The organism is Endozoicomonas sp. (assembly GCF_965196975.1).
Taxonomy (GTDB): Bacteria; Pseudomonadota; Gammaproteobacteria; order Pseudomonadales; family Endozoicomonadaceae; genus Endozoicomonas.
Genome location: NZ_OZ239981.1, coordinates 3,078,247 through 3,193,589, shown reverse-complemented (window position 1 = coordinate 3,193,589; position 115,343 = coordinate 3,078,247). Strand labels below are relative to the sequence as shown.

Sequence of the window (115,343 nt, the reverse complement as noted above, 5' to 3'; positions counted from 1 at the left end):
GAGCTGGAAATAACAGAAGCGGGCATGACAGTTAACTATTATGAGTGGTGTTCCCATAGTAGCTGTGAAAATAGAGCACTATTGTTTCAATCATTCAGAGAGAGCACCCAGTCAGAGAGTGTTTTACATGAACGTTATCACTCTTTTTTAAGACTTTTACTGGGGCTTCATGTCTAAAAACCTCTATTCAATACTGTCTATGACTTCCAAGTGAGTCATAAACACTTCTCATGCTTACGCCATAAGCCATTTGCCTTTACAATAGCCAGCCATAAGATTGATCGAATGAATGCCGGGAAGGGTCATGACAGACAGTGGCAAGCAAAAGCATGATGGCACGACGCACTTTGGTTATCGTGATGTGCCAGAGAATGAGAAAGAAGGGCTGGTAGCTGGCGTCTTTCACTCGGTAGCCAGCAGCTATGATGTGATGAATGACCTGATGTCCATGGGCGTTCATCGTCTCTGGAAGCGTTTTACTATCGAGCTTTCTGCCGTCCGGCCTGGTCATGCGGTACTGGATATCGCCGGGGGAACGGGCGATCTGGCCAAGCAGTTTTCCCGTATTGTTGGGGATAGTGGGCGAGTCGTGCTGGCGGATATCAATGAATCCATGCTACGCGTTGGTCGGGATCGGCTGATTGACCAGGGGATTGTTGGCAACATGGAGTTTGTTCAGGCCAATGCGGAATGTCTGCCTTTTCCGGACAACACTTTTGACTGCATTACCATCTCTTTTGGCCTGCGCAATGTAACGGACAAGGATGCGGCTCTGAGATCTATGTGCAGGGTGTTAAAGCCCGGTGGCAGGTTACTGGTTCTTGAATTTTCCAAGACAAACAACCCTCTGCTGACCAAGGCTTATGATGCCTACTCGTTCAGTCTGCTGCCGATGATGGGTAAACTGGTGGCCGGGGACTCCGAAAGCTACCAGTATCTTGCCGAAAGTATTCGCATGCATCCGGACCAGGAAACGTTGGAAGGCATGATGAAAGAGGCTGGGTTTGTAAATACGACCTACCACAATATGACTGGAGGTATTGTGGCTCTGCATAAGGGAGTTAAGCCCTGATGGTCGATGCTTTTTTTGACAAGATCACCATCAAAACGGGGCTGCTGGTAGCCATCGAGCGTCAGGTCAATGCGCTGCTGGCACTTGACCCGGTAACCATAAAAAAACTGTCACACTGGTTTGGTAAGGTGGCCGCTTTTCAGTGCACTTCGCCACAGTGGGTATGTTATGCCCACTTTGAGCATGACCGTATCCGTCTTGCAGGCTTCTTTGAGGGAGAGGTGGATGTAACTTTTACGGGTTCGAGTGTTGCATTTGCCACACTGGCTACCCGAAGAAATCTGCCGTTTGCTGATGTTCCCGGGCTGAGCGTTTCTGGTGATGAGGCACTGATTGCTGATTTGCTGCAGATTCACCGGCAGATGGACATCGACTGGGAAAGACCGCTTTGTGAGGCCTTTGGTGATATCACCGGGCATATGATGGCCCAGGGACTTCGTTTTGTCGGTGACCATGTTCATAGAGGGCAGCAGCTCATTTTGGACAACCTTGGGGAATACCTTCAGGAGGAGCTTCGTCTGATTCCTTCAAGGGTGGAAGTGGAAGGTTTTGCAGAAGAAGTGGGTCTTCTTGCTGAGTCGATGGACCGGCTGGAGCACCAATGGCAAACCTATCAAGATGCAAAAGACATATCTGATGCCAAATCATAAGTCGGGGGCCTGACGTTGATCCGTTTGTTGAAAATTGTGGCAGCTGTCGCCCGTAACCGGCTGGATAATCTGATTGATCTGGAGCGCTCGCCTTTCTGGCTGCGCTGCTGTCTGATTCTGCTGCCCTGGCGTTACTTTATCCGTAATGATGCGCCCCGTGGGGAGCGTATTCGCCTTTCCCTGGAAGCCCTTGGGCCGATCTTTATCAAGTTCGGGCAAATCCTCTCAACCCGGCGTGACCTGTTGCCGGATGATATCAGTGATGAGCTGTCCCGACTTCAGGATGATGTGCCGCCGTTTCCGGCAGAAGAAGCCATTGCCATTATCGAGTCCAGCCTTGGTAATGATGTGGATACGCTGTTTGGCCGATTTGATCGTGAGCCTCTTGCTTCGGCTTCTGTAGCCCAGGTTCATACTGCACGATTGCATTCCGGTGATGAGGTGGTGGTCAAAGTGATTCGCCCGGGTATCGACCGGGTCATTCGCAAAGACATTGGTTTAATGTACCTGTTTGCGCGTTTGCTGATTACTTTGTCAAAAGACGCTCGTCGTTTGCGTCCAGTGGAAGTCGTAGCAGACTATGAGCGCACCATTTTTGACGAGCTTGATCTGCTGAGGGAAGCGGCTAACTGTTCACAGTTGCGACGCAATTTTCTGGCTTCTCCCCTGTTGTTTGTGCCTCAGGTTCATTGGGATTACTGCCGCACGAAAGTGATGGTCATCGAGCGGATATATGGTGTCCCGGTTTCCGATATTGCCACGCTGAAAGCTCAGAATGTGGATATGAAAAAACTGGCAGAGCGGGGTGTTGAAATATTTTTCACCCAGGTATTTCGTGATCGCTTTTTCCATGCGGATATGCACCCGGGCAATATTTTCATTGATACTAACAATCCTGCTGAGCCCCGTTACATTGGTATCGATTGTGGGATCATTGGTACGCTGGAGCCGGAAGATCAGCACTATCTGGCCAGTAATCTGCTGGCGTTCTTCCGACGGGACTACCGCAAAGTTGCCCAGCTGCACGTGGACTCCGGTTGGGTGCCCAGAGATACGCCGGTAGGAGAGCTTGAGGCAGCGATTCGTACCGTTTGTGAGCCAATATTTGAAAAGCCGCTGAAAGATATTTCCTTTGGGCAGCTGCTGGTCAGGCTCTTTCAGGTGGCTCGTCGCTTCAATATGCAGGTTCAGCCACAGCTGGTTCTTCTGGAGAAGACACTGTTGAATGTCGAGGGGTTGGGGCGGCAGCTTTATCCGGATCTCGATCTCTGGACAACGGCTCAGCCCTATCTGGAAAAATGGATGAAAGACCAGGTAAGCCCAATGGGTATTGCCTGTAATCTCAAGGAGCAAAGTGCGGACTGGCTATTGAGTGCGCCGGTCATGGCTCAGAAAGTGATGTCAACGGTGCGGACTCTGGTTGATCAGCAGCAGGCGTTCCATCATCAGCAGGTAAGAGCAGAAAAGCGTCAGCAAAAGCAGAGGCGTTTTGGCTTACTGCTTCTATTGGCAGGCGTTGCGGTGGTGGCTACTTCAGGTTCCCTGTTTGTGGAAAAAGAGCTGCTGGACCAGGCAATGCTCGGAATACTGGCTGCCGCACTGGGCGGTTGGCTGATCGTTCGATAAGAAGAATGAGTGGATGATGTGATGACAACAAACCACTGGTTGGATGAGGTTCAATGGAATGATGATGGTCTGGTAACGGCCATCGCCCAGGATCATGAAACCGGTGAGGTTCTGATGTTGGCCTGGATGAACCGGGAATCGCTGGAACTGACCCTGAAAGAGCAGGTTGCGATTTACTGGTCCCGTTCACGGGGCAGGTTGTGGCGTAAAGGCGAGAGCTCAGGGCATACGCAGAGGCTGCTGGAGTGTCGCCTGGACTGTGATGGTGATGCGATCTTGCTTAAGGTTGAACAGGTGGGTGGTATTGCCTGTCATACCGGTCGTAAATCCTGTTTTTATCGCCGGCTGGTAGATCAGGGTGGCGAAGCATTGTGGAATACCGAAGATCCGGTGCTGCAAGACCCTGAAACTATTTATGGGCGTTAGTAAAGACTGTTTTCTTTGCTGTAAATCATCCTACGGGCTAAAAGATGAGCGATATAATCGAGAAATTGACTGAAGTGTTAAGCAGTCGCAGGCAGGCTGATCCGGATTCCTCTTATGTTGCACAGCTTCATAATAAGGGGCTGGATCATATTCTGAAAAAAGTCGGTGAAGAGTCAGCAGAAGTGCTGATTGCCGCCAAGGCATCAGAATATGACCATAACCGGGAGGCTGTCATTTATGAAACCGCTGATCTCTGGTTCCACACCATGGTCATGCTGTCTCATCTTGGACTTGAGCCTGCTGATGTGCTGAATGAGCTGGATCGTCGTTTCGGACTTTCCGGTATTGAAGAGAAAGCATCCCGCGGGTAACGATATTCCCCACTTTTCCTGACCGCTTCTTGCAAAATGGCCGCGCCACAAGCGATGGAATGGGGTAATATGTCCGTTCTTTGTATATTATTTGATCAGTCTCCATGGAGAGCTGAAGGAGCAGAAAATGGGTTTTGGTGGCATCAGTATCTGGCAGTTGCTGATCATTCTGTTGATCGTGGTTATGCTTTTCGGTACGAAAAAGCTGCGTGGAATGGGCAGTGATCTGGGCGGTGCGGTAAAAGGCTTCAAAAAAGCACTGAGCTCTGAAGATGACAAGGATGATGAAAAAGACTCAGGGAAAGCAGAACTGAAGGCTGACTCTGTTGAGCAGCGTAACCTTGAGTCTGACCTGGAAAAGTCCAAGCACAAGCAGTCTTGATTGTACAAAAGGGCTTTCAGGCCAGTTTGTCTGGTTGAAAGCGTTCTTTTCTGTTAGGTGTGACCCCCTTTTACAGGGGAAGCTACAGCTACCCGTAGGCGAATGCTGCTACTGTTACGAGCGGTAGTTACCGGTTGCTGTCATCGAGAGGTGTGATAGTTCGCTGTGCTTGATATAGGTTTTACAGAGTTATTATTGGTTGCCGTGATTGCCCTGGTGGTATTGGGGCCGGAGCGCCTGCCTCAGGCCATCCGAACAACCGCCTACTGGGTGGGTAAAATCCGTCGCAGTTTTCAGTCCGTTAAAGAAGAGCTTGAGCGGGAGATTGATGCGGACGGAATCAAGCAGCAATTGCACAATGAAGCTGTCATGAAAGAGTTGAATAAAACCCGCGAGCAGTTTCAAAGTCAGATCAATGATCTGAAAAAGTCCGTGAGCATTGATCCTGCCGAAGATCAAACTTCTTCCGGTGTCACTACTTCACCTCAGGGTGAGAGCGGCTCAGTGAGCGGAGATGACAGTGTTGAGAAAAAGGTGGTGAATGACACCCCTGCTCCTCTGTCTAAGGAAAAGGGCGGGCAGTAACCATGTCAGGAAACAAGTCGGATCATTCTCAACAGGCATCGGAAGGAGCAGGGCAGGATAAAGAGCAGCCTCTCGTTCAGCATCTTCTTGAGCTTCGTGGACGCCTCCTGAAAAGCCTGATTGCCGTTCTGGTGGTTTTTGCCGGGCTGTTTTACTTTTCCAACGATATTTACGTTTATATCTCGGAGCCGCTTCGCGCCAGCCTGCCTGAAGGCAGTACCATGATCGCCACCGAAGTGGCTTCACCCTTTCTGGCACCCTTCAAGCTGACCATTGTGCTGTCGCTTTTTATTGCGATTCCATTTATTCTCCATCAGGCGTGGGGCTTTATTGCTCCTGGCCTGTACCGGCATGAGAAGATCATTGCGATTCCCCTGCTGGTCGCCAGTATAGTGCTGTTTTACCTGGGCATTGCTTTTGCCTACTACGTGGTCTTTCCATTAATTTTCTCGTTTTTCACCACGGTTGGGCCCGAGTCAGTGACGGTGATGACGGATATCAACAGTTACCTGGATTTTATCCTGAAACTGTTTTTTGCCTTTGGTATTGCTTTTGAAATTCCTGTGGCGACGGTTCTTCTGGTGTGGTCGGGTGTGACTACCGTAGAAAGTCTTAAGGAAAAGCGCCCCTATGTGGTGGTTGGCTGCTTTGTGATCGGTATGATCATGACGCCACCTGATGTCATTTCCCAGTCACTGCTGGCGATTCCGATGTGGCTGCTGTTTGAGTGTGGCATTGTGTTTGCCCGGTTTGTGAAGAGTCGGAAACCTGATGAGGCAGAAGCATAACGCTCTGTCTCAATCTTCTGCGTTAATAAGCTACATTAAAGGGAAGGGCTGTAACGGCTTAGGATACGGTTGTTTCAGGGAGGAAGTATGCCATATCCCCATTTCTCAAATGGTCAGGAAGTGTTTAATTCTGGCCACTTTTATCATTATTCACCTTTTGACGTTCCTATTGAGGTGGTCCAGAACGGTCTGCTCTGGCTGCTTTCTGATCCAGGCTTTCAGCCTCTGAAATCACTGCTCCTGGATGATTTTTCGTCTGTGGATGAGTTAAGGGACGAGCTGGTATCTGGTAATATTAAGCTATCGTCGGCAGCCATTGATCGGATACTTGATGAGATTGATCGGCTTGTGGATGATTATCGAAAAGGCGTCGCTTTTTAAGCCGTCTGAATAGTCTGATTTTCCTTTTATTTGAATCTGCCAGCTTCATTCTTCACTGATAGCTGGCTTATCAGCGTGTGTCTGTGTAGATGAATCTTCTTCTCCTTGAGCAACAACACTTTATTGATGAGCGGCATGCAGAGCTGGATCAGCGGCAGTTAAGGCATGTGCTGGAAATTCATCAGGCCAGTGAAGGCGATGAGCTGCGTGTTGGTCTGCTCAATGGCAACGTGGGGAAGGGGGTGATTACTCACTTGTCTTCAGAAAAAATGCATCTGGAGGTTGAGCTGGATACACCTCCCCCTGCAGCTCTGCCTTTGACGGTTCTGCTGGCGTTACCCCGCCCCAAAATGCTCAAACGGTCGCTTCAGCATCTGACGGCACTGGGTGTTAAAAAGATTATTCTGATGAACAGTTATCGGGTCGAGAAAAGTTTCTGGCAATCCCCCTGGTTAAGCCCTGAGAAAGTGCGTGAACAGCTGATACTGGGTCTTGAACAGGCCAGGGATACGATCATGCCAGAAGTGATTCTTGAGAAACGCTTCAAGCCTTTTGTGGAAGATCGCCTGCCGGCTCTGGTGGAAGGAAAACTGGGGCTGGTGGCTCATCCGGTTGGTGGCGAGAGCTGCCCCCATCAGATATCAAGGCCTGCTGTGCTGGCTATTGGCCCTGAAGGGGGCTTTATTGAATATGAAGTAGATAAACTTGAACAGTCTGGTTTTCAGAGAATCCATCTGGGGTCGCGTATTTTACGGGTTGAAACGGCGGTAACAGCTATTGTCAGTAAACTTTACGACTGATAGTCAACAGAGTATGGTAAATATGAGCGTCTCGGTATAAGGCAGTAGTTGTCGCTTATTCCATACAGCGTGTCAGTGTTTGTATTGACTGATGGCTGTCTCACTATAAACGGTATCAACACGGCTCTGACTATGGATGGAAAGAGATTAGTAGTTGTTTGTTTGTTCGCCCCCCTGCTTTTTGTAGCGAATGCATTTGCGTCTTCTGAAAAAGAACAGTTGCTGGATAGGCTCTACGACCAGACGGGGCTTGAGCGGCAGCTGGACTGGGTACACGACAGTATGAAGCTTCAGGAAGACCTATACCCTATTCCTGAGCCTGTTGTTGATACTGTTAATCAAGTGGTGAAAGTGCGGTACAGTTCCGACTTCTTTCGTACCTCGATGAAAGCAACTCTGGATGAGGCATTATCCGTTGGTGAACTGGCTCGATTAATTGACTGGTTTGAATCACCGCTGGGGCAGAAAATCCTTCGACTCGAAGCTGCAGCTAATGATCCAGAAAATCAGGCACAAATGGCGGCTTATATTGAAGAAAAATTATCCAGGGAAATACCCCGGAATAATCGGGTACGACTGATCGAAGAATTAATGGAAGCACTTGATGCGGTTGAGTTGAGTACCGAGCTGGCTGCCAGTGCTTCGGTTGGGGCTCAGAGGATGCTTCGCGAGGTTATGCCCGTTGGGACAGAGCAGCCCATGCGTCCTGTTCAGGTATTGAAGGCTCAGGAAAAACCGCATATTCGAAAAGAGATGCCTGAGAGGATGCGGAACATTTTCCTTTATACCTATCGCTCTCTACCAGACCATGAGATTCAGCGGTATCTTGATTTTGCCCGGGAAAATGCCATGCAGAATTTTCAGCGTGGGCAGATTCAGGCGATATCCCGAATGCTGTAAAGGCTAGCTCATTTCCTGTGGATCAATATCCACCGTCCATTTCAGCTGCCTGGGAAGCCGATGGCTTTCCAGATAGCTGACAACTCTACTGACTACACCGTGTAACTGATTTCTGCTTTTTCCATGAATAAGAAGGTGCCAGCGGTAGCGTCCCTGACGCTTTTCCATGGGGGCTGGAATCGGACCGAGCAACCGAACATCGCTGTCGATCTGTTGCTGTCCAGCCTGCTCTGCATAGTGTCTCAATGCTGAGAGCAGAGCCTCGCTTTCACCCTGGTTAACCGATTCTGATCGAATCAGGGTTAAATATCCCTCTGGAGGAAGATTCAGGCTTTTTCTTTCAATGAACAAACTGCTGGCAAAGCGGCTGTAGTCGTTCATGGACAAAAGCTGAAGTGCGGGGTGCTCCGGATTATAGGTTTGAATAATCACCTGCCCGGGCTTATTTCCCCGTCCCGCTCGCCCCGCTACCTGCATAATCAATTGGCCTGTTCTTTCAGGTCCTCTGAAATCAGAGCTGAACAGCCCTGCATCGGCATTGATGATGGCAACCAGAGTGACGTTTGGGAAATGGTGACCTTTAGCCAGCATCTGCGTGCCCAGCAGTATACAGGGCCTGCCGGACTGTACCTCTTCCAGCATATCGCTCAACGCCTGCTTTTTTCGAGTGGTGTCCCTGTCGATTCTCAGTACGGGATAACCGGAAAAATGCTGGCTGAGAATCTGTTCTGTCCGCTCTGTTCCCTGACCAACAGGTTGAAGCTTTCGGCTATTACAGGATGGACACTGCCATGGGATGGCCTGTTGCAGATCGCAATGATGACAGTGCATATGAGGGGGGGAACGGTGAATGGTCATATGCGCGTCGCAATGCGGGCAGTCGATAATGGTGCCGCAGTCATGACAAATCATGGATGGAGCGTAGCCGCGTCGATTCAGGAAAACCATCACCTGATTGCCTCGTCCAAGATGAGCCGCCATTCTTTGCAACAGTTCTGTGGATAAGCCGTCTTTCAGAACCTGGTGTCGCATATCCAGCAATTCCATGGCTGGTGGGCGGGCATTGCCAGCCCTTTGTTTCAGGTGAAGCTGAGTGTATTTTCCTTGATGCGTATTGTGCAGCGTTTCCAGGGAAGGGGTTGCGGATCCAAGGACTACCGGGCAATGGCATTGACTGCCTCGAAAAATGGCAAGATCTCGGGCGTTATAACGAAGGCTCTCCTGCTGCTTATAAGAACCGTCATGTTCTTCATCCACAATAATCAACCCAAGGTGCGGCATTGGAGTGAAAATACCAGAGCGTGTGGAAATCAATATGCCTGCTGTGCCTCTGGCCGCTTCGAGCCAGCCTTGTAATCGTTCACCATCACTGAGTCCTGAGTGCAGGCAGGCAACCGGCACATTAAACCGATCACGGAAACGTCTGACCGTCTGTGGTGTGAGCCCTATTTCCGGGATCAATACCAGCGTCTGTTTACCGCTGGCTAATGCGGCTGAAATAGCCTGCAAATACACTTCGGTTTTTCCGCTGCCAGTGACACCCTCCAGCAGATAAGTGCGATAGGAACCAAGACCATCCGTAATGGCTTCGCAGGCAAATGCCTGTTCTTCATTCAGCTTAAGATGAGCAGACTTGAGTGGGGTCGTAATTTCAGTAAATAAGAGTGGAGAGGGTTCAACATCACGGGAATGGATCAATCCTTTTTTGGCCAGCTCTTTTAGTGTGCTTTTGCTGAAACCGTATTCATGAAGTTCCGTAGCGCTGACGCCTTCAGGGTTGTCTGATATTAACTCCAGAGCTGCCAGCTGCTTTTTTGATCGTTTCAGCTGACCTCGTAATTCGCTGTCCACTTCAATCAGGGGATACCAGTAGGGAATGGTGCCGGAAGATGCCGGTTTGCCCAGGCGAAGATTTTTCGGCAGAGCCTGAAGCAGTGTTTCTCCCACGCTGTGATGGTAATAACGGGCTGCCCATTGGCATAGCTGGATAATATCCTCAGGTACAATAGCCTCTTCATCCAGAACTGAGATGATGGGTTTCAGTTTATTGACAGGAATGTCAGTGCTGGATTCGATGGAGAGTACAATACCCACCATTTGTCGTGGGCCAAAAGGTACGATAACTCTGCTGCCAGGATGAATGGCAGCACTGAGACCTGTGTCTGGTGGTAAGTAGTCGAACAATTGCCTCAGGGGGGTAGGGATAGCGACTCTGATAAATTTATCTACGATGAGCTTGCCGGAGACGGACTGTTCAGTCGTTGCTTGATCATGTTCTGCCTCAGAAGTGTCCGCCGGTTTGCTGCTCATTCAGGTTCCATCGTGGTGATCCTATGGCTGAAATGATACAGGAACTGAAAGCGGGCATGAACAGAAACCGGGCCGGGAGCGTTGAGGTTAATCCACCTTGACCTCTATCTGTTTGGGTTTGACCTCTTCGGCCTTTGGAATCCTCAGGTTAAGTGTGCCATGGTGGTATTTGGCATGAATGCCATCAGCGTTGACTGATTGTGGCAAAGTAAAGCTTCGAACAAATGAGCCATAAGTACACTCGGTTCGATGGTGTTTGCGGTCCTTTTTTTCCTGCTTCTTCTCGCCTTTGATGGTGAGTACATTGTTATCAACGGAGACACTAATGTCTTCTTTATGGACACCGGGCAGCTCAGCCCTGATGTTAAAAGCATCAGCGGTTTCATCGATATCGACAATGGGCATCCAGTCTCCAACTTCAAGAGCCCTGTCATCACTCTTTGCAAGGCTTTTTCGGGATGTCCGGCTGTATTTATCCAGTAGTTTTTCCATATCATGGAAGGGGTCCCAGACGGTCAAGCTCATGGCTTCTCTCCTGAATCTGAGTTAGCGGTGAAACAATTAAGGAGGTAAGTTGTTAATTTTTATAGATTGTTTTTTTCTCATTGCAAGTTCTTCCCATGGCCTGAGAATAAGGTAAAAACTACGTATATTGGACGGACATAAGACTGTTTCCCTCAGCCATAATCTCTGGTAATATCCCCGCCTCTTTACCCTCTCAGCTAATTATGCTGAGGTGGATACCGTTTGCGGTGCCTGTCCCAGAACCTGATTACAACTAAGGTTCCATCGAGTGTCAGGTGGCGGCATACACCAGTTCGAGGAAGCTCAAATGAAGCAGGATATCCATCCTAACTACGAAGCAATCGAAGTTACCTGCAGCTGCGGTAACAAAATCAACACTCGCTCTACGCTGTGCAAGCCTCTGAGCATCGAAGTCTGCTCCAAGTGCCACCCATTCTACACCGGCACTCAGAAGGTGATGGATACTGGCGGCCGTATTGAGCGCTTCAACAAGCGTTTCGGCAAGCTGGGCGCTCGCAAGTAATCGAGCTGGCAGCATAAAGACCGAAAGGTTTAAAAAGGCGACTGTTTTTGCAGTCGCCTTTTTTTATATGACCTGTTATTTTCCGAATTGACCTTGTTCCCCCCATTTCCATCATATATTCTGGGTTTTCATATAACCTCCTCCCCATATCAGTAAAAAACTCATGGAAATGAAGCAAGCTGCACTTGATTATCACGCTCTTCCAAAACCTGGAAAGATTTCGATTGAAATTACCAAGCCGGCAGAGACGGCGCTGGATCTTTCACTGGCTTATAGCCCGGGTGTCGCGGAGCCGGTGCGGGCGATTGCCGAAAATCCAGAGGATGCCTATCGATATACCGGCAAAGGTAATCTGGTAGCGGTAATCAGCAATGGTTCTGCAATTCTCGGTCTGGGTAACCTCGGAGCGTTGGCCAGTAAGCCGGTTATGGAAGGTAAGGCGCTGCTGTTTAAGCGTTTTGCGGGGGTGGATTCTATCGATATTGAGGTGGAGTCCGAGAGCCCTCAGGCGTTCATTGATACGGTTAAGCGTATTGCCTGTACCTTTGGTGGTATTAATCTGGAAGATATCAAGGCGCCAGAGTGTTTTGAAATTGAACGCTGCCTGATTGAAGACTGTGATATTCCGGTTTTTCATGATGACCAGCACGGTACTGCGATAGTGACGGCTGCGGCCATGCTCAATGCCCTTGAGATTACCGGTAAGAATATTGAAGAAGCAAAGCTGGTCTGCCTGGGGGCCGGTTCTGCTGCCATTGCCTGTGTGAAACTGCTGATCAGCTGTGGCTTCAAGCCAGAAAATATCCTGATGCTGGATAGCAAGGGTGTTATCCATTCAGAGCGAAATGATCTGAACCAGTACAAGGCAACCTTTGCTGTTGAAACACCTTGTCGTACATTGAATGACGCCATTGATGGTGCGGATGCGTTCCTTGGTGTTTCCGGTGCTAACCTGTTGTCTCCGGAACAGCTGGAGAAAATGGCTGAAAACCCCATCGTTTTCGCCTGTGCCAACCCCGATCCTGAGATTCGCCCTGAACTGGCTAAAGAGGTTCGTCCGGATGTCATTATGGCTACCGGGCGCTCCGATTATCCGAATCAGGTGAATAATGTCCTTGGTTTCCCATTTATCTTCCGGGGGGCGTTGGATGTGCGCGCTTCACGTATTAATGAGGAAATGAAAATTGCCGCCGTTAATGCCATCCGCGAGCTGGCAAAAGAGCCGGTTCCTGAAGCGGTCATGAATGCGTACGGTGGCGTTAAACTGAGCTTTGGTCCGGACTATATTATTCCAAAGCCTATGGATTCCCGCCTGCTTGGCAAGGTTTCATCAGCCGTTGCAAAAGCCGCAGTTGATTCAGGGGTTGCCAGGGCTGAATACCCTGCTCATTACCCGTTGAACTCTGTTTCGGATATTTGATCAAGACGGCTTCTTGATCGATTCATAAAGCGAAGTGTGTCTCTGCTCAGTTGAGTGAGACTCCTTCGCTTTTTTTATTATTCTATTGCTGCATTTCAGAAACCGTCCCCTGGTTGCTTCCCACTTAAATGACCTATCTGTTTTTCTGATAGAACCTATCTTTTCTCCCCTGTCTTTTTGACGTTTTATGTCGCCTGTCGCTGCGATTTTCACGTTGATTACAACGGTTATGCCCCTGATTGGCATTGGAGAATAATAATGAGTGACTATGAGCGAACAGCAGTTCCACGGGACGCCAGGAGAGGATTCTGGCAGATCACCTCTGTGTGGGTGGGGTATGTTTTTATTCTGGTCAGTATGATGGCTGGTGCTGGTATGGCGGCAGGGATGCCGCTGGATACATTGTTCTGGGCCATTCTGGTGGGAAACCTGTTTCTCACCATTGTGTCATCACTGATGTCGATCATTGCCTATAAAACCGGCTACACCTTTGCCCTGATTTGCCGGTTCAGTTTTGGCAGCCTCGGGGCAAAAATTCCTGCCATTATGTACGCCTTTATCCAGCTGGGGTGGTATGTCATTCAGGCTGCGCTGTTTGGTCATTTGATTGCTGTCTATTTTGAGCTGAGTCCCTTCTTTGAAGCGCTGGCGATGATTGGCTCCTGTCTCTTTATGGGGTTGTTTGCTTTGAAGGGCATGCGGTGGATGAGTGTGGTGGGGCTGGTTTCAATACCGACCATGATTATGCTCTGCCTGGCAACGGCCATGCGCTCAATTCAGGATGGCGGGGGCTGGACAACCGTTGCCGCCTTCTCAGGTGAAGAGACTGTGAGCTTTATGACCGCTGTTGGTCTGGTTCTGGGTACCTGGATTTTCGGTGCCTCAACGACCGTTGCTGACTTCAACCGGTTTGCCCGCTCAACGAAGCATGTCATCGCTGGTTGTGCCACTGGGCTGTTAATTGTTAACAGCTTTATTATTGGTGTGGGCGCCATTGTGGGTGCGGCCTCTCAGCAATGGGATCTGGTTGAAATTCTTTTCGGCCTGGGCCTGGTTGTTCCCGCCTTTGTGCTTCTTACTACCAACCTGTGGACAACCAACAGTGCAAATCTCTACAGCGTTGGTCTGACGCTGAGCAGTGTTTTCCCAACAGTCTCACGACAAACCATTATGGTCGGCATAATGATTCTTGCCTCTGTGCTGTCATTGTTTAAGCCTTATGAAATCGGTGCCGTTTTCGGCATGCTCACCGGGTTGTCGATCATTGTTCCACCGCTGACCGGTATTGTCCTTGTTGATTTCTATTACCTCTGGCATAAGCAGTATCCGGATCACATCGAGAGTCTTTCCTTTAAAACGATTAATCCCTACGCCATTCTTGCCTGGCTGGCCGGTATTGGTGTTGCGTTAGCCATTGATATTGGCTTTGCATCACTGAATGCCATGTTGGGTGCCGCGCTTTTGTACGCACTGATTATGAAGGCCAGCCATCTGAAAATGCTGAACAGCAGTGATGACCATCTGGTTACCCATCAAAAAACGCAGGAAGCCTGAACATGTATAAGTTATTGGCGCTGGGTGGAATTGTTGTTCTGAGTGTTGGGTCTTTCATGAGTTGTCTGGGGGCTGGTCCGATTGCCATCGCAGGCGATGTCATTTTGCTTTCAGGGTGTGGGATCTCCGCATGGGGATTCTGCTACTGGCAACCTGATAGTCAGGTTTGATGATAGGTTTCATAGAAGGAAAAAGAAAATGCTGAACGACGAAGATTTAATGCGTCATGTGATCAAGGTTGCTGAACGCTCTGTGGCCAATGGAAATCACCCCTTTGCCTGTATTCTGGTAAGCCCGGAAGGGGAAGTACTGTTGGAAGCTGAAAATACAGTGGTGACCACGGGGGACAGAACCGGACATTCAGAGAGAAATCTGGCGACCGCCGCGTCCATGAAATACAGTGAGGAGTATTTGAATCAATGCTCCATCTATATTAATGGTGAGCCCTGCGCCATGTGCTCAGGCAGTATCTACTGGTCTGGTATTGGCCGTGTCGTATATGGCTTTACTGAAGAGCAGTTGCTTGAATGCACTGGCAATCATCCGGAAAACCCGACCTGCAGTCTTTCCTGTGACACAGTATTAAACAGTGGGCAGCGTAAGATCGAAATCATAGGTGGGGTTTTGGCGGAAGAGTGTCTTAAACCCCATTACACGTTCTGGAAACAGGTTGCCTGATGTATGTCCTGTTTACTGTGCCTGAAGCTTGTGTACGCTTGGCTTCAGGCACAGTAAATTGGCTCTCGGGCAAAGCGTTCCTGTAGCCAGAGTCCTCCTTTACCAATGGTGGCCAGAGAGTTCCAAACCATATCAATGCTGACTTCCCACTGAGTATAAGGGTACATTTCGTGCTTGATGCGCTTCAGTTCACCGCTCTCCAGTCTTTCCTTGACCAGGCTGTTAGGAATGGCTGCCCACCCAAGTCCCTGGTTAATCATGGCAATCAGGGCGCCATAGTTATCGCAGAACCATTGTCTTGTTGATACCAGATGTTCTTGCTTTAACAGAGTGTTTAGAGAGCGGCTATAGATCAACTGTCGGTATTCAACCAGATCGCCAGTCGTGACAACGGCCCGTGATGCTAAAGGGTGGTTGTGGTGAATGACTTCGGAGATCAGCATGCGCCCAATCCGCTGGAATCGCAGTGGTTGTTTGTACTGATCCTGACTCAACAGTATGGCCATATTCAGAGTCTGGTTGTTCAACCGTGACATGGTTTGAATGGAGGAGGCGTGTTCAATATGAATAGAGACATCCGGAAAGACTTCAGCGAACTCCTCGAAAATGGCAGAAACGCTGGCATAAGGCAAAGACTCATCCAGAGCGAGATTGATGATCTCTTCTTCCTTGCCTGCACTTAATCGGTAGGCATGCTCTTTTAAACGAGTAGCCTGCATCAGGGCGGCTTCCGCCTCCCTTAACAGGGCTTTACCTGCCGATGTGAGTTCTGGAATTCGGTGAGAGCGGTCAAACAGCTCAACGCCAAGGTCTATTTCAAGGTTGCTGATGGCGGTGCTGACACCCGACTGGGCTTTGCCCAAACTGCGAGCAGCCGCCGAGAAAGAACCTTTTTCTGCGACAGCAACAAAAGTACTCAGCATATCGAGGAAGGATGACACAGTGTTCAGCTCCGTTGGCTGTAGAGCTGAGCACTATGTCTGTTTTATAAGGATTTGGTGTTGATCTGCACCAATTTATTGTTTCAATAAACTCCCGGCAGTCCAGGAGCTATCGTGAACTGACCACAGGCTGATCAGAAGAGGTCTTCTGGAGAAAACTCATGGTCCATTTCGCCAAGAGATGGCAGGTTTTCATCACTGAGTTGCTGGGGGGCATTTTCCTGGCGGAAAATCTCGAAAATGGCGTTGGGGTCTCCGGGTTGAGCAAGTTTTCCATTTTCACGGGAGATTTTCAAAGTAACCAGCCCTTCAGGCTGCGGTTGCTTGTGCTCTGGTTTACCTTCCAGGGCGGTATGCATGTATTCTAACCAGATTGGCAGTGCAGCGTTTGCGCCATATTCCCATCTGCCCAGTGTGGAGTAATCATCCATGCCAACCCATACTGCAGTCAGTACGTCAGGGTTAAAGCCAACAAACCAGGCGTCTTTACTGTCGTTGGTAGTTCCCGTTTTGCCACCGATATCATGTCGCTTCAGTGCTTGGGCGCGTCGACCAGTGCCTTTCCAGATAACATCGTTCATGATGTCATTCATAATGTAGTTGACCTGAGGCGTCATGACGGACTTGGCAATAACCGGTTGATCGTTGGTCTCAGTATTTAATGGGGCCTCCTGAGTAATTGTTTCCTCCAGGTCAGAAATTGTGGAGAGAGTGTCTTCTTCCTGGTCTTCAAGCTCCGTGGTTTCTTTATCAAGGCTGGCTACGCAACTTGCATTGCAGGCTATTGCTGGTTTTGCCTCAAAAATGAGCTCGTCAACGGTCTCAACCCGTTGAATGAGCCAGGGCTCAATACGATAGCCTCCATTGGCCAAAACAGCGTATCCCGTAGCGAGTTCAAGTGGTGTCATGGAAACATTGCCCAGAGAAAGTGACAGGTCTCTACTTAATTGCTCTTCCTTAAAGCCCAGTTGTTTCAGGTATCGAATGGTGTTGTTTATTCCAACTTGTCGCAGAACTCGAATGGACACCAGGTTTCTTGAACGATAAAGACCTTCGCGAAGCCGCATGGGGCCATTGAATTTCATATTGTCGTTATTAGGACGCCAGCTGTCTTCAAGTCCTGCATCATCAAAAACAATGGGGGCATCATTTACGATAGTGGCCGCAGTCATGCCATTAGCAATGGCGGCAGCGTAAACGAAGGGCTTGAAGGAGGAGCCAGCCTGACGAACCGCCTGGGTAGCACGGTTATACATGCTGTCATAAAAATTATAACCGCCAACCAGTGCGAGGGTTGCACCGTTTTCAGGGTGAAGTGAAATAAGAGCTGACTGAGCCTTGGGCTCCTGAGCCAGACGGTAGCTGCCATCTTCATTGACTCTCACCCATATCTGGTCGCCGGCTTTCAGAACATCCGATGGTTTTTTCGGAGAGTAACCGAAGCTGTTTACGGTAAGGAAGGGTTTTGCCCAACTCAGGTTTTCCCAGCTGATTTTGCCAGCATTGCCATTTTTCAGTCCGATTTCAACCTCTTCTTCCCCTACCTGGGTAACCATGGCTGGTAAGAGGATGCCAGGGGATGAGCTTTTATTGAGGTGCTGCTGCCAACCATCTTTTGGCGGGTTGTCAAACAGGTTGGTTACAGGACCTCGATAACCGTGGCGCTCATTATAGGCCATTAACCCATTAGCTACCGAGAGGTTGGCAGCATTCTGAAGATCACTGCTAACGGTGGTGTAGACCTTGAAGCCCTCGGTATAAGCGTCCTGCCCATACTGTTCGAACATCTGCTGACGAACCATTTCGGCTATGTATGGCGCATCAAGCTCAATTTTTGCACCGTGGTAGCTGGCGGTAACTGGCTGGCTGACAGCCTCGTAGTACTCTTCAGGTGTCACATAGCCGAGATCTTTCATTCTTCCCAGAATCCAGTCACGACGGATCAGGGCGCGCTTGGGGTCGTTGATAGGGTTATAGCGTGAGGGGGCTTTTGGTAAACCGGCAATCATGGCAATCTGGGCCAGATTAAGCTCATTGATGGATTTGCCATAGTAAACCTGTGCAGCGGCTTCTACACCATAAGAACGATTTCCCAAATAAATTTTATTGAGATAGAGTTCAAAGATTTCGTCCTTGGACAGTTGCTGTTCTATTTGCAAAGCGAGTAGGATTTCGTTGAATTTTCGTGAAAATACCCGCTCATGGCTTAGAAAGAAGTTCTTGGCCACCTGCATCGTGATAGTACTGCCACCAGATTGTATGCTACCAGTGCTGACCAGCTGGACAGCAGCTCTCATCAGTCCCATGATGTCAACGCCAGGATGATAATAAAAGCGATCATCCTCGGCAGCCATGAAGGCTTTGACCATATGTGTGGGGGTATTTTCAAACTGAATAGGGGTTCTGCGCTTTTCGCCAAACTCGGCAATTAACAGATTATCTTGAGAGTAAACTCGCAAAGGTGTCTGTAATTTGGCATCACGCAGTGATTCTACTGAAGGTAGTGAAGGGCTGAGGTATAAATAGGCACTGGCACTGACAAGCAGAATTCCACTGGCTACTGTTAATAGTGACCAGCACAGGAATTTTAAAAATTTAACCGACCGTTTCATGCTGTTAGGACATCCTGATAAAGCGAAGGCCACCGGCTGAAGTTGTGACGTTTTGGGGCCTGATTTTGAGAGACAGTTTTTATAAGACTGCTGATAAAAATCAAGAGATGTCGTCCTGACAGCCGATCGTGACAGACTATTATACGGTGAAATAGGGGTTAGCTGAAAATGTGGTTTTCCTGTACCAGCGGCTGTCTTGGATAATGAAGGATATTTTCTTTAGAAATCCATTGTTTAGAGTTGGTGGTCAGGTGGTTACAATTGCGAAAATATACAGGCTGTTATTTAATTAAAGCTGTTGGTCTTATAACTAATAATCAGGGATTGCGCCAGTGTTTGGGCTGCTGAAAAACAAATCGAATGCCGTTTTAGGGGTGGACATAAGCTCGACGTCTGTCAAAGTCCTTGAGTTGGGACTTAGCGGCAGTCAGTACAAGGTCGAGGCTTTCAGTGTTGAACCCCTTCCTCCGGGGGCTGTCGTTGAAAACAATATTCATGAGCTGGATGTTACCGGTGAAGCGGTTGCCAAGGCACTCTCCCAATCAAGAACCAGTCTTAAGTCTGCTGCCGTTGCCGTATCAGGTTCTGCTGTAATTACCAAGAATATAGAAATGGATGCCTCCCTCAGTGATGCTGAGATGGAAACGCAGATTACTGTTGAGGCTGATCAATACATTCCCTATGCCATGGACGAGGTCGCTATTGACTTTGAGGTTCAGGGGTTGAATGAAAAGAACCCCGAGCGTGTTGAGGTTCTTTTGGCTGCCTGCCGACGCGATAATGTTGAGATGCGGGAAGAAGCCCTGAGACTGGGTGGCCTGAAGACAAAAATTGTTGATGTTGAAGCTTTTGCCATGGAACGGGCCTGTGAGCTGATAGAGGGCCAGTTAGACCTGCCTGATGAAGATCCCGTCCTTGCCGTTGTTGATATTGGCGCTACCAAGACAACACTGAATGTCATTTCTCGAGGTAAGACTGTTTATACACGGGAGCAGCTTTTTGGGGGGCGTCAGCTTACTGATGAAATCCAGCGTCGTTATGGCTTGACTCCGGATGAGGCTGAAAAAGCCAAATGTCGCGGCGGCTTGCCAGATGACTATGAGCCAGAAGTTCTTGACCCATTCAGAGAAACTGTCGTTCAGCAAATTTCCCGCTCGCTGCAGTTTTTTTACTCCTCCAGCCAGTTTAATGATGTGGATGCAATTGCACTGGTTGGAGGCTCTGCATCAATTCCGGGATTAGAGGAAATGATTGAGAGCAAACTTGGGACTCCAACCAAAGTAGCTAACCCTTTTGCTGGAATGTCCATGGCTGGAAAAGTTGATGTGGATAAGCTGGCCAGTGAGGCTCCTTCCCTGATGATTGCCTGTGGCCTTGCCATGAGGAGCTTTGACTAATGGCAAGAATTAACCTTTTACCCTGGCGTGAAGAACTCAGGAAGGAACGTAAACAGCGCTTTATTGCGGCATGGTGTGTCACGTTACTGATCGGTATTGGTCTTGTTTTTATTGGAGACCTCTACATCAGTAACAACATCAGTTATCAGCAGAGCCGGAATCAATATCTGCAAAATGAAATTACGTTGCTAAACAAGCGGATCAGTGAAATTAAAGATCTAAAGACCAAAAAGGAACAACTGCTGGAGAGAATGCAGGTTATTCAGAATCTTCAGGGTAACCGTCCTGTGATCGTCAGGATTTTTGATCAGGTGGCGCGGATTGTTCCCGAGGGTGTTTATTTTAAGGGAGTTACTCTTTCTGGTGACCGCCTTTACTTGGTTGGGGTTGCTGAGTCGAATAATAGAATTTCTGCACTGATGCGGAATTTCGATAATTCAGAGTGGTTTACTGAGCCTAATTTAACGGCTGTCAGAAAAGTATCAGGGAATAGTCAGCGCTGGAATGAATTTGACTTAACAGTCAAGCAGATAAATCCCGCTCAGGCTAAGGGGGGACTATGAGTCTTGCAGATTCATTACAAAAGTTGAACGAGCTTGATCTGAATGATATCGATTTTGATAACATCGGTTCATGGCCTTTGGTGGTGCGGATCATCGCTTGTGTGCTGACCCTGCTGCTTGTGCTTGGATTGGGTTATCACTTTCACCTGACAGGTTTACAGGGTCGGTACGATGTTGCTGCCAGTAAAGAGCAGGATCTTCGCGAGCAGTATCGTATTAAGGCATTTCAAGCCGCGAACCTGAAAGCTTATCGCGAGCAGATGAAAGAAATGGAACACTCTTTTGGCGCTCTGGTTAAACAATTACCCAGTGATACCGAAGTTCCCGGTTTGCTGGAGGATATTACCTTTACCGGTCGGGGTTCAGGCTTACAAATTGAAGAAATTAAACTTCAGGATGAAAACGTCAGCCACTTCTATATTGAATTGCCAATCAGTATCGCAGTTCAGGGGACGTATCATGATCTGGGTAATTTTGTCAGTGGGGTAGCCAGCCTTTCACGAATAGTTACTTTGCATGATTTTGAGATACGCCCCGGCAGAGATGGTCAATTGACCATGAATATTTTGGCTAAAACTTACCGCTACAATGACCAGGGGGGGCTATGATGAAGCAGCTTCGACTTATGGTTGTTGTGGGAACCATGCTGATTATGGCTGGTTGTTCTGATACGGGTCGTCAGGGGTATCAGGATATTGATGCTTATATGTCTGAGATGAAGGCCAGACCAACGGGAAATATAGAGCCTTTACCTCAGTTTCGGCCTTATGAGGCCTTTACGTATCAGGCTTCTGCGATGCGGAGTCCTTTTAAACAGCCGGTTAAGATTGCACTCACAAATGAGCAGATAAGCAGTAATATCAAGCCTGATCCCTACAGAGTGAAGCAATACCTGGAACAGTTTGAGATGGACTCTTTCCGCTTGGTTGGCTCCATCAGTAATGATGAAGGTTTCTGGGGGCTTGTACGTGGAAATGATGGTGTTCATCGAGTGCAGGTAGGTGACTACCTTGGGCGTAACCATGGACGTATAACCTATATCGATGACCAGGAATTGCGCCTGACTGAAATTGTTCCAGCAGGTCCCAAGTACTGGATAGAGCGTCCAAGAGTTCTTCGCATCAATTTCAACAGTCAGTAATTCAGTGTCCGGTATTGTGAGTTGATCATCATTTTCCATTGTGAATGCTGCTGTCGGGCCTTGATTGGTTGACAGCACATCATCGTCTGTGTTGAGTTAGACTGATTGTTGTTCTGGCAGATAGATGGCCTATTTTTTTCTGGGGGATTTGGGGTGGTATGAAAGGACGTGATGTAGAGCCGTCATGGCGTAGTGGGCTGGATTATTTACATATGATGCCGATGAAAACAACAATTCTAATTCTGAAATAGGTAAGTTAGATGAATATTAGTCCCCTGTTGCAGGCGAAGGCTGTTCGAGGGCTTCTGTATACGCTGCTGGCCATGTTGCCTATTTCCGCGTGGGGTGTCACTCTGAAGAATATGGATGTCTCTGCGTTGCCAGGTGACATGGTTGAGCTCCGTTTAACCTTTGATGGGGCTGCCCCCGTTGCTCATGGTTACAGTATTGAGAAGCCACCAAGGATTTCCATAGACCTGCCTTTTACCCGCAGTGAACTCCCAAAATACAATGAGGTTGGCTTTAATAACGCCAAAAGTGTCACAGTGCTTGAAGCGGGTGACCGAACTCGTCTGGTTATTAATCTTCAGCAGCCTACCCGCTTTACCAGTCAGGCCGATGGAAGAACGCTCAGTATTTATCTGGGGGATGACAATAGTACTGCGGCGATTCAAAGGGAGTCGGTTCAGGAAAAATCACCCCAAGATACAGGCGTGAGCAAAGGCATTACGGATATTGACTTTAAGCGCGGTGATGATGGTGAAGGGGAAATCATCATAGCACTGGCTAATGCCAAAGTACCTATGGATATGAATGAGCAGGGTGGACGTATTCGTTTGGAATTCCAGGGAGAGGTCTTGCCTCAGCACCTGAGAAACCGTCTGGACGTTATTGACTTTGCCACACCGGTCAAATTTATCGATGCGATGGTTGAGGATGGGAACAGCATCATCGTTATTGAGCCAAAGGGCGAGTTCGAATACCTGGCTTATCAGACGGACAATTTATTAACTGTTAGTGTCAAGGCTCCAGACAGAAAAGATCAGAGCAGGAGAAAAGCCGGGCTTTCTTACAAGGGCGACAAACTGTCGTTGAATTTTCAGGATATTGAAGTAAGAGCAGTTCTACAGCTGATTGCTGATTTTACAGACTTGAATCTGGTGGCATCCGATACCGTTGGGGGCAATGTTACCCTGCGTCTGCAGAACGTTCCATGGGATCAGGCTCTTGATATCGTACTTAAGGCCAAAGGGCTCGATAAACGGCTTGAAGGTAATGTTTTGACGGTGGCTCCAGCTGCTGAAATTGCGGCTCGAGAGCGTGAACAGCTTGAGAATGAAAAGCAGATTCGTGAATTGGCGCCTGTATATACAGATCTTGTTCAGATTAATTATGCAGATGCCGCTGAGGTTGCAGAAGTGCTTCAGGGAAGTGCAGATGCAACATTACTCACCGAAAGAGGCTCTGTTCAGGTGGTTGCCAGAACCAATAGCCTGCTGATCAAAGACACTCAGGCAAAACTGGATGAATTGAGAGCGCTGATTGAGCAGCTGGATATCCCTATCCGACAGGTAATGATTGAGGCTCGGATTGTCACGCTCAGTTCTGATTTCAAAGAAGAGCTGGGGGTAAAATGGAGCGGTAAAAAGAATGATGCGCTCAAAAACGACGACAGAGGCCTTTCACTGGGTGGTGGTCAGGATGGCGATGTCTTTACTGACTTAGGCGTTACTGGCGGAGGCTCAATTGCTATTGCCATCGGGTTCTCAACGAATGGCGGTACCATATTGAACCTGGAGCTGTCGGCTTTGTTGAGTGATGGTGGTGGTGAAGTTATTTCCCAGCCAAAGGTGATTACCGCTGATAAGAAAACGGCGGTGATCAAGTCAGGTAAAGAAATCCCGTACGAAGAAAAAACCTCCAGTGGTGCAACGTCTGTAGCCTTTAAGGATGCTGTACTTGGATTGGAGGTAACGCCTCAGATTACACCGGATGGTCGGGTTATCATGGATATCAAAATCAATAATGATGACACTACCGATCAGGCCTCCAATAATGTCCCCATTATTTCAACCAATGAGATTACGACTCAGGTATTGGTTGAAGATGGTGAAACGGTAGTTTTGGGTGGGGTGTTTAAACAGACTAAACAGCAAGGGGTAACCAAAGTTCCAGTTCTAGGAGATATGCCTTTTGTTGGAGCCTTATTTAGGAAGAACACAGAGAGCGATACAAAAGAGGAACTGCTGGTCTTCATTACCCCAAGAATTGTAACTGAAGGTGTTTCTCTGCGTTAAACTGATTTCTTATTGTGGGTTTTAAAATCTCAAACGGGAGCCTCGGCTCCCGTTTTTTGTTGTCATAACTGCTTGCGATGCGCTACGCTCGCTGCACACAGGCAGGAAGTCAGGCTGGCAAAGAGCATGCCATTAACAAATATTTATCTGATTGGGCCCATGGGGGCAGGCAAAAGTACCATTGGCAGGATGCTGGCAAAAGAGCTGGCATGTCCATTTCTTGACTCGGACCATGTCATTGAGGATCGCAGTGGAGCGGATATTCCCTGGATTTTTGATGTTGAAGGTGAACAGGGTTTCCGGGACAGGGAAAGCCAGGTTATCGAAGAAATTTGCTGTCAGAAAGGCGTGGTCGTGGCAACCGGTGGAGGTGCTGTTGGTCGATCGGAGAACAGACGGCACCTGAGCACAAATGGTTTTGTGGTTTATTTAAGTACACCTGTATCAATCCAGTTACAGAGAACGGAAAAGGATAAGCGAAGGCCGCTACTGCAACGGCCAGACCGTGAAGAGGTTCTGACCAGACTGCTTGAAGAGCGTGACCCGCTATACCGATCCATTGCAGACCTTGTTCTGGACACTGCCACCATGTCACCCCGCCAGGTTATTAAAAAAATAATTCAAACGGTTGGTTTTGAAAAACAGTGAGGGAGTAATCAGCCATGTTGGAACTTAAAGTCGATCTGGGAGACAGAAGCTACCCCATTTTTATCGGCTCTGATCTTTTTTCAAACCCTGACTATTTTCAGCCCTACATCAAAGGCAGGAATGTAGCGATAGTCACCAACGAGACGATTGCTCTTTTCTATCTGGATCTCATTAAGCGAACCCTGGCAAATTATGATCTGACGGTAATCACGTTGCCAGATGGTGAAAAGTATAAAAACCTTGAAACACTGAACCTTATTTTTGATCAATTGCTAACGGAACGTCATACCCGAAAAACAACGCTGGTCGCATTGGGCGGTGGTGTTATTGGCGATATGACCGGCTTTGCTGCGGCCTGCTATCAGCGGGGTGTGGATTTTATTCAGGTGCCAACGACGCTGCTCTCGCAGGTTGACTCCTCAGTGGGGGGGAAGACCGGGGTCAACCATGCCCTGGGTAAAAACATGATCGGTGCATTCTATCAGCCCAATGCCGTCATCATTGATACGGCGACACTGAACACCTTGCCTGATCGGGAGCTTTCGGCAGGTCTGGCAGAAGTCATCAAATATGGTTTGATTTGTGATAAGCCTTTTTATCAGTGGTTACAGGAAAATATTGGGCGTTTGATGGATCGTGATTCGGAAGCGCTTTCCCATGCCATCCATCAATCCTGTCAGGACAAAGCCCAAGTGGTCGAGGCGGATGAGACCGAGTCCGGTATTCGAGCCATTCTTAATCTTGGGCACACTTTTGGCCATGCAATAGAAACGCATACCGGTTATGGCTCCTGGTTGCATGGTGAAGCGGTTGCTGCTGGCATGGTGATGGCGGCTGATCTTTCCTGTCGAGAAGGCAATCTATCCAGAGAAGACGTCAATAGACTTGTAGCTTTGCTTGAACGCGTTAGCCTGCCGATAAGGCCTCCTTCAGGTATGACCCCAGATCGCTTTCTTGAGCTAATGGCGGTGGATAAAAAAGTGCTGGATGGCCAGTTGCGGTTGGTACTTCTGGACGCTATTGGCGATGCTGTGGTGACAGACAGTTTTAATCATAATAATTTAATGGACTGCCTTAAGCAGTTTTGTTCCTGAATACTTTCTCAATAGCTGGAGAGTTCTCTCCAGCTCACCTCAAACTGATCACAGTTGTCCTAAAACGTGTAAATCTGCTGAAAAAAGTTTCGATTTATCAGTCTTTTATTGCGGTTTTTACTTGCTTTGATAAGGGTCATTTGTGATTGCAGCGACAGCCGTGTAAAATGGCGAGCCGTTTTGCGCGTCAGATGGTCATAAACCAGATTTGGTTTTATGCAGTTAAACTGCATAATTATGGCGGGGGAGTCCGGTTATTAGAGGCAGAAAGCCCACCGGTTATCGAATAGTTATGGCTCGACAGATACTGGGTACCAGTGGTACACCGTAAGCTTTAAAAAAACGTGGAATCCACCTGATTCAGAAGTGGAACATAAAGCCTTCCAGAGATAAGTCTCCTTCAAGGTGGAAAGGGCTCTGGGAAAGTCGGGATGACTTTTATCAAGGGCGAGGCGAGCCAGAAAAATAATGGGTTGATGAGAGAGTGCCTATGAAAGCAGGTCTGTATAATCCTGGGGAGTTTCGGGATAACTGTGGTTTCGGGCTAATTGCCCAGATGGAAGGTAAGAAAAGTCATCACCTTCTGAAAACGGCGATTGAAGCACTGACCTGTATGACGCACCGTGGTGGTATTGCTGCCGACGGTAAAACAGGCGACGGTTGTGGCTTGTTGATTCAAACACCTGATACTTTTTTCCGAACGGTTGCGAAAGAAAAATTTGGCTGCGAGCTGCCCGGTCAGTATGCCGTGGGTATGGTCTTTCTCAATACCGATAAAGCCAAAGCAGAGAAAGGTAAAAAAACGCTTGAGAAAGAGCTGGAAAAGCAGCGTCTCAACGTTGTTGGCTGGCGCAAGGTTCCTGTGAATGTTGATTGTCTTGGCCCCATCGCAAAAGACCTTCTGCCAGGCATTGAACAGATCTTTGTTACCCCCGAAGGCGAGGTTGACGAAAAAGAGTTCAATGCCAGGCTCTATATGGCACGCCGTTACACCAATATGGTGATGGCGGAAGACCAAGATTATTATATCTGCTCATTGTCGCCCAGGGTCATCACCTATAAAGGGTTGATGATGCCGGTGGACCTGCCGACTTTTTATCCGGATCTCGGCGATACCCGCTTTGAAACAGCGATCTGTGTATTCCATCAGCGGTTCTCAACCAACACCATGCCGCGCTGGCAGCTGGCCCAGCCATTCCGCATGCTGGCTCACAACGGTGAAATCAACACCATCACGGGTAACCGTAACTGGGCAGAAGCCCGTCGTCAGAAGTTCCAGTCACCCTTGTTGCCGACGCTTGATGACATCTCCCCTCTGGTGAACCGCACCGGTTCTGACTCCTCCAGTCTGGATAACATGATGGAGGTGCTGGTCACGGGTGGTGTGGATCTTTATCGTGCCATTCGTATGCTGGTTCCGCCCGCATGGCAGAATGTCGATACCATGGATCCGGATCTCAGGGCATTCTATGAATACAGCTCCATGCACATGGAGCCGTGGGATGGCCCCGCCGGTCTGGTAATCACCGATGGTCGCAACGCCGTCTGTGCTCTGGACCGTAACGGCCTGCGCCCTTCACGCTGGGTGATTACCAAGAACGGTTACCTGACCGTGGCTTCTGAGGTGGGTGTTCATGGCTACAAGCCTGAAGATGTGGTTGCCAAAGGCCGGGTAGGGCCGGGAGAGGTTCTGGCGATTGATACTGAAACTGGCGAATTGCACCAGGCCCATGATATCGATGACAAACTGAAAGTCCGTCAGCCCTACAAGAAGTGGCTGAAGCAGAACGCCTACCGTATCCGTTCGCACTTCAGTGAAGATGATTACAAGGTTGACCATCTTTCTCCTGAGCAGCTGAACGTCTATCAGAAGATGTTTATGGTCACCTTTGAGGAGCGTGATCAGGTGATCCGCCCACTGGTCGAGTCTGGTCAGGAAGCGGTTGGTTCCATGGGGGACGATACGCCAATGGCCGTGCTCTCTGGCAGAACCAGGACGGTATATGATTACTTCCGCCAGCAGTTTGCCCAGGTCACCAACCCTCCTATTGATCCGCTGCGTGAAGCGATTGTCATGTCACTGGAAACCTGCCTGGGTCGTGAGCTGAACCTGTTTGAAGAAACGCCGGAACACGCTGCCCGGGTTATTCTCAAGTCACCAATACTGTCCACAGCGAAGTTCCTGGACCTGATGAGTGTTCGTCATCAGCATAAATCCTTTGAGACAGAAACCATCAACCTGACTTACGACCCGTCTATTGGTCTTGAGCAGGCGGTATTGAATATCTGTGATCAGGCGGAAAAGGCTGTGCAATCCGGCAAGGTGTTAATCTGCCTTTCTGACCGTCATATCGATCAGGGACTGTTGCCCGTGCCTGCAGCGATGGCGACAGGTGCGGTGCATCACCGGTTGATTGGCAAAGGTCTGCGCTCTGAGTCCAACATCATTGTTGAAACCGCGTCAGCTCGTGATTCCCACCAGTTTGCGGTTCTGATTGGTTTTGGTGCCACCGCTGTTTACCCTTATCTGGCCTATGAAATCATCAATGACCAGATTCGCTCCGGTGAGGTAATGACTGATCCTCGCGAGGCCTACAAGGCGTACCGTAAAGGTATTGGCAAAGGGTTGATGAAAATCCTTTCCAAAATGGGAATCTCAACCATTGCCTCCTATCGTGGAGCACAGTTGTTTGAAGCCGTTGGTCTTTCCAGAGAAATCGTGGACCTGTGCTTCTGTGGCGTTCAAAGCCGTATTCAGGGCGCCCGCTTTGAAGACTTTCATTATGAGCAGGGTCTGCTGGCCGAAACGGCCTGGAAAGCCCGTAAGCCGATTCAGCAGGGCGGCTTGCTGAAGTATGTACACGACAGTGAGTACCACGCGTTCAACCCGGATGTGGTGCAGCAATTACAGATAGCCGTTAAAACGGGTGATTATCAGGAGTACCGGAAGTACGCTGAACTGGTCAACAAGCGTCCGGTGGCCACTCTGCGTGACCTTCTGGGTCTTAAGCTGAATGATAAGGCACTGGTGGTGGACGACGTTGAATCCGTTGGTGATATCGTTCGACGGTTTGACTCTGCAGCCATGAGTCTTGGTGCATTGTCTCCGGAAGCTCATGAAGCTCTGGCGGAAGCAATGAACCGTCTTGGTGGTCGTTCTAACTCCGGTGAAGGTGGTGAGGATGAAGCCCGCTATGGCACTAATCGTGTGTCCAAGATCAAGCAGATTGCCTCTGGTCGATTTGGTGTAACCCCTCACTATCTGGTCAATGCCGAAGTGCTGCAGATCAAGGTTGCCCAGGGTGCCAAGCCAGGTGAAGGTGGCCAGCTGCCGGGTGGTAAGGTCAATGAGCTGATTGCCCGCCTGCGTTACTCTGTTCCGGGTGTTACCCTGATTTCGCCCCCACCGCACCATGATATCTATTCCATCGAGGATCTGGCCCAGCTGATTTATGACCTCAAGCAGGTGAATCCTGAGGCGCTGGTTTCTGTGAAACTAGTTTCTGAGCCGGGGGTCGGTACCATCGCGGCCGGCGTTGCCAAGGCGTATGCTGACCTGATTACCATCTCAGGTTATGACGGCGGTACTGCTGCAAGTCCTCTGACGTCTATTCGGTATGCCGGCTCTCCATGGGAACTGGGCTTGAGTGAAGCCCATCAAACGCTCCGTGGTAATGATCTGCGTGGAAAAGTTCGCCTGCAGACGGATGGTGGTCTCAAGACGGGTCTGGATGTGGTCAAGGCAGCGATTCTCGGCGCGGAAAGTTTTGGTTTCGGTACCACGCCAATGATTGCCATGGGTTGTAAATACCTGCGTATCTGTCACCTGAATAACTGCGCTACTGGTGTAGCGACTCAGGATCAGTCACTTCGTGAAGAGCACTTCAAGGGTGATGTTGAGATGGTCATGAACTTCTTTTCATTTGTTGCTGAAGAGGTGCGTGAGTGGCTGGCCTTGCTGGGTGCCAGAACCCTTGAAGAGGTGGTTGGCCGTACTGAGCTGCTGGAGCTTCTGCCGGGCCTGACTGAAAAGCAGCAGAACCTGGATCTGTCGCCAATTCTGGGCAGTGCCGATGTGCCTGTGGATAAGCCGATGACCTGTCAGGTGGATCGCAACCCGCCATACGATAAGGGTGAACTGGCGGAAGAGATGGTTCGACAGACGATGGGAATCATTGAAAAACGGGAAGGTGGTGAGTTCAGTTTCACGGTTGGCAACTGTGATCGTTCCATCGGTGCCCGTCTCTCCGGTGAGATTGCCAAACGTTACGGAAACCAGGGAATGGCTGATAAGCCTCTGAAGCTGAATCTGACCGGTTCTGCGGGTCAAAGCTTCGGTGTCTGGAACGCTGGTGGTCTGGAAATGCGTCTGGAAGGGGATGCCAATGACTATGTGGGTAAAGGCATGACCGGCGGTAAGCTGGTGATCTACCCACCGGCTGGCAGCAGCTTTGTGACCCATGAAACCTCCATTATTGGTAATACCTGCCTCTATGGGGCCACGGGCGGAACGTTATACGCTGCTGGTCGTGCAGGTGAGCGTCTTGGTGTTCGTAACTCGGGTGCCAATGTTGTGGTGGAAGGTGCAGGCGACCACTGTTGTGAATACATGACCGGAGGTCTGGTGACTGTCCTGGGCTGGGCTGGTCATAACTTCGGTGCCGGCATGACCGGTGGCTTTGCCTATGTGCTGGACCTGGAAAGAAGTTTTGTTGATCGTTATAACCATGAATTAGTGGATATACATCGCATTGATAATGAAGCCATGGAGCCTTATCAATCACACCTGCTGAGTGTTCTGGAAGATTACGTTGCAGAAACCGGCAGTGCCTGGGGACAGGAACTGATTGATGACTTCTATGACTACAGTGGTCGTTTCTGGCTGGTGAAGCCAAAAGCTGCCAGTCTCGATACCTTGCTGGCCAGTACCCATGGTAGCCCTGAGTAAGAGGGAGGGGATCCGAGAATAGACTGCCCTACTGCGGCGGCAGCGAACTGGTTTTAAAGATCGGTTTTCTGCAGCCTCTCTAACGGCGCTATCCACGGCTCCCCGAGCCTAGGCTTTGGCTACTGAGTGGTGATGGAAATAAGAGCAACGGGTATTGAACATAAGAACAGCTTTGTGAGGTCAGCGAAATGTCACAGTTACATTTAAAAAATGGCAAGGGTGTAAGGCTTAATAACAACTTTCAGTTTGTTGATGTGGGTCGTCAGGACCCAGACAAAAAAAGTCTTCGTCAGCGTAAAACAGAATTTGTTGAAATCTATCAACCGTTCGATGAAAAGCAGGTAAAAAATCAGGCGCATCGCTGCCTGTCTTGTGGTAACCCGTATTGTGAATGGAAGTGCCCTGTACACAACTACATTCCGGACTGGTTGAAACTGGTCTCTGAAGGTCGTCTTTTTGAAGCGGCAGACCTGTCACACCAGACCAATACGCTGCCAGAAGTGTGCGGCCGTGTTTGTCCACAGGATCGTCTCTGCGAAGGTGCCTGTACGCTGAATGATGGTTTTGGTGCGGTCACTATCGGATCAACCGAGAAATACATCACGGACACAGCGCTGGCGCTCGGCTGGCGTCCGGATATGTCCAAGGTATCCTGGACTGATAAAAAAGTGGCCATCATTGGTGCTGGGCCTGCAGGCCTGGGATGCGCCGATGTGCTGGTGCGCAATGGCGTGACGCCGGTCGTGTTTGATAAAAATCCGGAAATCGGTGGCTTGCTGACCTTTGGTATTCCAGAATTCAAGCTGGAAAAAAATGTCATGAGCCGTCGCCGGGAAGTGTTTACCGAAATGGGGATTGAGTTCCAGCTGAATACGGAAATCGGTAAAGACATCACCATGGAAAAGCTGCTGGAAGAGTACGATGCGGTATTCATGGGCATGGGTACCTACACCTACATGAAAGGCGGCTTCCCGGGTGAAGACCTTGAGGGTGTGCATGACGCCCTTCCTTACCTGATCTCCAATGTGAACCGTAACCTCGGCTTTGAACAGGATCCGGCAGACTTTATTGATATGAAGGGTAAACGGGTGGTGGTGCTTGGTGGTGGTGATACCGCCATGGACTGTAACCGTACCTCCATTCGTCAGGGTGCCAAGTCAGTGACCTGTGCCTATCGTCGTGACGAAGAGAACATGCCCGGTTCGCGTCGGGAAGTGGCCAATGCCAAACAGGAAGGCGTGAACTTCCTCTTTAATCGTCAGCCTGTAGAAATTGTTGGTGATGGCAAGGTTGAGGGCATCCGTCTGGTAACGACTGAACTGGGCGAGCCGGATGAGAATGGCCGTCGCCGTCCGCAGGTGGTAGAAGGCAGTGACCAGATACTGGAAGCGGACGTGGTTCTGGTTGCGTTTGGTTTCCGTCCAAGCCCTGCCGAGTGGTTTGAAGATCATGATATCCAGATCGACGAAGGTGGCCGGGTTGTGGCTCCTGAGAAAGCCAAATTCAAGTTCCAGACCAGCAATCCCAAAGTGTTTGCCGGCGGAGATATGGTTCGGGGCTCTGACCTGGTGGTAACCGCTATCTGGGAAGGTCGTCAGGCAGCAGATGGTATTCTTGATTATCTGGATGTCTGATTATTAACTGTTATTTAAGTTACTATAGGGGCGTTTTTCCAATGTGGAAGCGCCCCTGTTTTTTCTAAAGCCTGAAATACTGATAGTTCAGGCAAAGCTGGTATCGGGACTTTTATGACTCCATTGAAAAATGACCGCTTTCTTCGAGCTTTGCTCAGGGAGCCTGTTGATGTAACTCCCGTCTGGATGATGCGCCAGGCCGGTCGTTATTTGCCAGAGTACCGGGAAACCAGGGCTCGTGCCGGTGACTTTATGGCTCTGTGCCAGAATGCTGAGCTGGCCTGTGAGGTTACTCTGCAGCCATTGGAGCGATTCCCTCTGGATGCGGCGATTCTCTTTTCCGATATTCTCACCATTCCCGATGCCATGGGCCTTGGACTCTATTTTGAAGCCGGTGAAGGGCCGAAATTTAAAAAGCCGGTGCGCACTGCTGCGGACGTTGAAGCGCTGACCGTGCCGGACCCGGAAAAAGACCTGGGTTATGTGATGGGTGCGGTGAGAACCATTCGTCGTGAACTCAATGGCCGGGTGCCGCTGATTGGCTTCTCTGGCAGTCCCTGGACGCTGGCAACCTACATGATCGAGGGTGGCAGCAGTAAAGATTTTCGTCGTATAAAGGCGATGATGTTTGATCAACCGGAACTGCTGAAGCATGTGTTGAGTGTACTTGCCGACTCGGTGACCAGCTATTTGAACGCCCAGATTGAAGCAGGTGCCCAGGCGGTTCAGATTTTTGATACCTGGGGTGGTGTGCTCAGTCCGGAAAACTACCGTGACTTCTCACTGCACTACATGGACAGGATTGTTAAAGGACTGAAGCGGGAAAATGAAGGCCGAAAAGTGCCGGTTATTCTCTTCACCAAAAATGGTGGGCAGTGGCTTGAGTCGATGGCTGATACCGGTGTAGACGCCCTGGGGCTGGACTGGACGACCGATATCGGTGAAGCTCGCCAGCGGGTCGGTAATCGCGTAGCCCTGCAGGGCAATATGGATCCGTCAACGCTGTATGCCTCACCTAAGCGCATTCGCCAGGAAGTCGCAACCATTCTGGAAAAGTTTGGTACTGGCAATGGGCATGTTTTCAATCTTGGGCATGGCATTCACCAGTTTGTAGAACCGGAAAAGGCGGGTGCCTTTGTCAATGCAGTCCATGAAATGTCGAAAAAATATCATGAAAAAGAGAGTTAGCCTGTGGGGCTTAGCGAATGTATCGCTACCGTGGATTGATAACAGCATTTTCATTCAAGGTGAATGGACTGCTCTACTGTGGTGGCAGTAAATTAACCTAAAGGTTACGTTTTTTCTTGGCGAATAGAACTGCTACTCGCCTCGCAAAACGTAACTTTAATTGAGTGCCCTGCTGCTCTCGCTAAGATCGTTATTCTCGGACAGCCTTCTGGAGCAGGGGCAGCTTAAAATGGAAGCAATCTCTTTTATACCCTGATCACCGCTGGCTCAGAATGAGCTGGTGGTGGGGGGGGAGGGGCGGTGTTATCCACGCGGTGTTGCATTGCAAAGAATGCTTTTGCTTCATCAAGTTTTGTAAGTGTCTTCTGTAGCCTCTCTTTTGGCTCTCCCCAGCGCAATAATTTAAAGACTCTTTGCTCAATCAATGCCTCTACTATTTCAGGGGTGAATCTTTCTTTTATGTCATCAATTACCCCCAATAACCGGACAGGATTGTGAAGGTCAGCGTGTTCGCAATCACTGGCAATATACTCATCCAGTATATCGATTTGCTCCTGTGTTGCTTCATCAGGTGTGAACCCATGAGATACCCTGCCTGGTGTTGATTCTGACCCCGTTGAAAGATCGGTAAAAACTTGACGGGCCAGATCCTGAATAGAATAACCGGGGCTGTTAGTTTTACTCTGATCTGGAGAACATTCCACAATCTGCGTATTGACGGCGTCATTGACTCTTTCAGCAATCTTGCAAAGAGGCTTTAAGCCGACCTGTTTGACCTCTTTGAAAGTCTGGGATAGCTTCGCATGCGATTTTTCAACATCACCATCTTCTTCAAGCAAAGTTTCTTGAATTTCGGACATCGTAAAAGAAACAAGCTCCTGAGGAGGGGTAAATGTATTTTTAGTTGCTTTGGAGTAGCCGAACTCCACAGCAATTGAATCAAACCGATCCCACAGTGTTGCGACAGTAAGAAAATCCTGATCCTTGGAAAGCATTGCTGCTCGAACAACTCTTCCAGAGACAGTATCTTTGATCAAAGTAAGGGCGGTAAGTACCAGTGCTCGTAAATCTCTATTACTTATGCCCATATTCAGAGATTGTCCGCGGATATTGCAGTACATACCAATCAGTATTGCCGCTTTTGCTGCTATAAGAAGGTTGATTTGTGCCTCTTTCGTAACTGTCCTTATGGCATAAAGAAGAAACCAGAATTGATCACTTTCAGAGATATTAAATGGATCTATGGATTCGCGTGCAACAGATCGGTACTCTTCAAGTACCGTATCAAAATCTTCATCTGACATGTTTGCAATACTCGCAGCACCTGAAGCTGTAACATTGTTAACCAGCGAACTTGCACTCCACCATGCTCTCATGGTAAACATCCAGGTTCCAGCAAGGTTAGCGCCAAATGCGAAGGCTGTTGCTATGGATCCAATTGCCCTGAAAGCGTAGGCTTTATATTGCATTTGCACTTCTTTTTCGAGTGTTTGCAGGTTGGTTCCTGGAGGAATGATGTCATTAACCATTTTCTCACCATAGGTTTCTTTTAATGAGGCGATGGAAAACTTTGTCGTCATCTCTGGTCTGGTAATGATGTTTTGCATGGATTTAATGAAAACCTTCAACTGCTTTTCGCTGATATGGCGATTGGCATGTTGTGCTTTCTCTGGTAGAGCGATCCAGACATCACACTCTTTGATAAAAAACAGAAAGGCCAGGTGGCTAGATGTGGAGGGGTTTCGTACAGCTATACCTTCTTTTGATATATTCTGTGGGCCGAGTCGCATACCTGTTTTTCCTGCCTGAGCGACCATACTCATACTATTACGGGAGTAGTGCTGATCCACACTGTGTGGACGCTGTTTCGTGAGCATTGAGAGAGCACCAAATGGGTAACGCAGAGCTCCAACTAACATGTTTGTCAAAACATCACAGGGGCCATTGAGTTTTGGGGGCGGCCTGTGTAGCAGAATATCCATCCCTTCTAATATCCTTTCCATCCATCGGCCATGATCTTGATGCTCATGAAGTGTCTCTGCGGTCACTTTCTCACCGTGTTTTATTTCATAGAACTTAACCATGAGGTTCTCTGCGTTTTCAGTCGTTAACTCTTGAGTTAGTGAAGCGAGAGAAGAGTACTGTCCTTGCATGTGGATTTTTTTCCAGATTTCCCTTACCCATGGAAATGCAGCGAGAAGTGACGTTGAGATACTAAAACCTGCAGCAATAGAATTAGGTATATGCACATCTCCAGTTGGGAATTTAGGATTACCTCCAATAGGGCAGGTACCATTTAAAGGAGCTCTATCCGGAGTGTGTCTTACAACAGAAAGTGCATCGCGTGTCTGATTTAGCGCTGTGGAGTATGAGTCAAATAAAGAGGTATTGGTCGTTGAGGACCCATTGTATGCTGGAGTACCGATGTTCAGCTCTGCAAATGAACTGTAGCATTGGCCATGTTGCTGGAACTGATCAAATGTCATATTTCCAGGAGAGGGTACAGCCATCATTAACAATGAGTGAAATGATTTATTAGCTGCTTCAAGCTGCTGCATGGTACCTTGCATGCCAAGTAGGGTTGTAAATGCACTGCCTAGCTTTGATTGCACTGCTTTTAACAGCGTATTTCCTTCTTTCGATAATAGTAATGAAGCAAGCGTTGTCCCAAAGAACAAGCCTGGGAGAAATGCCTGATGCTCATCAATTAAGTCGATAAGCATCTTTCCATAAATCTGAAAGCTGGATTTTCTGCCAAAATATTCTTTCCAGAATGGGGTTTTACTCAGTTCTACAACTTGGCGATTGAATTGGTTAATAAGTTCAACAGTTCTTCCATCAGCGTGTGATAGCTCCTCAAGTAATTTATGTATCGCTTTTGCCTGGGATATCCTCTGGGTTTTCATAAATGTCTCGTTGAGCTCATCCATCATTTCATCATGACTTCCATAGGCCTTATTCATCAAGTCTGCTTGCTCTTCGGCGTAAGAGGAAACGAACTGATTGAATGTTTCAAAACAGATTTCGTATTCTTTGAAATCGGCAGGGTTTTTTTCGTCACTTATAGCCATGCCCAGTGCAAAAACCTCCATTTGTAATGTTACCAGTTCTTTTGTTGGTGGTAGGCTTTTTCCTAAATAGGTATTAAGTGTTTTAATATGAGCATCAGTTAATATTTCTAGCACTAGCATTGCATTAGAAGCTAAACTAAATGATATTGTATTGCTTGAAAGTACTTCGTGAATTTTTTTGAAATTACAATTTTTGTCTTGAAAACCCAGTAGACACTGATCCCATTTTATAATTACTGGGCTGCCGGTTTCTGGTGAGGGTTTTAACCCTCCTCGAACGGAGTGCTCAGTTACCATTCTTTGGAAATCTTTCAGATGGGATTGATAGGCTTTCCGAATAGAATATTTCAGATCATGAACCTTGCTTTCATCCTGATCAGAGGCAATGATTGAAATAATATCGCAAAAAATATCAACAAGAACGATTCCTGAAGGAAGGGACGTGCCAGTCTTTTCTATTTTTTTGTCAATAATAACACTAAGCTTAAGGGCATGATCTGGAAATGATTTACACAGCTTTTCTTTAGCCATTTGAATTGCCCCCATCGTTAAAAGATTAACACATTGCATACGTTCCCTCGTTGCAGCAGTGTTACCCTTAACATCGACGCTTTCATTAGGAGCGAGAGTTGATTCAAGGCGAGAGGTACCTTGTTGAAACTGCCAAAGAGTAACCGGATGCAAAAAGTAGTCTTTGATACAGGTTTTCCAGCCACGATTATATAAACGTTCGACTTCAGGTGTAGTCATCGTTTGTACCTTAAGATACATGGCATCATAAATATCTTCAGGATCGAAAGGATGTTCATCTGCATTATCAGGTACTTTGGCTGGTTTATATAGGCAAAATAATAATTTTAATAGCTCCATGACCTGGTGGTCATCTCTCCATCCATTGCTGGATAAAGGGGTAGACGGTAAAGGCATTTGAACTACAGTGTTTTCTGAGTTTACTTTTTTTGGAGGGGCAGGAGGGGGAGCTGTTAGACTGACTGTTCCTTCTGAGTGTGCTCTTCTTTGATGGAGATGGGCCTGGGGGGGAGCTAGTTGCTTGATGGTTTGCTCTGACGATTCTTCCCGGAGGTGGAGTAGTGGAATGCCTGCTTCGCCAGCTTCAGGGTCAGGGTCTCTGCCCCGACGCATTTCCTGTGTTTCTGGTTCGAGTAAAGGTGCTCGTTTTTTAAAAGGTTCCAGTAACTTACTAAATTCTTCATGGCCTACTTCCGCAATAAACGAGGGAAGTCTAGTGAGCGCTTTTGTGAATACAGCTCTAACACAAGCTTTACTTGGTGTTTCTCCTTCAGGTGACTTCAAACCAGCTAGTTGTTGTGTGACATCCTGTAAAAGCTTTCTCAGGCAGGGTTTGTAGAGTATATCTTCAGCACCACCATACAGCTCTTTAGTCAACTGCGTATTCAGAGCAGTAATCCAGTTAAGCAGCATTTTTCTATAAGCGAGCTTATTGTTGGCTCTGAGCAATAGATGATGGGAGTCTAAAATCGTAGTACTCTGCACTTGCTTGTTTTCAAGCTGATTGGACCAGGTCAAAAGCAAAGCATCCAGAGCCTGTGACCAGGCGTTTTTTAGCTCGATATCAAGGAGTAGACCGGGCCCATCAAAGCCGTGTTGAAACAGAAGGTGATGAGTAAAATCAGTTATGGCTTGATCAAAAACGGCAAGGCTTTTATTCACCATGGCTTCCGCAAACTTATTAAAAGCATCTGCAGTAAGTCCTTTTTTTGAGGATGGTGATTTATCTGACTCTTCTGTTGGCAAGCACTCCCGGAGTGTATTGTCCAATAAATCGGGCATGTCAAGAAACAGGTCCCATAGTGGTCGAGCGCTCAAATCAAGCAGTCTTCGGCTTCTACCTTTGTCAATATCATATTCCGTTCTGGTTCTGGTAACCTGGTTGATTTGACTGACAAGCCCGTCAATATAACTATCTACTTTACTTGTCCAGAATGAGACACCTGTTGAAGTTTTCTTTGAGTCCATCAGGAAACTATGTCTGGATAGAACTTGAGCAAAGCGTGAAGCTGTCGTCAGTACATTCTCTTGAAACTCCTCATTATAGTTGGCGAAAGGTGTAGCTTTACCTGATATAACATTAGCCGTATGAGCCAGAGTAGAAACTAATTTACTTGCCATTTTATCAAAATTATAAGCGACTTTATTATGAGCAAAAGGGGCAATTTCCAGCACTTCGAGAAGCTTTTTGGTTTCAACTCTATCGGCTGTACTTTCATAAGATGTCCATGTTTTGAGTCTTTCATTGAAAGTGTCGGGATTGTTCATCAGCGAGAGGCATTGTTCATAACATTGTATAAATAGATCATCATAATCAGCTGATTGAAATAGAAAGTCTGAAAATTCACGTATTACCGTTGATTGACAAACCTCAGGAGAAAACGCTACAACGAGCTGTGTTCTTTTCATTCTTCTGATTAACTCGGTGTTGATTTCTTCTTGACTAAGTGTTGGTTTTTCTCTGTCGGATAAAAGGGCTTTAGAAAGTTGTTGATTTTCATCTTCATCGATATTATCTGATGCTAACTCTTCTGGGTCTAATTGATTTTTTAGTAGCCATGATTGCATTTGAATTAGTTCATGATTAGCTTTTCTTAAGGTTGACTCAATGTCTTTAGCAAGTTCATGTGTTCCCAGTAATTTGTAATATTTTATTTTTTGAAATAAGCACATCTCAATATGATTGAGTTCATCAGATTGGATTTTTCTGGTTTCAAATGTTTCCTGCATTTCTCTGAGTAAATTGTGAGTTTCTCTCGCTGCCTCTAGACAGGAAGAAGGAATAGTAACTCTTTGTGAAAGCATTACCAGTGTTTCCATTTTTTCTGTGCTGTCCGAACCACCTACTGAATTAACGAGTTTATCTAATAGAGAGGATTGTGTGTGAAAAGGGATCGCACTTTGTTTGGGTAAAAATGCTTGACCTTCAACGGTTCTTATTCTGTGTCTCAGCTCAGTATCAGGTGGCAATATGGCTCCTGAGTCATAAGTTCGAGAAAGGAGGCCTGTTTCAGATATAGGTGTTGCCATTATTTATTTCCTGTTTCCTGTTTCTTGTTGTGAGTAAAGTTATTTGTTTTGTTGAATTGAATCCAGTTTCTTTCATTTGTTTAAGGTTTTTAAAATGCTAAAGTGTTTTTTTAAATTGGGTGTGTGTATGTATGGAGTGGTAATGCTTCTGGTTGGATGGTAATTGTTATGATGATTTTTTGTAAGTATATCTTAAATTTTTCTTAATAGAGGATTGATATTATCTGGGCTAATACATCTTTGAAATTGTAAGCCTTCCTGATTATGAAAAAGAGTAAAAAATTCGTCAGAGCTTATGCGGGGTTAAACTACGCTGATTGTTTATTAAGCGCTTTAATAAGAGCTCTTTGCACCGTAAACCGGGTAACCGGCTTGGTGAGAATTGAGCTGATACCCAGTTTGCTGGACTGGTATTTACTGGGTGGGTTGCTGACCCCTGTCAACATGATGATGGCCGGCATGGGGTCAATACTTGGGTCACCATTGATTCGTTCGGCCACCTGCAGACCTTTCAGTCCGGGCATATGGTGATCAAGAATAATGATGTCAAATGCCCTGTTCAGGTAGGTTTCGTTGCGAATCATGGCAAGCGCCTCCAGACCATCTCCTGCTTCAATCACCGAAATACCTAATAGCTGACACTGCTGGCGCAGCACCTTACGACAGGTTGCATTGTCATCAGCAATCAGTATCCGCATAGTCTCATACTGGTTTTCATGAGTTGATTCATGTTGATTGGGTGTGGATTTTTTTTCCCCGCAGGTACAGGGCAGGGTAAATGAGATGGTGCTTGCCTGTTTGCTGATTTCTCCCCCAAGCTGTCGTATAAGATGGGTTGCAAGGTAGAGATTCAGGCCCATGGCTGTTTCTGTTTTTATCTCGGATAAAGAGTGTTCACCGGATAAATGCTTTTCCTCAAGGCTGCTGCCCGCAGGGTTTTTGAAACTGAATTCAAATAGCAGCTTGCCTGAATCGTCCTTTTGAATAGAAAGCGCAACCTCGCCCATTTCAGCCTGATTCAGCCCATAAAACAGAAATGCTTCCAGAATCAGTGAAACCCGGTATCCATCGATATGACACTCAGAAGACAGGTTTTCATCAACAAAGCAGATGATTTCGATATTCTGCTGCTCCGCACGATACTGGAAATGACGAATCAGCTCTTCAACGGTGTTGTGTATATCAACAAGGCGAGTATTCGACATGATTCCCTGGTTCTGGGCCTTAATACTGGAGGCCAGCAGGTTAACCAGGTTACCAAGTTCATACCCTGCGTAGCGAAGCGTTTGTACGTAGTCTTCCTGTTTTGGAGTCAATGGTGTGCTCAGTAATAGCTCAGACATACCCATCACACCGTTCAGTGGTGTTCGCATTTCATGCCCCAGCGACTTCATCGCCTCTTCATCAAGCTCGTCCGAAGGTTTGTTGTTATAGGCGAACTGTTTCTTGCTGAGCGCTTTTCTGTTGATTCTGGCTGGCAATGACAGGAGTCCCAGCGTCAGCGCCAGAGTCTGAATTAACAGCCAGGTGGTGTTTCTTGAGGATATTCCCAGTGCACCTGTATGGTTAAGGGCGAAAATGAACTGGCTGATGGCCAGGGGGATCAGTAACCAGGCAGAGATATAGCGGCGGTGGGGTGTTATCAGCCAGAATGAAAGACAGAAGCTGGCGTTACCGATCAGCGTCAGTATTAACAGGTTGGTATTTAACGTGCTGCTGTCGCTTAGTGGCAGCCAGAGTGCTGCAATTAGGTAGATAAAAGAGAGCACGTTAAAGAAACGGATCAGCAAAGGCCTTTGTTGGCCAAACAGGTTTATGGCCAGTTGGCAGAATGTGAGACTGATCAAAAGCAGTGATAACTGGTAAAGCCAGGCTTCGACAATGAAGGGGACATAGAGCCATGTACTCAAATACCCCTGCCAGGAAGCCATAAAAATCAGGGAAAAGGAAGCTCCAGTTGCCAGTAACAGGTGAAAAATACTGCGATGACCAGAAAGAGACAGGCTGTTTGAGGCTCTTGACTCCTGCCTCAATGACAGGAAAAGCCAGGCATTGGCAAGAATGATGGACAGCAATAAGCCGCTGATCAAACCGGTCTGCCAGAATTTATAGCGCTGGCGTTTGATCAGCTGGTCAAAGCTCCCCAGCTTCAGACTGTTGGTTAACTCTGGATGAAATGGTGCCTTCAGGTATAGGGTTGCAGTCTGTTCTGGTAGTAGAGTGAAGGTTGTCGTGTTGACTCGATCCAGCGGCAGCGGTTTCACGACAGTCTTGCCAGAGGCAGAGCTGGTGTATTTGAGGTACAGGGTTGGCAGTTCCTGCTGCTGATAATCCACAGACAGTACAGGATGAACTATTTCTGACGTATGGTTGGTGACAGGGAAGCGTAGCCAGAGATTTTGCTGCTGCTCTTCAGCGCTGAGTAAGTTGGGCTGCCATGGGGCAAAACGGTATTTGAACTCTTCATCAACCAGTGCTTTGATGGTTAGCTGATTGGTATCGTCAATAAAGAACTCTGTACTTGCTCCGGGCTGGAGTAAGTAGGATGAATGATTAATGTCGACATTCGCAGCTACATTCAGACTGGTGAAAGTGAGCGATATAATTAATAACAGTGCGAATGTCCATTTTTGCCGTATAAAGGCTTTATAAAACACTGTTGAAAATTCCGTTTTTCATTTTTACTGCGGGATTATACTGAAATCTGACAGGCTGGACAGTGAATCAGTCGATGATTTACAAATGAACAGCAATTTCAGAGGATATTTTTGCAGTATGAGGAAGTGAAAGGCGTTTTGTTTATGCTTATCTGAGCTGTAAAGGGGACCGGTAATTGCTCCTGCATTACCGGTACTTCCGCCATCCCTGGCGGTCGCACAGTCTACTAATAAATCACTCAGTACTCAGTCGTTTAAGATTCCTCACGGGCGATGGCTCGGTGGCCGATGTCTGTGCGGTAGTAGACATCTTTCCAGTCAATGGATTTTACCGCTTTGTAGGCCTGTTCCTGGGCTTCCTTCACCGTATTGCCCAGTGCGGTCACGCAGAGTACCCGGCCGCCGTTGGTCAGGGTCTTTCCGTCGTCAACACGGGCTCCAGCCTGGAAGACTTTTGCATTGCTGACAGTGTCGATCCCCGTGATTTCATCCCCCTTGTTGTAGGCTTCCGGATAGCCACCGGCGGCCATCACCACGCCAAGGGCAGTGCGACTGTCCCACTCAACGTCAATCTTATCCAGTTCGCCACGGGTTCCGGCCAGGCAGAGTTCGACCAGGCTGGATTTGAGACGCATCAGGATTGGCTGGGTTTCCGGGTCACCAAAACGACAGTTGTATTCCAGTACCTTGGGTGTGCCATCCGCATCAATCATCAAGCCGGCATAGAGGAAACCTTTGTATGGCATGCCTTCGCTGGCCATGCCTTCTACCGTTGGGATGATCACTTCCTGCATCGCACGGTCATGAATTTCCTGCGTCACCACCGGAGCGGGTGAGTAGGCACCCATACCACCGGTATTCGGACCTTTATCACCATTGTCGCGAGCCTTATGGTCCTGGCTGGTGGCCAGTGGCAGAATATTTTTGCCATCCACCATGACGATAAAGCTGGCTTCTTCGCCGGTCAGAAACTCTTCAACCACCACGCGATGGCCTGCTTCACCAAATGCATTACCGGCCAGCATGTCATCGATGGCATCAAACGCTTCCTGCTCCGTCTGGGCGAGAATGACGCCTTTTCCCGCAGCGAGACCATCGGCCTTCACCACAATAGGAGCACCCTGTTGTTTTACGTAGGCCTTGGCTGGCTCAATTTCGGTGAAGTTCTGGTAGGCAGCGGTGGGAATGTTATGGCGGGCAAGAAAGTCTTTGGTGAAGGCTTTGGAACCTTCCAGCTGCGCGGCAGCCTGTACCGGGCCAAATACGGCAAGTCCGGCTTCTTCAAACTGGTCAACCACACCGGCTACCAGGGGGGCTTCGGGGCCGACAATGGTCAGGCCAATGTTTTCAGCCTGGGCAAACTCGACCAGTCTGGCGATATCCAATACATCAATATCAACATTGGTCACTTTGTTTTCAGAAGCGGTGCCTGCATTACCGGGAGCGACAAACACCTGTGTGACATTGTCGTCTTGTGCGGCTTTCCATGCCAGGGCGTGTTCCCGCCCGCCATTACCGATGATCAGCACTTTCATAAAGGATGTCCTTTTGAATATCCTGTGGGAATTTTTTGAGTCATGCAGCTTTTTTGAAACACAATACCCGAGGGCACAAGAGACGCAGAGATACGAAGTTCTTTTTGTGCTGATTTGCTGTTTACTCATAAAAGGTGGTGCCTGTTCTCACCACCTGAAAAGCTTTACTAACCACAAAGCCATCAATGGCGGAAATGACGAACGCCGGTAAACACCATGGCTATGCCGGCCTGGTTGGCGGCGTCAATCACTTCCTGGTCCCGCATGGAACCACCGGGTTGGATTACGGCGGTAATGCCTGCACTGGCCGCGGCATCAATGCCATCACGGAATGGGAAGAAGGCATCGGATGCCATCACGGAGCCACGAACTTCCAGTCCTTCGTCCGCTGCCTTAATGCCGGCAATACGGGCACTGTACACACGGCTCATCTGGCCTGCGCCGATACCGATACTCTGGGCGTTTTTGGCATAGACAATGGCGTTGGACTTCACAAACTTGGCGACTTTCCAGGCGAACTGAAGGTCTGCCATTTCCTGTTCGGTCGGTGCGCGGTCCGTCACCACTTTCAGTTCAGAAGGGTCAACAATACGGATGTCGGAATCCTGAACCAGCAGGCCGCCATTAACGCGCTTGAAGTCCAGGAATGGGGTTTGTTCAGCAGGCAATTGGCCGGCACTCAGTACGCGAATGTTCTGCTTATCCTGAAGAATGGCAGCCGCTTCAGCGTCCACTTCGGGAGCGATGATCACTTCCACAAACTGGCGTTCAATAATGGTGCGGGCGGTCGTCATGTCCAGCTTGCGGTTAAAGGCAATAATGCCACCGAAGGCAGACGTCGGGTCGGTTTCGTAAGCGCGGTTGTAGGCTTCCAGAATATCGGTGCCGGTAGCAACCCCACAGGGATTGGCGTGCTTGACGATCACACAGGCTGGCAGATCAAATGCTTTAACGCATTCCAGGGCGGCATCCGTATCGGCAATGTTGTTGTAGGAAAGCGCTTTGCCCTGCAGTTGTTTAGCGCTGGAGACCGTGCCTTCCGCAGGGTGCTTCTCCGTGTAGAAGGCGGCTTTCTGGTGAGGGTTCTCACCGTAACGCAGGTCTTCCACTTTCGTAAACTGGCTGTTGAAGGTGCGGGGGAAGGCTTCCGGTTCATCTTCATCGCTGTTGATGACGGTGCCCAGGTAATTGGCAATCGCGCCGTCGTAGCCGGCAGTATGCTCAAATGCCTTAACGGCCAGGTCAAAACGGGTGGCCAGGTCAATCACACCCTCATTGTCAGCCATGCTGTCCAGTACGCACTGGTAATCACTGGCATTCACCACGATGGTGGTGTCGCGATAGTTCTTGGCAGCGGCACGAACCATGGTTGGGCCACCAATATCAATGTTTTCAATGGCGGTGGCCAGGTCGCAGTCAGGGCGGGCAATGGTCTGCTCAAAGGGGTAGAGGTTGACGACCACCAGGTCGATAGGCTTGATGCCATGCTCATCCATAATGGCTTCGTCCTGACCGCTGCGGCCGAGAATGCCACCATGAACCTTGGGGTGGAGGGTTTTTACCCGGCCGTCCATCATTTCAGGGAAGCCGGTATAGTCAGAAATCTCAATGGCAGGAATATCATTCTCTACCAGCAGTGCATAAGTCCCGCCCGTGGACAGAATGTCAACCGAATGCTGGTGCAGGGCCCGGGCGAATTCGACAATTCCTGTTTTGTCGGAAACGCTAATCAGAGCCCGGCGAATCGGGCGTGTCGTGACTGCCATCGTTTCTCACTCACAGTTTGTTGGAATAAAAATTCCGGCAGATTTTAGCTGGAAATGGCGGCTATTGGCAGGGGGGGAGGGAATAAAGGTGAAATCAGTAGTGCCCGGTGTTCCAGAAACTACTGATTAGATTGAAAAGAATGATGAATAAATCAATTAAAGCAGGCCGTATTGCTTGAGCTTCTTACGCAGGGTTCCCCGGTTCAGGCCCAGTAACGTGGCGGCACGGGTCTGGTTGCCCTTAACGTAAGCCATCACCGTTTCCAGTAGAGGCGCTTCTACTTCAGACAGAACCATCTGATAGACATCGGTGACGTCCTGCCCGTCCAGGTGGGCAAAGTAGTTATTCATGGACTTTTCCACACTGTCGCGCAGAGTCTGAGACTCTGGGATTCTCGACGCTGTGGCAAGGCTTCCCCCATGGCCATTTACTGGACGACCTTCTTCTATGATTACTTGTGTTGCCGTCATGCCGCTATGTCCTCTCCGTTACCTTTTAACTTCTTCGCAAAAGTTGACTCTGAAAAACGCTGAAAATACTCCCGTATGCAGGTGTGCTGTTCTTCCGAAGATTCCAGCTTATTAAAATGCCGGCGAAACTCCAGGCCGGATGGCTGGTCCTGCATGTACCAGCCGACATGTTTTCTGGCAATCCGCACACCCTGAAACGCTCCGTAAAACTGATGGAGTGCTTCAAGATGCCCCAAGAGGATTGCCTGAACCTCATTCTGATCCGGTGCGGCCAACCGTTCCCCGTGTTGCAGGAAGTGGTTGATCTCCCGGAATATCCAGGGACGACCCTGGGCGGCACGGCCAATCATTAATGCGCTGGCACCGGTAGCGTCCAGAACATGCCGTGCTTTTTCCGGTGAGGTGATATCGCCATTGGCAATCACCGGGATACTCACCGCCTCAACAATACTGGCGATGGTTTCGTATTCTGCTTCACCCTTATACATGCAGGCGCGGGTACGACCATGAACCGCCAGGGCGGCAATGCCACACTGTTCTGCCAGTCTGGCAACCGCAACGCCGTTACGGTGGTCCGGGTCCCAGCCGGTACGAATCTTCAGCGTCACCGGGATATCCACCGCCGCGGTTACGGCTTTGAGGATGGACTCTACCAGTTCAATGTCCCGCAGCAGGGCGGACCCCGCCGCCTTGTTGCACACCTTCTTGGCCGGGCAACCCATATTGATGTCAATGATCTGGGCACCAAACTCCTGGTTCAGTCTGGCCGCTTCGGCCATCTGTTCCGGATCACCTCCGGCAATCTGGACGGAGCGCGGTTCGGACTCACAGCTGTGATCCATGCGCAGCCTGGACTTGCGGGTATTCCAGAGCTTCGGGTTGCTGGTCACCATCTCCGACACCGCCATGCCTGCACCCATTTTCAGGCAGAGTTTGCGAAACGGACTGTCGGTAACGCCCGCCATGGGCGCCAGTACCACCGGGTTAACGATGGGGTAAGGACCAATCTTCAGCGGCGCTGGCGCTGTTTGATCTGACACTGCTTGTGCTGACAAGGGTTGACCTGACAAAAAAGAAAGCCTCGATCTGATGGATGATGAAACCAACGGATCATCATACTCTCTACATATTTCACGATAAAGTGAAATTGATCAATATTTGTTCAGCTGAAATAGGGTGGATTTGCGTATGCAAAAACCATAACCCGCTGTACCTCAGGCCTTCTGGCGCAGATCAATAATAGAACCAATGGGTTGCTCATTTTTTGATATAAGTCAGCAAGAAACCGGTTCAATACAGGCATAAGCACTGAATTTGTGCAGTTTGTTGATAGATCGCATGAAAAGTGAGCGTTTTTAGCACAAGAACGTGCGCTTTATGATCGTTGTGGTTTTAAAGAAGGAATCCCTAGAATCAGATTTGGGTCAGGGCAGATGCTGAGGTAATAGTCCCGCTCGGATTTCGGTGCGACGCCAATAAAGTCCCCTTTTTGACCGAGCAGGTCGGTAATAACCTGAAAATGCAGATGGGGTGGCCAGTGGCCATTCACTTCTGAAGCACCTAACGTGGCGATGGGCTCTCCCCGGACAATGGTTTGTCCTTCGTGCTTATCATTGAGTGACTCAAGGCTAAGGTGGCCATAAAGGGTATAAAAGGTGGTGCCCTCCAGCTGATGTTCCAGAATGAGGGTTGGGCCATAGTCGCCAGAGGCGTCATTATTCTGGAAGCTGTGAATTTTGCCATCCAATGGTGCATAAACCGGTGTGCCCGCTTTCATCCAGATATCAATGCCCAGATGAATGCTGCGGGGGTGCTCTCTCAATTTGATAACTGACTCATAGGTTAGCTTCAACCTTTCCAGTCATGAACTCAGACCAAAGTTGTTCCCAGCGCCCCTTACTCTGGATCAGTGCTCTTGTTGTCAAAAGCACTTCCGCTCCTGTTGCTTTCCACCTCATTCCAGAACCACATAATCGTTGCTTTACCAGAGTCTTACAAGCCGCTTCAGTAACTCCTGAACCTATTGGCCAATGGCGTTTAAGCGCCTGATGATAATTCATTAACTGGTGATTGTTTGTAAAATAGCTCACAGCTTTGTAGCGCTTCTCTGTCAGTGCGATTGTCTTTTTCGGGAGCTCGGCTGATTCAATTTCCTGAAGGATTTTTTTGGCTGCTCCACGCTTGTTTTTCAAACTATGTAGCCTGTCTTCAAGCCACTGGTGTCGCTTCGCCTTACTGGTTGGAAACAGTGCTTCCGCTGCTCCAGCTAAATATTCAGATGCATGATAAAAATCGAGTATCTGCCCAGAGGTATGTTGTTTCAAATAACTCCAGTTTTCTCTAGCCCCGTCAGCTACCCCGATGTATGTGGCATTTGGGTAGAGTCGTTTTAGATCTGCAATCTCCTCGTCGAGCTTGCTCATAAAGCTTTGTTTACCATACTCTGGCGAACTGGCTGTATATATCGTGTGAAGCCTGTCTCCATCTGCAGAATATAGGCTCAATGTCCCACACATGGCTTCCCTCCAGCCTTCTTCACAAAGCAGCATGCAGGTTCCATCCAGACCAATGGCTATTGTTTCAACAGGCTCTTTTAGTGGAGGAAGGTGGTAGTGAGTGTCTTGCTGGTCTTCAATTAATGCACCTACTCTGTCCGATAAATGCTTGATATAAGAATTTGAAAGCGTCCTTTGATGGTTGGTCTCAAAATCTTCTTTTACCGCAGGCGCTGGCATCTGGCTGTATTTCCAGGCGATAGACTTGGCAAATTTGGGGGTAGCTGAACCAATAATACCGGCACGAAGATCAAGTGCTGCCAGAGTACTGCCACCTCTGACACCCTGATATACGGAGCGCTCCAAAGGTATACGACCGTATAAGGTTTCATAGTGCTTAAGAACCTTTCCTTTGTAGTTCCACTTCTGCTGATTAACGACGATAGGTTCTTTATTGGGTGATTCAAATAGCCCCAATAACTCTTTTGTTCCAAGCTGCCCGGCTTCATTGAGTGCACGCTGTAAACTATCTTCAAGATTCAGCATGTTGCCTGAATCTATAGAAACTTCAATTTGCAAAACGATGCTTTTGGTAGAGCTGGAAATAACAGAAGCGGGCATGACAGTTAACTATTATGAGTGGTGTTCCCAAAGTAGCTGTGAAAATAGAGCACTATTGTTTCAATCATTCAGAGAGAGCACCCTGCTGCGGACTTCATCATTGGTTTGAAACTGCTTGCTGCGTTCATACACCGTTCGCTCTTCGTTATACCCTCCAACACCCACCTGAACGCCTGCATTATGGAGTTTGCCAGAAACATAGGCCTCCATGTTCTCAATGGTGGAGAGATCGGTCTCATGCAGTTCAGTGTTGTTTCTGGAAAAATCGCACACCAGAAAAGGCTCGGTTTGAAAGTCGACCGGCACAACGGGGGCAAACCCTGACGGATGTCTGAGTAGAATGGCGGGCAGGGAATTGTTATTCGTCATTTGCTCAGGGTCTTTTTGATGGTTTGTGGAGAGCGTGAGAGATTATGGCTTTTCTTTTTTAACCTCAAAGATCACAAAGTTATTATTAGAGGTGAGCGGGAAACCTTACAAGGTTCAAAATGACCTTTTCCTGGTTACTGCTTTATAAGGACAAAACAAAAAAAAGCCTTTGTGCTCTTTGCAGTTCAACCGATAAAAAAACACCCGAGCAATGTCGGGTGTTTTCAGATCAATTATCGCTGACAGCGGGTGGCTTGTCTGGCGTATTGTTCTGTGGTGGCGGTGGCGGTGGAGGCGTCGGTGCTGGTGTTTCATTGGCAGGGGTGTCGCCCTCAGACTCACCTGGCAATTCACTCTGTTCCGCTTCAGTTTCTGGCTCGGCTTCACCCTGTGGCTGAGTGCCGGTTTCGTTCTGGGCAACGGTCTGCTCAGCGCTGTCGGCGGCTTCCTGAACGGCTTTCTGCGCTTCTGGATTGTTTTCCAGCTGAGCAGTAGCGGCGGTTGTGATGGCCGCTTTCTGAGCTGGCGCCGCCGTCACGGCAACGTATACGATCTGGGAAGCCTGTTCAGGGAAAGCTTTGATGGCTTCGCTGACGATAGCCTGCAAGAGGGCTGGCTGGTCTTGGAACTGAGTAGCGAGATCGCCAATCAGGGATTCCACAGAAACGCCTTGGGTTTGAGCGGCCTGTGCCAGGGACTCTGCGGTTGGCTTTCCGGCCGCCAGTTCTGCTGCCAGATCTGCCTGAGCCACACCAGCCATGGCAGAAACTGCCAGTGCGGTTGCAGCAACAAGTAGTTTAGATTTCATGGTCTTCCTTCGGTTCAATTTAATGGCCAGGAGTCAATTCTTGTATGGTCTGAGCAGAGTGTCCCTGGTCGTATAAGTTTCGGGGTCTGCAGCGATTTTCCACTAGGGACTTCATGCGGAAAAAAGATGGCAAAACCCGCTGGAAATTATATTGACAATCTCTTTATAATACAATGCGCGTTGTATACTGAATGTTTACTTCGAATGATTATAAATTATCCAGGGAGCCTTGGCGGTACACCCCTCTGGATGTTGCTATTTACCATACTGCCTTTCATGGCGGCCAAATTTATACAGTAGGGTGAAACAATAGATGAAAGGGATCAGCAAGCTGAGCCTGGCCATTGCCATGGCGGGTTATGGAATGACTGCAATGGCAGCGGTGGAAGATGCCGGTCATGTCGACATGGGGCCGGTAGAAGTAACGCCGATGGCAACACTGGCCATTGGTCATGATGACAACGTCTTCCGCGAAGGCGAAGGTACGCTGGCCAACAAAAGCTCTACGGTTATGAATGTAGACGCTTCAGCTGCCTTCAAGGCTCAACAGGGCATGAGCACCTACGAAGCCACCCTGGCCGCTAAGAACACCAGTTTTACCAGCGAGTCAGACGCAAATTTTGTTGATTATGGCGTGACTGGTTTGATTCACCAGGAGTTCAACAGCCGTAACCGTCTGGATGTGGACTTTGACTTTGGCCGTTACCACGATGCTGGCTCTACGGTTGATGGTGCTGATAATAAAGAAGCGCCAGAATTCACTCGCACCAAAGGTGGTCTGAAGTACGGCTTTGGTTCTACTGAAGCCATGATGCGTGCTGATCTGTTTGGTAGCTACAACAAGCAGAAGTACCAGGAAACTGCCGGTGAAAAAGAAGGCAGTGACCGTAAAACCACTGAATACGGTGCTACGGCCTACTACCGCTTTATGCCAAAAACCGACGCGCTGGTGGAAATCAAACAGCGTGAACTGGATTACACTGATGAGCAGGGCGCTGGCTACGACATCACCAGTTACCTGGTGGGTCTGAACTGGGAAGCAACTGCAAAAACCAGCGGTTATGCCAAAGTGGGTCGTCGTTATCGCGACGCTTCAGCCAGCGATGTGGATCGCCAGGGCTACACCGGTTGGGAAGTGGGCGTCAGCTACCTGCCGGTTGACCATTCCGTATTCCAGCTGAGCACCAGCCGTGACTACGGTCTGGAGTCTGAAAACCCACAGACTGCAGAGTTTACCCAGGGTACTACCACTGGTTTGTACTGGACTCACCAGTGGACGGCGAAAATCAGTACAAACGCTAACTACAGCTACACCGATGAAGAAGTGCAGAATAGATTCGGTGTCAGCCAGAAAGACCGTACCATCCATCAGTTTGGTCTTTCTGTCGACTGGAACGTGATGCGTAATGCCACCGTTTCTCTTTCTTATGAGAATACGGATCGTGATGAGTCTGCCCGCCTGGTGGGTGTGGACGAAAGTGGTTACAAGCGTAACGTTTACATGCTGAGCGGCACTATTGCCCTCTGATCTCAGGGTGTTAACGAGTTGCAAAGCAGGCAGGCTGGTATAAAACCCAGCCTGTTTTTTTCGTGTTGAATTTTTGCTCACTAGTCAGGACGTCAGTTGTCTGCTGGATCCTCTAAGGAGTTATCAGATAGGTTGTGGTAATGGGAACGGTTCGAACCTCCTCAATACATTTGTCATTATCAGCGGTGCTGATGGTGTTTACGCTTCTGGTCAGCGGTGTTGCCAGTGCTGATCAGTTAATGAGCCTCTCCCGCTATGAATTGGGCTCCGGGGATAAAATTGGCATCTCGGTGTTTGGTGAAGCTGATATGGAAAAAGAGCTGATCCTCTCCGATGCTGGCACCGTTTCCTACCCATTCCTGGGTGAGTTCCGCGTAAAGGGGATGACCGTCGGTCAGCTGGAAAAATACATTACCGAAAAACTGAAAGACGGTTACTTTGTCGATCCGCGGGTCAGTGTGTCCATCAAGGAGTACCGCAAGTTTTTTGTCAGTGGTGAAGTGAAATCACCCGGTGGCTTCAGTTTTGAGCCGGGCCTCACCCTTGAAAAGGCCGTTGCCCTTGCCGGTGGTTTTACCCAGCGCGCCGCCAAGAAAGGCATTATGGTTACCCGCGAAGAGCGGGGCAGCGCGGTTGAGCGCGAACTGGCATTGAACGGTTCGGTGTTGCCCGGTGACATCATTACCGTAAAAGAAAGCTTCTTCTGATTTATTAAAAGCAGCACCATTGCTGACGACATTGTGCAGAGTTCATGAGTACAGATTCTAAAATGGCTTCGGCGGCCCCTTCGGCCAGGCCGATGCAGGACGAAGATATTATTGATCTTCGCCAGATTTTCCATGTGCTGGTGTCTTACCGCTGGCCCATCATTGGCTTTACCCTGGCCGTCACCTTGATGGCAGTGCTGGTGGTGTTCTCCATGACGCCTGTGTATAAGGCGACAGCTGTCCTGCAGATTGAGCAGGAACAGGCCAAAGTGGTCTCCATTGAGGAGATCTATGGTATTGAAGGTGGTAACGACAGCTACCTGAACACCCAGTTTGAAGTATTGAAATCCAGGGGCGTTCTGGTAAAGGTGGTGCATAAACTCGGGTTGCTGAAAAATCCGGAGTTTAATACCGCTCTGAAGGAAAAGCCCTGGTATGCCGGTTTAACCGACTGGCAGGGTCTGCTGGGTATTGCGCAGCCAGAAGAAATCGCTGATGAGCGTGCGATTTTGCGGGATACGGTTAATGTGCTGGCTGAACACGTTGCCATTGAACCGGTCAGAAAAACCCAGATCGTCCGTATTCATGCGGAATCGGAAAATCCGCGCCTGGCAGCCCAGATTGCCAATGCCATTGCCAGCGCCTGCATCGAATCCTATATGGAAGCGAAGCTCTCCCTGACCCTCAGTGCTACCGACTGGATGCAGGGGCGATTGAGTGAGCTTTCTGAAAAGCTGAAAGTGGCTGAACAGAACCTGCAGGCTTACCGTGAGCAGGAGCAGCTGATTGATATGGAAGGGGTATTGACCGTTTCCAGTAATGAGCTGAAAGCACTGACTGAGTCCCTGGTGCAGGTACGTCATAAGCTGGCGGTTTCAGAAAATATTTATGAGCAGATTCGTGCTGGGAAGTTGAATAATGGCGATAACCAGACGCTGAAAGCGGTACTTGCGCATCCGCTGATTCAGGGGTTGAAGCAGGAAGAGTCCAAGCTGGAGCGCCAGGTGCTGGAGCTTTCCCGCCGTTATGGGCCGAAACACCCGAAAATGATCTCTGCCCGTTCTGAGCTGGAGAGTATTCGACAGAACGTACAGGTTGAGATTCGTAATATTGTTGAAGGCGTTGAGCGCGAATACGAGATTGATAAAGCCAATGAGCGCAGCCTGGAAAAAGCGGTCGCTGAGGTAAAAGCGGCGGTACAGGATATCAACCGCAAGCAGTTCCGCCTGAAGGCGCTGGAGCGTGAGGTTCGTATTAACAAAGACCTGTACGATGCCTTCTTTAAGCGTATTCAGGAAACATCGGCAACCAGTGATCTGCAGACGGCCAATGCCCGTGTGGTGGACCAGGCGTTTGTGCCGGAAAAACCGGTAAAACCGAAGAAATCATTGATCGTTGCTATTGCCGGTCTGCTTGGTCTACTGGTCTCCTGTGGTATTGCCTTCCTGCTAGAGATGTTGAACAACACCGTTCGTACAACGCGCGATGTTGAAGAGAAGCTGAACCTGCCAGTGCTGGGTGTGCTCCCCAGGTTGACCGATAAAAAGCTGGATGGTCAGATACACAGCCTGTTCACCAACAAAGAACAGCATGGTTTTGGTGAGGCGATCCGCACCATCCGCACCAGTATCAACCTGAGTGCCATGGATCAGGAGCATAAGCTGTTTGCTGTTACCTCGACCGTGCCGGGTGAGGGTAAGTCATCGACGGCGTCTAATATGGCGCTGGCCCTGGGGCAGCTGGGTAAAACCCTGCTGGTTGACTGTGACCTGCGTCGCCCGGTGGTGGGTAAAAACTACAACGTAAAAGGCGGCTCTGCTGGCCTGGCAAACCTGCTGGCGGGCACTGCGTCGGTTGCGGAAGCGGTACATAAGGTGGATGGCATTGATGTGATCCCCTGTGGCCTGGTGCCGCCAAACCCGCAGGAGCTGCTGGCTTCCGAGCGCTTCGGAACATTGCTGAAAAAGCTGAAAGAGCACTACGACTATGTGGTGCTGGACTGCCCTCCGGTACAAAACGTCAGTGATGTGTTGATGGTCTCCCGCCACTGTGACGGTTTGATCTATGTGGTAGAGGCAGGCCGGATGCAGGTTAATGCGATTCAGGTCGCCGTTGGTCGTCTATTGCAGGCCCGTGCGCCACTGACTGGTGCGGTGTTGAACAAGATCAACCCGACCCAGAAAGACGCCTATGGCTATAGCCAGGGCTATTACGACCACGACGGCTATTACTCAGGCACTGCTTGATTAACTTTTTGTTAACCACGAAGATCACAAAGCGCACGAAGAAAAGCCTTTTCTTTGCCTTTGTGTTTTTTATGATCTTTGTGGTTCAAAATTATCCAGAAAGGCCGTTTTTTTGTGAGTGGCCTGTACATTGATTGTAACTATTCAGCACCCAGCAAAGGCGTATTGTTGTAATTTCGAACCGCTTTAAGAAGCGCCTGAAATATGTTCAACCCCTGCTTTTTAGCAGATGATAAATAGCTTCGGATTCGGGTAAACATGGTACCTCCGTCTTCGCTTCTGAAGCAGCCTGAGATCTTCTGCTTAAGTTTGGCCATCCTGGCATCACGTTCACTGCCATTGTTATCGAAGGGAATTGAAAAGTCCGACATGAAGCGCAACGTTTCAACCTTAAACTCAATAAGCCTTTTGAACAGGTTGTAGGCCTTGGTATTCCTGACCTTCTTACGTCCAAGCACCTGTCGTTGTTTTTCCATATAAGCGGTTTCCTTCGTGAGAGCCCTTTGAAGGATTTGGTCGTATATCGTCTCAATGCGAAGCTGTATTGCACCAGGCATTTGAGTCAGACCGGCTGCTTTGTATTTCTTGCAGAAGTGCCAGGAGAGCGTAAGCAATTTCATCAGCCGCAGAGCCAGCTTATTCGCATCCCTATCGACAACTCCCTGAAGCTCTCTCAGATGATGGGCATTACAAAGCACATGCACTGCCGCATAGGCAAAGTAGGACTTCCAATGATCGTGAACCAGAATGCCTGCAAAAGTCAGCAGGATGCCCATTGCATCCATTGCTTCACAACCTCGCCTTTCTGAGAGGTAGTAAAGCGTCCATTGGTCATCTCGCATAATGTGTAACCACCACAGTGAACCGTCAACCCGCATGCCAGTTTCATCCGCTCCTGCAACCGGACTTTCTTGTAAAGCATCGCGGATACTCTGCTCAGTAGAGGCCAGGTTCTCATGGGTATAGGCAACAAAATTGGCAACAGAGCCTGCGCTGACACTCATGCAATAAATAGTATTGAAATACTCAGACACCCGGTGATATGGGATGAAGTGATACTGGTTTAAATGAACAGCCATTGCCTGAGTCACTTCTCCGTATTGAGCAGCGGCTTTCACTCCTTGGGGAAACTCAGCGGTGTTCCGTTTACCACAAGGACATACTTTAACGTCTGCCCAGTACGCGGTAACTTCAAATTCTCCGGGTCTACCTGGATCAAAAACCTGTCGCTCAATGTATTTGGTGGGTTTAATATCGATAAGCGAAGACTGGCAACAGCAACATTTTTCAACCTTCAGATGCCTGACATAATCGGGTAAGGCGACACGTCTCAAACAAGAGCCTTGATGACCTTTCTGGCCACCTGGTTTATTGCCTGAAGATGGTCTAAGGCTTTTGGGGTTCGGTGTTTCCTGTGAGGAGCAGGGGGCTTCTTTGGAAGATGTATCACCTTTATCACTCCCTTTTTTACTGGGCTTTTGATAACCATCTGACGATGGTGGCTTACTACTGTTTTGACTGTTTTTATTAACCCTTTCTTCCAGTTCGCTGCAACGTTCCCGTAAAAGCGCATTCTCGGTCCGAAGCTCTTCATTCTCTTTAAGGAGAGCTTCGGTAAACGGAGTAGCTGGGAAGTCTGGTTCCATACTGGAGATTTGTTAGAAAAATTGAGTATAAGATGATGGTCGAAAAATCAGAAAATTCCAGATTTATATGAAGGGTGCTGAATAGTTACCATTGATTTATGCTGATAAAATAACGGTAGTTAGTATTCATAAGAATTGAAGGCAGGCGGGCATGACAATCGACACCACTTTTTTCGGTCGCTGTATCCAGACACTGGATAAGGCCTACTCTATGGTAACCAAGGCCGAAGAGAGCAGTATTGAGTATGAAATGTATCGCTCAGCCTGTGTTAAAGAGTTTGAAATTATTCTGGAGCAGGCCGGGAAGCTTCTGAGAAAGTGCCTGAAGGATTTTGCTCATAGTCCCAAAGCGGTAGACCGGATGGTTTTTAAAGAAGTATTCCGGCAGGCGGCGCAACACGATTTATTAACGCTGGAGCAGGCAGAGCATTGGCTGAAATACCGGGATAACCGCAATAATACGGCCCATGACTATGGAAAAAAGTTTGCCGAATACACACTGAAGCTGCTCCCTGACTTTATCAATGATGCGACCGCATTGGAGCAGTCCATAAACCGGCATGCTGAAAGGATGGCGGATGATTGACCTGAGAGAGAGAGACCGGCAGGCTATCTGCGAAATTGCAGAAAAGCAGTTTGCCAGGGGTACCGAGATCTGGGCATACGGTAGCCGGGTTAAAGGGACTAACCATGACACCAGTGACCTGGATCTGGTGGTTCACTTTCCGCCGGCGCAGGACACAGACGCGGATTACGAGCAGTTATCTTCATTTATAGAAGCGCTGCGTGATTCCAATATCCCGATTATTGTCCAGGTGATGGCCTGGCACAGTGTGCCGGATTACTTTCGCACCAATATTCAATCGAATTACCAGGTACTCTGGCATAACAAACCTTGAGCTATTGGCTGGTTTTTTCTAACCACTGCGTGGTCGATGAAAATGCCTGATGCAGGCTCAGTCACCCGAAAATACTGACTTAAAGCCTTAAAGCCAAAAAACCGCTCATAACGAGCGGTTTTTTTTTGATCGAGATTGATGACTCTGTGGAAAAACTGCTATGTAAATAAAAAGTAATAATGAGGATTGTTCTTATTGCAGTGTCGTTTAGGATGCTTACAATATGCTCACCATAGTTATACATAGATTTTAAAAGCCCAGACAAAAAACTGCGTAGTCATCCCTTTTTATAAAGGGGCTGGCAAGAAGCGTCTGGCAGCATGCCTAGTGCATGATCTTTACAAACCGACGTTTCGCTGTTCCAACATAGAGCGCAAAAGATGGCGGGCGGTAGCGTGGTTTTCAGAAAAGCGATGAGATTGGCAGGGTTACAAAAGGTTGTATTCTTGAAGTGAGTGATGATAACGATGCGGATCTAAACTAGCTCAGTTTTCACTATTTGTCATTTTTGAGTTATTCGGTTTGTGAAACCTACCTCACTTCTCTTTGCTAGCCGCGATACCCAGGAACGCAAAAGAACACAAAGCTCCTAAAAGGGTTCTCGCAAAGCCTCTGTGATTAAAAGCCACGAATAGGCGAGCGAACAATACGGCTCACCGTTGTGTAATGCAGGCCAACGTAATCTGCTATCTCAGACAGGGTATAAGCGCCGGATTCAAATGCTGAAATAATTGCTTCATTTCGGGTTTGTGCGGTTTCCATAAAGTATTGTAGGGAGGGGGCAGTGCTGCGTCTCTGCTTATGCGGTACTTCAGAAAGCTCAGGCTTCCCTTCAGGCTTGTACGCAAGCTGGGCATTGATAAACTCGTCACCACCGAGATAGATTTGCTGTTTAAGGTGCTCCCAGATATTGACGCCAATACCGTTAGCAACAAACCGGGCAAACCCGAGAATGGCTTCATCACGGTCGCTGGCAAAATAGCGAAGCGTGGCATCAGTGGCCAGCCAGGGGGGCGAATCGAACAGACCAGTAGTAAAGCAGTAACTGCTCCACGGCCACACATCTGGTGTGTTTACCATGCTGGCTCTTACCGGATTTAGAACAACGTAGCGACTTAACTCCATAAGGTAAGCGTCTTTATCCACGAGAATGGCTTTATAACGCCCTTGAAAAAGGTGGCCTACCCGACCGTACTTACGATTAAAGCGCACCGTATATACACCGTTAAGCTGTCGCATACCTTTGGAGAGATTGGCATCGGGCGTTTCCAACACCAGATGATAATGGTTGGTCATCAGGCAAAATGAGTGGATGACCCAGTTAAACCGGTCACAGACTTCGGCCAGGGTATCAAGAAACAGCTGAAAGTCTGCATCTTCTCGATAAATAGGTTTGCGTTCATTACCGCGAGAGGTGACATGATACAACGCACCAGCGTACTCGATTCGTAGAGGTCTACTCATTTTCCTTTACTTCATTTTTCTATTTATGAAGAGTAAAAAGTAGACTATTAAGACAGATATGAAAGACCCGGCACCACCACCTATTTTTTATGATCCTTATGGTTCAGATATTTAACCCAGATCACCAGTGCACAGACAGTGGTAAAGAAAATAGCCAGAGTCCAGGCGAAAGCGTTCATCTCAATCATGGTCAGACTCCAGAAGCAAAGCCAGATATACCAAGGCCAGTGAAGTGGCCAACCCAAAGAAAACAATAGCAGCAATCATGTTCTCCTGAAAGATCGGGTATAAAACAGCCCCACCGAAAGGAAGCTTTACAAGATCGCAGCTAAGGGCAGCCATTCTTTCACGTTGTTTCTTATTCATTGGAACCACTTTTTATATTTATTCAAGAAATCAAAAAGTAGACCATTAGGATGGAAATGCACGATGAAAGACCTGACCCTTGGTTTCTGAGGTCAAAGCCGCAGTTCAGGATATCAACCGTAAGCAGTTCCGTCTGAAGGCGCTGGAGCGAGAGGTTCGTATTAATAAAGACCTGTACGATGCCTTCTTTAAGCGTATTCAAGAGACTTCGGCAACCAGTGACCTGCAAACTGCCAATGCTCGTGTGGTGGATCAGGCGTTTGTGCCCCAGAGTCCAGTAAAACCGAAGAAGTCATTGATCGTTGCTATTGCTGTTCTGGTCGGTCTGCTGGTCTCCTGTGGTATTGCCTTCCTGCTGGAGATGCTGAACAACACGGTTCGTACAGCAAGAGACGTTGAAGAGAAGCTGAACCTTCCGGTGCTGGGTGTGCTGCCAAGACTGACCGATAAAAAACTGGATGGTCAGATTCACAGCCTGTTCACCAACAAAGAACAGCATGGTTTTGGTGAAGCGATCCGCACCATCCGTACCAGTATCAACCTGAGCGCCATGGATCAGGAGCATAAGCTGTTTGCGGTGACCTCGACCGTGCCGGGTGAGGGTAAATCGTCGACGGCGTCTAATATGGCTCTGGCCCTTGGGCAGCTGGGTAAAACCCTGCTGATTGACTGTGACCTGCGTCGTCCGGTGGTGGGTAAAAACTTTAACGTAAAAGGCGGCTCTGCTGGTCTGGCGAATTTGCTGACAGGCACGGCATCGGTTGCTGAAGCAGTACATAAGGTGGATGGCATTGATGTGGTCCCCTGTGGTCTGGTGCCGCCAAACCCGCAGGAGTTGCTGGCTTCTGAGCGTTTCGGAACACTGCTGAAAAAACTGAAAGAGCACTACGACTATGTGGTGCTGGACTGCCCACCGGTACAAAACGTCAGTGATGTACTGATGGTCTCCCGCCACTGTGACGGTTTGATCTATGTGGTAGAGGCAGGCCGTATGCAGGTTAATGCCATTCAGGTGGCTGTGGGTCGTCTGTTGCAGGCCCGTGCACCAGTAACCGGGGCTGTGCTGAACAAGATCAACCCAAGCCAGAAAGATGCCTATGGCTACAGCCAGGGCTATTACGACCACGACGGCTACTACTCTGGCACTGCTTGATTAACTTTTTGTTAACCACGGAGATTACAAAGCGCACGAAGGAAGGGGCTTTTATTTGTGCTCTTTGTGCGACCACCATGGATGGTGGAAGTGTCTGTTTTGTATGGAACATTAACAGACCGACCACCATGGATGGTGCAAGTGTCGATGTGTAAGAGAGTTTTCATCGGCTACTTTGTGGTTCAAAAAAAATGCCTGATGCAGGCTCAGTCACCCGAAAATACTGACTTAAAGCCTTAAAGCCAAAAGACCGCTCATAACGAGCGGCTTTTTTTGATCGCGATTAATGACTCTGTGGAAAAACTGCTATGTAAATAAAAGGTAATAATGAGGATTGTTCTTATTGCGGCGTCGTTTATGATGTTTACAATATGCTCACCATAGTTATACATAGATTTTAAAAGCCGGACAAAAGCTGCACCATCAACCGCCCTTAAGAAGGGCATGAGAGTGTCTGTCTGGCAGCATGCCTGCGGCATGATCTTTACAAATTAACATTTCGCTGTTCCAACATAGAGCGCAAAAGATGGCGGGCGGTAGCGTGGCTTTTAGAAAGGTTTAGGAGGCTTGTGCCGACAAAGACTGCCACGCTTACAAAGTTTGAATGACTCCATTGGCAACAGTCTTGTGTGAAAATAGTTCAGTTCTTATTGTTTGTCATATTTTGCTCGCTCGATTTGTGAAGTACATCTCATTTCTGTTTTACAAAAAGATCTACAAAGTAGAAAACGCTTTTCTATTTTCAATCTTTATCGGCTTCCACTTAAGCCCAGTTTTTTAAGACCATTTTTCATAACGTTTGAACATAACACCGGACTTACCGCTGCATTGGCTGGTATGCAGTAGCGGTAATGCTTAAGGAAATTAATGAAAGTTTTAATTGTTTTTGGCACCCGCCCTGAGGCCATAAAAATGGCACCATTGGTGCAGGCACTGCTTGAGCATCCAGCTATTGATGCAAAAGTCTGTGTAACAGCGCAGCACAGGGAAATGCTCGACCAAGTATTGTCATTGTTCAAAATCTCACCTGATTATGATTTGAATATTATGAAATCAGGCCAGACACTGACCGATATTACCACACTGATTCTCAAGGGGATGGAATCCGTATTGTCAGAGTCCAAACCGGATGCAGTACTCGTTCACGGTGATACCACGACTACGCTGGCAACCAGCCTTGCCGCATTCTATCAGCAGATTCCGGTTGGCCATGTTGAGGCAGGACTGAGAACGGGGGATCTTTATTCCCCCTGGCCGGAAGAGGCCAATAGAAAACTGACCGGCGCTTTGGCGCGGTGGCATTTTGCTCCAACCGACAAGTCCAGAGAAAACCTGCTGGCTGAGTCTATCCCGGCAGACAGGGTTGTTATTACCGGCAACACAGTCATTGATGCCCTGTTGCTGGTTAAAAACCGACTGTCGAGCGATATGGTGTTCAATAGTCGCTGTGAACAGCAGTTTCCATTTCTGGACAGCAGTCGAAAGATGATTCTGGTTACGGGCCATCGTCGTGAAAGCTTTGGGGGGGGGGTTGAACGGATCTGTCAGGCATTGGCAAATACCGCCAGGGAGTTCCCGGATGCGCAGATTGTTTACCCGGTACATTTGAACCCAAATGTCAGGGAACCGGTAAATCGTCTGCTTTCAAACGTCGAAAATATTCACTTGATTGAGCCTCAGGATTATCTGCCTTTTGTGTATCTGATGAATCGGGCACACATCATCCTGACCGACTCTGGTGGTATCCAGGAAGAGGCTCCATCTCTCGGTAAGCCGGTACTGGTGATGCGGGAAACCACGGAAAGGCCTGAAGCGGTAGAAGCCGGAACCGTAATACTGGTAGGAACCGATGTTGAACAGATAGTAAACAGCTGTGCAATACTGCTGACCGACCAGCAAGCCTATGACAAGATGGCATACGCCCATAACCCCTATGGTGATGGGAATGCATGCCAGCGAATCATTGAGGCATTACTGGCATGATTTTAATCACCACAGAGGCACAGAAGACACTGAGGAAGAGCTTAAATTAAAAAAAGCTCTGTGATCTCTGTGCCTCCGTGGTGCAAACACGTGCAAAGTACTCACTGCGTAACAGAGTTGATGATAAATTCACGGCAGAAAGCCGGTATTAAATTAAAACTTTACTTCAGTGTGCCCTGTGTCTCTGTGGCGCAAATTAAATAACCAGCCGCTTAATACCTTGCTTCAAAACAACTTCATTAAAGTTGATGAGCAGTCCAATGGGTATTTTCGCAAGCTTAAGATATGTCAGTAATTGAGCTTGATGAATGGCCAGTAATCGTTCAACGGATTTAAGCTCCAGTATGACTTGGTTTTCAACCACAAGATCAAGCAGGAAGTGGCAATTGAGAGTATTCCCTTTATAAGCCAGAGGTAATGTGTGCTGGCGTTTGAAATTAAGCCCATGGGAATGAAGCTCAAAAGAAAGGGCTTCCTCATAGGCACTTTCAAGTAGGCCTGGCCCAAGCGCTCGATGTACCTCTATAGCAAGCCCAATAATTAAACCCGTTAATTCGTTATCCATCAGGCAGCTACTCAGATATTTATTAATTCAGATAGATTGTATTCCTGTCTTTAAGTTCAAATTTTATTTACCACAGTGGCGTAGAGAACACAGAGTTTTTAATAAAAAGCGCTTCTCAGTGCCCTCGGTGTCTCTGTGGTAAGCCTATTTTTCAAACGTATATACAGAACCTACTAAATGAGTCAATCCAGCTTTCAAACGGTCTCAGTCATCGGTCTTGGCTACATAGGACTACCAACGGCAGCGATGTTTGCGTCCCGCAAGGTGAACGTAATCGGTGTTGACGTTAATCAACACGCAGTAGATACCATTAACGAAGGTCGCATTCATATTGTCGAACCAGATCTCGATATGCTGGTAAGCGCCGCGGTAACAGCCGGTTATCTGAGAGCCACCACCACACCAGAACCTGCGGATACGTTTCTGGTTGCCGTACCAACGCCATTTAAAGATAACCACGAGCCAGACCTCTCCTACATAGAGGCAGCGACCAAAGCCATTGCACCCGTTCTGAAAAAAGGCGATCTGGTCGTGCTGGAATCCACTTCACCGGTCGGTGCAACCGAGCAAATGGCAGAGTGGCTGGCGGAGGCAAGGCCAGACCTGAAAGTCCCCTTGGGTAATGGTGAATTAAAAGCGCCATCACTCAACACCCAACATTCGACATTTACATAGCTCATTGCCCGGAGCGGGTACTTCCCGGGCAGGTGGTCAGAGAGCTGGTAGAAAATGACCGCGTGATTGGCGGTATTAACCACGAAAGCTCCCAGAGAGCGGTAGAACTCTACAAAACATTTGTAATGGGCGACTGCATTACTACCAATGCCCGCACCGCAGAAATGGCCAAATTAACCGAAAATGCCAGCCGTGATGTGAGCATTGCCTTTGCCAATGAACTCTCTGTAATTTGTGACGAGTTGGATATCAATGTCTGGGAACTGATTGAGCTGGCTAACCGTCACCCACGAGTGAATATCCTTCAGCCAGGTCCAGGAGTAGGTGGTCACTGCATTGCCGTTGACCCCTGGTTTATTGTGAGCAAAACACCTGAAAAAGCCAGACTGATTCGGCAGGCAAGGGAAACAAACGACAGTAAGCCTGCATGGGTGATTGATAAGGTTAATGAGAAAGTTGAGCAGTTTCTGGCTGATAATCCTAATAAAAAGCGAGAAGAAGTTACTGTTGCCTGTTTTGGCTTGTCATTTAAGCCAGATATTGATGACTTAAGAGAAAGCCCTGCACTTCAAATAACCAGAACACTGGTAAATACACTGGGGTGTAATGTTATTGCTGTTGAGCCCAATGTGGAAAGAGTGGAAGAGGATTTTGAACTGGTCAATCTGGATACGGCTTTCACTAGAGCCGATGTGTATGTGCTTCTAGTTGATCACTACCAATTTAAGCGGTTTAGGCCAGCAGTGGGCTTCATAGTTGATACTAAAGGGATTTGGTAATATTCAAGTATGATTAAAAGAGTCAGACTGGAATATATATTAGCAGGAACAAATGCCCTTAAAGGGCTTTTGTTTTCTTTTGTATTATCAGTGATTGTTGCCAGATTGCTAACTGTAGAAGAGCGAGGTGAGTTACAGTACCTTATTACTCTAAGCACGATTTTATCAACCTGCCTTTCTTTTGGTCTTCCTTTTTCACTTTCTTATTTCGAAAATAAACAAGACAGGAAAGCATGGGAGCGGCAAATATTCTTTTTCTCTTTGTTGCTAGTTGCACTTGTATCGTTTTTGGTAAGTTATGGTGGTGAAATTGGTTCTATAATAATTATCTTTTTTAACGTGTGTTTTTTTCTCTTTTATTACATTGGTGAAAGATTTAAAACTTTTGATAGAGCAACGCTTTATTCAAAAACTATCATAATTCAGCCATTAGCATGCATTATGGGTGCTCTCTCTGAATGATTGAAACAATAGTGCTCTATTTTCACAGCTACTATGGGAACACCACTCATAATAGTTAACTGTCATGCCCGCTTCTGTTATTTCCAGCTCTACCAAAAGCATCGTTTTGCAAATTGAAGTTTCTATAGATTCAGGCAACATGCTGAATCTTGAAGATAGTTTACAGCGTGCACTCAATGAAGCCGGGCAGCTTGGAACAAAAGAGTTATTGGGGCTATTTGAATCACCCAATAAAGAACCTATCGTCGTTAATCAGCAGAAGTGGAACTACAAAGGAAAGGTTCTTAAGCACTATGAAACCTTATACGGTCGTATACCTTTGGAGCGCTCCGTATATCAGGGTGTCAGAGGTGGCAGTACTCTGGCAGCACTTGATCTTCGTGCCGGTATTATTGGTTCAGCTACCCCCAAATTTGCCAAGTCTATCGCCTGGAAATACAGCCAGATGCCAGCGCCTGCGGTAAAAGAAGATTTTGAGACCAACCATCAAAGGACGCTTTCAAATTCTTATATCAAGCATTTATCGGACAGAGTAGGTGCATTAATTGAAGACCAGCAAGACACTCACTACCACCTTCCTCCACTAAAAGAGCCTGTTGAAACAATAGCCATTGGTCTGGATGGAACCTGCATGCTGCTTTGTGAAGAAGGCTGGAGGGAAGCCATGTGTGGGACATTGAGCCTATATTCTGCAGATGGAGACAGGCTCCACACGATATATACAGCCAGTTCGCCAGAGTATGGTAAACAAAGCTTTATGAGCAAGCTCGACGAGGAGATTGCAGATCTAAAACGACTCTACCCAAATGCCACATACATCGGGGTAGCTGACGGGGCTAGAGAAAACTGGAGTTATTTGAAACAACATACCTCTGGGCAGATACTCGATTTTTATCATGCATCTGAATATTTAGCTGGAGCAGCGGAAGCACTGTTTCCAACCAGTAAGGCGAAGCGACACCAGTGGCTTGAAGACAGGCTACATAGTTTGAAAAACAAGCGTGGAGCAGCCAAAAAAATCCTTCAGGAAATTGAATCAGCCGAGCTCCCGAAAAAGACAATCGCACTGACAGAGAAGCGCTACAAAGCTGTGAGCTATTTTACAAACAATCACCAGTTAATGAATTATCATCAGGCGCTTAAACGCCATTGGCCAATAGGTTCAGGAGTTACTGAAGCGGCTTGTAAGACTCTGGTAAAGCAACGATTATGTGGTTCTGGAATGAGGTGGAAAGCAACAGGAGCGGAAGTGCTTTTGACAACAAGAGCACTGATCCAGAGTAAGGGGCGCTGGGAACAACTTTGGTCTGAGTTCATGACTGGAAAGGTTGAAGCTAACCTATGAGTCAGTTATCAAATTGAGAGAGCACCCCTGGGCTTTTGATAACCATCTGACGATGGTGGCTTACTACTGTTTTGACTGTTTTTATTAACCCTTTCTTCCAGTTCGCTGCAACGTTCCCGTAAAAGCGCATTCTCGGTCCGAAGCTCTTCATTCTCTTTAAGGAGAGCTTCGGTAAACGGAGTAGCTGGGAAGTCTGGTTCCATACTGGAGATTTGTTAGAAAAATTGAGTATAAGATGATGGTCGAAAAATCAGAAAATTCCAGATTTATATGAAGGGTGCTGAATAGTTACTAAATTTTATAGGTAACCAATAAGTGAAAGTCGCTTACGTCGATTATTGCAATACCTTATATAATGGCTTTTCTCTTTCTGACTTTCAGAAATATTCAGAATCTGAGTTAGGTCTACCTTTTAAATGTATAAGCATTATTTTCAGAGCTGTCGGTAAATTGCTCAGAAGTGAAGAACTCAAAATATTTGCTTTTAAATTTGTTGATCAGAGAAAAGTAAATAAGCTTATTGTTAGCTTTTCAAAAAAACTAAACAACAACTTAATACTATCCTCTCGGGATATTCTTCTAGGCTACAAAAAGAATGGTTTCAAAATTGTTGTCGTTTCCGCCTCTATTTCTGACTTAATTGGAGGAAGCGATTTTGATGGTTTTTTTGATGTTATTCTTGCTAGGCGATTATGTGATTTTTATAAGCCTCTGTTCTATGGAAAGGATAAAGCAGAGAAAATAAGAGAGTGGGAGTCTCAACAAAAGGATATTATTACCGAAAGAGTCGCTTTCAGTGATCATATAAGTGATCTTTCAATGTTACAGCTTGCAGATAAAGCGTATATTATCAATCCTGTTGACCCAAAACTACGAAGTATTGCCATAGAAAATAACTGGGTTCTTATTGATGATTAATCTAAAGAAAATTGCTTCTAGAGTATCAGAGCTAATACCATCATCATTATCTTCAGCCTATTATTATTATGGGTACACTGAAATTTGTTCTGCACTGTATTATGATCAAGTTGAAATTTTGAAAGAGCAGTCTTGCAAGCTTGAAAAAATTCTTTCCATAGCTGGAAGCTTACCTTTTTATAAAAATTTTGATGTTGATCCTCTTGATATAAGCACATTTCCCATACTCGATAAAAGCAAGCTATTACACCAGTATAATGATCTCAAAGTGTCTAAATCGCTTCTTGTTGTAGATACTGCTACTTCAGGTTCAAGTGGTGAACCGTTTAAATTTGCTCGTGCTCTTAGTGACATTCGCAAAGAACGACTCTATGTACTCAGAAATTTTTCAAGGTATGGTTATCAACCTGGCGAGCTGATTGGTGCATTAAGAAGCTATATCCCCGATAATCCGGCTGCGCCAAAATTCATGTTTACTAAGCTTCAAAATATCCTTTGGTTTTCTGCCTATCATATGGATCATGAAAATCTTAATACATATATTAAGCTTCTTAACCAGCATAAGGTTCGCTTCCTTTTCGCTTACCCATCATCAGCATATGCACTTGCTTTGTTCTGTAAAGAGCAAAGGGTGCTCTCTCTGAATGATTGAAACAATAGTGCTCTATTTTCACAGCTACTATGGGAACACCACTCATAATAGTTAACTGTCATGCCCGCTTCTGTTATTTCCAGCTCTACCAAAAGCATCGTTTTGCAAATTGAAGTTTCGTAACTATTCAGCACCCTTCATATAAATCTGGAATTTTCTGATTTTTCGACCATCATCTTATACTCAATTTTTCTAACAAATCTCCAGTATGGAACCAGACTTCCCAGCTACTCCGTTTACCGAAGCTCTCCTTAAAGAGAATGAAGAGCTTCGGACCGAGAATGCGCTTTTACGGGAACGTTGCAGCGAACTGGAAGAAAGGGTTAATAAAAACAGTCAAAACAGTAGTAAGCCACCATCGTCAGATGGTTATCAAAAGCCCAGTAAAAAAGGGAGTGATAAAGGTGATACATCTTCCAAAGAAGCCCCCTGCTCCTCACAGGAAACACCGAACCCCAAAAGCCTTAGACCATCTTCAGGCAATAAACCAGGTGGCCAGAAAGGTCATCAAGGCTCTTGTTTGAGACGTGTCGCCTTACCCGATTATGTCAGGCATCTGAAGGTTGAAAAATGTTGCTGTTGCCAGTCTTCGCTTATCGATATTAAACCCACCAAATACATTGAGCGACAGGTTTTTGATCCAGGTAGACCCGGAGAATTTGAAGTTACCGCGTACTGGGCAGACGTTAAAGTATGTCCTTGTGGTAAACGGAACACCGCTGAGTTTCCCCAAGGAGTGAAAGCCGCTGCTCAATACGGAGAAGTGACTCAGGCAATGGCTGTTCATTTAAACCAGTATCACTTCATCCCATATCACCGGGTGTCTGAGTATTTCAATACTATTTATTGCATGAGTGTCAGCGCAGGCTCTGTTGCCAATTTTGTTGCCTATACCCATGAGAACCTGGCCTCTACTGAGCAGAGTATCCGCGATGCTTTACAAGAAAGTCCGGTTGCAGGAGCGGATGAAACTGGCATGCGGGTTGACGGTTCACTGTGGTGGTTACACATTATGCGAGATGACCAATGGACGCTTTACTACCTCTCAGAAAGGCGAGGTTGTGAAGCAATGGATGCAATGGGCATCCTGCTGACTTTTGCAGGCATTCTGGTTCACGATCATTGGAAGTCCTACTTTGCCTATGCGGCAGTGCATGTGCTTTGTAATGCCCATCATCTGAGAGAGCTTCAGGGAGTTGTCGATAGGGATGCGAATAAGCTGGCTCTGCGGCTGATGAAATTGCTTACGCTCTCCTGGCACTTCTGCAAGAAATACAAAGCAGCCGGTCTGACTCAAATGCCTGGTGCAATACAGCTTCGCATTGAGACGATATACGACCAAATCCTTCAAAGGGCTCTCACGAAGGAAACCGCTTATATGGAAAAACAACGACAGGTGCTTGGACGTAAGAAGGTCAGGAATACCAAGGCCTACAACCTGTTCAAAAGGCTTATTGAGTTTAAGGTTGAAACGTTGCGCTTCATGTCGGACTTTTCAATTCCCTTCGATAACAATGGCAGTGAACGTGATGCCAGGATGGCCAAACTTAAGCAGAAGATCTCAGGCTGCTTCAGAAGCGAAGACGGAGGTACCATGTTTACCCGAATCCGAAGCTATTTATCATCTGCTAAAAAGCAGGGGTTGAACATATTTCAGGCGCTTCTTAAAGCGGTTCGAAATTACAACAATACGCCTTTGCTGGGTGCTGAATAGTTACGAAGTTTCTATAGATTCAGGCAACATGCTGAATCTTGAAGATAGTTTACAGCGTGCACTCAATGAAGCCGGGCAGCTTGGAACAAAAGAGTTATTGGGGCTATTTGAATCACCCAATAAAGAACCTATCGTCGTTAATCAGCAGAAGTGGAACTACAAAGGAAAGGTTCTTAAGCACTATGAAACCTTATACGGTCGTATACCTTTGGAGCGCTCCGTATATCAGGGTGTCAGAGGTGGCAGTACTCTGGCAGCACTTGATCTTCGTGCCGGTATTATTGGTTCAGCTACCCCCAAATTTGCCAAGTCTATCGCCTGGAAATACAGCCAGATGCCAGCGCCTGCGGTAAAAGAAGATTTTGAGACCAACCATCAAAGGACGCTTTCAAATTCTTATATCAAGCATTTATCGGACAGAGTAGGTGCATTAATTGAAGACCAGCAAGACACTCACTACCACCTTCCTCCACTAAAAGAGCCTGTTGAAACAATAGCCATTGGTCTGGATGGAACCTGCATGCTGCTTTGTGAAGAAGGCTGGAGGGAAGCCATGTGTGGGACATTGAGCCTATATTCTGCAGATGGAGACAGGCTCCACACGATATATACAGCCAGTTCGCCAGAGTATGGTAAACAAAGCTTTATGAGCAAGCTCGACGAGGAGATTGCAGATCTAAAACGACTCTACCCAAATGCCACATACATCGGGGTAGCTGACGGGGCTAGAGAAAACTGGAGTTATTTGAAACAACATACCTCTGGGCAGATACTCGATTTTTATCATGCATCTGAATATTTAGCTGGAGCAGCGGAAGCACTGTTTCCAACCAGTAAGGCGAAGCGACACCAGTGGCTTGAAGACAGGCTACATAGTTTGAAAAACAAGCGTGGAGCAGCCAAAAAAATCCTTCAGGAAATTGAATCAGCCGAGCTCCCGAAAAAGACAATCGCACTGACAGAGAAGCGCTACAAAGCTGTGAGCTATTTTACAAACAATCACCAGTTAATGAATTATCATCAGGCGCTTAAACGCCATTGGCCAATAGGTTCAGGAGTTACTGAAGCGGCTTGTAAGACTCTGGTAAAGCAACGATTATGTGGTTCTGGAATGAGGTGGAAAGCAACAGGAGCGGAAGTGCTTTTGACAACAAGAGCACTGATCCAGAGTAAGGGGCGCTGGGAACAACTTTGGTCTGAGTTCATGACTGGAAAGGTTGAAGCTAACCTATGAGTCAGTTATCAAATTGAGAGAGCACCCAGAGCAAAGCTTAGACTTGCCTTATTTAAAAGCTCTCTTCTTATCCTCTGAAAAGATGACTATACAATGGTATGATACGATTTCATCTGCTTTTCCTAATGTAGAGGTTATAGATCGTTACGGTACAGCTGAACTTTCCAACTCTTTCACTCGTTGTAGTCAATGTAACGGTTATCACATAAATGAGGACTATTCATTTACTGAACTGCTCCCAATAGATGGGACAGAAAATAAATACGAAATTATTGGCACTGGGTTTTTGAATTCGGCATTTCCTATGATCCGTTACAACATGAAAGATGTGTTTCGATTAGATGAGATAGTTGATAGCCAGTGTAACTATGGGTCGAAAGTCTATAGGGGAGAAATTGAAGGTAGAACATCTGACCTTATTTTTGCTGAAGGAAAACTTCTTCCCGGAGTAAATTTCTACACCCTCTTTTACAACTATTCTGATGAAGTGGCACAGTTTCAGTTGGTTCAAAACTCTGAAAATTCACTCAATATCAGGCTGGTATTAAAAATGGGTATTACTGCAAGCGAAGGTCTTGAGAACCGGCTTGCCAGCAGTCTTCAGCAACGTGTAGGTAGTTCAATGAAGCTGGAGTTTGACTATGTCTCGTCAATTGAGCGGGATAAATCTTCTGGCAAGGTCAAAAATATTATTAGTCATATTTCTGTATAGGTTACATGTGAAGCAAGTTACCCAAACCCTGCGCACCGGCGAAATCAATATTGCCGATGTGCCAGTTCCTGCCCTGCAAGATTCGTTTGTTCTGGTTCGAAACACCGCTTCTGTCATCAGCGCCGGAACCGAAAAAACCAAAATCGATATGGGCAAAAAGAACCTGCTGCAAAAAGCCCAGGCACGGCCTGATCTGGTTAAGCAGGTTATTAATAAGTTGAAAACCGAAGGGTTAAGCAAGACTCTGCAAACGGTAAATACACGCCTGAATGCCCCAAGTCCGCTTGGGTACAGCTCTGCTGGTGAAGTCGTTGCTGCCGGTGGTCTGGTAGAGGGTATTCGCCCTGGGGATCGTGTGGCATGTGGTGGCGCAGGTTACGCCAACCATGCGGAATTTGTTGCGGTCCCCAAAAATCTGGTGGTGCGTATTCCGGAAGGCGTCTCTGATGAGGAGGCCGCGTTCACCACCTTAGGTTCTATTGCATTGCAAGGTGTTCGGCTGGCTGAGCCAAAGCTGGGTGAAACTTTCCTCGTTCTGGGGCTTGGGCTGCTGGGGCAGATCACGGTTCAGCTGTTGCGCGCTAATGGCTGCCATGTAATTGGTACTGACCTTGACTCTGAACTGGTCAAACTGTCTGAAAACTACGGTGCTACTGGCCTTCAGCCAGGTAGTGATGTGGTCAATGCCTGTAAGGAGCTGACATCAGGCCATGGTGTTGATGGTGTGTTGGTCTGTGCCGGTACCAGCAGTAACCAGCCGATCGAACTGTGTGGCGAAGTAACCCGGGAAAAGGGGCGGGTAGTGGTCGTCGGTGCGGTTCGAATGGATATTCCCCGTGAAGACTATTTCAAAAAAGAGATCAGTGTGGTGATCTCCCGCTCCTATGGTCCAGGTCGTTATGACCCGGTTTATGAGGAAGGTGGTCATGACTACCCTCTCAGCTATGTGCGCTTTACTGAACAACGCAATATGCAGACCTTTCTGGAGCTGATTGCCCAGAAGAAACTGGATATTCAGTCACTGATTACTCACCGTTATACCCTGAAGCAGGCGGGTGAGGCCTATGCTCTGATTGAGGGGCAGAAAAAGGAGCCTTACCTCGGTATTGTCTTGAACTATTCAGAAGCTAAGGGCATTACTGAATCCTCTGTGATTACTCTTCATCCAAAACCGGTGGATAAAGCCAAGATAGGTCTGTCGTTTTATGGCGCTGGTAATTATGCCACGGCCAGTCTATTGCCGGTTCTTAAAAATGAAGCAGATCTCGAGTTCCGTGGGCTTGTGACAGCCAGCGGCCGTACAGCTCAGGGTGTTGCTGAACAGTTTGGTTTCTCTTTCTGTGCCGGTAACTATTCCGATGTACTAGGTTAGAACTTACGCATTGACAGCTCTGATAAAAGATGGTCTCAGCCAGTCTTTACCATCAGAGAAGCTCTTAATGAAGTCCCAAATAGCATCCTTGAGCGCATCATTCTTAACGCGATAGATGCTACTGAGAGATTCAGATACTTTCTTGGCCTGAAGGCAGGCATACCCAAAGATAGAGGCAAAAATATGGTTCCTGACCTGCTGCTTTCCTCTCACCTGAAAGCGCTCAATACTGCAGAGTTGTTTCAGCGCCCGGTGATACTCTTCGATCGCCCAATGGTGCAGGTGAAGTTCATTAAAGCCTACCTGTGGTGATACCTCTGATCCAGCATGGGGTGTGTAGACGACGTAATGGCGCAGCTCGTTTTTTAGCCGCGTCCGGTACAAACGCACAGAACCAAAATTACGTAGCCAAACGGTTATTCCCTCTTCAGGAATCTCCAGGCTCTGCACTTGTTGGTAGTCACCCTTTTGGATAGAAACAGTACGGTTGCTTTTAACGGCAAACATAAAACCCAGACCGTTGTTTTTCACAGTCTTCAGGTTTGCGGCACTGCTATACCAGGAATCCCCCGTAACAAATGCAGGTCGTAAGCCCCATACAAGTACTTCTTTCAGCATCTCGAGAAAATAATCATTTTTGGACTTTCCGTCCGCAGAGTCATAGATACGGAAATTGACAGGAAGGCTATAGCCTTTGATATCGGTGTAATAGAGCGTTATGAGATTAATGCCCTTGACGGCTTTATGATGCTTGCCCGAGTAATGATAGCCGATGAATGCCGTGTAGTTACTGTACGGCTTATCCAGCACCGTATCATCAACCGATAGCGTGCCCCCATCAAGAATCAGCCTTGCGGCTACTTCCATGAAAAGGTCATTGGGAGCAAAGTCTTCACGTTGTAGAAAACGGTTAACGCTGTGGTGTGACATATCTCCGATCTCACTAAGGCGAGTACAGGTTGCTGATTTCGGCTCACACAATAGAAACCCTGTATATTTCGGCAAATCACACCCAGCTGTTGTAGGTCTTGTTATCTTTCTACGCACGACGACATCCGCTATTTTTTGCTGATCTAGCAATTTTTACAGCTGCCTGTCAATGCGAAAGTCCTATAGGTGATGAAACCGACGCCGTCCTGGTGACAACACGGCATGATACCCATGCGGGGGCTGTTGTTGCTGCACTTGAGGCTGGCAAGCACGTGTATGTGGAGAAGCCGCTTGGTTTGACGGTGGATGAACTGGCTACTATTCACCGGGCTTATGGTAACGCCATAGACCGGCAGGTGATGGTTGGATTTAATCGTCGCTTCGCACCGTTAACGACACTGGTTAAGTCACACTTCAGCAGTGTTAAGAGTCCGCTGGTGATTAATATCCGCACCAATGCCGGAGCTATCCCGATGGATCACTGGATTCAGGATCCTCTGGTGGGTGGTGGTCGTATGATCGGTGAAGGGTGTCATTTTGTGGATCTGGCATCTGCACTGGCAGACTCTTTTCCTGTCTCTGTGTACGCAGTGGGTTCTGCCAAAGCGGCTAAATCAGCGCTGCTGAATGATAACCTGGTGGTTACCCTGACGTTTGCAAATGGCAGTATTGCTTCCATCACATACACGGCCGATGGTGCCAAGGCGATGGAGAAGGAATACGTTGAGGTATTTGGCGGTGGTCGTTCAGCGGTCATTCATGACTTTAAACAGGCAACCCTGTTCAGTGGTGACCTGGATAAAACGCATAAGAAACTGCAGGCTCAGGACAAGGGGCAGAAGGCCATGTTGCAGGCCTGGCTGAACGGTCTTAAATCCGGCCAGCCTTGTGTAAGTTATGAAAGCCTGATGGCCAATAGCCTGGCGACGATTCTGGCGGTTGAGTCGATGACGTTGAACCAGCCGATGGCTGTTGATTTGTCTGTGCTTGCTTGATTTTTGTTCACCACAGCACACAAGGGGCATAAAAGGCCAAGAGGCCACAGCGTTTTTTGAACAAAATGAAAATCTGGTCTTTTTCTCCGTGTTCTCAGTGCCTTTTATGCCCTGTAGGTACTGTGGTGAATATTCTTAAATTGATTTATTGGGGGCTTTTTTAAGTGCCACCATCACTCATTGAAAAAACGTTAGCCGTTTCCAACGCTACGCTGCAACAATCGCGACGGGATCACTTTGCCGGCTTCGACCCTTTTGATGGTTTGAACAGCAGGCTGTTTGAATGGTTTCCCGGCTTAAAATCGGGGATCTTCGGTCTGGTCTGGATTCAGTTTTTCAAACAGTCGCCGGTTAACTTCCGGCGATTGCTGGGTGTACCAAAACGCCGAAATCCTAAAGGTGTGGGGCTGTTTATTCTTGGGCTACTGGAATCGTTTCGTCGAACTGAAGATGTGGCATTTTTACAGGAAGCTTCTGGCCTGGCGGACTGGCTGTTAACCCAGCAATGTGACCGTAATCAATGGAAACACAGTTGCTGGGGGTACCATTTTGACTGGAAAGCCCGTGCTTTTTTTGTTCCCAAAGGCAAACCCAACGTGATTACCACGATTTATGTGGCCCAGGCACTGTTTGCCCTGGCAGATACATTGGAAGCATTGGATAACAAAAAACAGGCAGATAATTACCGGGAACCGGCTGTAGATGCTGCCCACTTTATCGTTAATACCCTGTATACCGAAGCAGATGGCCGCTGCTTCTTTGCCTATATCCCCGGTGAAATGGCGTTTGTCCATAATGCCAGTCTCTGGGCTGCTGCATGGGTAGCTGTGGTTGCCAGTTATACCAACAATGATTCTTATAAAACGCTGGCATTGAATGTTGCCCGGCAGTCTTGCAGTGAACAGGGTGAAGATGGTTCCTGGGTTTACGGTGCGCGCCATCACCACCAGTTTATTGATGGTTTTCATACTGGGTATAACCTGGAAGCGTTGGACCTGATTCGCCGGTCATTGAATACCAATGAGTTTGATCAGGCCATTAAAAGTGGCTACAGCTATTACAAGGCGAATTTTTTTGAGCCTGATGGTACGGCAAAATATTACAACAATAACCGCTACCCGTTGGATATGCACTCAGTAGCCCAGGCGGTTCTGACACTGCTCAAACTGTCAGGTGAAGATGGTGATGCTGATGGCGATAAGGCTCTGGCAGATAAAGTCATCAGCCATTCACTGGAAACTCTGTATTTGCCGGAAAAGCAGCGCTTTGTTTATCAGAAGACCCGCCATTTTACCAATAGCATCAACTATATGCGCTGGAGCCAGGCGTGGGCTTATTATGCCCTGAGTTACTGGCTGAACGGATGTAAGTAATTTTGAATGTTGAATTTTTGATGTTGAATGGTCAGTTCTTCAATTCAAAGTTCAACATTTAACATTCAAAATTTCCACAACAGAATTCTATGAAACGAATAACCTTCCTGAACTCGCCCATGGACGTTGCCACCATGGATGAAACCGTAAACTTTATTAAAAACCGTATTCAGGCCAAACAGTTTACCCAGCATGTTGTGGTGAATGTGGCAAAGCTGGTCAATATGCAGAAGGATCAGCAGCTCAAAGCGTCGGTCGAAGACTGTGACATTATCAATATTGATGGTATGGGCGTCGTAGTGGGTGCTCGCTTTTTAGGCCATGAGGTTGCTGAGCGTGTTGCCGGTGTTGATCTTTTTCATAATCTGGTTGCCATGTCGGAGCAGGAAGGATTCCCGGTTTATCTATTAGGAGCTACTGACGAAGTGGTATCGGAAACCGCCAGTCGACTCAAAGCCGCGCACCCAAACCTGAAACTGGCCGGTTATCATCATGGGTACTTCTGGGACGATGAAGAGGCTGTGGTCAACAAGATAAAAGCCAGCGGTGCGAAGTTGCTTTTTGTGGCTATCACCAGCCCGAAAAAAGAAAACTTCATCAACAAATGGCAGGATAAGTTGGGGGTCGATTTTGTGATGGGTGTTGGAGGGACTTTTGATGTGGTGGCTGGAAAGGTGAATCGGGCACCACTGTGGATGCAAAAGTATGGCCTTGAGTGGTTTTACCGTGTGATTCAGGAGCCACGACGGATGTGGAAGCGCTATCTGGTCACCAATAGTCAGTTTGCCTGGTGTTTACTGCGGGAAAAGTTCTCTCGATAAACATTATTGATCATGCAATTTGTTTTGACCACAGAGGAAAAGATAGGCTTTTTATTGTTTCTTTCTTTGTATGAGTTGTGTCCTCTGTGGTTCAAAAAAGGAATTAATGCTTGGTACGGATTTTAGCAATTGGATGGCTTTGTTTTCTGATCGGGCTTTCTGTCAGTAAAAGCCTGGGGTATGGCCATTGGCTCTGGGGGAGCGTCGAGCATTTTTTAGGTGGAAACCTGGAGATGCATTTTCTGATGGCTTTTGTGCTCTCATTCCTGGGCCACTGGGCGTTTAATGGGATTGCCCGACGCGGTGTGTTACTGGCCTTTTTAATAATCGGCTGCGCATTGGATGAGGGGTTGCAGTTTTTCCTTCCTTTGCGGGCATTTAATCCAGTTGATTTTATGGTGACCTGTCTGGGGTTAATTCTGGCAGCAGCGCCATTTATTGCAATGGAGTGGAGAGTATTTTTTAAAACATGATCCCGCTCCAAATAACGAGAGAGGATGATGCTTTTTAATGAAAAGCATCATCAATAAAGAATTTTTTATGATTGTTTTTTAAGACCATGCATACATCGTTTATTTCCGGGCGTTCACGGTTGCCCCTGTATTCTCTGGTAGCACTGGATGTCGCTATTGCCTTTGGTTGTGGTGAGCTGGCGGAGCTGATTCGCTTTGGGGAGCATTCCAGCCACTTTACGGTATTGATGTATATCCAGGCGCTGCTGGTGGTGGTGCTGTCGTTTCTCTGCGATGTTTACGGTCCGTGGCGGGGACGAAGTTTTGGTGAACGCTTTACCCGGGTGTTACTGGCATGGTCACTGTCGTTTGTCGGGCTTGTTACCTTCCTGGTCATGAGCAAAACCATGGAACAGTACTCCCGGGTATGGCTTGGTACCTGGATTCTAACGGCGATTCCGCTGGCGGTGATCTTGCGGCTGTTCCTTTATCAACTCCTGATGCTGGCCCGTCGGCAGGGGCGCAATACCCGCAGTGTGCTGGTGATTGGCGATGGTCGTAATTTCAGTGATGTCTGCCAGAGCTTTACCGGTAGCAATGAGTATGGCTATAACCTGGTGGATGTCGTCCATCACGATGATGACTTTACCACCATCAGCCATTTGGAAACGCTGGTAAACCAGGGTAAGTCTTATGATGAGTGCTGGATCTGCATGCCGCTGCACAAAAGTTCTGTCTTGAAACCGGTGATGTATACCCTGCGCCATATGCCGGTGAACATCCGCTATATGCCTGGGCTTCAGGATTTGCCACTGCTGAACTACAAGATTAATAAGATCGGCCAGTATACGGCGCTGGACATCAGCTGTTCGCCAATGGATGCCAGTAATAAGTTGATCAAGCGCGTTTCTGACCTGGTGATTGGAGGCTTGATTCTGTTATTGATCGCCCCGGTGATGCTGGGTGTTGCCATGGCCGTGAAGTTGTCTTCACCGGGGCCGGTGTTGTTCAAGCAGTACCGTCACGGTGCTGGTGGCCGAAAGGTGAAGGTGTATAAGTTCCGCAGTATGAAGGTTCACCAGGAAGAGCAGGGCAAAGTGACCCAGGCCACCAAAGGTGACCCGAGGATTACGCCCATTGGTGCTTTTTTGCGGCGGACCAGCCTGGATGAGCTACCGCAGTTTCTTAATGTGATGCAGGGGCGGATGTCCATTGTCGGCCCGCGGCCACACGCTTTAGAGCACAATGAGTATTACAAAGAGCTGGTGGAATCCTATATGAAGCGGCACAATGTCAAACCCGGCATTACCGGGCTGGCGCAGGTGCGTGGTTATCGGGGGGAGACCGACACGCTGGAGAAGATGCAGCGCCGGGTTGAGTGCGACCTGGAGTACATTAATAACTGGTCGCTCTGGCTGGATATCCGTATTATCTTCGCCACCGTGTTCAAGGGGTTTGTTAACCCTAATGCCTATTGACCCTTCGGGCGCTGCCCGCTATTCGCCTTCCGCTACCCGAATAAGATGTCCCTTCGGGCGCTGCCCGCTACCCGCCTCCCGCTGCACGAAAAGATAACACGGGGGCTTTTACGGGAAGCGGGGTGCGGGCGGCGGGAAGCGATGAAAAAGCTAAAGCTTTTTCATAAGCCCCTGAATCATCGCGGTGATGTCCTTGATTTCACGAATCCATAACTGGCCTTTATCTTTAGGGATATAACCAATCTCAATGCCAATATAGATTTGTGTTTTCAACTCTGCGGCAGAGCCTCGGGCTATAGAAACAAACTGTTTTTGCTCTTTGTTCGACTGCCTCTCAAGGCCTTCCGCGAGATTACTGGGAATCGATAATGCTGATCGGGTCAGTTGATCTTTAAAGCCATAGTCCTTAAGCTCAGCCGTGGTTTTGTAAATATCAACGCATAATCTGGAAGACCGTTTCCAGACATCAAGATTTTCGTAAGCCATTTTAATTCTTCTAAACCGGTAAAACAGAAATATCTTAGACCGCTTTCCGCTGCCCGCCTCCCGCTACCCGAAAAGATAAGACGGATGCTTTTACGGGAAGCGGGGAGCGGGCGGCGGGAAGCGATGTAAAAAAACATGAAAAATGCACTGTTCTGGCCGCTGCTGGCCATTGTTTTCTGGCTGCCGGTACCCATGGGCAGTAATCCGCCCTGGGCGCGGGCGGTTCTGGTATTGCTGATTACTGTACTCAGTCTGTTCTGGGTGCTGGGCTATGCGCTTAACCGGCTGGAAACCACACCGTCTTTCCGTCAGGCTAAATGGCTGCATGCCGGTTTTATGAGCGTTGTTGGCTGGCTGTTTATTCAGCAGTTACCCATGCCAGCTGACTGGGCTCAACTGCTTTCTCCTTTCTCATGGGATACTCATTCCTCTGCGGCAGAAGCCCTGGGGCTGGCCATGCCCCAGTGGATGATGCTGTCGATCTCTCCTCACGATACGATGGTCAGCACTTTGTTGACCATGGCCTACTATCTCCTGTTCTGTCTCTGCCTGCTGCTGGTGGATCGTCCTGATAAATTGCGCTGGTTTGCCTGGGCGTTTGTGGTCTCTGGCATTTTTCAGGCCGTGTTTGGTTCGCTGAGTACGCTTTCGGGGGCAGAGGTGCTGCTGTTCGGTGAGAAGTCTTCCTACTTAGGGGTTGCGACTGGTACTTATGTCAACCGGAACAGTTTTGCCGGGTGTATGGAGATGACGCTGGCCTTTGGGATGGGGTTGTTGATTGCCCAGCTGCACGATAGACGAGCAGGCAACTGGCAGGAGTGGCTTCGCCAGACCCTGCAGACGTTGATGAGTAACAAGGTCATACTGCGTACCGGGCTGGCCATTATGGTGGTTGGTCTGGTGCTTTCCCGTTCCCGTATGGGAAATACCGCCTTTTTCTCCAGTTTACTGGTGACCGGGCTTTTGTACGTTATTTGTCGTAAAAAGCTCAGCCGGGGGATGATTGTTCTTTTTGTCAGCCTGCTGGTGATTGATACGGCGATCGTCAGCCAGTGGTTTGGCCTTGAAAAGGTTATGGAGCGTATTGAACAGACCTCTCTGGAGCGGGAGACCCGTCCCAATGTGTCGGAGGTGACCCTGGGGGCAATCCGTGATTATTCACTGACGGGTTCTGGCGCAGGCAGCTTTTATACAACACTGCCTGCGTATCATGATGGGAGCTGGAAAGGCTTTTATGACCTCGCCCATAATGATTTTCTGCAGTTTCCCCTGGAGTTTGGGGTTCCGGCATTTTTGATATTGGCGTTGATGGTGATCTGGTCATTCTGGCTGGCGGTTCAGGCAATGAAACAGCGCCGCAGCCGTTTGATGATCGGTATGGGGTTCTCGTCGTTTATGGGCATGCTGGCGATCATGATTCATTCGTCAGTGGATTTTAACCTGCAGATGCCGGCCAATGCGGCGTACTTTGTGGCGCTGATGGCACTTGGGGTTCTGGCTCGGTACTTACCGTCTGATTCCCGCAAAAAAATCAGTCATTAGGGCGGGGATTTAATAACCCTCTCAGGGGTAGCGGCTGATTTGCAGGCAGTGTTCTTTGAGCAGAAATTCTTTTGATAGATCAATAACGGCCAGGTGCTTCAACGTATTGGTGCCAAGGAGAATCTGGTTTTTGAAGCTTGAACGGGAAGTCAGGCTGAAATCGGTACGGGTTTCAACAGGCCCCAGCCGGATGGTGGCTTCAATCACTGGGCGTTTCTGAGGTTCCCCAGAGTGGGTTTGTACCCGGACATAACGCTTCAGGGGTTTGGCCATTTTGACCGTTTTCTGCTGGCTTTGGCCGGTGGGAACGGTAAAGTGAACCCACAGGGTGCCATCGGCGTGTTTTCTGATTTTGATGTCTCTGGCATCCATGGAAGAGAGGGTGGAGCCGGAGTCAATCAGCGCATTGATGCTGAGCCTGTGAGGTGTCGGCTTTGGAATGCGCGTTGGTCATAAGCAGCAGTGCCAGGGCGGCAAGCACCGAAAGGCCGGAAAAATGGGCGGAAAACAGCATGACTTCCTCCATGAAGGTACTGCGTAATTAATGCCTTCTCTTTATATTTGTAGCTTGTGGCGTTAGATTGAGCCTCTTTATTGTGAGCGGCTGGTAGTTACTGGTGGTTTTGCGGCGGGGTATCCCGGGTTATGGCAGGTGTGCCTGTGGATTGTCAGTATTTTGTTGCTCTGGTAGGTCGTCTGAGGGTGTGGTTCTCATGAAAAAGTGGGTACCTGGGTGGGATATCCCCCTGATTATGGTGATTCTGGCCGTGGAAGTTCTGTTGATTAACGCCCTTTCCGGCCCTGATAATGCACCGTTGAGCTTAAGCATTGTGGATGCGGTGGGCAGTATTGCCTTTGTGTTTACGTATTTTCATGTTCCGGTTCCTGTCGCGCTGTTTTTGACAGGGGTGTTGCTGCTGGTGCCTGCGTGCCTGCTAACCCTGCTGGTTCGTCGGTTGCTGTCCAGAAGCTGAGAGCATCAGTAACTTAATGACTTATAAAACTAAATGATTGATATCCACAACCATATTATTCCCGGCATTGACGATGGGGCTGACAGCCTGGAGCAGGCACTGGCCATGCTGGAACTGGCTCAGGCCGATGGAATCCAGAAACTGGTGTGCACCCCTCATATGCACCCGGGCCGCTTTGATAACAATGTCAAAACCATCCGTCCCGGGTTTTCTGGTCTGAAGCAGAAAGCCAAAGAGACTGGGTTGTCGATTCAGCTGGCCATGGCGGCAGAGGTGCGTTTCAGCGATGAAATGATGTTTCAGTTGCGCAGGGATGAAATTCCGATGATTGGCCAGTGGGAGGGTTTCCAGTGTCTGTTACTGGAAATGCCTCATCAGCGAATTCCTGTGGGTATGGAGCCGATGCTGGACTGGCTTTATAAAAGGGAAATAAGGGTAGTGATTGCTCACCCTGAGCGGAATAAAGAGCTGATGTCTTACCCTGAGCGTGTTCTGCCGTTTGTGGAGCGGGGAGCACTGCTGCAGCTGACGGCGGGTTCGGTCGCCGGGCTGTTTGGCGAAAGGGCAGAGACGACTGCCCGCTGGTTTGTGGACCGTGAGTTGGTGCACTTCGTGGCTTCCGATGCCCATCACCCGGTTCGTCGGCCACCGGCCATGGCGCAGGCTGCTGAGACGTTAAACCAATGGGTCGGCAGTGATCAGTGTTCAATGCTGACAACGGGTAATCCGGATACGTTAACGCAGTGCCTTTTTGGTGATGCCTCATGAAAGGCTCGTTATCCTGGCGTCGTGGGTTGTTGGTGCTGCCGGTTATTCTGGTGTTGTGTCTTGCGGCTTTTCAGGCCTTTACTTTGTTGCGTTCTGAAGTCGGGCGTTATCAGACCGAACTGTTTCTGGATCATTGGCAACAGGAAACGGAAGATAGCAGGAGTTTTGTGGTAGACGCTTCTGAACTGGAAGTTGCGCTTGGTGGCGTGGACAGCGCCATACGACAAATGCCAGATAATCCGGCGCTGTATGTTTTGAAGGCGCGAGTGCTTGAACGGGGTAGGCTTTCCGGGATTGATACTGAGAATAATTCGGAGCTGGAAGCCTGGGAGAAAGCGATTGCGTTAAGGCCTGCCTGGCCATACAGCTGGAGCGACTACGCCCGGGCCCGCTCACAATATTCACTGATTGATGCTGAGTTTGAAGCCGCATTACTGCGCGCCAGCCAGCTTGGCCCTTGGGAGCCCCGTGTGCTGGAAAACAGTGCGTTATTCAGTTTTCACTACCGGGGCTGGCTGAGTGATGCGTTGCAGGCAGAGCTGGATAACAGTTATCAGAAACTGGTGAAGGCTTATCCACACAGTGCCCGGCGTATAGCCAAGCAATATCAGTGAGATTTTTTGAGCCACAGCGATAAAGATCAGACGGTTTCTCTGTGGCTCAACAATAATCAGAGGTTTTTATGAGGACCAAAGACTTCGTAGTGAAGTCGGTCTTCAGTCACTCCCCAGCCTTGCAATGACGCTTTCACCATCGCCATATACCCCAGTGGGCCACAGAAGTAGTAGTGTGCTCCGGGAAGGTCGATCTTTTCGCGGATCAGTTCCAGATCCGTCCTGCCAGCATAATGATGAGCAGAGCAATCACCGGTTGGTTCATCGTAAAACAGAACCTGTTCTATGTTGTCGTTTTTCTCGGCAATATCCCTGACGTGCTGATCAAAGGCGTGAACCCTGCTGTTGATGGCACCGTGTACAAAAATAATCGATTGCCCGGGATTTTTGCTGCTCAGGCTGTTCAACATGCTTAACATGGGTGTCTGGCCAACACCGCCGCTGAGTAACACCACGGGCGCATCTGAACGATTGTTTAGGTAAAAATCACCACTGGGGGGACACAGTTCCACAACATCACCTATCTGTACATGGTCGTGAAGATAGTGGGAGATCATGCCCTGGGTTTCTCCTTCCCCTTCACGCTTTACCGAAATACGATAGCGTTTGCCATCAGGGGCATCGGATAGACTGTACTGACGGATGCAGCGATGTTCTGAATGTTCCGGATACAGATAGATACCAATGTACTGGCCAGGTTGATAGTCGGCTACCGGTAAACCGTCCACCGGCTCAAAGTAGAAGGAGGTGATCAGCTCGCTTTCCTGAACTTTGTTGACGACCTTAAACTTACGAGTACCCCGCCAGCCCCCTGCCAACTGTTCATTCTCCCGGTAAATTCCTTCCTCTACTTCGATGAGCAGATCGGCCAGGAAACCATAGGCTTCTGTCCAGGCGTTGAGAATGTCGTCGGTTGCGGCTTCTCCCAGAACATGGGCTACGGCTTCGAGGAGGTGCTTTCCGACAATAGGGTACTGTTCCGGCAGGATGTTAAAGCTGGCATGTTTATGGGCGATGCGTTGTACCGCACCCGTCAGCGCACCAAGGTTATCGATGTTGGCGGCATAGGCATAGACGGCATTGGCCAAGGCCGCCTGCTGGCGACCGGTTTTCTGATTGGTCGCGTTGAAAATATTCAGCAGCTCCGGATTCTGGCTGAACATCTGCTGATAGAAGTGTCGGGTAATGGTTTCTCCGTGTTCCGCCAGAACCGGGGCCGTGGCTTTGACGATTTGAATGGTTTGTTCACTCAGGCTCATAAAGCACCTCACTCCATAGGTTGTTATAAGATGCATTTGAAATGCATTTAATAAAAGCGCATTCTATTTACTTCTTTTCATTATGTCTATCTCTGAATGAAACTGACAAAACACACCGACTACGCATTGCGCATTTTGATGTACGCGGCGCTTCAACCGGAAGGGCGGTTGCTATCGATTCAGGAGGTAACGGATACCTACGATATATCGCGGAATCACGTGATGAAGATTGTCCAGAAACTCGGACATGAGGGGTATCTCACAACCATTCGCGGAAAGGGGGGAGGGTTTACCCTTGGGAAGCCACCGGAAGCGATTAACCTGGGGGAACTGGTGCGCTGTATGGAAACCACCATGAAGGTGGTGGAGTGTGAGCAGCCGATGTGTCGGATATCACCGGGGTGTGAATTGAAAGGGGTGCTTGCGGAAGCCGTCGCAGCTTTTATGGAGGTGTTGAACCGGTATAGCCTGGCGGATTTGATTGGTAACCGGAAAGAGCTTATCCGCTTGTTGGCGATTGCCTGAACAATAAAAAGATCTTTAGACCACAGAGAACACAAAGCTCACAAAGAAAGATAACCTTTTTCCTTATCTCTTCTCTGTGAACTTTGTGTTCTTCGTGGTTCGAAAAGAAGCTTAGTTGAATCGCGTTGCTTTATTCTCGCTGAACGTCAACTGATAGTTTACCGCTCGCTCACCGGGATCCAGGATTTCCAGCCCAAGCCGGATGGGTTGTGCTTTTGGCATCTCTTTAGAGCCGGCCAATTCTCCTCCCAGGTATTCAGAAGGGCTGAAGGTACGATTGGCTACCAGTCGGCCGTTGATGTCGGTGAAAGTCAGCTCCAGATTCGGAAATGGCTGAGGATGTCTGGCTTCATTAATGATGACGGCGTCTATCTGAAGGGCATTGTCCTCATCTGGATGGCTGCGGACGACCAGGTCTACACTGCGGATGGCATCGATGTTGACCAGTGGTGGGAGTGTGCACGGCAAGAGAGTGCAGGCGATTGTGTAGGCAGGCCTCAGCGCAGGGTTCAGGGACAGCGCATTGCGGTTGAACCAGGCAAATTGCAACACAAGCAGTGCCATCAGGGCACTGGCAGCAACGCCCCAGTAGGTTCGTTGTCTGCGCCGTTGCTGTTCGTTAATTGCTGCTTCGGTTTCCTGTTCATCCAGTTCCTGGATCAGGGTATCGATGTTTGGCTGATGGTAGCCATCGTACTCCATCGGTTTAGGGGGCGTGGCTACTTTTGCTTTTACGGAGGAGTCCGGGTCTTTAATCTGGGGTGTTTCCGGGCGGAGTGCTGGTTTGCTCACCAGCGGCTCCCGGGCAGCCAGTGTTTCCTCGGAGCTGTGTTTCTGCTCCGGCGGCTTGGGTGTTTCTTGAGGGGGAGTCTCAGGTAATGGGCTGGTTTCAGCCGGTGGTTCATGGCTGGTGGTTTTGACGTGCTCAACCTGATCCAGTGCATTAAAAACCTGCAGGCATGACCCACACCGCACTGAACCGCTGGCAGCCCTGAGCTGAGCATTGGTTATGCGAAATGTTGTCTGGCAGTGGGGGCAAGTGACACTTGAAGGCGCCATGTTTACTTTTTACCTGATTTTTAGGCTGCGTTTAATTAGACCAGAGCCCCCGTACTGAATCCAGTCTAATTAATCGTACAGATACGTTCGTACCTGTATTTTGGCAGTCGTTTCTTTCGAACCGTGGTCAGGAACGTCGTGTACCTGAAAGCATGGCCCAGCCATCAAAGGTTACCGGGGTGTCCATGGAAAACCACTGTTCATACGTTTTAATTATTTCATCCGCTTGCTCTGCCAGTATGCCTGACAGCGCAATGGAACCACCTTCCCTGGTTAGACTGGCCAGTTTGGGAGCCAGTTGCGTCAATGGACCAGCCAGAATGTTGGCCAGTACGACATCAGCTTGTTCACTGGGTTCATCATCTGGCAGGAAAACCTCAAGCTTGCCTGCCGGGATTTTGTTGCGTTTTGCGTTCTCGATAGTGGCTTCCAGTGCCTGGGGATCCAAGTCGACACCTATTGCCATTCGGGCACCCAGTAACAGTGCAGCAATCGCAAGAATGCCTGAGCCACAGCCATAATCGATAATTTCTTTACCTTCCAGGTTGGCCTGTTGATCCAGCCATCGCAGGCAGAGCGCGGTGGTTGGGTGTGTTCCGGTGCCGAATGCCAGTCCTGGGTCCAGCATTAAGTTCACGGCTTCTGGATCCGGAACTTCCTTCCAGCTTGGGCAAACCCACAGGCGATCACCAAACTGCATAGGATGAAAGTGGGTCATCCACTCGCGTTCCCAGTCCTTATCTTCAACCAGTTCGACCTTGTGATTAGGGAAAGGGTTCAGTCCGGCATTTTCCTGGAGAAAAGGAATGACATCATCAGTACGGGTCTGGGCATCAAACAGACCAACGACAATGGTGTTATTCCACAGGGGAGTGGTACCCAGCTCCGGCTCATAGACTGGTTGATCTTTCGCATCCTGCAGGGTTACCGCACAGGCTCCTGCTTCCAGAAGCAGGTCTTCCAGAATTTCAGCATGGTCAGAAGTTGTATCCAGTCTGACTTGAATCCAAGACATTGTGTTATCCAGAATGAAAAGCGATAAGAATTCCGGCCTGTTCTTCAGGAGAGAAATTCATGGAACATAAGCAGCCTATTGTAGCTGAGCACGGGTATTTCATAAACAAGCATTGGCTAAGGTGCCAACTTCAGAAAAACAAAGGCCACTCCCGGAGGGGAATGGCCTTGGCTCAGCGACGTTTCAGCAGCCGATATTAATCAGCCAGCTTCTTTTCGAGATAGTGAATGCTGACACAGCCTTCTTTGAAGTGAGGGTCAGTCACCAGATCCTGATGGAGAGGGATGTTGGTTTTGATCCCTTCAATGACGGTTTCATCCAGTGCATTTTTCATCCGGATCAGGGCGGTTTCGCGATCCGGACCATAACTGATGATCTTGGCGATCAGTGAGTCATAGTAAGGAGGAACGCTGTAGCCGTTGTACAGGTGACTGTCGACACGAACGCCATTGCCGCCGGGTGCGTGAAACTGCAAAACCTTGCCAGGTGAAGGCATAAAGGTTTTTGGGTCTTCTGCGTTGATACGGCACTCGAACGCATGGCCTTTGAGTTCGATGTCTTCCTGACGAACGCTCAGGGGCATCCCGCTGGCGATTCTCAGCTGCTCTTTGACAATATCAATGCCACTGATCATCTCTGTTACCGGGTGTTCTACCTGAACACGGGTGTTCATTTCAATGAAATAAAACTCACCATTTTCATACAGGAATTCAAAGGTGCCAGCACCTTTATAGCCCAGCTCAATACAGGCACGGGTACAGGCACTGGCGACTTCCTGACGCTTCTCTTCCGGGATACCCGGGGCAGGCGCTTCTTCAATGACCTTTTGATGACGACGTTGCAGGGAGCAGTCACGGTCGCCTAGGTGAATAGCATTGCCCTGGCCATCGGCGAGTACCTGAAATTCCACATGACGTGGGTTTTGCAGGAATTTTTCCAGATAGACCGTATCGTTATTGAACGCTGCGCCGGCCTCTGATTTGGTCAGAGCTACGGAGCTGATCAGGTCTTCCTCATTGTGAACCACACGCATACCGCGGCCACCACCACCACCGGCAGCCTTAATGATCACGGGATAACCAATGTCACGGGCAATGGATAGTGTACGACTATGATCGTCAGTTAGTGATCCGTTGGAACCGGGAACGGTGGGTACACCGGCTTTCTGCATGGCTTCTATCGCGGAGACTTTGTCTCCCATCAGGCGGATAACATCTGCTGAAGGCCCGATAAAGGTAAAGCCACTGCGTTCCACCTGTTCAGCAAAATCGGCATTCTCTGACAGGAAGCCGTAACCGGGGTGAATCGCGGTTGCGTGAGTTACCTCGGCGGCACTGATGATGGCAGGAATATTGAGATAGCTGTCTGCCGGGTTGTTTGGACCGATACAGACGGACTCATCCGCCAGGTGCAGATGCATAAGATCTGCATCGGCTTTGGAGTGAACCGCAACGGTCTTGATGCCCAGCTCTTTGCAGGCCCTTAATATTCTGAGAGCAATTTCGCCCCGGTTGGCTATTACGACTTTATCGAGCATGACGCGACTCTCAGATAATGGTGAACAGGGGCTGGTCGAACTCAACAGGCTGACCATTCTCTACCAGAACGGCATCAATGGTACCGGATTTGTCCGCCTTGATCTGGTTCATCATTTTCATGGCTTCAACGATGCAGAGTACGTCACCTTCCTTCACCTGCTGGCCAACCTTGGCGAATTCCGGTGCATCGGGTGAAGGCGAACTGTAGAAAGTGCCAACCATGGGAGACTTGACCTGGTGACCGGATACGACAGGCTCTGCTGCTGACACAGGGGCTGCCGCTTCAGCCGCTGCCGGGGCTGCAGCCGGTGCTGGGGCTGGTGCCGCTGCTGGATAAGCAATAGGTGCTGCAGCCAGTGGTGCATTTTTTGAGTAACGGCTGATACGAACGGACTCTTCACCCTCATGGATTTCGAGCTCATCAATACCTGATTCTTCCAGCAGCTCAATGAGCTTTTTTACTTTTCTGATATCCATTGTCAGTCTCAAATGCTTGTACTGGCAGGACTGGCCGGCCAGTGTGGTTGATTTTGCGAAACATCGAGCATTCGACTTAGCGAGCGCACGATCCCCGATGGTCAGTTTTTGCCTGACAGTGCGGTTGTTTAAAACAGATTTAAGACCGTTGCACTGTGATTAACATGAATCAGAACGCGGTTCCGTGTTTGAACCGCGTTCTGATGAAATGGTTCGCGTTCTTATGGCTCTGGCTGTCTGGTAAGCCTGTCAATCGCCGCTGAAAGTGCCATGTCGTAGCCTTTAGGGCCCAGTCCGGCAATGACCCCTTCAGCAACGTCGCTGAAATAAGAGTGATGGCGGAAAGGTTCCCGGCGATGAACATTCGATAGATGCACTTCAATAAATGGAATCGCCACCCCGAGCAATGCATCCCTCAGTGCCACACTCGTGTGAGTGAAAGCCGCCGGGTTGATGATGATAAAACGTACCCCATCTTTACCCGCCTGATGAATACGGTCGATCAGGAGGTGTTCGGCATTGCTTTGAAAGTTGTCCAGCTGGAGGCCTGCATCAGCAGCCTGTTGGATAAGGTTCTGGGTGATCTGTTCAAGTGTGGTTGCACCGTATACACCAGGCTCCCGGGTGCCCAGCAGATTCAGGTTGGGACCATTGAGCACAAGAATGTCAGCCATGTTTATCCTCTTAAAGACCACAATTGCCCAGGTTGTAACCCTGCCTGATGGTAGGGGCTTTCAGCATTCAACCTTGCTTATGGACGCTGTGCGTATCGTTAACCGATTGCACGATGGGCAGTGAAGTGCATTGCCATCGTTACTGATCAGGCATTTTGCCCCATTGTCAAGAGTGCGTCCAGTTTGTGCGTGTTACAGGAGGTTAACGACAGTTACGAAGCATTTCATGCCTGTTTCAGACAAGTTCAGGTATCTGCAGTTTTTCCGTGGGCTTCAAGGAGTTTTGTCAGCTTTTGATGCAACTGAATCGCGGTGATTTCACCCTGGGATTTCAGCATCGGCAACGCCTTGCCACTGGCATCAAAGAACAGCAGGGCGGGAGGGCCAAACAGTTGATACTGGTTGAGGAACTGCTGATGTTCTGGCGTATTGTCTGTGATGTCCAGCTTGATCAGGGATAGGGTGGCAAGCTGGTCAGCAACCAGCGGGTCGGGAAAAACGGTTCGCTCAATGATCTTACAGGATAGGCACCAGTCCGCGTAGAGGTCCACCATGGCCGGCTGGTTCCTCAGTGCTGCATCAGCCAGCAGGGTATTCAGTTCGTTCAGTGTGGTCACCGTCCTGAAGCCGGAGCCCACCGGTTGTTTGGTCGTTACTGAAGTGCTGTGTTTGCTGACAAGGGGAGCCAGGGGATCACTATTGCCCATGGCGGCGCCAACAATCAGGCAGGTACCGTATATCAGACAGAGCATACCGATGGTCTGTCTGAGCTTCTGGTGGGCTTCATTCAGGTTGGTATGAAGTGCGCCCAGGAATACACCACTGCCAATCAACAGGGCTCCCCACAGGAAGAGCGTGACCGGTGGAGAGATAATCCGTTCCAGCATCCAGATGGCAACCCCGAGGAGTAATACGCCAAAGAATGAGCGAATTCCATTCATCCAGGCGCCAGATCTTGGCAGCCAGTGCCTTCCTCCTAAAGCCAGAACAAACAGCGGAATGCCCATGCCCAATCCCAGGGCAAACAGGGTCAACCCACCAAACAGGGCATCACCGGTTGAGCTGATGTAGATGAGGGCGCCGGCGAGGGGCGCTGAGACACAGGGAGAGACCACCAGTGCAGAAAGTATCCCCATCACGGCTGCACCCGATAAACTGCCTGAACGTTGTTGATTGCCACTGAGTCTGTCGCGGATTCTGGCGGGTAGCTGTAATTCGTAAAGGCCAAACATGCTCAGTGCCAGAAGCACGAAGAGCAATGCCATTGGAATCAGCAGCCAGGGAGACTGAAGCTTTGCCTGAAGATTCAGGCTGGCACCAAACAGACCCATCAAGGTACCAGCAATGGCAAAGGTGGCTGACATGGTGAGTATATAGGTTATCGTCAGGGCAATGGTTCTGGCTTTGCTCTGTTCCTTTGCTCCCAGGATCAGGCTGGAAAGAATCGGGAACATGGGCAGGACGCAGGGCGTCAGGCTGAGCCCAATACCCGCCAGCACAAAGAGCAGTAGAGCAATCGGCAGGCTGTTCTGTTCCAGCTGCTGCTGGAAGGTATTATCAGGGCCCGTTGTCTCAGGGCGGACAGCACTGACCGATGCTGGTGACTCGCTGGCTTCTGCCTGGGCAACCAGTGGAATGACCACTTTATGTGGTGGATAGCAAAGTCCGGCTGTGGCGCAGCCCTGGAAGCCGATTTCCAGCTCTGGCAGGCTGCCAGAGTGGTTGACAGGAAGCTTGATTACAAAGTTATTGCTGAAAATCTCCAGCTCTTTGTTGTAATACGGGTCAAATATCTGCTCGCCAGCGGGATAGGTTTCGCTGCCCAGACTTTTAATGTCGGTTGCCGGGGTGAAGGTAAACCGATGCTTATAGAGGTAGTGCTCTGGTGTTACAAGAACATCAACAATGGCGTTGCCCTGCTCAATCCGTCCGGTGAACTGAAAAGCTTCTTCGACGGGAAGAAAGTCCTGGTTTTCACCGGAATCTGCCCCGAATAACTGCCTCAGGTTTGCCTGGGCAGGCAATGAGATGAACAGACCCAGAAACAGGGCCCAGATCAGGGTAAGATGGTGTCTTGGCATATAAGCAGCTGTTTATAATGGCGAATGCTATTTATTGTGCAGTGATATATCAGAGATGCAAGTGGGGAAGGAGGATAGAGGAAAGAAAACCATTTGAGATGCATGGAAGCGCTCAGGCCGGGGCCTGAGCTGCTGGGTAAGAAGATCAGCCTTTGTAGTTGGCGGCGGACTTCTTGATGACTTCCAGGGCCGCTTCGGAACCTTCCCAGCCATCGATCTTAACCCACTTGCCTGGCTCAAGATCTTTATAGTTTTCAAAGAAATGCTCAATCTGCTGGAGTAGCAGAGCTGGCAGATCCGTGTATTCTTTCACGTCTTTGTAGATCGTGGAGAGCTTGTCGTGAGGAACGGCAATCAGTTTCTCGTCACGGCCACTTTCGTCAGACATGTTCAGCATGCCAACCGTACGGCAGCGAATGACTGAGCCCGGAATAACCGGGTATGGCGTTACAACCAGCACGTCGAGAGGGTCGCCATCATCAGCCAGTGTCTGGTTAATGTAACCGTAGTTGGCTGGGTAGAACATTGGGGTTGCCATGAAACGGTCAACCAGAATGGCGTCCATATCCTTGTCAACTTCGTACTTGATTGGCGAAGCATTGGCAGGGATTTCGATGATAACGTAGATATCTTCTGGCAGATTTTTACCAGCAGGAACAGATGCATAGCTCATTGACAGTCAATCTCTGTGTGAGGTCCGTTTAAAATTGCCGCGTATTATATAGAGTTTGCTTCGTTCTTTTCCACTATACGAGGTAGCTTCAAAAGGTCTGTTCCTATCAATACGGCATGGTAAAATGTCTCACCATGCCTACTCACTGCTCATAAGCGGCACTTTTTTCAGCATTTTTGCTCCATCCTACTGCGTCCTTTACCTTTAAAAGCTCATTTAAATGAGTAGTGGTGTACGTAGCGTGAGATTGTTTGCTGTCTCTCCTATACACCAATCAAGAAGTAGTAAGGAGGTAGCGTAATAGCACCTTAAAAGGGGAGGATTTACAATAATGAATCAACCCATAACCATCAGCAGATATAAAAATTTTGGCCAAGCGCGGTAAAACAGTTGACTCAACTGGATTTTCAGAGAAATGAGAAGGGTATTATTAAGCGTTTTAATCAAGAATAGTTGCTACAGATAATTCAGTCTGAAGCAACTATTGGCTGGATATACAAGCTGGTACTGGTCTGGTTTTAGTCCAGAGGGATCTCATCGAATACAGAAGTCGAATCGACCATTTCATATTCGCCAAATACATCACTGGAGGTGCTTTCGGCTGGGGAATTATATCCCGCATACGCGTTGGTAGCGCAGTTGATTGCAGCACAGGTCAGTTGATACCCTGTCTTACCGACTGCTTTGACTGCGGTACACGTCAGCTCATAGCCTTTATCAATCGAATAATTGGCGATCTTTTTGGTCCCATTAGCAACCATTTCACGATATTCTGGGTTGCTTGATACGATATAGGTACCAACAATAATCACGGTTGAAGCTGGAGCTACGGTGTATCCGAGATAAACCGCTGTAACGACAAAAGTATCCCTTTTAAACGTACTGGCAGATTCAGCTTGTGGAGCCGTTGGAGTCGTTTGTGGAATTGCTGGCGTAGTCATTTTAAAAGTCCTTTATTTAAATAAAAAATGCCTGATCATCCGGTTAGATAATTAATTGAGATGAAAGTTCAATTTTTATTGATATCCTGACTTTCTTTTTAGCCTGTTGTGTAAGTTATTGATTTATAGCTATGAATTTAGCTTTTAAACAGGTGGTTAAATGTCTTCTGGCACCAATAGTTGCAACCCATGTTTTTAAAACTTGTTAAGAGGTGGCTTACCAAGATCAGCATTTCACCGACTTGCAGCTAAAATTAGAAAGATAGCGTGTTGACTGCTTTAATCGGGAGACTTGCTCAGGAGGTGCCTGTGAGATCAATTACTGTTGAAGACTGTATGACGCCTAATGTTGTGTCCATCTCTCCAGATATTCAGGTGGCTGAAGCAATTCGCATTTTGTTGCAACATAATATTACCGCTGCACCGGTCGTAAATGATGAGCATGAGCTGGTGGGCATTCTTTCAGAAACGGATTGTCTGGAGGGAACGCTGAATGGCAGCTATTTCTCACAGGATGCAGGCCTTGTTCGGGAGTATATGACAACCAAGGTCATTACTGCGGAGCCTAAGGATGATATTATCTCAATTTATCAAAGGTTTATGGCGGACAAGGCGTTTCGGGTGCCGGTTCTTTCAGAAGGTCGCCTGGTTGGAATATTAAGTCCAAAAGACCTGATGTCCGCCGTACTTGAGTTCTATGAACGCCCTATCGATTCTATGTGATGAGCCCTGGTGGTGTTGTTTTTATTCCACCGGTCCAGGCTACGCGCTTACCGGCTGTTACTGTCATCATTTTCTGGGGAATCATCAAAATTGAACTTTGGTAACTCCAAACCTTTATAGATAGCCAGGATTCGAAGGGCAAAGCCAGTAATCAGGGTAATCAGGATTACGACACTGTGTGAAAGCGATGTTGTCTCCAGGCCGAAATAGAGCCAGGCGGAAAGAAAAGCAATGCTTCCATAAAGCTCTTTGCGGAACACCAGGGGCACCTGATTGCATAAAATATCTCGCACGACCCCTCCAAAAGCCCCGGTAAACACCGCCATGGTTGCGGCGATGACGTAGCCATGCCCTAGCTCAAGGGTCTTTTGGGCACCAATGATACTAAACGTGATCAAGCCTACGGCATCCAGCACCAGGAACAGTTCTGTCATGTAACGAATCCAGGGGCGGATAAAAAGTACAAATAAGGCGGCTGAACAGGTGACCATCAGGTATTCGGGTTTACCAACCCAGACCATGGGGTGGTTATTCAGCACCAGGTCACGGACCGTTCCCCCTGCGAATGCTGTACAGCAGGCAATGATTAAGATCCCAAATGGATCCATTTTTTTTCTTCCCGCAACAATAGCTCCCGCCATTGCTTCCACAGTGATGGCCAGTAGGTAGAGCGTTTCTAGCACGTTGGTATTCCCAGCTAAATTTCTTTGAATAACAGGTCTTAGGATAGTTATTTTTTATTTCTTTATTTTAGTAATTAAAATTTTTTTTTAATTACATTTTGATTATTCGTTTTGACACTTATTAATCAGCTAGACTTTTCTTTTATATAACGGAGATATTTAAAAGGGAATTTTCATGGCCGATGGTACGAGACCTTCAGTGCTCACAAGTCCCACATTTTCTAACCCTGTAATTACTCCCAAGAGTAGAGGGGGGACTTTTGCAGATAGAAAAACGGTAGCCTGTCCACCTAGAACCAGTATGCTTCTTCCAAAGCCTGGTTATGAACATGAAAGGCGCTTTGAGTCATCAGGTTCAAAATCCCGGCTTTTAGACAGAGGCTCTGCATCAACAGACAGTTTTGATGACCTGGGTGTTGATATGTCATTTGAACCTGATGGGGAGGGATACGACGCTGATAAAGAGTCCCAATATGAATCCACACTTCCTCGTGTGCGCCATGACTCTGGAGTATCTCTCGACGATGATGAATTATTGCCTTTGGATCCAGCTAAAGCCCAGTTATTCATTGAAGGTGCAGCTGATTTATTGGATGCTCGAGAGGCTGGGCTTTCCATTGAGGGGGGAGAACAGCCAGAAGCAATTTCTCAAAAAAGCTTCATGAATCAATTGAAAACCGGGCTGAAAAAATTCTTCAAAATGGTGATGGACTTTGCCAGCAAACACAAAATTGCCATTGGGCTGGCGTTATCACTTATTTTTGTTGCCATTATGTGCACTCCCGCAGGTCCCGCTATTGCTGCAGGTGCAGGCCTGGGGATTCTCATGTCTGTTGGATTAATATCCAGCTCTGTATTTTTTGGGGCATTGCTGGTGGATCTGATGGGAGGGCTTGGGCCTGATGCCTCGAGAGTTCCCCAACCTAACAGTGGTCAGAACCAAAATCAGAGCAGTGATAAGGAGACTTCAAAAACCGAGTCCGCAGATAGGGCGAATGGTGGAGACTCGGGAGGGGCGCGCAGCAGCGATGGTACCTTCCATGTTGAACCTCAGTCTGCCTCACAGAGCAAACCTGTTTCGAAAGGCAATCCTACTGCAAACGTAGGCGTACAGAGCTCTGCTACTTCGGAGACACAGTATGAACAGCCTTTTTCACTGGAGAGATTCGAAACCTGGGTTCATGAGCATATTGGTAAATGGGCTCATAAGGATATGTGGGGGGAGCTTTTAAAGAATAGGAGTACTCGTGGTGAGGCTGGAGAAAGGGTTATTGACGATCCTGCGCACTTAGAGGACTTCTGTGAGAAGTTTTTTGAACACGATATAGAGCTCATTGATTTGGTAAAATCACCTCTAACAGATGGGGCTGGTGCTTCCGTTCAAGAGCAAGCAGAGTTAATGCGAACCACGGAAGAGGTTGTGCATGCAATTATTGCAAAAATGCGGCCAACGGCTGATTTTCTGTCACAAATGCAATTAAATCTTGGCGCTGCAGCTCAAGACCTTGGTTCCTATTTTACCTCCGATTTGACCGAAGATTTTTTGTCATTACAAAAGCGACCATACTACGAAGGTGCTGATCGAACAGCACCAGCTGAGCTTCGATCATCGGACCTGGTCAGAGTGGTTCAACGAGCTCTTAAGGTTGAGTCAGAAAGGCTTGCTGCGAAGAAACCTACAAGTGAAGTGAGTATCGATACTAGAGACCTGATTAAGGATACGACCAGATCAGCGGAGGTTGATACCAGAGACCTGATGAAGGAGACGACCAGATCAACAGAGGTGGATACCAGGGATCTGGTGAAGGAGACGACCAGATCAACGGAGGTGGATACCAAAGATCTGGTTAAGCAGACCACACATGAAATGGAAACGGATACCAGTGGGTTGTTACAAACTCATGCTATTGAAATTCAAACAGAACCTTTTGTACCGCCAGCGGATGAAAATCCTGCTCCTGTCGCACTGGGAGACGCCCGGAAAAGAAGGGCTCGAGTGGTCAGAGAACGCAATGAGCGCAAGGTAAAAGTGTCTGATAATGACTGGACTATGGCTGAGATTAGCAAGAATCCAGTAACTTTTAAGAAGCTTTCCAATGAATTGATGTCGTGTTCAAAGTTATTAGACTCATATTGGAGTAACAGTGATGGTTCTGATCGACAAATGAGCACTAAACACAAAGTGCTTATTAAAGAGCTTGAAGAAGAGATTGTTTTAAAAATGAATGATGATAAAGGTACATCAGTACATCCAGTCGATAAAAGCTTTATGCTTGTTGTTGTGCAAGAAGCTGCCTTAAAAGTCAAAGAGCGAGCTGAAGCAATTGCTACAAAAGGTGGCGAAGATGTTGATGTCAGTACACCGGAAAAACGAGAAAAGTTTATTGAAACGATACTAGAGCGCGATGGTGGAGATAAAGATCTACCCAGCATTGATCAGGCTTTTATAGATACAGATGCAAGACTCTACGAGCCTGAAATAACAAGAAGATATATTGAAAAGTGGTTAATTGATAATTGGAAATTATAATTTATTTTTTAATTTCTTTTCTATTATAAAAAAACTCGACCAAGGTGTAATTGGCAAGAACATCGTTTCATAACCTAGAGTTAAAGGTAATGCTTTTAGGGATAATTCAATAAAGACAGGGAGTCATTAATGAGTAACCCCGTTGGCGGCACAGGTTCCACCGGCACTGAATCAGGAACAACCACAACTACAACTATTACGTTGAATGATGCCAGAATTGCTTCACTTCGTGCTGCCGGTTATACCGATGCCCAGATTGAAGCCCTGTTGTCCCTGGCGGACCCTGATGATCAGGGTAACTCATTAACCCCAACCCACTTTTATTCTGTGAATAAACAGACGCTGAATGCACTCCAGTACACTGGTGAACTGGATGAAGCTTCACAGCAGCTGGTTTATTTGCAGGCTCCCATCGCTCTGGTTCAGGAAGTCAGTAATCCTGCTAACTGGCAAGGGGATACTTATGTCGGCCCCGGGGCATCGGAAATCAATGCCTATCTGCTGGGTGAGCCAGTCGACTTTACCAAGCCGAGTCTTGATGCATTGATTATGTCTGTACTCACAGCAAGAGCCGATATTCTTCAGGCCCAGTTGGAAGAGCAGATTCAATCCATCAATGAAAAAAATGATTTGCTGGAAGAAGCAAATGCTTTTTTGGCTCGGGCTAAGGATAAGAAGGCCGCAGCGGGTACTTCAGGCACCGCAGCCATCGATGCTGACATGACAAATTTCTGGAATAAGTTAGGGGCTGATTTAGCCGCAGGTGGTAGTCCATACAACTCGGCCGAGTGGGACGTAAACATTGAAGCACTGAAAGGTAAAATTGAGGCATTGACCAGTCAATCTCAATTGGAAACGACCAAGCTGCAGCAGACAATTAATAAATACAACCAGACATTCGAAATGCTTTCGAATTTTATCAACAAGTACTTCCAGTCAATAAGTACGATTATTCAGAACCTGCGTTAACTCATGGAGGAGTCACACGTGAATAATGAAGAGCTGAGCGGTTATGAAGGTGAAGAACTGGAGAATATGCTCCTGGACTTCTTTGGTAAGGGTGGCACCTTCAAAGATTTGAAAAACATGAGTGATGATGCCATGGAAGCCATTTATTCAGTGGCTTACAACCTATATCAAGGTGGGAAGTACGAAGAAGCACAGAAGGTCTTTCAGTTTTTATGTTTTTACGATCATTTCAATCGTAAATATTTTCTGGGGTTAGGGGCATGTCAGCAAATGCAGAAGCAGTATGACAATGCCATCGAGATTTTCTCCTTTGCCACCATTCTTGATTCAGATGACCCTCGTCCCATGCTTTATATCGGCGACTGCCACATGGCCAAAGGGGATAAGGAAAAGGCCCGGGTTGCTTATGAAACCTCCATTGAGTGGGCTGGTGACAGTGCTGACTACGCTCAGGATCTTGAGCGCGCAAAAAACATGCTGGAAAACTTGCAATAATTGAGGAGTAAGCAGGATGTCTACGATTCCATTAGGACCTCAGTCGACGGATAGAACGGGTGTAGATCCTTCGGTCTTCCAAAAGACGGATCAAGCTGAAAAAGAGCGCATTAACCGCGGTTACTCCACACAGAACAGTGTGTCCACTGCACCGGTACAAGATGATGTCCAGCTGCCACAGACCTCGCACGATCTGGATGCGCCAGCTGAAGGGGCTGATACGCCTTCTGAAAAGGTGTTGAAGGAAATTGCGGTATTTACAGAAATTAAAAATCATTTCAAGGCCGATCCCGAAGCAACAAAGATGGGACTTCTTGGCGAATTCGCAATAGAAGGTCTTGATCCGGATTTTCTAAAGTCAGCTATCGAGGGGGCGGGCCCATTTGGGGAGTTTCTGGAAGAAGCTCTATCAAGGCAGAATCCTCTTGCCAAGCACATCAGCTCTTTGCAAAGCAATAAGGAACACCTTCTATCTCTCGGTTACAGTGAAGACCTGATTAATGGGCTTCTGTCACTGGCTGACCCTAATGACCCGGATAACTCTCTCGCCAGTATGCACTCATTCTCTGCCTGGGTGACTGGGAAGCTTGCCGGTGATAACTCACTGGAACAGTTAAGCAACCTGTTTGCAGATACCCTCAACAGAGTGGCGAACCTGAAAGGTGGGCCTGCTGATCTGCATGCTCAGTTGCAGGCTGATCTGAAACAATTCAATACCACGTTTCTGGATTCTAAGAAGCACATTGATGTGGACAGTGCCACATTGATGCTGATGCAGATACAGACCCGAATTCAGAATAACCGTCTGATATTTGACCAGGAAAATATCAAGGTTAATCAGATAGCCAGGGAGCAGGCGTCTGAAAAACGGATGAACAAGATTCTGGATTCCATTGAAAAGGCGAAGGAAGCGAAAAAAGCCGGGTTAATCAGTAAAATCTTTGGTGGTATCGCGGTTGCGATCATGTCGATTGTCGCCGCCATCATGATCGCCAGTGCCGTGTTTACCGGCGGGGCTTCTGCTATTGCAGCAGCAGCACTGATGACTGCAGCTACTGCTCTGGTTATCACCATGATGGTGTCTTCTGAAACCGGTAACTGGATGATGGAAATGTTCGGTACCGAACAGGATCAAATGATTGGTGCCATGGTGTTCTGGTCAGCAGTGATTCTGGTGTTAACGTTGGGTGCTGCCGCTGCCACGGGTATTGCCGGTAGTGGTGCTGCTGCAGCGAATGCTACGGCAAGCGGTGCAGGTGCAGCAGCCGGGGGAGGGGGCGCCGGTGGCGCATCGGTCACTGCTACCGCAACAACCGTTGCATCTGCCGCTTCAAGGGCGTCCAGAATCGCCAGTATGGCCGCTCGCTTTGCCCGGATCTTAAGGATTACCGGTGGTGCATCCATGACGGGGGATGGTTCAGCCAGCGCTGTCAGTACCAAATTCCAATATGATGCCGACATGTTAAGGGCCGAGGCTAAAGAACTCTATGCCTGGATGTTGCATAACCAGCATCTGATTGATGACTTGATTGAAGATATTCAGAAAGCGATTGATGAGATGCAGCAGGGTTTCTCAGTCATAGCCAACATTCTGAAAGATAACCACGATACAAAGACAAAGCTTATCGGACTCATTAAAGGCTAACTTTCTAATAATTGCCTTTGCGTTAACAGAGATACATGGAGGTAGCTCATGGCAGGGATTTCTAATACAGGTTCGGTTGGACAGACGACTCAGCAGCAACCGGCTTTGGAGGCGGGAAAAGCCGCCGCAAAGGATAAAGTATCCGCAGGTCATCTTTCAGGCGACAATATGCGGGTTTCCAGTCAGGGGGCAAGAAGTGCTGCACTGAGAGGTAACCAGGCCCAGGGGCCTAACCTGGATGCGCCTCAGGACCTGAACCCTACCCAAATGGAAGCGGCCAATGCCCAGATGGCGGAAGTTGGTGAGCTCACGGATCAGGCACTGGCCAATACGAAAGCGTTGCTGACCAACATTCTGGATGGAAATGTCACCCCTGAACAGGCAGCCAGACTTCAGAAGCATGCAGCCTCTCTTCAGGGTGCCAGCGAGTATCTTGAGAATCTTCAAGGTAAAGGTCTGGATACCCCTCAGGGGAAACGTAGCGTACTGGCCGGTATGGGCTTTAACGATGCTCAGCTCGAGGCTCTGTTATCTCTTCTGGCCAACCCGGATGATGCCAATAATACACTGGCTTCCTTACACGGTGGTCAGGGGGTGCTGGATCAGAAAAAGTCCGCTTTACGTTCACTGGGGTTCAGTGATAGCCAGATTGTAGCATTGCTTTTCATGGCTAACCCCGATGAAGATGGTAATGGCCTTGATTCTCTCCTCCAGGCTGGTTCTAACCCCAAAGCAGCACTCGAAGCCCTTGGTTTCAAAGGCCCTCAGCTTGATAGGCTGATGACATTGTTAAACGGTCAGGCGAAAACGGGTGAGTTTGCAGAACAGGCAAAATTATTGTCGCAGATGGGATTCAGTGATGCAGAGATTGAAACCATTCTGTTGGCGAGTGATCCTCAGTTGCTGAAGCAGCAGAAGGCGCTGATGCAGGCAGCCGATCCTAAGCTGGCCAGCCTGTTACAGGCAAACAGTACGGGACTTAACCTGTTGTCCCAGAACAACATTTTTGATCAGAAAATTCTGGAGCAGCTGGTTGATATCTTTGCGGTTATGGAGCTGCTGCATGAAATGAGTGTCACCCAGCGACGCAATGCCAGGGAATTCCGTGCTGTTGAATATGAAGCAGCCAAGAACGAGATTCTGAACCAGGCAGACGAGATGAAGAAAGCAGCACTGATGACGGCTATTGGTGGCTGGGTCAGTGCGGGTACCAAAATTGCCGGTGGTGTTGTCCAGGGTGGTCTGGCAATCAAGTCTGGTGGTGCTCCGAACCAGGGAGCCATGCAGCAGCAGGTTGCACTGGCCAACGGTGTTTCACAAATTGTTACTGCTTCAGGTGACATGGTCAAAGCGGGTATGGATTACCAGGCGGGTATGCATCAGGCGCAGGTTAAAATTCACGAAGCATTCCAGAAAACCCATGATAACGCTGCACAGGCTGAGAGTGAGTTCATGAACTTGCACTCCGATATGATCCGTACGGTTCAAAGCAAAATGGATGAGATCATCCGCTCATGGTTTGAGACATTGAAGTCAACGACCAGAGCTTGATAATTAAAGCAAAAAGGATGTGGTTTATAAGATGTAGCCAACCTTTCCGGTTGGCTTTTTCTTGTAAAGAGGGACGGTATGAGTAATCCAATAGGGCAGGTTTCTCAGCAGGCAATCACAACATTGTCTGCTCCAGCACAGCTGGCTTCTGGTGCAGAAAAAGTTGGGAATAGAAATGGGGTTCAGGTTGCTGCTTCTAATGTGAGCTCACCGATTCCTGATAATGTTGAAGAAGTCTCAATGGGGGCCGCCAAGTTTAAAAAGTTCGACGAGCGGGAAGTTTCAAAAGCAGAGCCAAGGATTGCGCGAATACTCGAATTAATCCGGAGAATCGAACAGGTTGACCCTGTAGAAGGGGTGGATGACTTCAAAAACAGTGTGGCCAGCAATACCAATAGAAATCTCAACCGCAAGGACTTTCAACAGCAAGCTGAAAATAACTTTGAAGATGTTTTTCACCAATATGTAGCCTTATTTGAAGCAGCTGATGCTTATGAAGCAGTGAATGGTGAAGGAAGCGCAAGTGAGATTTATGCTGCAGCTGATGAGCTGAAGAACAATAATCGCCAGGCCATTCTTATTGGTCTTAACCTGACTGAAGAAGCGGCGAGTGTTCTGGAAGAAAGTAATCTGGATGCGCCTGTCTCCGAGATTCGTCAGGAATACTTTGATCATGTTCAGGATCATACGACACTTGAAAAGCTTTACCAGGCCTTGGTTGAGCGTCATGGCGCTGGGAACTTTGAAGATGCAGTAGAAGTGCAGTTGAGGTTATTGTCCGCCGATTTAGCCTGTCTGGAATCATCGGCAGCTCCAGAACGCTTAATGGCTGTGTTAAACGATATGGCACAACTGAAGGTGTTAGTGGGGGTACATGAAAACTGCATGGAGACTCAGGAACAGATTGGGCGTCAGCCTCATAACCTGAAAGTTGCTGCAGATGAACTGATGGCCAGGCTGTTAGGGTTGGTCAATCAGCAGTGGATTACCGAAGCAGATTTTACGGGACTTGCAGATAAGTTAGGCGTTACCCAGTTGCAGTCAAAAATTTTCTTTATGAATAAAACGGCAGAGACGGTAAACCTGATACCCGCTGAGATATTTTCCAGCGATGAAGCACAATTAGCGATGCTTGGTACGATCAAAGAAGTGCAGGATGCTCTGGTGATTGAGGAAGAGGGGGGTAATCAGCCAGTTGATGACAACTACGCAACGGTTGGAGAAGTGACGTTAGACCTCGGCATTCTTCAGGACATCGCTGCCCCAATGGGGATCAATATACCTGGAGCTGAAAAAAACATTATTCCAGGAGTCATACCGCAGGACAGTTCTGCTCAAGCTGTGCAAACAGAAGAGCCTATGGAAGTTACTGTGTCATCGACTGAGAACGATCCATCTCCTGCTACAGCTGAACGCCGGGCGACAAAACGAACAGCAGAAAGCAGTGTGGATGAATCCAGCAGTAAAAAATCGAAAACCAATCTCGAGGGACTTTCTGAAAATGGTAAGCCGAGAGCGGAGCAGGATGTTTATGCTGAACGCCGGGCGACAAAACGAACTGCAGAAAGTAGTGTGGATGAATCCAGTAGTAAAAAATCGAAAACCAATCTCGAGGGGCTTTCTGCAAACGGTAAGCTGAGAGCGGAGCAGGATGTTTATCTGGAAAAAGCTGCGAAATTGTACCAGCAGAAAGGTGAGAAGTATGTGGTTGACAGCTCGCTGGACGCACTCAAATACTCCCTGAGTCGCGGACCGGATAATATCCTGGCCTCGCTGCAGGAAATTGCGAAAAATAAAGGCGGAGCATTTGCCAAAAAACTGGAAATAGCCATTACGCCTGAAGGCAGTGATAAAGCGTTAAAACTGATTCCACCTGGAGAGGAGCTTAAAGGGGTCGCTGATCTTGAGGGATTGGTGAAAACCGCCATAACCGTTCTTGAAGAGCATTTTGAAACCAGTTTTAAGAATTTCAATCTTGAAGAAATAGAAAAAGAGCTGGCAAGCCTTAAAGAGTCAATTTCCGATCTAGACTCCAAAATGACCAGTAAAAAGCGTGGGCGTTCGAAGGGCGTTAAACAGTTTGACCAGCTGGAGTACTCTCGCAAATTCAATATCAGAGCAGATCAAATGGCAGGCGTTGTTGAGGCTTCACTGGAATCGCCGAGTGATGAAGTCATGGCTGAAGAAGACAAGGAAAATAGAGCACCTAAAAGCCAATCAGTTCCATTGCCAAATAGAATGGCGCAGGAAATGCCCGTATTTAAGGGGGATGCTATATGGGATGTCAATACGGGGGATAATAGTCCACCCCCCTTTCTTGATGAAGATGGTGATGGGTACAGAAATGATTGATTCAACGCGTTATAGATGATTGGTTAGGGATTTTTTTAATAAATAAAGCATGGGGAGCTCCATGGACTGGCGAAATAATGTGATTGCAGAAGTTGGTGAGGGAATGGGGATCAGTGGCCTGAGTTTTGGCGACACGGGGGTTGTGAGTTTTCAGTTTGACCAGATTGGCGCACTTTATCTGGAGTTAAAAGAATCGGGTGTATTAATGTATCTGGCCCGTGAAATCGATGAATTTAATAGTTTGCCAATATTGGAGCGGGCGCTGGAAGCATGCCATTACAAAAGAAGCTTTCCTTATTCTCTGCAGGCAGGTGTCAAAAATAATCAATTATTCATCTGCCTGTTTTTATCGGATAGCGATTTCAGCCGTCCTGATGTTGAGCGTGCAATGGATTTTCTAATGTCGAAAGTGGATGAGCTAGTATTGTAGTTAGAATCGAACAAATAAAAAAAGCTGTATTAATAAGCAGCAAAGAGGATTTTTAAGTACCTCATACCAATCAATAAAGAACAGAGGTTACTATCATGGCGGACAATATTATCAAGACGGGCGATCTTGTTGATAAGGCTCTGGAAAAAACACAGGAAGGCTTTGCCAACCCGGATCAACCTGAAGAAGGGGCAGCAGGGCGCTTTGCGGAGCTGGTTTCCGGGCAAACGCCTGAAGAGGCTGCTCAGGCGGCGAATTTTAAACCCATAGAAGTGACCGCGAACCCGGATGCTCCGGCTTTAACCCTGGGGGATAAAGTGCTTAAAGGAATGCAGGGGCTCAGGGATCATGTAGAAAACAGGGCTGATCTGGTCAAGATGCACCTGGCTCCGGGGGAGGCCATGGGGATGAAAGATATGTTCAATACGCAACTGGCAATGACTAACCTTATGATTACTGAGGATTATATAGGAAAAATCGTCAGTAAGAGTACGCAGACGTTTGACACTCTGTTGCGTAATCAATGATATAGTCCAAACTTAATTTTTACACACGTTAGTCCATTAAAAACCATAAAGTACAAAGCCATTGAAAATAAATAGTTTTTTATGGCTTTTGTATCCTTCCTTATATCTCCGCATTGTCTGTTAAGAACTAATTAGTTACTGGATTTGTCTATTGTTTTGTGCACCAAAATGACAATATTGTTGTGTACCAAAAAATTCTGTGTACCAATAATGTGTAAATCGTCAAAAAACGGCATATAGCAAAAAGTAATTTATACCAATAAGAGGAAATAACGTGCTGAGCGATAAAGAAATTGTCCGCATGCACCAGAGTGGTTTTACAGGGAAAAAGGAGTTTAAAGTAGTGAATGAGGGGGATGGCTCTCTGGCTATTCGGTTTGTAAAAAAAGGGGTGGACTTATATTTTAAGTGCCGTGGTGATAAAGGATTTAAGTACACAAAAATTGATCGTCATTATTTGGAAAAGGGTGAAGGAATTACCATTGATAAGGCGATTGAAATTTCCAGGGCTGCTGGCGCCATTAAAAATGCTGGAGGTGATTTTCTTGAATACATCAAAAAAGCAACAGGAAAAAAAGCAGAAGATCTGAAACAGGATGATAATGTCAATAAACAGACAGGAGAGGGTGCTCTCTCTGAATGATTGAAACAATAGTGCTCTATTTTCACAGCTACTATGGGAACACCACTCATAATAGTTAACTGTCATGCCCGCTTCTGTTATTTCCAGCTCTACCAAAAGCATCGTTTTGCAAATTGAAGTTTCTATAGATTCAGGCAACATGCTGAATCTTGAAGATAGTTTACAGCGTGCACTCAATGAAGCCGGGCAGCTTGGAACAAAAGAGTTATTGGGGCTATTTGAATCACCCAATAAAGAACCTATCGTCGTTAATCAGCAGAAGTGGAACTACAAAGGAAAGGTTCTTAAGCACTATGAAACCTTATACGGTCGTATACCTTTGGAGCGCTCCGTATATCAGGGTGTCAGAGGTGGCAGTACTCTGGCAGCACTTGATCTTCGTGCCGGTATTATTGGTTCAGCTACCCCCAAATTTGCCAAGTCTATCGCCTGGAAATACAGCCAGATGCCAGCGCCTGCGGTAAAAGAAGATTTTGAGACCAACCATCAAAGGACGCTTTCAAATTCTTATATCAAGCATTTATCGGACAGAGTAGGTGCATTAATTGAAGACCAGCAAGACACTCACTACCACCTTCCTCCACTAAAAGAGCCTGTTGAAACAATAGCCATTGGTCTGGATGGAACCTGCATGCTGCTTTGTGAAGAAGGCTGGAGGGAAGCCATGTGTGGGACATTGAGCCTATATTCTGCAGATGGAGACAGGCTCCACACGATATATACAGCCAGTTCGCCAGAGTATGGTAAACAAAGCTTTATGAGCAAGCTCGACGAGGAGATTGCAGATCTAAAACGACTCTACCCAAATGCCACATACATCGGGGTAGCTGACGGGGCTAGAGAAAACTGGAGTTATTTGAAACAACATACCTCTGGGCAGATACTCGATTTTTATCATGCATCTGAATATTTAGCTGGAGCAGCGGAAGCACTGTTTCCAACCAGTAAGGCGAAGCGACACCAGTGGCTTGAAGACAGGCTACATAGTTTGAAAAACAAGCGTGGAGCAGCCAAAAAAATCCTTCAGGAAATTGAATCAGCCGAGCTCCCGAAAAAGACAATCGCACTGACAGAGAAGCGCTACAAAGCTGTGAGCTATTTTACAAACAATCACCAGTTAATGAATTATCATCAGGCGCTTAAACGCCATTGGCCAATAGGTTCAGGAGTTACTGAAGCGGCTTGTAAGACTCTGGTAAAGCAACGATTATGTGGTTCTGGAATGAGGTGGAAAGCAACAGGAGCGGAAGTGCTTTTGACAACAAGAGCACTGATCCAGAGTAAGGGGCGCTGGGAACAACTTTGGTCTGAGTTCATGACTGGAAAGGTTGAAGCTAACCTATGAGTCAGTTATCAAATTGAGAGAGCACCCACAGGAGACTCAGCTACTTTTTACCAATTACTAACTGATTACTTGGAATTGCATCTTAAAGGGAGGCGTGGCTATAAAAGTACAAAGAACTCATTAAAGAATCATGTGTTCGAAGTTAAACGGTTTCAATTTATGCTTGACCTTCCTGCGAATGAAATCAAACCGGCTCATATTGTAGATATTATTTCCAGGCTTATTCATGAAGTGAAGGTGGGACAGCAATGTAACAGGGTAAGGAGTATGCTCTCTGCTGCGTTTGGTTGGGGCATTAAACATGATCATAATCCTTTGTTCCAAACTCAGAAGCGTAAGTTGAAAGTAACTATTCAGCACCCTTCTAGAACTTACACATTGACAGCTCTGATAAAAGATGGTCTCAGCCAGTCTTTACCATCAGAGAAGCTCTTAATGAAGTCCCAAATAGCATCCTTGAGCGCATCATTCTTAACGCGATAGATGCTACTGAGAGATTCAGATACTTTCTTGGCCTGAAGGCAGGCATACCCAAAGATAGAGGCAAAAATATGGTTCCTGACCTGCTGCTTTCCTCTCACCTGAAAGCGCTCAATACTGCAGAGTTGTTTCAGCGCCCGGTGATACTCTTCGATCGCCCAATGGTGCAGGTGAAGTTCATTAAAGCCTACCTGTGGTGATACCTCTGATCCAGCATGGGGTGTGTAGACGACGTAATGGCGCAGCTCGTTTTTTAGCCGCGTCCGGTACAAACGCACAGAACCAAAATTACGTAGCCAAACGGTTATTCCCTCTTCAGGAATCTCCAGGCTCTGCACTTGTTGGTAGTCACCCTTTTGGATAGAAACAGTACGGTTGCTTTTAACGGCAAACATAAAACCCAGACCGTTGTTTTTCACAGTCTTCAGGTTTGCGGCACTGCTATACCAGGAATCCCCCGTAACAAATGCAGGTCGTAAGCCCCATACAAGTACTTCTTTCAGCATCTCGAGAAAATAATCATTTTTGGACTTTCCGTCCGCAGAGTCATAGATACGGAAATTGACAGGAAGGCTATAGCCTTTGATATCGGTGTAATAGAGCGTTATGAGATTAATGCCCTTGACGGCTTTATGATGCTTGCCCGAGTAATGATAGCCGATGAATGCCGTGTAGTTACTGTACGGCTTATCCAGCACCGTATCATCAACCGATAGCGTGCCCCCATCAAGAATCAGCCTTGCGGCTACTTCCATGAAAAGGTCATTGGGAGCAAAGTCTTCACGTTGTAGAAAACGGTTAACGCTGTGGTGTGACATATCTCCGATCTCACTAAGGCGAGTACAGGTTGCTGATTTCGGCTCACACAATAGAAACCCTGTATATTTCGGCAAATCACACCCAGCTGTTGTAGGTCTTGTTATCTTTCTACGCACGACGACATCCGCTATTTTTTGCTGATCTAGCAATTTTTACAGCTGCCTGTCAATGCGAAAGTCCTACCTTCATATAAATCTGGAATTTTCTGATTTTTCGACCATCATCTTATACTCAATTTTTCTAACAAATCTCCAGTATGGAACCAGACTTCCCAGCTACTCCGTTTACCGAAGCTCTCCTTAAAGAGAATGAAGAGCTTCGGACCGAGAATGCGCTTTTACGGGAACGTTGCAGCGAACTGGAAGAAAGGGTTAATAAAAACAGTCAAAACAGTAGTAAGCCACCATCGTCAGATGGTTATCAAAAGCCCAGTAAAAAAGGGAGTGATAAAGGTGATACATCTTCCAAAGAAGCCCCCTGCTCCTCACAGGAAACACCGAACCCCAAAAGCCTTAGACCATCTTCAGGCAATAAACCAGGTGGCCAGAAAGGTCATCAAGGCTCTTGTTTGAGACGTGTCGCCTTACCCGATTATGTCAGGCATCTGAAGGTTGAAAAATGTTGCTGTTGCCAGTCTTCGCTTATCGATATTAAACCCACCAAATACATTGAGCGACAGGTTTTTGATCCAGGTAGACCCGGAGAATTTGAAGTTACCGCGTACTGGGCAGACGTTAAAGTATGTCCTTGTGGTAAACGGAACACCGCTGAGTTTCCCCAAGGAGTGAAAGCCGCTGCTCAATACGGAGAAGTGACTCAGGCAATGGCTGTTCATTTAAACCAGTATCACTTCATCCCATATCACCGGGTGTCTGAGTATTTCAATACTATTTATTGCATGAGTGTCAGCGCAGGCTCTGTTGCCAATTTTGTTGCCTATACCCATGAGAACCTGGCCTCTACTGAGCAGAGTATCCGCGATGCTTTACAAGAAAGTCCGGTTGCAGGAGCGGATGAAACTGGCATGCGGGTTGACGGTTCACTGTGGTGGTTACACATTATGCGAGATGACCAATGGACGCTTTACTACCTCTCAGAAAGGCGAGGTTGTGAAGCAATGGATGCAATGGGCATCCTGCTGACTTTTGCAGGCATTCTGGTTCACGATCATTGGAAGTCCTACTTTGCCTATGCGGCAGTGCATGTGCTTTGTAATGCCCATCATCTGAGAGAGCTTCAGGGAGTTGTCGATAGGGATGCGAATAAGCTGGCTCTGCGGCTGATGAAATTGCTTACGCTCTCCTGGCACTTCTGCAAGAAATACAAAGCAGCCGGTCTGACTCAAATGCCTGGTGCAATACAGCTTCGCATTGAGACGATATACGACCAAATCCTTCAAAGGGCTCTCACGAAGGAAACCGCTTATATGGAAAAACAACGACAGGTGCTTGGACGTAAGAAGGTCAGGAATACCAAGGCCTACAACCTGTTCAAAAGGCTTATTGAGTTTAAGGTTGAAACGTTGCGCTTCATGTCGGACTTTTCAATTCCCTTCGATAACAATGGCAGTGAACGTGATGCCAGGATGGCCAAACTTAAGCAGAAGATCTCAGGCTGCTTCAGAAGCGAAGACGGAGGTACCATGTTTACCCGAATCCGAAGCTATTTATCATCTGCTAAAAAGCAGGGGTTGAACATATTTCAGGCGCTTCTTAAAGCGGTTCGAAATTACAACAATACGCCTTTGCTGGGTGCTGAATAGTTACAGTTGAAATATCAATTGGAGTACAATCCTGTTCAGAATATTCCTGCACAGAGACATTTGGAGAAAGCGGGCAAAGGCCAAATGACAGATCGACAGATATGGGAAGTATGGCATTTAGCGCCAACGATTATGGGTAAACCTGGTCTGGTAGCACAGCTGCTTCTGGCTTTAGGTGGTGTTCGCCAGGAACAATTGATAACTACGCCCTGGGAGAAGATTAAGCTGGAAGGGAGTTATCCTCATATCCTGCTGAACAATAGTAAAGGCAGGTCCAATTATACGGTAGGAGGACGAGATTATATGGTCCCCCTAAATGAGACAGCAGTGGTACTTTTATCTCATTTGAAAAGACTCTATGGTCATTGCTCATACCCGTTCCCTGGAGGGACGAATGGTCATGAATCATTAACCAGCCATATGTCTTATGCTGCATTTAACCGACCACTGAGTCGTTTTCACAAACATCTGAAGAATGTGATGGGGTCATCTTCTGGCTGGTTCACGATTGGTATGATTCGCGGCAGTATTTCCACTCGGATGAATGAGGCGGGCGTTTCCAAGATGGTTAAGGAAAAGATCGCCGGACATAATCAGAAAGATGTGACGACCACCCACTATGATATGTGGGAATATAAAAAGGAAAAGCAAGAAGCTGCCCGGTTGTGGGAGTCATATCTCAAGAAGATAATCAGTCTGCCCTATGAAGAGGTAACAGACCGCCTGCCGGAAGACATGGTGTAGCAAGCAAGGGCTCCCCTTGCTTTTACCAGTCACGCTTTCCCTCTACCCATTGCAGCACTTCGGCTTTTCGCCAGGCGACCTTGCGGGGACCCAGTTGAATTTTAGGTGGGAAGGAGCCTTGAGACACATAGTTGTTGATGGAAGCCCGACAGGCCTTGGTCAGCTTTATTACTTCGTCCATTCGAATCAGTTCTTCTGCCTCTTCCATAGCGTTTTTCTGAAAACCACGCTCCAGCGCTGAGTAGAGCGTGACCACTTCACCATTACTCAATTCCACAAATGGGATACCCAGTTTATGCAGATTTTGCACGACTTCTTTTTTGCTGGAGAGGTTCATCCATTTTGACAGAGCCTCCAGGTTAAACAGCAGTCCGTTGTCCATGAGATATCCTTTTTAGAATAACGCTAAAATGTCATAACCCAATACAGGCTGGGCATTGCTGGTGGTCAGTCGCTTACTTTGTCTGTTGTGAAAGGTGTTTTCGCTGGGGTCGAACATTATACCGAACTGCCAGCCCTTATCGGTGAGCAGGTACTTGCCCCGTTTACCCTTGCCAACCCATTTGATAAGTCGGTGTTTTTCCAGCACCTTGACTACGTGTTGTCGACTGCGGCCAATAAACTCACCCAGTTCAACCAGGGAGAAGTAATCGTCCAGCTCATAGCGGTTCCGTTTACGTTTTTGTTTCCGATGAACGGGATCTGAGTCTTTGTCTGAGCCTACCTCTTCAGAGTGAGCTGGATTTGAGATATGAACGACAGTATTTGTCTTGACGGAAGGAGCTGTATTGAGGCTTTTCAGTACAGACTGAAACCATTTCACCTGCTTCACAGGAGTTCCGCAATGGTGAGATTTTCCGGTATCAAGAATTTCACAGAAGGTTTTACCATGATTGGTTGGCAACCACTAATTTTCTAATTTGACTTGCAGGCCTGCTGCTTCCAGTAATCTGTTTACCTGGCGTGGATTAAGAGGTGGAGACAACATCAGGCCAAGCTGAGTGGGTGTAAATGTCATGGTTTGTGCCGGTGCTAACAGGCTTGTTTGTTCCATCGCTTCGAGGGGTGAAAAACCAATCTGACTTTTCAGCAGCCGATCAGCCGAAAGTAATTTTTGATTACCGGTAAAACCCATTGCCTCTGCAAAGGCTATGGCTTTTAGAGAAGTGGCTATATTGGCTTCAAGCAGGGCTTGGGGTGTTAACTGTTCATTGAAAACCGGAACAGAGTTTTGCTTCAGACGTTGCTTTTTGAGTTTGTCGTCAATGGCTTCCTGCCTTGCTTTTTTGCCTTCTTCAGTCATGGCTGAAAGTAGTATGTGATTTGCTGCATTCAATAAAAAATGATAAACCGTTTTCGGTCGTCCCCCTGAACTTTCTGCCATTAATGGCATAAAGTCTTTACCCTCAACAAATCCATGTTTTTCGATCTGTCTTTTTATGCTTGTATTGTCAATTTTTGCAAATCCGCAGAGTTTCAAAAGCTGGTGTCCTTCAACCTTTTCATCATGAACGATACCTTTTCTTCTGATTACCAGCTCTGCTTGCTCAAGAGTTGAGATCTCATAATTAGAATAAGTCTGTTGTTCCATAACATAGACCTTTCGTTATTTTATTTTTAGAAGTAGTCAGTGGCTGACGGTATCCGATGATGGTGGGGGGACATCGGGCCGTTTAGTTTGTAGCCGTTGTAAGAGGAGGCCATTAACCAGTATCGATTGGTCATGGGAATAGTCGTTATGACAGCCAGCGGTCATGGCGACGATGATGAGCGTCATTTCGACTAAAACATCCATCGGGTTGATGGGCTTGCCATCCATTGCGTGAACGATCTTCTCAGCCTGCTTCACTTTCTGGTTGAATAGGTTGAGTTCATCGTGGATGCTTTCGCCCTTGGCCTTTCTGGCTTTTATGTTCTTCACTAACGACAGGTCAGCCAGTGAGAGGCATGTGGACTGGGAAGTAGATCTTGTGTCATGGTCTGTTAACGCTTCAGGCGTTTCCATGATCAATCGTTCTGACTCCTGGATAAGAAAGGCGGCAACCATCTCACACTGTCCTGCCAGGGTTTCATCATCAGTATTGTCCGGTAGGGTGAGCGCCATAATGGCACCAATAGCCGCTTTGACCAGTCGGTCATCGGGTACCCGTCCATGGCCACACTGCTGATGAAAATCCATCGCCGTTTTTACCCGGGCCTGGAATTGATGAAGATGCTTTTCGGCCTGTTCCAGGTTGCCGTTGTGAAATTCGGCTTCAGTTTCACGGGCCAGCATCAGATGATCAATGGTGAGCATGGCTCTCTCCTTTAAAATGGAATGTTCTGGTCGTATTGGTCGAACTGTCCCTGCGGCTGGTGTGCAGGTTGCTGTCCGTTACGTGCCTGCTGGTACTGGTTTGGTTGCTGCTGATAGTGCGCAGGCTGTTGCTGTGAAGTGTGATAGCCGTTCTGAGCTCCGCTGTTGTCTGATCGATCATCTGGTCGGTCCAGCATCTGCATCTGGCCGTTGAAACCGTCAATAATGACTTCTGTTGTGTAACGGTCTGTTCCGTCATTGGCCTGCCACTTCCGGGTCTGGAGCTTGCCTTCGATGTAGACCTTGCTGCCTTTCTTCAGGTACTGCTGGGCAATTTCGGCGGTCTTGCCGAAGATCACAACGCGGTGCCACTCGGTTTTTTCCCGTTGCTGACCGGACTGTTTGTCCAGCCATTTTTCACTGGTGGCGATGGACAGGTTGGCAATGGGTGCGCCGTCAGCTCTAAAACGGACATCGGGGTCATTGCCCACGTTGCCGATCAGGATCACTTTATTGATGCCTCTGCTCATTAGGATTCTCCTTCAGTTCAGGTAGCTGATGAGTTGGGGTAAGCATTTGCGGAAGGTGAGGGACATCAGCGCAAAGTCGGCGTCCAGTGCTTCTACTTTGCTGTTGGTCTCTACGGTGTCTCGTTCGGCCTGCAATACATCGGTCATGGTTACGCCAGTGAGGCGCAGGTCTTCTTTCAGGGTGAAGGTGATGGCGTCTTGCCAGGTGATCATTAGGGCAGATACCAGCATATCGTCCAAATGGTTGTGGATGGGCTGGCTGGTCAGATCCATCTGTTTTGCTTTGAGCTGGCCGCCTTCGTCACCGGGCTCCCGCAATTCACAGACATCTCCGAAGACCAGGGGGGCGGGTGGTTCGCCGGTATCGAGCCAGCCGTGCATAACATCGCAGGGCATTCGGTTGTAGGGTATAGAGATCGGTAAGCTGCCCAAGACTTCACGGAGTTTGCTGGTCAGTTCCTCTGACTGTTTGGCGGATCCGTTGACGATCAGCAGGCCGGTGACCAGGTCAATGTAGGCCTGGGTGTATTTGCTGCGGGTAAAGGCCTGGGGCAGCAGCTCCCGGATAATCTCGTCTTTGAGCGCCTTCTTCTCTTTGGCAAAGACTTGCCGATCCTGTTCTTCCTCAATCTGCTCGATTTTTTCGGCCAGTTTTTCCTTGATGACTTCCGCCGGAAGAATTTTTTCTTCGTAACTATTCAGCACCCTTCATATAAATCTGGAATTTTCTGATTTTTCGACCATCATCTTATACTCAATTTTTCTAACAAATCTCCAGTATGGAACCAGACTTCCCAGCTACTCCGTTTACCGAAGCTCTCCTTAAAGAGAATGAAGAGCTTCGGACCGAGAATGCGCTTTTACGGGAACGTTGCAGCGAACTGGAAGAAAGGGTTAATAAAAACAGTCAAAACAGTAGTAAGCCACCATCGTCAGATGGTTATCAAAAGCCCAGTAAAAAAGGGAGTGATAAAGGTGATACATCTTCCAAAGAAGCCCCCTGCTCCTCACAGGAAACACCGAACCCCAAAAGCCTTAGACCATCTTCAGGCAATAAACCAGGTGGCCAGAAAGGTCATCAAGGCTCTTGTTTGAGACGTGTCGCCTTACCCGATTATGTCAGGCATCTGAAGGTTGAAAAATGTTGCTGTTGCCAGTCTTCGCTTATCGATATTAAACCCACCAAATACATTGAGCGACAGGTTTTTGATCCAGGTAGACCCGGAGAATTTGAAGTTACCGCGTACTGGGCAGACGTTAAAGTATGTCCTTGTGGTAAACGGAACACCGCTGAGTTTCCCCAAGGAGTGAAAGCCGCTGCTCAATACGGAGAAGTGACTCAGGCAATGGCTGTTCATTTAAACCAGTATCACTTCATCCCATATCACCGGGTGTCTGAGTATTTCAATACTATTTA

At 47.9% G+C, this 115,343-nt stretch carries 106 protein-coding genes (2 of these 106 only partly in view); 66 read left to right on the top strand and 40 right to left on the bottom strand.

The annotated features are described in order from the left end of the window. Positions 1 to 26, bottom strand: partial view of an ISKra4 family transposase gene (locus tag ACOCLE_RS14445; protein ID WP_419532972.1) — the 5' end (the start) only. 1,255 nt of this gene lie to the left of the window's left edge; the window shows 26 of its 1,281 coding nt (coding positions 1-26); the start codon lies at positions 24 to 26; its stop codon lies off the left edge, out of view. A gap of 278 nt (positions 27 to 304) precedes the next feature. Here ACOCLE_RS14445 and ubiE point away from each other — a divergent pair, with 278 nt between their 5' ends. The 11 genes from ubiE to ACOCLE_RS14390 all read left to right on the top strand — a co-directional run bounded on the left by ubiE (position 305) and on the right by ACOCLE_RS14390 (position 7,981). Then, on the top strand, positions 305 to 1,072 hold the full coding sequence (gene ubiE, locus ACOCLE_RS14440; protein ID WP_419533055.1) for a bifunctional demethylmenaquinone methyltransferase/2-methoxy-6-polyprenyl-1,4-benzoquinol methylase UbiE: 768 nt from the start codon (positions 305 to 307) through the stop codon (positions 1,070 to 1,072). Then, entirely contained in the window at positions 1,072 to 1,722 is a 651-nt protein-coding gene (locus ACOCLE_RS14435; RefSeq protein ID WP_419533054.1) for a ubiquinone biosynthesis accessory factor UbiJ, read from the top strand. The genes ubiE and ACOCLE_RS14435 overlap by 1 nt, the downstream gene beginning before the upstream one ends. Before the next feature lie 9 nt (positions 1,723 to 1,731). After that, positions 1,732 to 3,348 (top strand): ubiquinone biosynthesis regulatory protein kinase UbiB, encoded by a 1,617-nt coding sequence (gene ubiB / locus ACOCLE_RS14430; protein ID WP_419537212.1) that lies wholly within the window; start codon positions 1,732 to 1,734, stop codon positions 3,346 to 3,348. Positions 3,349 to 3,369: 21 nt separating this feature from the next. Next, positions 3,370 to 3,774, top strand: a complete 405-nt coding sequence (hisI, locus tag ACOCLE_RS14425; protein ID WP_419537211.1) for a phosphoribosyl-AMP cyclohydrolase — start codon at positions 3,370 to 3,372, stop codon at positions 3,772 to 3,774. A gap of 44 nt (positions 3,775 to 3,818) precedes the next feature. Next, positions 3,819 to 4,145, top strand: coding sequence for a phosphoribosyl-ATP diphosphatase (locus tag ACOCLE_RS14420; protein WP_066014134.1), 327 nt, complete (start codon positions 3,819 to 3,821; stop codon positions 4,143 to 4,145). A 127-nt stretch (positions 4,146 to 4,272) separates the two neighbouring features. Beyond that, entirely contained in the window at positions 4,273 to 4,527 is a 255-nt protein-coding gene (gene tatA / locus ACOCLE_RS14415) for a Sec-independent protein translocase subunit TatA (protein ID WP_419533053.1), read from the top strand. A 165-nt stretch (positions 4,528 to 4,692) separates the two neighbouring features. Continuing rightward, the gene (tatB, locus tag ACOCLE_RS14410) at positions 4,693 to 5,112 is read left to right on the top strand and encodes a Sec-independent protein translocase protein TatB (RefSeq protein ID WP_419533052.1); all 420 of its coding nucleotides are present in this window, start codon (positions 4,693 to 4,695) and stop codon (positions 5,110 to 5,112) included. Between the two features lie 2 nt (positions 5,113 to 5,114). After that, positions 5,115 to 5,900 carry a twin-arginine translocase subunit TatC gene (gene tatC, locus ACOCLE_RS14405; RefSeq protein WP_419533051.1) on the top strand — a complete coding sequence of 262 codons (786 nt, stop codon included), beginning with the start codon at positions 5,115 to 5,117 and terminating at the stop codon, positions 5,898 to 5,900. A gap of 87 nt (positions 5,901 to 5,987) precedes the next feature. Continuing rightward, positions 5,988 to 6,281: a hypothetical protein gene (locus ACOCLE_RS14400; RefSeq protein WP_419533050.1), complete on the top strand. Its 294-nt coding sequence runs from the start codon at positions 5,988 to 5,990 to the stop codon at positions 6,279 to 6,281. An 89-nt stretch (positions 6,282 to 6,370) separates the two neighbouring features. After that, complete coding sequence (locus ACOCLE_RS14395) at positions 6,371 to 7,081, top strand: 16S rRNA (uracil(1498)-N(3))-methyltransferase (protein ID WP_419533049.1); 711 nt, start codon at positions 6,371 to 6,373, stop codon at positions 7,079 to 7,081. 162 nt (positions 7,082 to 7,243) lie between these two features. After that, entirely contained in the window at positions 7,244 to 7,981 is a 738-nt protein-coding gene (locus ACOCLE_RS14390) for a DUF2059 domain-containing protein (RefSeq protein WP_419533048.1), read from the top strand. A 3-nt stretch (positions 7,982 to 7,984) separates the two neighbouring features. On the opposite strand, the gene ACOCLE_RS14385 is transcribed toward ACOCLE_RS14390, so the two are convergent. Both ACOCLE_RS14385 and ACOCLE_RS14380 read right to left on the bottom strand, forming a co-directional pair. Beyond that, positions 7,985 to 10,291 (bottom strand): primosomal protein N', encoded by a 2,307-nt coding sequence (locus tag ACOCLE_RS14385; protein WP_419533047.1) that lies wholly within the window; start codon positions 10,289 to 10,291, stop codon positions 7,985 to 7,987. A gap of 87 nt (positions 10,292 to 10,378) precedes the next feature. Next, entirely contained in the window at positions 10,379 to 10,816 is a 438-nt protein-coding gene (locus ACOCLE_RS14380; RefSeq protein WP_066014141.1) for an Hsp20/alpha crystallin family protein, read from the bottom strand. Between the two features lie 307 nt (positions 10,817 to 11,123). Here ACOCLE_RS14380 and rpmE point away from each other — a divergent pair, with 307 nt between their 5' ends. The 4 genes from rpmE (at position 11,124) to ACOCLE_RS14360 (ending at position 14,991) form a co-directional block, all read left to right on the top strand. Next, positions 11,124 to 11,339, top strand: coding sequence for a 50S ribosomal protein L31 (gene rpmE / locus ACOCLE_RS14375; protein WP_083232440.1), 216 nt, complete (start codon positions 11,124 to 11,126; stop codon positions 11,337 to 11,339). 163 nt (positions 11,340 to 11,502) lie between these two features. Beyond that, a complete protein-coding gene (locus ACOCLE_RS14370; RefSeq protein ID WP_419533046.1) occupies positions 11,503 to 12,759 on the top strand; it encodes a malic enzyme-like NAD(P)-binding protein in 1,257 nt (418 codons plus the stop codon). A 258-nt stretch (positions 12,760 to 13,017) separates the two neighbouring features. Beyond that, a complete protein-coding gene (locus ACOCLE_RS14365) occupies positions 13,018 to 14,313 on the top strand; it encodes a cytosine permease (protein ID WP_419533045.1) in 1,296 nt (431 codons plus the stop codon). A 198-nt stretch (positions 14,314 to 14,511) separates the two neighbouring features. Continuing rightward, positions 14,512 to 14,991 carry a nucleoside deaminase gene (locus tag ACOCLE_RS14360; RefSeq protein ID WP_419533044.1) on the top strand — a complete coding sequence of 160 codons (480 nt, stop codon included), beginning with the start codon at positions 14,512 to 14,514 and terminating at the stop codon, positions 14,989 to 14,991. 44 nt (positions 14,992 to 15,035) lie between these two features. Here the strand turns inward: ACOCLE_RS14360 and ACOCLE_RS14355 are convergent, their stop codons facing one another. Together ACOCLE_RS14355 and ACOCLE_RS14350 are read right to left on the bottom strand one after the other, a co-directional pair. After that, positions 15,036 to 15,932: a LysR family transcriptional regulator gene (locus tag ACOCLE_RS14355; RefSeq protein WP_419533043.1), complete on the bottom strand. Its 897-nt coding sequence runs from the start codon at positions 15,930 to 15,932 to the stop codon at positions 15,036 to 15,038. A 134-nt stretch (positions 15,933 to 16,066) separates the two neighbouring features. Continuing rightward, on the bottom strand, positions 16,067 to 18,544 hold the full coding sequence (locus ACOCLE_RS14350; RefSeq protein WP_419533042.1) for a penicillin-binding protein 1A: 2,478 nt from the start codon (positions 18,542 to 18,544) through the stop codon (positions 16,067 to 16,069). Between the two features lie 332 nt (positions 18,545 to 18,876). Between ACOCLE_RS14350 and ACOCLE_RS14345 the strand changes: the two genes are divergently transcribed. The 10 genes from ACOCLE_RS14345 to hemE all read left to right on the top strand — a co-directional run bounded on the left by ACOCLE_RS14345 (position 18,877) and on the right by hemE (position 33,454). Beyond that, complete coding sequence (locus tag ACOCLE_RS14345; RefSeq protein ID WP_419533041.1) at positions 18,877 to 19,941, top strand: pilus assembly protein PilM; 1,065 nt, start codon at positions 18,877 to 18,879, stop codon at positions 19,939 to 19,941. Next, on the top strand, positions 19,941 to 20,504 hold the full coding sequence (locus tag ACOCLE_RS14340) for a PilN domain-containing protein (protein ID WP_419533040.1): 564 nt from the start codon (positions 19,941 to 19,943) through the stop codon (positions 20,502 to 20,504). The genes ACOCLE_RS14345 and ACOCLE_RS14340 overlap by 1 nt, the downstream gene beginning before the upstream one ends. After that, positions 20,501 to 21,112 carry a type 4a pilus biogenesis protein PilO gene (locus tag ACOCLE_RS14335; protein WP_419533039.1) on the top strand — a complete coding sequence of 204 codons (612 nt, stop codon included), beginning with the start codon at positions 20,501 to 20,503 and terminating at the stop codon, positions 21,110 to 21,112. The genes ACOCLE_RS14340 and ACOCLE_RS14335 overlap by 4 nt, the downstream gene beginning before the upstream one ends. Beyond that, positions 21,109 to 21,645, top strand: a complete 537-nt coding sequence (locus ACOCLE_RS14330; protein ID WP_419533038.1) for a pilus assembly protein PilP — start codon at positions 21,109 to 21,111, stop codon at positions 21,643 to 21,645. The genes ACOCLE_RS14335 and ACOCLE_RS14330 overlap by 4 nt, the downstream gene beginning before the upstream one ends. Positions 21,646 to 21,905: 260 nt before the next feature. After that, positions 21,906 to 23,942 (top strand): type IV pilus secretin PilQ, encoded by a 2,037-nt coding sequence (locus ACOCLE_RS14325; RefSeq protein ID WP_419533037.1) that lies wholly within the window; start codon positions 21,906 to 21,908, stop codon positions 23,940 to 23,942. 126 nt (positions 23,943 to 24,068) lie between these two features. Beyond that, complete coding sequence (aroK, locus tag ACOCLE_RS14320; protein ID WP_419533036.1) at positions 24,069 to 24,590, top strand: shikimate kinase AroK; 522 nt, start codon at positions 24,069 to 24,071, stop codon at positions 24,588 to 24,590. 14 nt (positions 24,591 to 24,604) lie between these two features. Further along, a complete protein-coding gene (gene aroB / locus ACOCLE_RS14315; RefSeq protein WP_419533035.1) occupies positions 24,605 to 25,684 on the top strand; it encodes a 3-dehydroquinate synthase in 1,080 nt (359 codons plus the stop codon). 490 nt (positions 25,685 to 26,174) lie between these two features. After that, positions 26,175 to 30,632, top strand: coding sequence for a glutamate synthase large subunit (gene gltB, locus ACOCLE_RS14310; protein WP_419533034.1), 4,458 nt, complete (start codon positions 26,175 to 26,177; stop codon positions 30,630 to 30,632). 188 nt (positions 30,633 to 30,820) lie between these two features. Further along, positions 30,821 to 32,266: an FAD-dependent oxidoreductase gene (locus ACOCLE_RS14305; protein ID WP_419533033.1), complete on the top strand. Its 1,446-nt coding sequence runs from the start codon at positions 30,821 to 30,823 to the stop codon at positions 32,264 to 32,266. Between the two features lie 114 nt (positions 32,267 to 32,380). Next, positions 32,381 to 33,454: a uroporphyrinogen decarboxylase gene (hemE, locus tag ACOCLE_RS14300; RefSeq protein ID WP_419533032.1), complete on the top strand. Its 1,074-nt coding sequence runs from the start codon at positions 32,381 to 32,383 to the stop codon at positions 33,452 to 33,454. Positions 33,455 to 33,699: 245 nt separating this feature from the next. On the opposite strand, the gene ACOCLE_RS14295 is transcribed toward hemE, so the two are convergent. From ACOCLE_RS14295 to ACOCLE_RS14250, 10 genes are all read right to left on the bottom strand, one after another. Next, entirely contained in the window at positions 33,700 to 39,585 is a 5,886-nt protein-coding gene (locus tag ACOCLE_RS14295) for a hypothetical protein (protein WP_419533031.1), read from the bottom strand. A gap of 308 nt (positions 39,586 to 39,893) precedes the next feature. After that, entirely contained in the window at positions 39,894 to 42,242 is a 2,349-nt protein-coding gene (locus tag ACOCLE_RS14290; RefSeq protein WP_419533030.1) for a response regulator, read from the bottom strand. A gap of 254 nt (positions 42,243 to 42,496) precedes the next feature. After that, complete coding sequence (purD, locus tag ACOCLE_RS14285; protein ID WP_419533029.1) at positions 42,497 to 43,777, bottom strand: phosphoribosylamine--glycine ligase; 1,281 nt, start codon at positions 43,775 to 43,777, stop codon at positions 42,497 to 42,499. Positions 43,778 to 43,959: 182 nt separating this feature from the next. Then, the gene (purH, locus tag ACOCLE_RS14280) at positions 43,960 to 45,543 is read right to left on the bottom strand and encodes a bifunctional phosphoribosylaminoimidazolecarboxamide formyltransferase/IMP cyclohydrolase (protein WP_419533028.1); all 1,584 of its coding nucleotides are present in this window, start codon (positions 45,541 to 45,543) and stop codon (positions 43,960 to 43,962) included. A 156-nt stretch (positions 45,544 to 45,699) separates the two neighbouring features. Then, a complete protein-coding gene (gene fis / locus ACOCLE_RS14275) occupies positions 45,700 to 46,014 on the bottom strand; it encodes a DNA-binding transcriptional regulator Fis (protein ID WP_238593700.1) in 315 nt (104 codons plus the stop codon). Then, positions 46,011 to 46,979 (bottom strand): tRNA dihydrouridine synthase DusB, encoded by a 969-nt coding sequence (dusB, locus tag ACOCLE_RS14270; protein ID WP_419537210.1) that lies wholly within the window; start codon positions 46,977 to 46,979, stop codon positions 46,011 to 46,013. The genes fis and dusB overlap by 4 nt, the downstream gene beginning before the upstream one ends. Before the next feature lie 410 nt (positions 46,980 to 47,389). Further along, positions 47,390 to 47,866 (bottom strand): peptidoglycan DD-metalloendopeptidase family protein, encoded by a 477-nt coding sequence (locus ACOCLE_RS14265; protein ID WP_419533027.1) that lies wholly within the window; start codon positions 47,864 to 47,866, stop codon positions 47,390 to 47,392. After that, entirely contained in the window at positions 47,850 to 49,130 is a 1,281-nt protein-coding gene (locus ACOCLE_RS14260) for an ISKra4 family transposase (RefSeq protein WP_419532972.1), read from the bottom strand. Before ACOCLE_RS14260 ends, ACOCLE_RS14265 begins: the two co-directional genes overlap by 17 nt. A gap of 60 nt (positions 49,131 to 49,190) precedes the next feature. Continuing rightward, a complete protein-coding gene (locus ACOCLE_RS14255) occupies positions 49,191 to 49,499 on the bottom strand; it encodes a hypothetical protein (protein ID WP_419533026.1) in 309 nt (102 codons plus the stop codon). 229 nt (positions 49,500 to 49,728) lie between these two features. After that, the gene (locus ACOCLE_RS14250) at positions 49,729 to 50,307 is read right to left on the bottom strand and encodes a hypothetical protein (RefSeq protein ID WP_419533025.1); all 579 of its coding nucleotides are present in this window, start codon (positions 50,305 to 50,307) and stop codon (positions 49,729 to 49,731) included. A 313-nt stretch (positions 50,308 to 50,620) separates the two neighbouring features. Here ACOCLE_RS14250 and ACOCLE_RS14245 point away from each other — a divergent pair, with 313 nt between their 5' ends. From ACOCLE_RS14245 to ACOCLE_RS14235, 3 genes are all read left to right on the top strand, one after another. Further along, the gene (locus ACOCLE_RS14245; protein ID WP_419533024.1) at positions 50,621 to 51,835 is read left to right on the top strand and encodes a hypothetical protein; all 1,215 of its coding nucleotides are present in this window, start codon (positions 50,621 to 50,623) and stop codon (positions 51,833 to 51,835) included. Between the two features lie 140 nt (positions 51,836 to 51,975). After that, complete coding sequence (locus ACOCLE_RS14240; RefSeq protein WP_419533023.1) at positions 51,976 to 52,542, top strand: polysaccharide biosynthesis/export family protein; 567 nt, start codon at positions 51,976 to 51,978, stop codon at positions 52,540 to 52,542. A gap of 62 nt (positions 52,543 to 52,604) precedes the next feature. Next, complete coding sequence (locus tag ACOCLE_RS14235; protein ID WP_419533022.1) at positions 52,605 to 54,788, top strand: GumC family protein; 2,184 nt, start codon at positions 52,605 to 52,607, stop codon at positions 54,786 to 54,788. 140 nt (positions 54,789 to 54,928) lie between these two features. Here ACOCLE_RS14235 and tnpC (ACOCLE_RS14230) read toward each other — a convergent pair whose 3' ends face one another. Beyond that, positions 54,929 to 56,434 (bottom strand): IS66 family transposase, encoded by a 1,506-nt coding sequence (gene tnpC / locus ACOCLE_RS14230; protein WP_419532963.1) that lies wholly within the window; start codon positions 56,432 to 56,434, stop codon positions 54,929 to 54,931. 151 nt (positions 56,435 to 56,585) lie between these two features. Here tnpC (ACOCLE_RS14230) and ACOCLE_RS14225 point away from each other — a divergent pair, with 151 nt between their 5' ends. Both ACOCLE_RS14225 and ACOCLE_RS14220 read left to right on the top strand, forming a co-directional pair. Next, positions 56,586 to 57,020 carry a nucleotidyltransferase substrate binding protein gene (locus ACOCLE_RS14225; RefSeq protein ID WP_419533021.1) on the top strand — a complete coding sequence of 145 codons (435 nt, stop codon included), beginning with the start codon at positions 56,586 to 56,588 and terminating at the stop codon, positions 57,018 to 57,020. Continuing rightward, a complete protein-coding gene (locus ACOCLE_RS14220; protein ID WP_419533020.1) occupies positions 56,995 to 57,333 on the top strand; it encodes a nucleotidyltransferase family protein in 339 nt (112 codons plus the stop codon). Before ACOCLE_RS14225 ends, ACOCLE_RS14220 begins: the two co-directional genes overlap by 26 nt. A gap of 618 nt (positions 57,334 to 57,951) precedes the next feature. On the opposite strand, the gene ACOCLE_RS14215 is transcribed toward ACOCLE_RS14220, so the two are convergent. Together ACOCLE_RS14215 and ACOCLE_RS14210 are read right to left on the bottom strand one after the other, a co-directional pair. After that, entirely contained in the window at positions 57,952 to 58,797 is an 846-nt protein-coding gene (locus ACOCLE_RS14215) for a transposase (protein ID WP_419533019.1), read from the bottom strand. Positions 58,798 to 58,977: 180 nt separating this feature from the next. Further along, entirely contained in the window at positions 58,978 to 59,163 is a 186-nt protein-coding gene (locus ACOCLE_RS14210; RefSeq protein ID WP_419533018.1) for a hypothetical protein, read from the bottom strand. Between the two features lie 79 nt (positions 59,164 to 59,242). Between ACOCLE_RS14210 and ACOCLE_RS14205 the strand changes: the two genes are divergently transcribed. After that, positions 59,243 to 60,316 carry a formate--tetrahydrofolate ligase gene (locus ACOCLE_RS14205; RefSeq protein ID WP_419533017.1) on the top strand — a complete coding sequence of 358 codons (1,074 nt, stop codon included), beginning with the start codon at positions 59,243 to 59,245 and terminating at the stop codon, positions 60,314 to 60,316. Between the two features lie 867 nt (positions 60,317 to 61,183). Next, positions 61,184 to 62,299, top strand: coding sequence for a non-hydrolyzing UDP-N-acetylglucosamine 2-epimerase (gene wecB, locus ACOCLE_RS14200; protein WP_419533016.1), 1,116 nt, complete (start codon positions 61,184 to 61,186; stop codon positions 62,297 to 62,299). A 196-nt stretch (positions 62,300 to 62,495) separates the two neighbouring features. Here the strand turns inward: wecB and ACOCLE_RS14195 are convergent, their stop codons facing one another. Beyond that, on the bottom strand, positions 62,496 to 62,864 hold the full coding sequence (locus ACOCLE_RS14195; protein WP_419533015.1) for a GxxExxY protein: 369 nt from the start codon (positions 62,862 to 62,864) through the stop codon (positions 62,496 to 62,498). Positions 62,865 to 63,041: 177 nt separating this feature from the next. On the opposite strand from ACOCLE_RS14195, the gene ACOCLE_RS14190 reads away from it, so the two are divergent. The 4 genes from ACOCLE_RS14190 (at position 63,042) to ACOCLE_RS14175 (ending at position 66,125) form a co-directional block, all read left to right on the top strand. Then, positions 63,042 to 63,539, top strand: a complete 498-nt coding sequence (locus ACOCLE_RS14190) for an NAD(P)-binding domain-containing protein (protein ID WP_419533014.1) — start codon at positions 63,042 to 63,044, stop codon at positions 63,537 to 63,539. Between the two features lie 32 nt (positions 63,540 to 63,571). Beyond that, entirely contained in the window at positions 63,572 to 64,318 is a 747-nt protein-coding gene (locus ACOCLE_RS14185; protein ID WP_419533013.1) for a nucleotide sugar dehydrogenase, read from the top strand. Positions 64,319 to 64,327: 9 nt separating this feature from the next. Then, positions 64,328 to 64,780 carry an oligosaccharide flippase family protein gene (locus tag ACOCLE_RS14180; RefSeq protein WP_419533012.1) on the top strand — a complete coding sequence of 151 codons (453 nt, stop codon included), beginning with the start codon at positions 64,328 to 64,330 and terminating at the stop codon, positions 64,778 to 64,780. A gap of 64 nt (positions 64,781 to 64,844) precedes the next feature. Further along, positions 64,845 to 66,125, top strand: a complete 1,281-nt coding sequence (locus tag ACOCLE_RS14175) for an ISKra4 family transposase (protein WP_419532972.1) — start codon at positions 64,845 to 64,847, stop codon at positions 66,123 to 66,125. An 8-nt stretch (positions 66,126 to 66,133) separates the two neighbouring features. On the opposite strand, the gene ACOCLE_RS14170 is transcribed toward ACOCLE_RS14175, so the two are convergent. After that, the gene (locus ACOCLE_RS14170) at positions 66,134 to 66,328 is read right to left on the bottom strand and encodes a DUF6444 domain-containing protein (protein ID WP_419533011.1); all 195 of its coding nucleotides are present in this window, start codon (positions 66,326 to 66,328) and stop codon (positions 66,134 to 66,136) included. A gap of 112 nt (positions 66,329 to 66,440) precedes the next feature. Between ACOCLE_RS14170 and ACOCLE_RS14165 the strand changes: the two genes are divergently transcribed. The 6 genes from ACOCLE_RS14165 to ACOCLE_RS14140 all read left to right on the top strand — a co-directional run bounded on the left by ACOCLE_RS14165 (position 66,441) and on the right by ACOCLE_RS14140 (position 72,727). Then, positions 66,441 to 67,043: a haloacid dehalogenase-like hydrolase gene (locus tag ACOCLE_RS14165; RefSeq protein ID WP_419533010.1), complete on the top strand. Its 603-nt coding sequence runs from the start codon at positions 66,441 to 66,443 to the stop codon at positions 67,041 to 67,043. Further along, the gene (locus ACOCLE_RS14160) at positions 67,036 to 67,695 is read left to right on the top strand and encodes a hypothetical protein (RefSeq protein WP_419533009.1); all 660 of its coding nucleotides are present in this window, start codon (positions 67,036 to 67,038) and stop codon (positions 67,693 to 67,695) included. Before ACOCLE_RS14165 ends, ACOCLE_RS14160 begins: the two co-directional genes overlap by 8 nt. A gap of 208 nt (positions 67,696 to 67,903) precedes the next feature. Next, complete coding sequence (tnpC, locus tag ACOCLE_RS14155) at positions 67,904 to 69,409, top strand: IS66 family transposase (protein ID WP_419532963.1); 1,506 nt, start codon at positions 67,904 to 67,906, stop codon at positions 69,407 to 69,409. After that, positions 69,399 to 70,643 carry an ISKra4 family transposase gene (locus ACOCLE_RS14150; RefSeq protein ID WP_419533008.1) on the top strand — a complete coding sequence of 415 codons (1,245 nt, stop codon included), beginning with the start codon at positions 69,399 to 69,401 and terminating at the stop codon, positions 70,641 to 70,643. Before tnpC (ACOCLE_RS14155) ends, ACOCLE_RS14150 begins: the two co-directional genes overlap by 11 nt. Next, complete coding sequence (locus ACOCLE_RS14145; protein WP_419533007.1) at positions 70,627 to 71,355, top strand: hypothetical protein; 729 nt, start codon at positions 70,627 to 70,629, stop codon at positions 71,353 to 71,355. The genes ACOCLE_RS14150 and ACOCLE_RS14145 overlap by 17 nt, the downstream gene beginning before the upstream one ends. A gap of 7 nt (positions 71,356 to 71,362) precedes the next feature. Beyond that, entirely contained in the window at positions 71,363 to 72,727 is a 1,365-nt protein-coding gene (locus tag ACOCLE_RS14140) for a zinc-dependent alcohol dehydrogenase (protein ID WP_419533006.1), read from the top strand. Between the two features lie 3 nt (positions 72,728 to 72,730). Here ACOCLE_RS14140 and ACOCLE_RS14135 read toward each other — a convergent pair whose 3' ends face one another. Next, positions 72,731 to 73,774 (bottom strand): transposase, encoded by a 1,044-nt coding sequence (locus tag ACOCLE_RS14135; protein WP_419533005.1) that lies wholly within the window; start codon positions 73,772 to 73,774, stop codon positions 72,731 to 72,733. A gap of 92 nt (positions 73,775 to 73,866) precedes the next feature. Between ACOCLE_RS14135 and ACOCLE_RS14130 the strand changes: the two genes are divergently transcribed. The 5 genes from ACOCLE_RS14130 (at position 73,867) to ACOCLE_RS14110 (ending at position 78,776) form a co-directional block, all read left to right on the top strand. Continuing rightward, complete coding sequence (locus ACOCLE_RS14130) at positions 73,867 to 74,652, top strand: Gfo/Idh/MocA family protein (protein ID WP_419533004.1); 786 nt, start codon at positions 73,867 to 73,869, stop codon at positions 74,650 to 74,652. A gap of 164 nt (positions 74,653 to 74,816) precedes the next feature. Continuing rightward, complete coding sequence (locus tag ACOCLE_RS14125) at positions 74,817 to 76,025, top strand: aspartate-semialdehyde dehydrogenase (RefSeq protein ID WP_419533003.1); 1,209 nt, start codon at positions 74,817 to 74,819, stop codon at positions 76,023 to 76,025. Positions 76,026 to 76,114: 89 nt separating this feature from the next. Continuing rightward, entirely contained in the window at positions 76,115 to 76,846 is a 732-nt protein-coding gene (locus ACOCLE_RS14120) for a WecB/TagA/CpsF family glycosyltransferase (protein ID WP_419533002.1), read from the top strand. 110 nt (positions 76,847 to 76,956) lie between these two features. Beyond that, on the top strand, positions 76,957 to 77,319 hold the full coding sequence (locus ACOCLE_RS14115) for a hypothetical protein (protein WP_419533001.1): 363 nt from the start codon (positions 76,957 to 76,959) through the stop codon (positions 77,317 to 77,319). Between the two features lie 119 nt (positions 77,320 to 77,438). Further along, positions 77,439 to 78,776 (top strand): undecaprenyl-phosphate glucose phosphotransferase, encoded by a 1,338-nt coding sequence (locus ACOCLE_RS14110; RefSeq protein ID WP_419533000.1) that lies wholly within the window; start codon positions 77,439 to 77,441, stop codon positions 78,774 to 78,776. Between the two features lie 150 nt (positions 78,777 to 78,926). On the opposite strand, the gene ACOCLE_RS14105 is transcribed toward ACOCLE_RS14110, so the two are convergent. Beyond that, positions 78,927 to 79,262, bottom strand: coding sequence for a four helix bundle protein (locus tag ACOCLE_RS14105; RefSeq protein ID WP_419532999.1), 336 nt, complete (start codon positions 79,260 to 79,262; stop codon positions 78,927 to 78,929). Between the two features lie 135 nt (positions 79,263 to 79,397). On the opposite strand from ACOCLE_RS14105, the gene ACOCLE_RS14100 reads away from it, so the two are divergent. Beyond that, positions 79,398 to 80,804 (top strand): O-antigen ligase family protein, encoded by a 1,407-nt coding sequence (locus ACOCLE_RS14100; protein WP_419532998.1) that lies wholly within the window; start codon positions 79,398 to 79,400, stop codon positions 80,802 to 80,804. A gap of 21 nt (positions 80,805 to 80,825) precedes the next feature. Here ACOCLE_RS14100 and ACOCLE_RS14095 read toward each other — a convergent pair whose 3' ends face one another. Then, positions 80,826 to 81,176 (bottom strand): RimK/LysX family protein, encoded by a 351-nt coding sequence (locus ACOCLE_RS14095; protein WP_419532997.1) that lies wholly within the window; start codon positions 81,174 to 81,176, stop codon positions 80,826 to 80,828. A gap of 341 nt (positions 81,177 to 81,517) precedes the next feature. Here ACOCLE_RS14095 and ACOCLE_RS14090 point away from each other — a divergent pair, with 341 nt between their 5' ends. The 3 genes from ACOCLE_RS14090 to ACOCLE_RS14080 are packed head-to-tail and all read left to right on the top strand — an operon-like array spanning position 81,518 to position 83,160. Next, positions 81,518 to 81,778: a hypothetical protein gene (locus ACOCLE_RS14090; protein WP_419532996.1), complete on the top strand. Its 261-nt coding sequence runs from the start codon at positions 81,518 to 81,520 to the stop codon at positions 81,776 to 81,778. Between the two features lie 33 nt (positions 81,779 to 81,811). Further along, positions 81,812 to 82,546: a tyrosine-protein phosphatase gene (locus tag ACOCLE_RS14085; protein WP_419532995.1), complete on the top strand. Its 735-nt coding sequence runs from the start codon at positions 81,812 to 81,814 to the stop codon at positions 82,544 to 82,546. After that, the gene (locus ACOCLE_RS14080; RefSeq protein ID WP_419532994.1) at positions 82,543 to 83,160 is read left to right on the top strand and encodes a hypothetical protein; all 618 of its coding nucleotides are present in this window, start codon (positions 82,543 to 82,545) and stop codon (positions 83,158 to 83,160) included. Before ACOCLE_RS14085 ends, ACOCLE_RS14080 begins: the two co-directional genes overlap by 4 nt. Positions 83,161 to 83,216: 56 nt before the next feature. Here ACOCLE_RS14080 and hmpA read toward each other — a convergent pair whose 3' ends face one another. Continuing rightward, on the bottom strand, positions 83,217 to 84,455 hold the full coding sequence (gene hmpA, locus ACOCLE_RS14075) for an NO-inducible flavohemoprotein (protein ID WP_419532993.1): 1,239 nt from the start codon (positions 84,453 to 84,455) through the stop codon (positions 83,217 to 83,219). A gap of 60 nt (positions 84,456 to 84,515) precedes the next feature. On the opposite strand from hmpA, the gene ACOCLE_RS14070 reads away from it, so the two are divergent. Continuing rightward, entirely contained in the window at positions 84,516 to 84,944 is a 429-nt protein-coding gene (locus ACOCLE_RS14070) for an Rrf2 family transcriptional regulator (protein ID WP_419532992.1), read from the top strand. A 111-nt stretch (positions 84,945 to 85,055) separates the two neighbouring features. On the opposite strand, the gene ACOCLE_RS14065 is transcribed toward ACOCLE_RS14070, so the two are convergent. The 8 genes from ACOCLE_RS14065 to ACOCLE_RS14030 all read right to left on the bottom strand — a co-directional run bounded on the left by ACOCLE_RS14065 (position 85,056) and on the right by ACOCLE_RS14030 (position 93,402). After that, positions 85,056 to 86,003, bottom strand: coding sequence for a DUF3426 domain-containing protein (locus ACOCLE_RS14065; protein WP_419532991.1), 948 nt, complete (start codon positions 86,001 to 86,003; stop codon positions 85,056 to 85,058). Between the two features lie 127 nt (positions 86,004 to 86,130). Next, the gene (gene prmA, locus ACOCLE_RS14060; protein WP_419532990.1) at positions 86,131 to 87,018 is read right to left on the bottom strand and encodes a 50S ribosomal protein L11 methyltransferase; all 888 of its coding nucleotides are present in this window, start codon (positions 87,016 to 87,018) and stop codon (positions 86,131 to 86,133) included. A gap of 196 nt (positions 87,019 to 87,214) precedes the next feature. Next, complete coding sequence (accC, locus tag ACOCLE_RS14055; RefSeq protein ID WP_419532989.1) at positions 87,215 to 88,555, bottom strand: acetyl-CoA carboxylase biotin carboxylase subunit; 1,341 nt, start codon at positions 88,553 to 88,555, stop codon at positions 87,215 to 87,217. A 10-nt stretch (positions 88,556 to 88,565) separates the two neighbouring features. Further along, a complete protein-coding gene (gene accB, locus ACOCLE_RS14050; protein WP_419532988.1) occupies positions 88,566 to 89,033 on the bottom strand; it encodes an acetyl-CoA carboxylase biotin carboxyl carrier protein in 468 nt (155 codons plus the stop codon). A 221-nt stretch (positions 89,034 to 89,254) separates the two neighbouring features. Beyond that, entirely contained in the window at positions 89,255 to 89,707 is a 453-nt protein-coding gene (gene aroQ / locus ACOCLE_RS14045; RefSeq protein ID WP_419532987.1) for a type II 3-dehydroquinate dehydratase, read from the bottom strand. Between the two features lie 245 nt (positions 89,708 to 89,952). Continuing rightward, the gene (dsbD, locus tag ACOCLE_RS14040; RefSeq protein WP_419532986.1) at positions 89,953 to 91,788 is read right to left on the bottom strand and encodes a protein-disulfide reductase DsbD; all 1,836 of its coding nucleotides are present in this window, start codon (positions 91,786 to 91,788) and stop codon (positions 89,953 to 89,955) included. Between the two features lie 145 nt (positions 91,789 to 91,933). Then, the gene (gene ppa, locus ACOCLE_RS14035) at positions 91,934 to 92,461 is read right to left on the bottom strand and encodes an inorganic diphosphatase (RefSeq protein ID WP_419532985.1); all 528 of its coding nucleotides are present in this window, start codon (positions 92,459 to 92,461) and stop codon (positions 91,934 to 91,936) included. A 518-nt stretch (positions 92,462 to 92,979) separates the two neighbouring features. Then, the gene (locus tag ACOCLE_RS14030; protein WP_419532984.1) at positions 92,980 to 93,402 is read right to left on the bottom strand and encodes a hypothetical protein; all 423 of its coding nucleotides are present in this window, start codon (positions 93,400 to 93,402) and stop codon (positions 92,980 to 92,982) included. A 309-nt stretch (positions 93,403 to 93,711) separates the two neighbouring features. On the opposite strand from ACOCLE_RS14030, the gene ACOCLE_RS14025 reads away from it, so the two are divergent. Beyond that, on the top strand, positions 93,712 to 94,125 hold the full coding sequence (locus ACOCLE_RS14025) for a CBS domain-containing protein (protein ID WP_419532983.1): 414 nt from the start codon (positions 93,712 to 93,714) through the stop codon (positions 94,123 to 94,125). Between the two features lie 47 nt (positions 94,126 to 94,172). Here the strand turns inward: ACOCLE_RS14025 and ACOCLE_RS14020 are convergent, their stop codons facing one another. Beyond that, a complete protein-coding gene (locus tag ACOCLE_RS14020; protein ID WP_419532982.1) occupies positions 94,173 to 94,808 on the bottom strand; it encodes a trimeric intracellular cation channel family protein in 636 nt (211 codons plus the stop codon). A 175-nt stretch (positions 94,809 to 94,983) separates the two neighbouring features. Between ACOCLE_RS14020 and ACOCLE_RS14015 the strand changes: the two genes are divergently transcribed. From ACOCLE_RS14015 to ACOCLE_RS13970, 10 genes are all read left to right on the top strand, one after another. Beyond that, positions 94,984 to 97,338 carry a hypothetical protein gene (locus ACOCLE_RS14015; RefSeq protein WP_419532981.1) on the top strand — a complete coding sequence of 785 codons (2,355 nt, stop codon included), beginning with the start codon at positions 94,984 to 94,986 and terminating at the stop codon, positions 97,336 to 97,338. A 129-nt stretch (positions 97,339 to 97,467) separates the two neighbouring features. Then, positions 97,468 to 98,307: a hypothetical protein gene (locus tag ACOCLE_RS14010; RefSeq protein ID WP_419532980.1), complete on the top strand. Its 840-nt coding sequence runs from the start codon at positions 97,468 to 97,470 to the stop codon at positions 98,305 to 98,307. A gap of 18 nt (positions 98,308 to 98,325) precedes the next feature. Further along, positions 98,326 to 98,802: a SycD/LcrH family type III secretion system chaperone gene (locus ACOCLE_RS14005; protein WP_419532979.1), complete on the top strand. Its 477-nt coding sequence runs from the start codon at positions 98,326 to 98,328 to the stop codon at positions 98,800 to 98,802. Between the two features lie 16 nt (positions 98,803 to 98,818). After that, on the top strand, positions 98,819 to 100,447 hold the full coding sequence (gene sctE, locus ACOCLE_RS14000; protein ID WP_419532978.1) for a type III secretion system translocon subunit SctE: 1,629 nt from the start codon (positions 98,819 to 98,821) through the stop codon (positions 100,445 to 100,447). 48 nt (positions 100,448 to 100,495) lie between these two features. Next, entirely contained in the window at positions 100,496 to 101,998 is a 1,503-nt protein-coding gene (locus ACOCLE_RS13995; protein ID WP_419532977.1) for a hypothetical protein, read from the top strand. Positions 101,999 to 102,376: 378 nt separating this feature from the next. Further along, complete coding sequence (locus ACOCLE_RS13990; RefSeq protein ID WP_419532976.1) at positions 102,377 to 104,350, top strand: TyeA family type III secretion system gatekeeper subunit; 1,974 nt, start codon at positions 102,377 to 102,379, stop codon at positions 104,348 to 104,350. 61 nt (positions 104,351 to 104,411) lie between these two features. Then, entirely contained in the window at positions 104,412 to 104,780 is a 369-nt protein-coding gene (locus tag ACOCLE_RS13985) for a hypothetical protein (RefSeq protein ID WP_419532975.1), read from the top strand. A gap of 95 nt (positions 104,781 to 104,875) precedes the next feature. Beyond that, the gene (locus ACOCLE_RS13980) at positions 104,876 to 105,307 is read left to right on the top strand and encodes an EscI/YscI/HrpB family type III secretion system inner rod protein (RefSeq protein WP_419532974.1); all 432 of its coding nucleotides are present in this window, start codon (positions 104,876 to 104,878) and stop codon (positions 105,305 to 105,307) included. Positions 105,308 to 105,581: 274 nt separating this feature from the next. Continuing rightward, positions 105,582 to 105,950 carry a hypothetical protein gene (locus ACOCLE_RS13975; RefSeq protein ID WP_419532973.1) on the top strand — a complete coding sequence of 123 codons (369 nt, stop codon included), beginning with the start codon at positions 105,582 to 105,584 and terminating at the stop codon, positions 105,948 to 105,950. A 64-nt stretch (positions 105,951 to 106,014) separates the two neighbouring features. Continuing rightward, positions 106,015 to 107,295, top strand: a complete 1,281-nt coding sequence (locus ACOCLE_RS13970; protein WP_419532972.1) for an ISKra4 family transposase — start codon at positions 106,015 to 106,017, stop codon at positions 107,293 to 107,295. Between the two features lie 371 nt (positions 107,296 to 107,666). Here ACOCLE_RS13970 and ACOCLE_RS13965 read toward each other — a convergent pair whose 3' ends face one another. Next, the gene (locus tag ACOCLE_RS13965) at positions 107,667 to 108,710 is read right to left on the bottom strand and encodes a transposase (RefSeq protein WP_419532971.1); all 1,044 of its coding nucleotides are present in this window, start codon (positions 108,708 to 108,710) and stop codon (positions 107,667 to 107,669) included. 140 nt (positions 108,711 to 108,850) lie between these two features. Between ACOCLE_RS13965 and tnpC (ACOCLE_RS13960) the strand changes: the two genes are divergently transcribed. Next, a complete protein-coding gene (gene tnpC, locus ACOCLE_RS13960) occupies positions 108,851 to 110,356 on the top strand; it encodes an IS66 family transposase (RefSeq protein WP_419532963.1) in 1,506 nt (501 codons plus the stop codon). An 18-nt stretch (positions 110,357 to 110,374) separates the two neighbouring features. Beyond that, the gene (locus ACOCLE_RS13955) at positions 110,375 to 111,100 is read left to right on the top strand and encodes a tyrosine-type recombinase/integrase (RefSeq protein ID WP_419532970.1); all 726 of its coding nucleotides are present in this window, start codon (positions 110,375 to 110,377) and stop codon (positions 111,098 to 111,100) included. Between the two features lie 22 nt (positions 111,101 to 111,122). Here the strand turns inward: ACOCLE_RS13955 and ACOCLE_RS13950 are convergent, their stop codons facing one another. From ACOCLE_RS13950 to ACOCLE_RS13925, 6 genes are read right to left on the bottom strand one after another with little or no spacing between them, the layout of a single operon-like run. Further along, positions 111,123 to 111,482 (bottom strand): helix-turn-helix transcriptional regulator, encoded by a 360-nt coding sequence (locus ACOCLE_RS13950; protein ID WP_419532969.1) that lies wholly within the window; start codon positions 111,480 to 111,482, stop codon positions 111,123 to 111,125. Positions 111,483 to 111,494: 12 nt separating this feature from the next. Continuing rightward, on the bottom strand, positions 111,495 to 112,004 hold the full coding sequence (locus ACOCLE_RS13945; RefSeq protein WP_419532968.1) for a hypothetical protein: 510 nt from the start codon (positions 112,002 to 112,004) through the stop codon (positions 111,495 to 111,497). Between the two features lie 3 nt (positions 112,005 to 112,007). After that, entirely contained in the window at positions 112,008 to 112,691 is a 684-nt protein-coding gene (locus ACOCLE_RS13940; protein ID WP_419532967.1) for a hypothetical protein, read from the bottom strand. 36 nt (positions 112,692 to 112,727) lie between these two features. Continuing rightward, positions 112,728 to 113,396 carry a hypothetical protein gene (locus tag ACOCLE_RS13935; RefSeq protein WP_419532966.1) on the bottom strand — a complete coding sequence of 223 codons (669 nt, stop codon included), beginning with the start codon at positions 113,394 to 113,396 and terminating at the stop codon, positions 112,728 to 112,730. An 11-nt stretch (positions 113,397 to 113,407) separates the two neighbouring features. Further along, positions 113,408 to 113,926 (bottom strand): single-stranded DNA-binding protein, encoded by a 519-nt coding sequence (ssb, locus tag ACOCLE_RS13930; RefSeq protein ID WP_419532965.1) that lies wholly within the window; start codon positions 113,924 to 113,926, stop codon positions 113,408 to 113,410. Positions 113,927 to 113,938: 12 nt separating this feature from the next. Then, positions 113,939 to 114,631, bottom strand: coding sequence for a recombination-associated protein RdgC (locus ACOCLE_RS13925; RefSeq protein WP_419532964.1), 693 nt, complete (start codon positions 114,629 to 114,631; stop codon positions 113,939 to 113,941). A 74-nt stretch (positions 114,632 to 114,705) separates the two neighbouring features. On the opposite strand from ACOCLE_RS13925, the gene tnpC (ACOCLE_RS13920) reads away from it, so the two are divergent. After that, positions 114,706 to 115,343 carry the 5' portion of an IS66 family transposase gene (gene tnpC / locus ACOCLE_RS13920; protein WP_419532963.1) on the top strand. Its footprint extends 868 nt past the window's final position, so the window shows 638 of its 1,506 coding nt (coding positions 1-638); its start codon is at positions 114,706 to 114,708; its stop codon lies beyond the right edge, outside the window.

What these genes read in the sequence shown, in the direction of transcription:
- ubiE (WP_419533055.1), top strand. Translation starts at nt 305, where the DNA reads ATGACAGACAGTGGCAAGCAAAAGCATGATGGCACGACGCACTTTGGT.
- ACOCLE_RS14435 (WP_419533054.1), top strand. Translation starts at nt 1,072, where the DNA reads ATGGTCGATGCTTTTTTTGACAAGATCACCATCAAAACGGGGCTGCTG.
- hisI (WP_419537211.1), top strand. Translation starts at nt 3,370, where the DNA reads ATGACAACAAACCACTGGTTGGATGAGGTTCAATGGAATGATGATGGT.
- ACOCLE_RS14420 (WP_066014134.1), top strand. Translation starts at nt 3,819, where the DNA reads ATGAGCGATATAATCGAGAAATTGACTGAAGTGTTAAGCAGTCGCAGG.
- tatA (WP_419533053.1), top strand. Translation starts at nt 4,273, where the DNA reads ATGGGTTTTGGTGGCATCAGTATCTGGCAGTTGCTGATCATTCTGTTG.
- tatC (WP_419533051.1), top strand. Translation starts at nt 5,115, where the DNA reads ATGTCAGGAAACAAGTCGGATCATTCTCAACAGGCATCGGAAGGAGCA.
- ACOCLE_RS14400 (WP_419533050.1), top strand. Translation starts at nt 5,988, where the DNA reads ATGCCATATCCCCATTTCTCAAATGGTCAGGAAGTGTTTAATTCTGGC.
- ACOCLE_RS14395 (WP_419533049.1), top strand. Translation starts at nt 6,371, where the DNA reads ATGAATCTTCTTCTCCTTGAGCAACAACACTTTATTGATGAGCGGCAT.
- ACOCLE_RS14385 (WP_419533047.1), bottom strand. Translation starts at nt 10,291, where the DNA reads ATGAGCAGCAAACCGGCGGACACTTCTGAGGCAGAACATGATCAAGCA.
- ACOCLE_RS14380 (WP_066014141.1), bottom strand. Translation starts at nt 10,816, where the DNA reads ATGAGCTTGACCGTCTGGGACCCCTTCCATGATATGGAAAAACTACTG.
- rpmE (WP_083232440.1), top strand. Translation starts at nt 11,124, where the DNA reads ATGAAGCAGGATATCCATCCTAACTACGAAGCAATCGAAGTTACCTGC.
- ACOCLE_RS14370 (WP_419533046.1), top strand. Translation starts at nt 11,503, where the DNA reads ATGGAAATGAAGCAAGCTGCACTTGATTATCACGCTCTTCCAAAACCT.
- ACOCLE_RS14365 (WP_419533045.1), top strand. Translation starts at nt 13,018, where the DNA reads ATGAGTGACTATGAGCGAACAGCAGTTCCACGGGACGCCAGGAGAGGA.
- ACOCLE_RS14360 (WP_419533044.1), top strand. Translation starts at nt 14,512, where the DNA reads ATGCTGAACGACGAAGATTTAATGCGTCATGTGATCAAGGTTGCTGAA.
- ACOCLE_RS14350 (WP_419533042.1), bottom strand. Translation starts at nt 18,544, where the DNA reads ATGAAACGGTCGGTTAAATTTTTAAAATTCCTGTGCTGGTCACTATTA.
- ACOCLE_RS14340 (WP_419533040.1), top strand. Translation starts at nt 19,941, where the DNA reads ATGGCAAGAATTAACCTTTTACCCTGGCGTGAAGAACTCAGGAAGGAA.
- ACOCLE_RS14335 (WP_419533039.1), top strand. Translation starts at nt 20,501, where the DNA reads ATGAGTCTTGCAGATTCATTACAAAAGTTGAACGAGCTTGATCTGAAT.
- ACOCLE_RS14330 (WP_419533038.1), top strand. Translation starts at nt 21,109, where the DNA reads ATGATGAAGCAGCTTCGACTTATGGTTGTTGTGGGAACCATGCTGATT.
- ACOCLE_RS14325 (WP_419533037.1), top strand. Translation starts at nt 21,906, where the DNA reads ATGAATATTAGTCCCCTGTTGCAGGCGAAGGCTGTTCGAGGGCTTCTG.
- aroK (WP_419533036.1), top strand. Translation starts at nt 24,069, where the DNA reads ATGCCATTAACAAATATTTATCTGATTGGGCCCATGGGGGCAGGCAAA.
- aroB (WP_419533035.1), top strand. Translation starts at nt 24,605, where the DNA reads ATGTTGGAACTTAAAGTCGATCTGGGAGACAGAAGCTACCCCATTTTT.
- gltB (WP_419533034.1), top strand. Translation starts at nt 26,175, where the DNA reads ATGAAAGCAGGTCTGTATAATCCTGGGGAGTTTCGGGATAACTGTGGT.
- ACOCLE_RS14305 (WP_419533033.1), top strand. Translation starts at nt 30,821, where the DNA reads ATGTCACAGTTACATTTAAAAAATGGCAAGGGTGTAAGGCTTAATAAC.
- hemE (WP_419533032.1), top strand. Translation starts at nt 32,381, where the DNA reads ATGACTCCATTGAAAAATGACCGCTTTCTTCGAGCTTTGCTCAGGGAG.
- ACOCLE_RS14295 (WP_419533031.1), bottom strand. Translation starts at nt 39,585, where the DNA reads ATGGCAACACCTATATCTGAAACAGGCCTCCTTTCTCGAACTTATGAC.
- purD (WP_419533029.1), bottom strand. Translation starts at nt 43,777, where the DNA reads ATGAAAGTGCTGATCATCGGTAATGGCGGGCGGGAACACGCCCTGGCA.
- purH (WP_419533028.1), bottom strand. Translation starts at nt 45,543, where the DNA reads ATGGCAGTCACGACACGCCCGATTCGCCGGGCTCTGATTAGCGTTTCC.
- fis (WP_238593700.1), bottom strand. Translation starts at nt 46,014, where the DNA reads ATGACGGCAACACAAGTAATCATAGAAGAAGGTCGTCCAGTAAATGGC.
- dusB (WP_419537210.1), bottom strand. Translation starts at nt 46,979, where the DNA reads ATGGCGGGCGTTACCGACAGTCCGTTTCGCAAACTCTGCCTGAAAATG.
- ACOCLE_RS14260 (WP_419532972.1), bottom strand. Translation starts at nt 49,130, where the DNA reads ATGCCCGCTTCTGTTATTTCCAGCTCTACCAAAAGCATCGTTTTGCAA.
- ACOCLE_RS14255 (WP_419533026.1), bottom strand. Translation starts at nt 49,499, where the DNA reads ATGACGAATAACAATTCCCTGCCCGCCATTCTACTCAGACATCCGTCA.
- ACOCLE_RS14250 (WP_419533025.1), bottom strand. Translation starts at nt 50,307, where the DNA reads ATGAAATCTAAACTACTTGTTGCTGCAACCGCACTGGCAGTTTCTGCC.
- ACOCLE_RS14245 (WP_419533024.1), top strand. Translation starts at nt 50,621, where the DNA reads ATGAAAGGGATCAGCAAGCTGAGCCTGGCCATTGCCATGGCGGGTTAT.
- ACOCLE_RS14240 (WP_419533023.1), top strand. Translation starts at nt 51,976, where the DNA reads ATGGGAACGGTTCGAACCTCCTCAATACATTTGTCATTATCAGCGGTG.
- ACOCLE_RS14235 (WP_419533022.1), top strand. Translation starts at nt 52,605, where the DNA reads ATGGCTTCGGCGGCCCCTTCGGCCAGGCCGATGCAGGACGAAGATATT.
- tnpC (WP_419532963.1), bottom strand. Translation starts at nt 56,434, where the DNA reads ATGGAACCAGACTTCCCAGCTACTCCGTTTACCGAAGCTCTCCTTAAA.
- ACOCLE_RS14225 (WP_419533021.1), top strand. Translation starts at nt 56,586, where the DNA reads ATGACAATCGACACCACTTTTTTCGGTCGCTGTATCCAGACACTGGAT.
- ACOCLE_RS14220 (WP_419533020.1), top strand. Translation starts at nt 56,995, where the DNA reads ATGCTGAAAGGATGGCGGATGATTGACCTGAGAGAGAGAGACCGGCAG.
- ACOCLE_RS14215 (WP_419533019.1), bottom strand. Translation starts at nt 58,797, where the DNA reads ATGAGTAGACCTCTACGAATCGAGTACGCTGGTGCGTTGTATCATGTC.
- ACOCLE_RS14210 (WP_419533018.1), bottom strand. Translation starts at nt 59,163, where the DNA reads ATGAATAAGAAACAACGTGAAAGAATGGCTGCCCTTAGCTGCGATCTT.
- wecB (WP_419533016.1), top strand. Translation starts at nt 61,184, where the DNA reads ATGAAAGTTTTAATTGTTTTTGGCACCCGCCCTGAGGCCATAAAAATG.
- ACOCLE_RS14195 (WP_419533015.1), bottom strand. Translation starts at nt 62,864, where the DNA reads ATGGATAACGAATTAACGGGTTTAATTATTGGGCTTGCTATAGAGGTA.
- ACOCLE_RS14190 (WP_419533014.1), top strand. Translation starts at nt 63,042, where the DNA reads ATGAGTCAATCCAGCTTTCAAACGGTCTCAGTCATCGGTCTTGGCTAC.
- ACOCLE_RS14180 (WP_419533012.1), top strand. Translation starts at nt 64,328, where the DNA reads ATGATTAAAAGAGTCAGACTGGAATATATATTAGCAGGAACAAATGCC.
- ACOCLE_RS14175 (WP_419532972.1), top strand. Translation starts at nt 64,845, where the DNA reads ATGCCCGCTTCTGTTATTTCCAGCTCTACCAAAAGCATCGTTTTGCAA.
- ACOCLE_RS14170 (WP_419533011.1), bottom strand. Translation starts at nt 66,328, where the DNA reads ATGGAACCAGACTTCCCAGCTACTCCGTTTACCGAAGCTCTCCTTAAA.
- ACOCLE_RS14160 (WP_419533009.1), top strand. Translation starts at nt 67,036, where the DNA reads ATGATTAATCTAAAGAAAATTGCTTCTAGAGTATCAGAGCTAATACCA.
- tnpC (WP_419532963.1), top strand. Translation starts at nt 67,904, where the DNA reads ATGGAACCAGACTTCCCAGCTACTCCGTTTACCGAAGCTCTCCTTAAA.
- ACOCLE_RS14120 (WP_419533002.1), top strand. Translation starts at nt 76,115, where the DNA reads ATGAAACGAATAACCTTCCTGAACTCGCCCATGGACGTTGCCACCATG.
- ACOCLE_RS14105 (WP_419532999.1), bottom strand. Translation starts at nt 79,262, where the DNA reads ATGGCTTACGAAAATCTTGATGTCTGGAAACGGTCTTCCAGATTATGC.
- ACOCLE_RS14100 (WP_419532998.1), top strand. Translation starts at nt 79,398, where the DNA reads ATGAAAAATGCACTGTTCTGGCCGCTGCTGGCCATTGTTTTCTGGCTG.
- ACOCLE_RS14095 (WP_419532997.1), bottom strand. Translation starts at nt 81,176, where the DNA reads ATGGATGCCAGAGACATCAAAATCAGAAAACACGCCGATGGCACCCTG.
- ACOCLE_RS14090 (WP_419532996.1), top strand. Translation starts at nt 81,518, where the DNA reads ATGAAAAAGTGGGTACCTGGGTGGGATATCCCCCTGATTATGGTGATT.
- ACOCLE_RS14085 (WP_419532995.1), top strand. Translation starts at nt 81,812, where the DNA reads ATGATTGATATCCACAACCATATTATTCCCGGCATTGACGATGGGGCT.
- ACOCLE_RS14080 (WP_419532994.1), top strand. Translation starts at nt 82,543, where the DNA reads ATGAAAGGCTCGTTATCCTGGCGTCGTGGGTTGTTGGTGCTGCCGGTT.
- hmpA (WP_419532993.1), bottom strand. Translation starts at nt 84,455, where the DNA reads ATGCATCTTATAACAACCTATGGAGTGAGGTGCTTTATGAGCCTGAGT.
- ACOCLE_RS14070 (WP_419532992.1), top strand. Translation starts at nt 84,516, where the DNA reads ATGAAACTGACAAAACACACCGACTACGCATTGCGCATTTTGATGTAC.
- ACOCLE_RS14065 (WP_419532991.1), bottom strand. Translation starts at nt 86,003, where the DNA reads ATGGCGCCTTCAAGTGTCACTTGCCCCCACTGCCAGACAACATTTCGC.
- prmA (WP_419532990.1), bottom strand. Translation starts at nt 87,018, where the DNA reads ATGTCTTGGATTCAAGTCAGACTGGATACAACTTCTGACCATGCTGAA.
- accC (WP_419532989.1), bottom strand. Translation starts at nt 88,555, where the DNA reads ATGCTCGATAAAGTCGTAATAGCCAACCGGGGCGAAATTGCTCTCAGA.
- accB (WP_419532988.1), bottom strand. Translation starts at nt 89,033, where the DNA reads ATGGATATCAGAAAAGTAAAAAAGCTCATTGAGCTGCTGGAAGAATCA.
- aroQ (WP_419532987.1), bottom strand. Translation starts at nt 89,707, where the DNA reads ATGGCTGACATTCTTGTGCTCAATGGTCCCAACCTGAATCTGCTGGGC.
- dsbD (WP_419532986.1), bottom strand. Translation starts at nt 91,788, where the DNA reads ATGCCAAGACACCATCTTACCCTGATCTGGGCCCTGTTTCTGGGTCTG.
- ppa (WP_419532985.1), bottom strand. Translation starts at nt 92,461, where the DNA reads ATGAGCTATGCATCTGTTCCTGCTGGTAAAAATCTGCCAGAAGATATC.
- ACOCLE_RS14030 (WP_419532984.1), bottom strand. Translation starts at nt 93,402, where the DNA reads ATGACTACGCCAGCAATTCCACAAACGACTCCAACGGCTCCACAAGCT.
- ACOCLE_RS14015 (WP_419532981.1), top strand. Translation starts at nt 94,984, where the DNA reads ATGGCCGATGGTACGAGACCTTCAGTGCTCACAAGTCCCACATTTTCT.
- ACOCLE_RS14010 (WP_419532980.1), top strand. Translation starts at nt 97,468, where the DNA reads ATGAGTAACCCCGTTGGCGGCACAGGTTCCACCGGCACTGAATCAGGA.
- sctE (WP_419532978.1), top strand. Translation starts at nt 98,819, where the DNA reads ATGTCTACGATTCCATTAGGACCTCAGTCGACGGATAGAACGGGTGTA.
- ACOCLE_RS13995 (WP_419532977.1), top strand. Translation starts at nt 100,496, where the DNA reads ATGGCAGGGATTTCTAATACAGGTTCGGTTGGACAGACGACTCAGCAG.
- ACOCLE_RS13985 (WP_419532975.1), top strand. Translation starts at nt 104,412, where the DNA reads ATGGACTGGCGAAATAATGTGATTGCAGAAGTTGGTGAGGGAATGGGG.
- ACOCLE_RS13980 (WP_419532974.1), top strand. Translation starts at nt 104,876, where the DNA reads ATGGCGGACAATATTATCAAGACGGGCGATCTTGTTGATAAGGCTCTG.
- ACOCLE_RS13970 (WP_419532972.1), top strand. Translation starts at nt 106,015, where the DNA reads ATGCCCGCTTCTGTTATTTCCAGCTCTACCAAAAGCATCGTTTTGCAA.
- tnpC (WP_419532963.1), top strand. Translation starts at nt 108,851, where the DNA reads ATGGAACCAGACTTCCCAGCTACTCCGTTTACCGAAGCTCTCCTTAAA.
- ACOCLE_RS13950 (WP_419532969.1), bottom strand. Translation starts at nt 111,482, where the DNA reads ATGGACAACGGACTGCTGTTTAACCTGGAGGCTCTGTCAAAATGGATG.
- ACOCLE_RS13940 (WP_419532967.1), bottom strand. Translation starts at nt 112,691, where the DNA reads ATGGAACAACAGACTTATTCTAATTATGAGATCTCAACTCTTGAGCAA.
- ACOCLE_RS13935 (WP_419532966.1), bottom strand. Translation starts at nt 113,396, where the DNA reads ATGCTCACCATTGATCATCTGATGCTGGCCCGTGAAACTGAAGCCGAA.
- ssb (WP_419532965.1), bottom strand. Translation starts at nt 113,926, where the DNA reads ATGAGCAGAGGCATCAATAAAGTGATCCTGATCGGCAACGTGGGCAAT.